Raw genomic sequence first — 102,466 nt, 5'->3', positions numbered from 1 at the left:
GTCCCCCCTCCCCTCGCGGGAGGGGGATAGGGGGAGGGGGTTCTCGAGGCCGGTCTCCGGCCCGGACCGGGGCCAGTCATCTCGGACGGCAGGTTCAGTGCCCTGCGCATTCGCGCGCGGACGCGCGCAGCCCCCTCCCCCTGCCCCCCTCCCGCAAGGGGAGGGGGGACTCTTATTGTCTGGGTGAATGGGTTTGATGCGGAACTCCGCCATCCCTCACTCCCTCAGCGTCGCGAGATAGGCGATCACGTCCTCGATCTCCGCCGCGGTCAGCACCGGCTTGCCCCGCCAGGCCGCGGCGACGCGGGCGAAGCCCTCGGTCCGGACATAGGACGGCATGATCGACTCCGGGACCAGACGCTTCATGTCGACCACCCTGAGCCGCAGTTGTCCTTCGTCTAAACGCGCGCCGATGCCCTGCAGGTCCGGCGCCAGCGTGCCCTGCTGGTGCGGCGGGGCGAACGGCCCGGCATGGCAGAGCGAGCACAGGCTGCGCTGCCGGTCCTGCATCAGCGCCAGGCCGCGGGCCGGGTCGCCCGCCTGTCCGGTCAGCGATTGCGGGATGGCGTCGCCCTCGACCCCGGTGGGCTGGGCGGCCGCCGGCGCCGCGGCGGTGAGCGCGGCCAGGACCAGAGGGATCACCCCTCTCATCCGAACACCGACCCGGTGATGGTCTGGAACCAGGCCTCGGCATAGCGGGCCTCCATCTCCCGGACCTCCGGCGGCGCGTCGAGCGGGCTGGTGCCGCCGGCGCCCTCGACCTCGCGCAGCAGCCCGTCGGCCGGCCGGTACACCCCGGCGATCGAGATGCCGTAGCCCGGCGCGACCAGGCTGTAGCAGGTGTTGACCAGCTTCTGCTCCCCCGGCGTCTCGCCGCGCAGCAGGCCGGCGACGGCGGCGGCGCAGACCTGGGCCTGGGCGTTGGCGGCGAAGGCGGATTTCGGCATGGCGCCGGCGATGGCCGCGTCGCCGACCACATGGATGCCGGGCTGCAGCCGGGATTCGAAGGTGACCGGGTCGATCGGGCACCAGCCGGTCTGGTCGGCGACGCCGGCGGCCTGGGCGATCGCCCCGGCCCGCTGCGGCGGAATCACGTTGGCGACGTCGGCGTGGTGGCTGCCGAATTCGGTGACCAGCGTCTTCGTCGCGGCATCGACCTCGGTCACCCGGCCGCCGGAGGACAGAGGCACCCATTCCAGCAGCCCGGGATACAGCGCGTCCCAGGCCGCCTGGAACAGCCGCTGCTTCGAGAAGGCGTCCTTGGCGTCGAGCACGATCAGCTTGGAGCGTGGCTTGCGGGTCTTCAGGTAATGCGCGATCAGGCTGGCCCGCTCATAGGGCCCGGGCGGGCAGCGGAACGGGTTGGCCGGGGCGGCGATCGCGACCACCCCGCCATCCGGCATCGCCTCCAGCTGCCGGCGCAGCAGCAGCGTCTGGTCGCCCGCCTTCCAGGCATGCGGCATCGCCTCGGCGGCGGCCCGGTCGTAGCCGGGAAGGGCATCGAAGCGCAGCTCGATGCCGGGCGCCAGGACCAGCCGGTCGTAGGCGAGCTCCGCGCCGTCATCGAGCCGCACCCGCCGGTACCGGGCGTCGATCGCGACGGCGCTGCGCCGGGCGATCTCGATGCCCTCCCGCCGCAGCCCGTCATAGCCGAAGCGCTGGGCGTCGAGGTCGCGCAGACCCGCGATAACCTCGTTGCTGAAGGGGCAGGCGGTGAAGCGCTCCTCCGGCTCGACCAGCGTCACCGCCAGGTCGCGTCGGCGCAGGGCGCGGGCGCAGCCGGCACCGCCGAAGCCACCGCCGACAACGACCACCCGCGCCGCGCCCTGCCCCAGCACGGAAGGCGCCCAGAGCGCGGCCCCGCCGGCCGCGAGGCCGCGCAGAACGGCCCTACGGCCGGGCATGGTCCTGCCGGCCGGCGAGCCATTCCGCGATCGCGCGCGTTTCGTCATCCGTGAAGCCCTTGGCGATCCGATCCATCACCGTCGCCGGCCGCTCGCCGCTGCGGAAGGCGGCCATGGCCGCGGCGATCTCCGCGGCCGGGCGGCCCTCCAGCCCCGGCACCGGCCCTGCCCCGGCATGACAGCCGGAGCAGGAGGCGGCGCCGGAGGGCTGGGCCGCGGCCGGGGCCGTCAGCGCCGCCAGGACGGCTGCGCCGGCAAGCACCCGATGCGTGGTCATGCGCTCTTCAGGTCGTGGTTCACCAGCGGCAGGGTGCGGATGCGCTTGCCGGTGGCGGCGAAGATCGCGTTCAGCACCGCCGGGGCCGCGACCGCGATGGTCGGTTCCCCGACCCCGCCCCAGAAGCCGCCGGACGGCATGATGATCGTCTCCACCGCCGGCATCTCGTCCATGCGCAGCACGGTGTAGGTGTCGAAGTTCTCCTGCTCCATCCGGCCGCCATTGACCGTGCATTCGCCGTAGAGGCAGGCCGACAGGCCGTAGACGAAGGACCCCTCGACCTGCCGCTCGATCTGCGCCGGGTTGACGGCGTGGCCGGGATCGGTCGCGGCGACGATGCGGTGGATCCGGAGGCGCCCGTCGGTGACCGAGACCTCGGCCGCGGCCGCGACATAGCTGCCGAAGCCCATGATCTGGGCCAGGCCGCGATGCCGGCCCTCCGGCGGCGGGCTGCCCCAGCCGATCCCCTGCGCCACCGCCTCCAGCACCGCGAGATGCTTCGGATGGTTCACCATCAGCTTGCGGCGGAAGGCGAGCGGGTCCTGGCCGGCGGCATGGGCCAGCTCGTCGACGAAGCACTCCAGGTAGACCGCGTTCTGGTTCAGGTTGACGCCGCGCCAGAAGCCCGGCGGCACCGGCGGGTTGCGCATGGCGTGGTCGACCAGGAGATTGGCCACGGTATAGCCGATCACCCCTTCCGCCCCACTGCCGACCAGGCCCTGGAACACCACCGGGTCCATGCCGTTCTGCATGCCCTCCGGCCGGACCGCCGCCAGTATCGACTGGCCGGAGATCCGCATGTGCAGCGCCGTCAGGGTGCCGTCCGCATCGAGCACGCCGGTCAGCTTGCACTGGGTGGTGGGGTGATAGGCGCCGTGCAGCATGTCCTCCTCGCGCGACCACAGCAGCTTCACCGGCGTGCCGGGAAGCTGCTTCGCGATCAGGACCGCCTGGCGCACATAGTCGTGGAAGTTGCCGCGCCGGCCGAAGCCGCCGCCGAGATGCAGCTTGTAGACATCGCATTGCCGCACCGGCAGCTCCGCCGCCTCGGCCGCGACCGCCAGCGCCGCCTCGCCGTTCTGGGTCGGGCACCAGACCTCGCAGCGCTCCGGCGTCCACAGCGCCGTGGCGTTCATCGGCTCCATGGTGGCGTGGTTCTGATATGGGAAGGCGTAGGTGCCCGTGACCGTCTTGGCGGCGCCGGCGATGGCCTGGCGCGCGTCGCCGATCTGGTTGCCGATGAAGGCGTCGTCCGCATCGAGCCCGGCGGTCAGCATCTCGGCGATCGAGGCGCTGGAGACGCCGGTGTTCGGCCCCTCGTCCCAGACCACCGGCAGGGCGTCCAGCGCGGTCTTGGCCCGCCACCAGGTGTCGGCCACCACGGCGACGGCGGTGTCGTCGACCTGCACCACCTGGCGCACGCCGGGCATGCCGGCGACGGCGGCGGCGTCGAAGCTCTTCACCCTGCCGCCGAACACCGGGCAGGCCTTGATCGCGGCGTTCACCATGCCGGGCCGCACGATGTCGGCGCCGTAGACCTGTTTGCCGGTCAGCTTGTCCGCCGTGTCCAGCCGCGGCAGCGGCTTGCCGGCGATGGTCCAGTCCTTCGGGTCCTTCAGCCTGACCTCGGCCGGCGGCGTCAGCTGCGCGGCGGCGGCCGCCACCTTGCCGAAGGTGGTGCTGCGGCCGCTGGCGGCATGGCTGATCACGCCCTTGTCGACCGAGCAGTCGGCCGCCGGCACCTGCCATTCCGCCGCCGCGGCCGCGACCAGCATCTCGCGCGCCGTCGCCCCGCCCTTGCGGACATAGTCCTGGGACTCGCGGATGCCGCGGCTGCCGCCGGTGGAGAAATTGCCCCAGATCCGGTCGCGGGCGACGTTCTCGCCCGGGGTCGGATATTCGGTGGTGACGCGGGACCAGTCGCAGCCCAGCTCCTCGGCCACCAGCTGGGCCAGGCCGGTCAGCGTGCCCTGCCCCATCTCGGAGCGGGCGATGCGGATCACCACGGTCTCGTCCGGCCGGATCACGACCCAGGCGTTGACCTCGGGCACCGCCTCGGCCGCCAGGGCCTCGCCGGCGAAGGGCACGCGGAAGCCCAGCGACAGCCCGCCGATCGCGGCGGCGCCGCTGACGATGAAGCCGCGGCGCGAAATGCTCTGCACGATCGTCATGGGGGCCTCCCTCAGCCGCTCTGGACCGCGTCGGCATTGCCGGCGGCCAGCTTGATCGCCGCGCGCACCCGGTTGTAGGTGCCGCAGCGGCAGATGTTGGTCATCTCCACGGCGATGTCGTCGTCGGACGGGCTGCGGTTCTGCTGCAGCAGGGCGGCCGCCGCCATGATCATGCCGGTCTGGCAGTAGCCGCATTGCGGCACGTCGAGGGCGAGCCAGGCCTTCTGCACCGGATGCGACCCGTCGGGCGACAGCCCCTCGATGGTCGTGATCTGCTGCTCCGGCGCGATCGCGCTGACCGGCATCGCGCAGGACCGGGTGGCGACGCCGTCGACATGCACGGTGCAGGCGCCGCACTGGGCGATGCCGCAGCCGTATTTGGTGCCGGTCAGGCCGATCTGCTCCCGCAGCACCCACAGGAGGGGCGTATCGGGCTCGACGTCGACGCTGCGCTCGGTTCCGTTGATCCTGAGGGTGAAGGCCATGGCTGCCTCGCGGTTGGCTGGGTGGGGCCGGAACACCGTTACGCGGCGTGCGGGCACCGGATGGGGAGCCGGTGCCCGCGCAGTCTCAGCTCGGCCTGGCGTCCGACGCCGGGGCCGGCGCCGGCGTGGTGGTCGGGGTGCTCTGCGCCCCGGCGGTGGTGTCCCGCTTGATGCAGCCGTCGCCCTGGGCCAGGGCGGTGCCGATGGTGGCCAGCAGGGCCAGGCCGGCCAGGACCGGAACGGGGATTCTAGTGATCACGACACGTCTCCTGTGGTGGTTGCACGGTGGGAAGCCTGGGCGCCGGCTGTCGCAGAACCTTGTCCGGCGGCCCGGGCCTTTGTCGCGAGCCGTCTCGAAACGGCCCGCTGACACGGTTTGATACAAATTCTCCTTGCAGCCTGGGCCGGCCCCCGGTCTCAGCGGCCGGACAGGTAGGCGATGATGGCTTCGCGCTGCGCGGCGTCGCGCAGGGCGACCGTCATGCTGGTGCCGGGCACCGCCTTGCGCGGATCGGCCAGGAAGCCGTCGAGCGACTGCGCGTCCCAGGTGATCCCGGAGTCGCGCAGCGGCTGCGAGTACCGGGCGCCTTCGATGCTGCCGGCCTTGCGGCCGATCACGCCGGCCAGGCTGGGGCCGGCCCGGTTCTGCCCGGGGTCGAGGCTGTGGCAGGAGGCACAGCGCTGGCGGAAGGCACGCTCCCCCGCCGCGGCATCCTGCGCGGAAGCAGGCAAGGGGGCGCCGAGCAGCGCCGCGAAGGCCAGCAGCATGGCCGGACGGGCCAACGTCATCACGAAACAATTCTCCGTCAGTCTGGGGATCGATCGGCGGTCAGGCGTGGCCCTGCGGCCGCGGGGCCAGGATGAAAGGCGCGGTGCCCTGGACGGTCGGGGTCCGGCAGTCCTCCGCGCCGGCCGCCGGCCCGACGCCATGCAGGCCGGCGCCGTGCAGGCCGATGCCGGGCGGCCCGGCCGTGAGGTACACGGGCTCGCCCACCGGCTCGCGGCCGATGATCGCGGCGACGCCCAGGATCGCCAGCAGCCCGCAGACGGCCAGCCAGCTCGCCGCCACCTCGTCCCAGCTCAGGGCCAGCCGGTCGACCGGCGGGCTCCAGCCGGGCTCGATGCGGTCGGGATCGATCGCCGGTCCGGCCGCGGCGGGCCGGATCTGTGTCGCGTCATGCATGGGGTCATCCCTTTCGCTGATGCCCGGACACGATGCCGGCCGCTTGTCGCAGAACTTTGCCCGGGGGCCGGCGGGTTTGTCGCGGAATGTCGCGGCGCGGACCGGGCCGCACAGTTTGATACGATTGGCTCAGGCGAGCATCGCGGCGCGGATCGCGACCCCCTCCGCCCGGCCGGGGATATCGGCGCGGCCGGCGGCGGGGAACCAGGCCAGCCGGCCCTCCGCCGGGTCGTGCAGGGCCACGGCCCGGAACAGCTCCTCCGAGACGATGATGTCGCTGCGATGCGTCCGGGTCATCCGCTCCAGCCGATGGGCCACGTTCACGGTGTCGCCGAAGGCGCCCAGCTTGTCGTGCCCGGCGGCGCCGACCCGGCCGATCATCACCGGGCCGGCATGCAGGCCGACGCCGATCCGGAGGGGAAGCCCATCGCGGCGCGCGCGGTTCCAGTCCTCGATCGCCTCCAGCATGGCGAAGCCGCAGCGCAGGGCGGAGCGCGCGGCGACCGGCGCCGGGCCGCACCACACCGCCATGATCCCGTCGCCGATCGGGTCGCCGATCGCCGCGCCGTGATCCGCCACCGCCTGCGCCATGCGCTGGTGGAAGCCGGACAGGAGGGCGAAGGTGCCCGCCGGCTCCAGCGTCTCGCACAGCCGGGTGAAGCCGACGATGTCGGCGAACAGCACCGTCGCGAAGGCGGAGCGCGGCGCCGCGGCCCGGTCGGGCCCGAGGCCGGCCGCGCGGAGCACCGGCATCCGCGCGCCGAGGCCGTCCCATCCGAATCCCAGCATTGCCCTCGACCATCGCTGTTGCGCCGACGGGGGCACTATGGGCGGCAAGTGTCGCAGGGATCTGTCGCCGGACCGGGTTTTCGGTCGCCGACTGTCGCAAACCCGCGATTCGAGACAATCTGATACAATTTCCTGCGCGGGGTCCGGCGCCGTTTTCGGTATGTTCGACCCGTGGAGCGCAGCATGGAATCCATACCGCACATCGCCGTCGTCGACGACCACCGCGACATCCGCGACCTCGTCGGCAAATACCTGTCCCAGCACGGCTACAGGGTCAGCGTCGCCGAAAGCGCGGCGGCGCTGCGCCGCATGCTGGAGCGCAGCGCGCCCGACCTGATCGTGCTCGACGTCATGATGCCGGGCGAGGACGGGCTGTCGCTGTGCCGCTACCTGCGCGGCACCGGCGAGGTGCCGGTGATCCTGCTGACCGCGATGGCGGAGGACACCGACCGCATCATCGGCCTCGAGATCGGCGCCGACGACTACGTCACCAAGCCGTTCAACCCGCGCGAGCTCTTGGCCCGCATCAAGGCGGTGCTGCGCCGGGTGCACAGCCTGCCGCCGCAGCGCGGCCGGCTGAAGGCGAAGGCACTGCGCTTCGACCGCTGGCTGCTGGATGTCGGCCGGCGCGAGCTGGTCGGGGAGGACGGCGTGGCGGTCGCGCTCAGCACCGCGGAGTTCCGGCTGCTGAACGCCTTCCTCGACCATGCCGGCCTGGTGCTCAGCCGCGACCAGCTCCTGGACCTGACCGTCGGCCGCGCCGCCGACAGCTTCGACCGCAGCATCGACAACCAGGTCAGCCGCCTGCGCAAGAAGATCGAGGCCGACCCCAAGGTGCCGGCCCTGATCAAGACCCATTGGGGCGGCGGCTACAGCTTCGTGGCGGAGGTCGAGCCGGCATGAGGCGATGGTGGACGCACAGCCTGGCGGCCCAGTTCATCGGGCTGATGCTGCTGGCCCTCGCCTTGTCGCAGGGCATCGGCTTCCTGATCTCCTGGGACGAGCGCGGCCAGGCGCTGAAGGCCGCCGCCAAGGGCGAGTTCTTCAGCCGCACCGCGTCTCTCGCCCGCCTCCTGGAGGCGACGCCGCCGGCGCTGCGGGACGACATCCTGCGCGCCAGCGGCACCTCCTACAGCCGCTTCTGGGTGTCGCCCGACGGACCGGGCGACGCCATGGCCTGGCGGCGCGAGGCCTGGACCCAGCTGGCGAAGCCGCTGCCGAGCCTGACGCCCTGGGGGCCGAAAGCCCCGAAAAAGGACCAGGACCAGCGCGAGGAGCGGCACGAATCGGTCCAGGTCCCCGGCATCGGCACGGCCACCGCGGCCGTCACCACGCCCTGGACCGACGTGCCGACCCATGCCTGGCCGCTGTCGGGCCCGGCCAAGTTCCTGTATCTCGACGCGGCCTACGGCATGGGCCTGTCGGTGGAGCTGGGCAGCGGCGCGTGGCTGAACAGCGCCTATGCCAAGCCGAACGGCAACTCGTTCTGGACCAACCAGTCGGTGGTGTCGGTCGCGGTCACGGCGATCGTGCTGTCGGTGTTCGGCATCGTCGTCGCCCGCGGCATCGCCCGGCCGATGCGGCGCCTGGCCGTCGCCGCCGAGGCGCTGGGCCGCGGCGAAACCACGGCGCCGCTGCCGGAAGCGGGTCCCGACGACATCCGCAACACCGCCGAGGCGTTCAACCGGATGCAGGAGCGGCTGCAGCGCTTCGTCGAGGACCGCACCCGCATGCTGGCGGCGATCGGCCACGACCTGCGCACGCCGCTGACATCGCTGCGCCTGCGCGCCGAGTTCGTCGCCGATGCGGAGGAGCGGGAGAAGATGCTGGCGACGATCGCCGAGGTCCAGAAGATGACCGAGGCGACCCTGGCCTTCGCCCGCGAGGAGGCGACGGCCGAGGGCACCCGGGCCGTCGACCTGCCGGCGCTGGTCGAGAGCCTGTGCGACGACCTGGCCGAGCTGGGCCAGGACGTCACCTTCCGGGAAGGGCCGAAGATCAGCTATCGCTGCCGGCCCGACGCCCTGCGCCGCGCCATCCGCAACCTGGTCGAGAACGCGGTGCGCTACGGCGAGCGGGCCCGGGTGCATCTGGCGCGCACCGACGACACCGTCGAGATCGTGATCGAGGATGACGGGCCGGGGATCCCGGACGGCGCCGCCGAACAGGTGTTCGCCCCGTTCTTCCGGATCGAGAATTCGCGCAACCCGGAGACCGGCGGCGTCGGCCTCGGCCTGTCGATCGCGCGCACCATCGTGCGCCACCATGGCGGCGACATCGTCCTGGCCAACCAGGCGAAGGGGCTGCGCGCCATCATCAGCCTGCCGCGCGTGGACTAGGCGGGACGGCCTCGACCCGGGCCTTCTCGGCGCGCGGACAGGCCGGGGGCGAGATCCCCCCGCGCCCTCCATGCCGGGAGGCCCGCTATCCCCGGGCCGTCCGGGCCCAGAGGTCCCGCGCCAGCCCGGCGAGGGTCAGGGATTCGGCCCAGCGGTCGGTGGTGTCGTTGCCGTCGCGGCCGGTGATCGCATAGGGCTTCGGCCCCAGCTCGCAGGTGAAGGACAGGGTCGCGTCCGCGGCGGCGCGGCGGCGCCAGCTGCGGAAGCCGTGATCCCACCAGCCGAGGAACAGGTCGACCCAGGGCCGGTGATGCGGGAAGGAGATCTCGATCTGCACCTGCTCGCGCGAGGCCACACGCCCATGGAAGGCCCAGGAATTCTCCAGGATCCGGTGGATCAGGGCGTGGTTCTCGTCGGGGACCGGCCAGGCGAATTCCCGGCCGACCAGGAAATGCGACAGGTCGGCCAGCAGCGGCAGCTCCGGGAACCGGTCGAGCAGGTCGAGGGTGAAGTACAGATCCGTGGTCATCCGGTCGCGATGGGTCTCGATCAGCACCGGGAACGCCACCTGCTCGGCCAGGCGCCGCCAGCCCTCGATCAGCGGCACGCAGTCTTCCAGCCGCCGCGGCCGGACATCCGGCTGCAGGTTGATGTGGTGCACCGGGAACTCGGCCGCGATCTCGAGCACCGGTTTCAGATCGTCGACGGTCTTCGGGAAGCACACGCCTTCGGCGACCATGCCGGCGCTCCGGAGGCCATCCGACGTACGACGGACCAGGTCCCGGTCGGCCCAGGGCGTGCTGACGCCGTCGAAGCCGGCCTCCGCGATCATCTCGATATTGGCCTCGAGCGTGCGCTCGAAGCCGTCGGTGTGGCGCCGCTCCATCGCCCAGAGCGACTGGAGCACCAGAAGCCGCTGCATTCCCTGCCTCCCCATGATCGGCCGATGGATCGGACGCTACACCATCCGGCGCGGTCCGGGTGGAAGCGGATGCGGAGACGATCGGATCGCGGATCGGCCCGAGGCCGAAGCGCGAGGAGACACGATCACGGCTCCGGGCGGCCGGCGTGGCTGCCGCGGAGCGTCGAGGCGGCAAGCGTCACGGATTCCGTCTGCTCGCGCGCATACCGCGCCGGCGGCAGTCCGACATAGCGGTTGAATGCGACGCTGAACGCGCTCGCGGAGCCGTAGCCGACGCGTTCCGCGATTTCGGCGACGCCGCCCTCGTTCTGCCGGAGCATGTTCTTTGCCAAAGCCATGCGCCAAGCGAGCAGATACTCCATCGGCGCGAGCCCGACCGCGCGCCTGAACCGTTCGAAGAACGCTGAACGAGAGAGCGCGGCCTGCTTCGCCAACTGTGCAACCGTCCACGCCCTGGTCGGGCTCTCATGCATCCGTCGTATCGCGACGGCAAGGCGCTCGTCGGCGAGCCCGCGCACGAGGCCGGGCGACGCTGCGGTCCCCGCCGTCGAGCGGAGCGCTTCGATGAGGAGGACCTCGATGAGACGGGCGAGGATGACCTCGCGCGCCGGACGCCGTTCGCGGAACTCGTCTCTCACGAGCTGCACGAGTGTGGCGAGTCGCGGCTCGCCGCGCACATGCACGAGTTGGGGAAGCAGCGACACCAGCAAGCCGGCATCGGGGGAGCCGAAGCTGCAGTGGCCCACCAGCATCCGCAGGTCGGTCGGGCCGTCCTGGTCGCCGATCCTGAATTCGCCGGTGGCCAGCGCGACGGGCAGCGCCTCGGGGGCGTCCCCCGAGCGAGGCGCCATGCTGGACATTCCGACGCCGTATGCCGCAGGGATCAAGATGAAGTCGCCCGAGCGGAGTTCGATGGGCTCGCGCCCGTCGAGCGCAAGACGGCACCCGCCCTCGAGGACCAGGCAGTAGAAAGGCGCTCCGGCATCCGAGCGGCGGATCTGCCACGAGCCGGCGCCGACAACGGCCTTCGAGAACCGGGCGCCCGGCTGGAGGAGCGTGACGACCTCCGCGAGCGGATCGACCATATCCGGACTCCTGCAAACGAACCTTGGACTTTCGATTATAGAAGGTCCTGTTGCGACGACCTATCGTCCTGGCACGACAACCATCTTCAAAAGCCCCATGAAAACCATCCTGATCACCGGGTGCTCGTCCGGCTTCGGACTTGAGATCGCCAGATACTTTCATGATCGCGACTGGCAGGTCGTCGCCACGATGCGCACGCCGCGCGAAGACGTGCTGCCGCGATCCAAGCATCTGCGCGTGCTGGCGCTCGACGTCACCGATCCCGAGAGCATCCGCCACGCCGTCGCGGCTGCGGGGCCGATAGACGCTCTCGTCAACAACGCGGGCTGCGGCGCGGCGTCGCCCTTCGAGGCCACCCCGATGGCGACGGTGCGCGAGGTCTTCGAGACCAACACCTTCGGCACGATGGCTTTGACCCAGGCTGTGCTGCCGCAGTTCAGGCAGCGCAGGGCCGGCGTCATCGTGAACGTCACGTCGAGCGTGACCTTGAAATCGATCCCCCTGATCGCCGCGTACACCGCGAGCAAGGCGGCGGTGAACGCGTTCACCGAGTCGATGGCGCTGGAACTCGAGCAGTTCGGCGTGCGCGCGCGCCTGGTGCTGCCGGGGCGTTCGCCCGAGACCCGTTTCGCCGACAACGCGCATTCCCGCATGCTGGGCCTCGACCACGAGGCCTATGCCGACCTCGTGAAGGGCCTCTTCGCGAGCTTCGCCGAGCCGGGGCCGATCACCCACGCGCCGGACGTGGCCGAAGCGGTGTGGCGCGCGGTGAACGATCCGTCGAGCCCAATGCGGATCCCCGCCGGGACCGACGCCGTGATCTGGGCGAAGTCGAGCTGACCCGCGGAGCCCCAAGTCGGTCCCGCTGTCATCCCGAGCCACGCCGGAGACGTGGCGGCCAAACTGCCTTTCGAGGGACGGCGTCCAGGGGATGAGTGCTCGGCACGCGCAGGGCGCGGCTCGAGCAGGACGGCCACTGCGTCGCCATTCGATACGGCCGAGCACCTCACGACCGGCGTGCTGCCCCGTCCCGCTACACCACCTGCAGCGCACGCAGCAGCGCATGCCCTCTGTCGAGGAACGCCCGCGCCGCGGGCGTGAACTCCTTGAGGTGCTCCTCCTTCGACTCCACGCGCTTGCCGTCCCGGATCAGCCGCTCGCCGACGCCGTCGAGGAACTCCCACATGAAGCCGGCGAGATCGTGGACGCTCGTCCTGCCCTGCTCCAGCCCCAGCATGAAGATCTGCTGGATGTGCGGCACCGCGATTCCCCCGCCGGTGACGGGAGACGCCATATGGTTGAGATCGGAGTCCATCAGGGCCCGTCGCCGCACGTACTGGTTGAAGGCCCGGCATCGCTGGGCGACATCGTCGGTGACCGTCTGCGCCGGCGCGGCGAAACCGGCGCCGACAAGGACGACCAGCGCCTCGATGATCTCGCTGACCTTCATTCCGCGGAGCACGAGAGTCTTCATGAGGTCGTCGATGCCCTTCGGCGCGTAGCCGTCCTCTGACAGCGCGTCGATGATCGGCGGATAGATCTTCTGCGGCAGCTCCGCTTCGCCCCGGGCGCCGGCGACCTTCTTCGGGATGTCCTCGCGACACGCGGTCAGCACGAAGCGTTGCGCGTGCCATGCCTCGCGCTGTCTCGCCCCGGCCATCGGCCTGGGGCCTTTGACGAACACGTCGCAGCGGAAGCGCTGGTTCACCAGGTAGTCCCGGACCGTCTCGCGGAAGACCGGATGCTCGATGGTCGCCAGCAGCTTCCGCCCCTCTTCCGTCAGGTGCAAGCCGTCGATCCGGCTGAGGAGCCGGGCGGAGCCCACGAAGGTCACCTTCGCCTCTTCCAGGCTGCGGATCATCTCGGCAAAGCTCGGGATATGCCAATCCGCGTTCAGGTACTCATGGGCGATGTAGTTGCGGCTGCTGTTGGCCATGCGTTCGAAGTGATGCACGGCGGCGGGGTTCTCGTGGAAATAGATCGGCTTGGTCTTGATCAGGCTGTCGGAGAAGGCCAGAGCCCCCTCGATCATCGACCGTGCGCCGGCCAACGGCATGCCGCCGTAGTCGCCATACATGGTCAGGAGCTGGCGGAGCGGGATCGCCGGCGCCCAGCCCGGGAGGCAGTTGTAGCTGATATAGGCGATGCCGCCGGGCCGCAGGCGCCGCCGGATGATCTCGGTCACCCGCTTCCGGTTGCTCTCCGAGATCCAGCTCCAGATGCCGTGCAGCGCGATGATGTCGAAGTCCGGCAGGTCGGCGCGCGCCGAGAGCTCCTCGAAGGACTGGTCGAACAGGCGGAGGTCGGCGCCCGAGGCCGCGGCCAGTTCGCGCGCATGGACCGCATGCTCCGGGTTGAAGTCGGTTCCCCAGAAGCTGCCGTCGGTGGCCGCCGCATGGATGGCGATGGGCACGCCTTGCCCGAATCCCAGCTCCAGATAGGCCGGATGGTCGCTCAGCTGCGGCTCGACGTTCCCGCACAGGCAGGCGAAGCGCAGGATCGAGGGGCTGAGCTCCCGATAATAGCCATGCGTGTAACCGAGGTCGGTGACGTAGCCGTACGACCAGCTCATCCAACATGCTCCACGTGATCGCTGAAAACGGGATGCCGCGCCGGCAGATCCGGAGCCGCTCTCCCTGCGAGAGCCCCACGCCGATCGCGAGTCGTTGCCTGATAGGAGCCGGTTGTTTCCCCGGTGTTTCCGGGGCACCGCGCTTGACGGGGCCGCCCCCATGACCCGCGGTCCCGGCGCCCCGGGCGGAAATCCGACGGAAACACAATCGCGCGAGCAAGCACCCGTCCCTCATCGGAAGACACGGAGCCGACCGCTCATGGCCGATACACCCGAGCTGCTTCGCCGGTCGCTCTCCAACGCGCACCCGATCGGGCCTGCCGTTCGGTCGGACTGGGCGCTGGCGGGCATGATGGCGCGCCAGATCACGACGGCGGACGCCCCGGTCATCGTTCTCGGAGCAGGCGCCGTCAGCTTCGCCCACACCATCATCCGCAACGGCATCCCGCCGGCGCAGGTCGCCCTGGTGGAGCACGGGTCCGAACTCTCGGTCACGCTCCAGCAGCGATACCCCGAGGCCAGGATCCTCTGGTCCAATGCCGCCGCGCTGGGCTCGGCATCCCCTTTCGGCAGGCAGCAGGCCGGAGCGATCGTATCCACCCTGCCCCTGCGGCACCTGCCGATCGGAGAGGCCCTGGTCACGCTGAACGCGGCGTTCGGGCAGATCCGGGACGGGGGTGCCTTCTACCAGGTCACCTCCGCCCCGTGCTGCCCGGTGCAGAGCGATCTGCTCGACCGACTCCGCATCGAGGCCTGCCGGGTGGACGCCACCGACGCGGATGACATTCCCTTCACCCTCTATCGCTTGACCCGGGCGCCCGCGGCGACCCGGCTGCGGTCCTTGATTGGTCCGTAGCCGTCGCCGAGGCGGGCGGCCCCGGCGCGGCCATCCCTAGACGGGAAGATGGACGCGTGCGCGCACCCCCCGGCCGGCCAGGTTCTCGAGCAGGGCGCGCCCGCCATGGGCCACCGCCACCGACCGCACCAGGGCCAGCCCGAGGCCTATGCCGCCCGTCCCACGGCTGCGGGAGGCCTCGGACCGGTAGAACGGCTCGAACACCCACTCCAGCTCCTCCTGCGGCAGGCCGGGGCCGTCGTCGTCGATCTCCACGATCGCTTCCCGGCCCTGCTTCCGCAGCCGGATGCAGGCGCCGCCGCCATAGGTCACCGCATTGTCGATCAGGTTGGTGAACAGGCTGCGCAGCCCGAGATGGTCGCCGACCAGCACGATCTCCGGGCCGTCCTCCACCACGACGTTGCGGCCCATATCGGCCTGCTCATCGGCTATGCTGGTGATCAGCGATCGCAGCTCCTGGCGCTGCCGGGGCCGGTCGTTCCGCATGGTCTGCACGAAGGAGAGAAGCGCGGTCAGCATCGCCCGCATCTCCCCGATATCGCCCTCGGCCTTCGCCCTGACATCCTCGGCGACGGTTTCCAGGCGGAAGGACAGGCGGGTCAGCGGCGTGCGGAGATCATGGGCGACGGCGCCCATCAGGGCGACGCGGTCGTCGACGAACCGGCTCAGCCGCGACGCCATCTCGTTGAATGCCTTCGCCGCCCCCGCGATCTCGGCCGGGCCGTCGAGGCAGAGGGGCGGCTCGCGCAGGTTGCGGCCCAACCGCTCCGCCGCCGCGCCGAACCGGCGGAGAGGGGCGGAGACCCAGGACGCCAGCAGATAGGCCAGCGGGATCGACGGCAACACCGTGCCCAGAAGCCAGATGACGGCGCGGTCCTTCCAGAGGGCCATCAGGGAGTCGACCGGGCCGACCGCCCGCCAGCTCCCGTCCTCGAGCCGCCGCCCGCGCCTATCGTCGATCAGGGCGCCCCTGATGTCGGACACTGTGAAGACGGAACCCGGCGTCGGCGGGAACACCAGCAGGACCGCCAGGTTCAGAACCTGGATGACCAGCAGGCTCGCGACCAGAAGCCCGAAGATCTGGATGCCCAGAGGGAGGCGGCGGAAGACCATCGGCACCCGTCCTCACAGCTTCTGCGTGGCCGGCACGAACATGTACCCCTCGTTGCGGACCGTGCGGATCAGCTCGCCGTCCAGGGCCCTGAGCTTGCGGCGCAGGCGGCTGACCTGGACATCCACCGCACGATCGAAGGACTCCGAATCCGGGCCGCGGGCGGCGTTGAGCAGCTGCTCGCGGGTCAGCACCCGCCGCGGGCGCTCGACGAAGACGCGGAGCACCGCGAACTCGCCGTCGGTCAGGTGAACCAGGACGTCGGCGGGGTCCCGCAGCTCATGCGCCGCGAAGTCGATAATCCAGCCGCAGAAGCCGATGCGCAGCGGCGCGGGCTCCGCGCCGTCGCTGGTGGCGCTTCGCCGCAGGGTCGCCCGCACGACAGCCAGCAGCTCCCGCGGGTTGCAGGGTTTGCCCAGATAGTAGTCGGCGCCGCCGTCCAGGCCGGCGACCCGGTCCGACGGCTTGTCCATCGCGCTCAGCATGATCACGGGCTGCCGATGGGTCTCCGTCAGGCGGCGGCAGGCCGATATCCCGTTCTCCCCCGGCATGAGGACGTCGAGGATGACCAAGTCGATGCGGCGTTCCCCGAGGGCGCGCTCCATGGCGCGCGCGTCCGGCGCGGTGAAGACCTGAAAGCCGTGCGCGCCCAGGCTCTCGGCGATCAGATCGCGGATGCCGGGATCGTCATCGACGACGAGAATGCTGGTCGCCTCGCCCATCCCAATCCCTTTTTCATATCCCGACCGGCCCTCGTCTCAGACGAACGTCACGTCGGTCAGGTGTCGGGACGTCTCCCAGAGGCGGGCCGCCGCGGCGGTATCCAACGCCTGCTCGGGGGGCTTCTCCTCGGCCGGATAGCCGCGCGTCCCGCCCAGCCTGTCAGGCCCATAATAGGCGCCGTCCCGCGCTGCCGGGTCGGTCGCCGCAAGGAGCGTGGGCAAGGCGCCTTGCCATGCGGGCTGGAACAGGAACCATAGGTAGCGTCGTGCCATCCCGGCTACGCTCGACCGGCCCGCTCCGTTCGGAATCAGATCGGTGCGTGTGATGCCGGGATGCGCAGCCAGGCTTTCCACGCCCCATCCGGCCGCCTTGCTGCGCCGGCTCAACTCGAAGGCGAACATGATGCAGGCCAGTTTCGACTGGCTGTAGACCTGCATCGGTTTGTAATCGTGCTCGGCTTGCAGGTCGTCGAAGTTGATCGCTCCGCTCCGCGCCGCCACGCTGCCGAGGGTCACGACGCGCGGCTTTCGTCCCTTCTTCAGCAGCGGTAGCAGCTGCGCGGTGAGGGCGAAATGGCCAAGATAGTTCGTGCCGAATTGCAGCTCGAAACCGTCGCTGGTCGCGCGCCGCTCCGGCGGCGTCATGACCCCCGCATTGTTGATCAAGAGGTCGAGGCTGTCTTGCAGCTGCGCGGCGAATTCGGCGATCGACGCGAGGTTCGCTAAGTCCACCTTGCCGAACCGCACTTCCGCGCCAGGCACAACTTGCTTGATGGCTCCGACGGCTTCAGCGCCCTTCTGAGGGTTGCGCCCGGCGATCACAACGCTTGCGCCGGCGCGGGCCAGGGCCAGTGAAGTCTCGAAACCCAGCCCGCCGGTGCCGGTGACGACCGCCGAGCGGCCGCGTTGCGATGGAATGTTCTCGGTCGTCCACTTCGTCATCGATGATCCTTGCGTTCTCGGCGGTTCAGCGAGACTTCGGGCGATGATTGTCCCGATGCCCCTGCTTTTCACCCTCATCGCCAAGATGCCTACGACGCGGCAAACCACCATGCCTGAACTCGCAAAAAACTTGCCTGATCCTGCACTCGTGTGGTTGGCGGGGAATCATCGAAATAGGAACCGAAAGGCTCAGCCCGATGGTGCTCAGTTCGCACGAGAAAGTGCGACGTTGGAGCCGATTCGAACCGTTTCTGCGGCATTGCGCTGTGAAGCTACGAGCCAAGCGCACGACCGCGGATGCCAGAGAAGGCGCAAATTTCCTGTCTGTTCCTCCAGTTGAGCTGGAAGGTTGCTGGGTCAGTCAGTTCTTGCAGAAATTCGTGAAGAGTCAGGTGCCGAGGGCAGGGAACCGGCCTTCAGCCAACTGCCGTCGTTGAGTTCCTCTTCCATCAAATGCGCGGGCAAAACGCAACCGACCCTTGATATTCGTTCGGTACCATACATATTAGCTAGGTAGCTAGCGACATTGGAGGGCGCGTCGTTGGTCGAAGAGCGGAAAGGCTCAAGTCGTGACCTCGTCGGAGCATGGGCAAAGCGGTGTTACTTCGCCGGACGGGCGGTAATGGATTCTGTCCTCCGCCCCTATGATCTCGGCTCCGTGCAGTGGTACGTGCTCTACCAGCTCACGCATGTCGGGCCGACGATGCAGCGAGATCTCGTGCGGCTGCTTGCGATCGAACGAGCGACAATGAGCGGCATCGTCGCGACGCTCGTGCGCAAGGGTCTCGTTGAGCAAGAGCCCGATCGAGTTGACCAGCGACAGAAGCTTCTCCGCATCACGGCCGCTGGCGCGAAGCTCTGGGGCGAGTTGCCTGATCTTTCTTTCATTCGCTCAGCAGCGTTCGACGACATCGACGACGCCGATATCGCGACCGCGGTCAGGGTCCTTCAGACAGCAACAGAGCGGCTTGAAAAGCTTCTACAACAGAAGGAAACGTATCCGTGACAGTCCTGGTCACTGGTGCAACCGGGCTCGTCGGAGCCCGTCTTCTTCCGCGCCTTATGGAAGCGGGGATTGGTTGTCGCGCGCTCGTCCGACCGGGCAAAGAGGTTCCTTCCGGGATAACGCCCGCCGAGGGCGACCTGCTTGACCCTGCATCGCTTCCGGCAGCCGTGGAGGGTGCCTCTGCGGTCATTCATCTAGCAGCGGTTTTCCGCACGGCGGATACCGACCTCATCTGGAAGAGCAACCTCGAAGGTACGCGCAACCTCATCGCCGCGATGAAGGCGCATACGCCGAGCGCCCGCTTCATCATGGCGAGTACAGGGCTCATTTATGATATGGACACGCCACGTCCTGGTCGAGAGGATGACGAGTGCACACCGAAGCTTGACTATCCGGCCAGCAAGCTGGCGGCCGAAAACGAATTGCGGAACAGTGGATTGAATTGGTCAATCCAACGGTTCGGCTTCGTCTATGGCGACAAGGACGGCCATATCGAATCGCTTCCCAAGCTTGTGGCCCACGTCAACTTTCACCCTGCTCAGAGGATGAGCATGGTTCATCATCGCGATATCGCCACCGCGATGAATCTGGCCCTGACCGGCGCGATGGACGGGCGCATCGTCAATATCGCTGATGAAGCGCCGACTTCGATCTATGAACTCGTGGAATTGGTGGGGGAATCGATCGAGCCTTCGGCCGAGCCGCTGGCGAATCCTTGGTATATCCATATGGACGGCTCCCTCGCCCGCCGTCTCGGTTTTCAGCCGGTCGTGAGAACCGTTTATCAGGCTGCACAGCAAAATTTGATGTGATGCGTGCCGGCTGCGGCTGAATGCCTAGGGAATATCCGGCCACTCCAAAGCGCCCACGACGGCATTTCCCTGCTCGCATCAAGAGTGCCGCTCCAAGCAGAACTGCAAGGAGCGACCTCCTGAACACATGATCTACGCACTACGCACTTCGCGGCTGGCGTACCGGCTATACAACCGCTGCTGGTTCATGACGTCACGCTTCGGAGCAACTCCGAACATCCGGGAATATTCGCGGCTGAACTGCGACGCGCTTTCGTAGCCAACCTGGTAGGCAGCCTCCGCCACGCTTGCGGCCTCCGCCACCATCAGGCGTCGCGCCTCGAGCAGGCGCAGCTGTTTCTGAAACTGAAGCGGCGTCATCGAGGTCAGCGCCTTGAAGTGCTGATGGAACGATGAGGGGCTCATTCGCGCCACCTCGGCCAGTTGTTCCACACGCAGAGTTCGCGCGAAATTGTCACGCAAAAAATAGATGGCGTTGACAACCCGCACGATACTCGATTCCGGCAAGGCCAGATTGCAGAGTTCACCGCCGTGCGGGCCGCTCAGCAGCCAATAGCAGATCTCGCGCATGACCGAAGGATAGAGGATCGGGATCGCCTTCGGCGTCTCGGACATCCGGACAAGACGCAGGATGCAATCCGCCAGAGGCTCGTCGACCTGGCCCACGAACACGCAGGGACCGGGACCGGCGGCCGGAACGGGTTGCGTGTCCAGCTGTTCCAGCACGTCGCGCAGCGTCGCGACGTCGAGATCTATGGTAATGCCGACAAAGGGCGCTTCCGGATTCGCCTGGACGATCCGGCCGCTGGCCGGCAGTTCCACGCTGACGACGAGGCATTCCATCGCGCCGTAGTCCAGCATGTCCTCGCCGAAGAGGATCTGCTTCGCCCCCTGGATCACGACGCAGAGCGACGGCCGGTAGATCTGCCGCATCGGCATCATTTCCTGGAAGGAACGGATGATGTTGACGCCACCGATCGGTGTCGGAAACAGACCCTGGCCGCCGCCCTGAGCCTCGATATAGGCAGTGACCGCCGCGAGAAGCGGTGACGACATTCGACCCTCCGGCTGGGTGCGAGGCCAGCGCAGCACGCGGCCTTCAGTCCGAACCGTATTGTCGCCTGGAGGAATAGGCAAATTTATTGAGGTTTCGGGCATTCTGGTCATCAGACACTTCCTCTAGCTTGATGGCACCAACCAAATCTAGGGGAAGCGCCAAGAATGACAGAAACGGCTGCTCCGTCAATAGACAAACCAAATTGGTTACCCTCCATATCTCATGAAACCGGCAGCGAATACGCGCGAGGATGGCGTGTCGGCGCGATACTTGTTGCACTTTTCCTTGCAAGCTCAATCTCCCAGATCGACAGAATCCTTCCATTCATCATGGCGGAGTCGATCAAGGCAGACCTTTCGCTGAGCGACACACAGATCGGCTTGCTCACCGGGATCGCCTTCGCGGTCTGCTATTCGCTTTTGTCGCTGCCGCTCGCCCGCGCCGCCGATCGAGGATCGCCCCGGTTCGTCCTCGTGTCGTGCATCCTTGGCTGGAGCGCGATGACAGCGCTTGGCGGTTTGGCCGCGAGCTTTCTGTTCTTGGGCTTGACGAGGTTCGGCGTTGCGTTCGGCGAGGCCGGCGCGCCCCCTGCCGGACATGCGATCATAGCCCGAAAGATCAGACCCGAGCGCCGCGGCCTGGCAATCGGCCTTTTCGCCATGGGCATCCCGATCGGCACGATGGCGGGATTCGCTGTTGGCGGCGCGATCAGCGACACGCTGGGCTGGCGTGCCGCGCTGATCGGTGCCGGAACCATCGGAGGGTTGATCGCTCTGTTGACGCTCGTGGTCGCGGGACCGACCCCGCCGCTCGAGAGCGCGGCAGCCGACAGCGAGCCCTTCTTGCGATCGAGCCTGCGGCTGCTTTCGTCTCAGACATTTCGTTGGCTGTTCATCGGTGCGGTTGCCGCCAGTTTCGCCGCAGCGCCGTTCTACGCCTTCGCAGCGCCTTTTCTCATTCGCATCCACGGATACAGCGCCAGCGAGGCCGGGCTGGCCTTCGGGCTCCTGCAAGGCATGATGGGCATTGTCGGAACGCTGCTCGGCGGACGCTGGTTCGACCGCGCGGTGCGCTCCGGCACCGGCAGGGTGCTTGGCCCGCCCGGCATTCTCTTCCTGGTCGCCAGCGTGACGACGACCGCGGCGTTGTTCGCGCCGGTCGGATGGATCTCGATACTGCTGCTGGTGCCGACCATGCTGTCCTTCGCATTCCTGCTGCCATGGGGGTTCGGCGCAGCGCACTTGGTGGCCGGCAAGGGCAAGGAAGCGATGGCCACGAGCCTCGTGATGATTGGCTCCGGCCTCCTGGGTCCGGCATTGGGGCCTCTCATCGTCGGCTTGGTCAGCGATGCGGCGACAGCGGCGCAAATCCCCAATGGCCTGAGCATCGGGCTTCTGACTGTCCCGGTCGCAACCGTCCTGACCGGAATCACCATGTTGATCGCAAACCAGCGCATCGCCGTCTCGCTTCGGCAGGGACCACTTCCATGAAGCAACAGCGTATGGCCGAGGCGCTCGGCTTCTTCCGGGCATGGCTCAGGAACCCTCTGCGCGTCGCCGCCATCGCGCCGTCGGGACGCGCGCTCGCCAGCCTCATCACTTCCGAAATCTCGCGCGACACCGGGCCGGTGATCGAGTTGGGACCGGGGACTGGCGCGTTCACACGCGCCCTGATCGCACGCGGTGTCAGCCAGGAGGATCTCGCGCTGATCGAGTTCGGATCCGAATTCGCCGCCGCACTCCATGTCCGCTACCCGAGAGCGCACACGCTCCGGATGGACGCCGCCCGCCTGCGGACGATCGACCTCTTCGATGGAAGGCCGGCCGGCGCCGTCGTCAGCGGGCTGCCTCTGCTGTCGATGCCGCCGCGCAAGGTGATCGCGATCCTGACGGGTGCGTTCCGCAAGATGAGACCAGACGGCGCCCTCTACCAGTTCACCTACGGCCCGCGCTGCCCGGTTCCGCTCAGATTGCTGGACCATCTCGGGCTGGAAGCGGAGCGGATCGGCGGGACGCTCGCCAACCTTCCTCCTGCCGCGGTCTACCGGATCTCTCGAAGCGCTCACGAAACGCATCTCCGGTCGGCGTGCGAGCCGTTTTGCCCGACCTCTCTGCGGACGTCACTTCCCATTCCCAGAGACGGATCGCGGATGTATTCCGTTCTTGATGAATATCGGCGTTCCCTGGCGACGCTGAGCGGGCCTTTCCTCTATCCATCCCGGGCTGGAGCAAGCCAGAAGCGGGCACCGGCCCAATCTCACTGCTCCTGACCTGCATGTCGGGCCGGCGCCTCGGCGAAGGCCTGGACGCGGTAGATGCCGCATCCCTCGCCGCCCCGGGCGTCGCTTGCGACGATGTAGAGCTCCCTGGTGCCGGGCTTGAACGCCATGCTGGTCGACCGGAGATTGTGCCCGGAGTCCCGGCCCGGGATCAGGATCTGGCCGATCGGGAGGCCCGTCGCGTTGAAGACGAGGATGCGGCCCTGCCCGTAGATCGCGACATACAGGTTTCCATCCGCATCGACGCGCATGGAGTCGGGCGCCGGCCCGATGAAATGATAGGGCACGGACGTTCCGAACGGCGCGATGGTCGTGGCGTCGCTCAGCTCCACCTTGTGCAGGACGCCACCGCTGAGCTCGTCGGCCCACAGGGTCCTGCCGTCGGGCGAGAGCGCCACGCCGTTGGCGACCGCGAGGTTCGGCAGGACGGGCGTCGTGGTCTTGCCGTCCGGCGAGACGTAGTAGACGCCACCCTTGGGGTCGCTGGACGTGCCGCGGAAATCGGTGAAGTAGAAGCCGCCCGCGGCATCGAAGTCGATGTCGTCGACCAGATAGCCCGCGCCGGCAGGCACGATCGTCTCCGGCTTCGATCCGTCGGGCCGGGTCGCGATGATGCCGCCCGTGTCCTTGAAATTGCCGAGGCCGGCGATGAACAGGCGGCCGTCTGGATGGACAGCGAGGCCGGCGGGCGCGAAATGGGCCGGCGTCGCGAAGCTGGTCAGTTGCAGGTCCGGCGTCAGGCGGTAGACGCGGTCGCCGAACACGTCGACGAAGCGCAGGTCGCCGCGCCGGTCGAAGACAGCACCCTCGAGCTGCAACCCCTCGTCCGAGACCTTGAAGAAGGGCTCGGCCGTGATCGTCTGCAGCCCCTTTTCCGAGGGCGGGATCGGGACCGGCCCCTCGAGCTCGGCCGTATAGCCGAGCGTCGGCAGGGTCGGTGCCGCGGCGGCCGGGGAGACGGCGAATGCCGCCGCCAGAAGCGCTGATGCGAGGCGCGACATCATGATCTTCTCCTGCGAGGATCGGAGATCAGGCGAACAGCTTGAGCAGCGCCGGGACGGACAGGACCGCCGCGTAATAGCCCATGAACTGGACGCCGCTGTTGAAGCCGAAGGCGCGGTAGAGCAACCCGCCGACGAGACCGACAACGACCACCACCAGCACGCCCAGGAGCGCGCCCTCCCACAGCCCGATCACCAGCACCAGGCCGACGAAGGTGGCGATGATCGCCTCGTGGCTGATGTGCCGCGAGACGAAGACGGCCGCCGAGCGCGCATAGTTCATCGACAGCGGATAGGCGACGACCGCAGCCAGCAGCACAGCCAGCAGGCCGTAGACCAGGAACTGCCCCGGGCTCATCAGCGTGTGCAGGTTCACGATATGCTCGCCGGCCGCGTCCACCGAGAAGCGCGGCGGGGCGTTGAAGAGGGGTGCTGCGGGGCCGGCCGCGACCGGGCTGAGCGGGAGGCCCAGCGCGATCAGCGGGATCATGGCCTCGGCGATATAGGTCGATTCGGTGACGCCGTTCCGGACGCCGAGGACGGTCGTCAGGCGATGGTAGGGGTGGCGGATGCGGGCGGCCACGGCCTCGCCCAGCACCACCGTCATCGCCACCGGCGAGAACACGAAGGTCGCGCTGGAGACCACCGCGGCGCCGGCGACCGCGCGCAGCTGCGTGCCGTCGAGGACCTTGAGTGGGTTCGGGAAATAGCCCTTCCACCCCTTGACCTCGGGGGCGATCGAGACGCGGCGCGGCCCGCTCCGGGCCATGCGCGCCCGCTCGGCCGGCGACAGGGCGGAGAACAGGTCGGCCACCAGCGGCCCGACCGCGATGCCGAGGAAGTAGCTGATGCTGAGCTTGGTGCCGTAGCCGGCGGTGAAGGCCTGCAACGCCAGGATCAGCGCCACGAACGGGATCAGCAGGAAGACCGACGCCCAGCGGCCCGACGAGAAGCGGGCGATGAGGACCGCGGCGATCAGGAACAGCCAGGGCGCGGCGCTGGTGATCTTCTGACCGAAGGGGGCGATCAGGAGCGCGAACAGCACCGACAGGGGCACGGCGATCAGCGCCGCGATCAGCGCCGAGGCGACCATCTTGCGCAGCGCGATGTGGGGCACGCCGAGATTGCGGAGCTCGGTGGCCTGCTGCATCAGCGGCACCGCCATCGTGTCGCCGGGGATCCCGAGAAGCGCGGTCGGGATCGCATGGGTCATGTGCTTGGACACGGCGGCGGCGAGCCAGAAGGTGAAGATGCCGACCGGCGGGACGCCGAGCAGGACGACGAGGAGGGTGGCCGGCGCCATGGTCGTCGTCTCATCGGTGCCGGACACCAGGCCGACGGCCGAGAAGATCACCGCCCCGAGCAGCCCCATGCCGATCGCGACCAGCAGCTCATGGGTGAGCATGTCCATTCTCAGGCCTCCTGCATCGGGCGGCGGCTCGGCTCCGCATGGATCGCCGGCCCCGACGCGCGGCCGCCCGCGACCGGCTTCAGCCCGTCGAGCCCCAGGGCTTCGAGCTCCTCGCTCGTGGCCGCCGGGATCGGCGCGTTCCGGTCGTCGGAGTCCCCGATCAGGGCGGCGATCGCCCGCTCCCGGGCGTCGGCATCGCTCCCGGCTTCGAGCAGGATGCGCTTGGGCGGGAAGAGCCTGGCGCAGATCGCGCAGCTGGCGACGCATCCGCCCAGCCCGACCAGCATGGCGTAGGCCTTGTTCACGGACGCGTCGCCGCCCAGCGCCTTGAAGGCTTCGACGGCGCCGAAATAGGCCGCGAGGCTGAGGGCCGCGCCGATCAGCACGGCCAGCCGGAGATGGCGCAGGTCGACGACGTCGCCCCAGACCTCCGCAAGATTGTCAGAAGACATCGATGATCCTCCCGTTCAGGCCAGCGCCCTGCGGATCAGGGCTGCCTCTGGGGCCTGCCTTATCACCGACCGGGTCGGTTCCGGTCGCGGCCGGCCCGCAACGCCGCATGGACCTTCGATCTCGGGACGATCCCCAGGTCGCGGACGATGAAGGCGACCGCATCGAGCAGGCGCCGGACTTGGGCCGGCGCGGCCATCACCGGCCCCGGATCTCGGCGAGCACCGTCGCCGCCGCGTCGGCGTTGATCGATTTGCGCTCGATCAGGAGGCGGGCGACCTGCTCGACCTCCCCGCCCACCGCGCCCGCGGCGATCGCGATGTTCTGCGCATGGAGGGCCATGTGGCCCTTCTGGATGCCGACCGTGGCCAGCGCCTTCATCGCGCCGAAGTTCTGGGCCAGCCCCACCGCCGCGATGATGCGGGCCAGTTGCTCGGCCGAGTCGACATCGAGGATGGCGAGAAGGGCCCGCGCCGTCGGGTGGATCCGGGTGGCGCCGCCGACCAGGCCGACCGCCATGGGCATCTCCAGCGTGCCGGCCAGGTCGCCCTCCCGGGTCACCTCCCAGCGCGACAGGCTGCGGTAGCGGCCGTCCTTGGCGGCGAAGGCGTGCGCCCCCGCCTCGACCGCCCGGGTGTCATTGCCGGTCGCCAGCACCACGGCGGAGACGCCGTTCATGATCCCCTTGTTGTGGGTCGCGGCACGGTAGGGGTCGGCATCGGCGAATTCGAAGGCTTCGATCATGGCGTCGCGGACCGCCTCGCCACCGATCTCCGCGCAGCGCCACGTCGCCCTGGCGCGGGCCACGCGGCGATCGGCGAGGTTGGACAGGATCCGCAGCAGGGTGCGGCCGCCCGTCCACTCCGCCAGCCTCGGGGCCAGGCGCTCCGCCATCGTGTTGACGGCGTTCGCGCCCATGGCGTCCTTGGTGTCGACGATGATGTGCGTGATCACCATCGGGCCCGAGGGCGTCTCGATCAGCCGCACCTCGAGATCGCGGAAACCCCCGCCGAGGCGCACCAGGGTCGGGTCGCATTCGTTGCAGAGCGCCTCGATCTCGCACCGATGCTCGAGGATGATGAGACGGGCCCGGGCCGGATCCGCCAGATCCAGCAGCTGGATCTGGGCGATCATCTGCGTGCCCGACATCGAGGTGGTGAAGCCGCCATTGTCGTAGCATTGGCGCGCCGAGTTGCCGACCGCCGCGACGACCGACGATTCCTCGGTCGCCATGGGAACGAGGACGTCGCGGCCGTCGATCTTCACGTTGGTGGCGATGCCGACCGGGATGGCGATGGTCGAGATCATGTTCTCGATCATGTGGTCGGCCAGATGCGCGTCGACGTTCGAGGGCGCGGCGAGCTGGTCCCGATGGCCCTGGTCCAGGGCCGCGAACGCGGCGACCCGGTCCAGGCGCTCCTGCCATCCCAGCTTGTGGAAGCCGGGGATTCTCGATGTTCCGGGGCTGCTGTCCTGCCGCACTCACGCTCTCCGATCGCTGCTCTCGGCGCGAAAGAAACCCGCGGGCCGGTCCGGCAAGGCCGTCTCCTCTCCCAAGGGCCTCTCGCGGGCCTGGGGGAGGACGCTATCCTCGCCCCCGTGATCGTGGCAGATACAGTTTGGGACAATCTTTCGGGAACTGTACCCTTCATCAGACGGATACAACGCCATGCCGACGGCGCCCCACAAGATCGACTTCGTGATGGAGGGCGTGCTGACGCAGCTCCGTTCGGGGCTGCTGCGGCCGGGAGAGAGGCTGCCCTCGATCCGGGAGGAGGCCGCTCGTCTCGGCGTCGGCAAGAACACGGTCGTCGAGGCCTATCTGCGGCTCGTCGCGCAGGGGATGCTGCAGGCCAAGCCGGGCTCCGGCTACTACGTCGTGCGGACGCCTGCCGCGAGATCGGAGGATCGCGGCCTGCCCCTGGCGGCGGCGACGGACCGGGCGGCCCTGCTGGTCGAGCAGCTCGACCGGCGGCTGCCGGTCCGCCCCGGCGACGGCCGCCCGCCGCCGAACTGGCTGGAGGCCTCGGAGCTGCGGCGCCACCTGTCCTTCCCGCGGTTCCAGGAGGCCGACGCCTACAACACCTCCTGGGGGTATCTCCCGCTGCGCGAGCGGCTCTGCGGCGCGCTGGCGGAGCGCGGCATCGCCTGCAAGCCCGGCCAGATGCTGATGACGCACGGAGCCAACCACGCGCTCGATCTCATCGTCCGGCGCTACACGAGCCCCGGCGATGCGGTCCTGGTGGACGATCCCGGCTATTACCCGCTGCTGGCCAAGCTGGTCCTCGCCAGCGTCCGGCCTGTCGGCGTGCGACGGCTCGACAACGGCCCCGATCTCGGCGACCTGGAGGCCAGGGCCCGCGAGAGCGGGGCCCGTCTGTTCTTCACGCAATCCCTGGCCCACAATCCGACCGGCGGGTCGATCACCCCCGGAACAGCCTATGGGGTGCTCAAGATTGCGGCCGCGCATGGCCTCATGGTGGTCGAGGACGATCCGTTCGCCGACATCCTGCCCTATGCGCTGCCGCGGCTGGCGTCGCTCGACCAGTTCGAGAACGTCGTCTACATCGGCACCTTCTCGAAGACGCTCGCCGCCAGCTTCCGGGTCGGCTACGTGGCGGCAGCCCCACGGATTGCCGCCGAGATCAACGAGCTGAAGGTGGTGACCACCGTCGCGACCTCGGCGCATGACGAGCGACTGATCTTCCAGCTCATCGATCAGGGACACTACCTCAAGCATCTGCGCCGGCTGCGGTCCCGCGCGAGCAAGGCGACCGCCGAAGCCGTCAAGGGCCTCGAAGCGGCCGGCTATTCCGTACGCCGCCCCCTCGGGGGTGGCTTCTACCTGTGGATCGACCTGCCCGATCACATGGGGGGCGATCATCTGGTCCAGGACGCCGCGGCCTCCGGTATCTTCATCGCGCCGTCGACGAGTTTCTCCGCGGGCAGCGGCGGACCGCCCGCGATGCGGGTCAATGTCGCCTACGGGGCCGACCCGACGTTCCTGGGCTGGATGCGGGAGCGGCGCCGTTCCGGTTCGACCGGTCGCTTCCCGCCGACACAGCCATCAACGTCCTGAGTGCCCTCCGCCCCTCTTCTACCGATTGACTGGACGGCGCCATCGGACTGGCCGGCGAAGCTGCCGCCGATCACGGCCAGCGGACGCGGGTGAACTCCGCCGTGACCCGACCACCGTCCGGGCGGGTGAACGTCTCGAAGATGCGGTCGCCGACGACCTCCAGACGCAGATCGCGCTCGGTCCGCACGCTGCCCACCCAGTTCGGGAAGGTGGCACCGTCCACCCTGTTGCCGGTGAACCGTCCCTGCGCGTCGACCGTGTAGCGGCCGAAAAAGCCGATGCTGCCGGCCATCGCACGCCGGTTCTCGGCATCGGTGCCGCCGCCGCGCGCATCGGAGGCGAACCGGGGGATGTCGCCATCTGTAAGCACCTCCACAAAGTGCATGTCGCGGGTGAAGACGAGCATGCCGTTGGGCCGCGTGCCGTAAGGCAGGTGCATGGCGCCATCCTTCTCGACGGCGGCCGAGATCATGCGCCACGTGCCGGCGACCTGGTTCGGCGTCGCCTCGCCGGGCGATCCGCGGCCGGAACACGCCGCCAGCACCAGCGCTGCGAGAATCGGGACGGCCGGCCTCATGCGCGGTCCGCCGAATAGGCGATGTCGCGTTGAGCGCGCAGTTCATCGAGCCGCGTGGCCAGCGCCGTGCCGATATTCTCGAACGCGGCGCTGCCCAGCGCGATGCGGCGTCGCGGGGCCTCGGCATCGGCGACGGCGATCATCGCATCGACAGTGCGCTCGGCATCGCCTTTGATCGCGAAGCTGCCCTCGGCGATCGCACGCCGCACCTCGCCGGCCGGCGTGGCGTCATAGGCCGCAAGCGGCCTCGCATGATCCAGCCCGCCGCCGAAACCGGTCGCGGTCGGTCCCGGCTCGGCGATCACGACATCGATTCCGAATGGCGCCACCTCTTGCGCGAGCGCCTCGACAAAGCCCTCGATGCCCCATTTCGTCGCATGGTAGAGGCTGAAATTGGGATAGGCGACCTGTCCGCCTTCGGACGAAACCTGCAGGATGCGTCCGCCGCCCTGCGCCCGCAGGTACGGCAGCACGGCGCGGATGAGTTGGATCGATCCGACGAGATTGGTCGCGATCTGGCGATCGATCTGCGCGTCGCTCACCTCCTCCGCGGCGCCGAACAGGCCGTAGCCGGCATTGCTGACGATGACATCGATGCGGCCCATTGCGGCGAAAGCCGCGTCGACCTCGCGCCGCAACGACGCAGTGTCGGTGACGTCGAAGCACGCCGTTCGCAACCGATCGCCATGCAGCTGCGCGAGTTCATCCAGCCTCTCGACGCGGCGCGCGCACGCGACCACCCGGTCGCCGCGCCCCAGCAGCTTTCGCGCCATGCTCAAGCCGAGGCCGGAGGATGCACCGGTAATCAGCCAAGTGTTCATGCCAATCTCCTTGCTTCCCTCGGGAGATGGATCGGCCGGTCTGTTGTGTTAAGACGGCGCAATCGGCATGGGCCGGTGCAGGAATTTCACCAATGCCGGATGTCAACCTTTCCGATCTGAGGGCATTCGCCGCCGTGGCGCGGCATCGCAGCTTCCGGCGCGCGGCCGATGCGCAGGGGATCTCGCGATCGGCGCTCAGCCATGCCCTGCGGTCGCTCGAACAACGGCTGGGCGTACGGCTTCTGCACCGGACGACGCGCAGCGTCGCGGTGACGGAGGCTGGCGAGCAGTTGCTGCGGCGCCTCGCCCCCATGCTGCGCGAACTGGACGACATGCTGGAGGCGATCAGTCACGGGATGCACGAGCTGGCCGGCACGCTGCGCATCAACGCCAACGAGGGCGGCGCGCGCTGGCTGCTGCGCCATGCCGTTCCCGCCTTCCTTGAACGTCACCCGCGTGTCCTGCTCGATCTCGTCACCGAAGGGCGACTGGTGGATATCGTCGCCGAGGGCTTCGATGCCGGGGTGCGGCTCGCCGAATCGGTGCCGCAGGACATGGTTGCGGTCCCCTTCGGCGGGAAAGCGCGCTTCATCGCCGTCGCCTCCCCCGCCTATGTCGAAGCATTCGGCCGCCCGGCGACGCCGCAGGATCTGCAGAACCATCGCTGCATCCGCCAGCGCCTGCCGAGCGGCAAGCCCTATCGCTGGGAATTCAGCCGCGATGGCCAGGAGATCGCCGTCGACGCGCCGGGCACGTTCATCCTCGACAACAACGGGTTAATGGTCGAGGCCGCGATCCAGGGCCTCGGCGTCGCCTATGTCCCGGAGCCCTATGCCCGCGACGCGCTCGCCGACGGACGGCTGCAGCTCCTGCTGCCGGGATGGTCGCCGCCGTTTCCGGGCCTGTGCCTCTACTATGCCAGCCATCGACACGTCCCTCCCGCCCTCAAGGCGCTCATCGCGATCATGCGGGAGGCTGATCACTCCGGCTGAGAGGCACGCGGCGCCCTGCAAGCGGCCCCTCCTCGAGAGCGGCCGCATGCTGGGAGGCATGTGCTTCCAGGCCGGAAGCACCTCTCAAATACTCAAGCCTGCCCAGGCTCGATCATGGCACGACCAGCAACGGCAGGTCCCGCCGCCCGGCCGCCGGCTCGTCGAAGCCGAAATGCTCCATCACCAGCCGGGTGCCGTCGTCGATCGCCTGCTCCAGCGCCGCCCGGGCGCGCGCCTTATCCTCGGCGCGCAGCGCCTCGAGCAGGATGTCGTGGTTGTGCCGATCGCCGGCCTCGAGCCGCGGCTGCGGATAGAGGTAGTTGAAGCACGGCCCGATTTGCATCCACAGCTGCTCGATCAGGCCGAGCAGCGCCGGCATCCCGGCGAAGCCGTACAGGGCGAAGCGGAACGCGCGGTTGGCCTCGAGCGCATCGCCGGCCCGGCCATGGGCCTTGGCCGAGCGGAAGGCTTCGTTCAGCCGGTCCAGTGCCGCGAAACCGTCCGCGTCGATCCGGCCGCACGCCGTCTCGACCGCCAGCCCTTCCAGTGACTTCCGGATGGTCGCGATCTCGCGATAGCGCTCGCGGGTCACCACCGGCACCTGGAACGCCTGTGCCGGCGCCGCGTCGAGGGCGCCGGCCGCCACCAGCTTCAGCAGCGCTTCCCGCACCGGCGTCAGGCTGGTCCCGAGCTGGCGCGCCAGCTCCCGCGTGTTCAGCCGCTGGCCGGGCCGGAGCGCGCCGGCCATCAGCGCCTCGCGCAGCTGGTTCTCGACGAAGACCGTCAGGCTGGCGCGCGGCGCCTCGCTCAGCACGAAGCTCACCACCGTTTCTCCATCACCGACACCCCGCGCCCCTCGCCCATTCGACCGGCAATATAGCCGTTGTCGGGTTCTGATACATGATATATCGTGTTTTCACAGGCGAGAATGCTTCGCCGAAAATAATCCCATAAGAAGTTTGTCTTTCTTGATCGCGGCCGGTCGGCCCGTTCGGAGGAACAGGATGAGGACTTCGAGGCAACTGGCCGCTGCGGCCCTTCTCGCCTGGGTGGTCGGCTCGGGCACCGCCCTCGGCAACGAGCTGGTGATCGCCCGGCCGGTCTCGCCGGCGGCGATGGATCCGGGCTTCCTGCGCGAGGCGGCGACGATCGTCGACAACATCTTCGACACGCTGGTGCTGCGCGACGCGGACATGAAGCTGGTGCCGGGCCTGGCCGAATCCTGGTCGGCGGTCGACGACACGACCTGGGAGTTCAAGCTGCGGCCCGGCGTGCGCTTCACCGATGGCGAGCCCTTCGACGCCGCGGCGGTGAAGTTCACCCTCGACCGCATCCTCGACCCGGCGGCCAAGGCGCCGACCATCTCCTACATCCGCACCATCGCCGGCGTGGACGTCGTCGACGACCATACGGTGCGGATCCGCACCTCGGCGCCGGACCCGCTGCTGCCGACGCGGATGAGCCGCTACCCCGCCTATATCGTGCCGCCGAAATACCTGCAGGAGGTCGGGCCCGAGGCCTTCGCCCGCAAGCCGGTCGGCACCGGCCCCTACAGGCTGACCGAGTTCGTGCCGGACGACCGGGTCGTGCTCGAGGCCAATCCGGACTATTGGCGCGGCAAGCCGGCGATCGACCGGGTGGTGTGGCGGCCGATCCCGGAGGCGACCGCCCGCGTCGCCGCCCTCCTGACCGGCGAGGTCCAGCTGATCGAAGGCGTGCCGGCCGAGATGGTCGACGCCGTGGGCCAGAGCGGCGATGCCGACCTGATCCAGGTCAAGAATGGCGGGCTGACCATCTATCTCGGCCTGAAATCCGCGGCCAAACCGCTCGACGACGTCCGCGTCCGCCAGGCCCTGTCGCTGGCGATCGACCGCAAGGCGATCGTCGACAACCTGCTGCACGGCCTGGCGACCCCGAGCGGCACCCCGGTCGGGACGCATGATTTCGGCTACCTGCCGGTCGAAGCGCCGGCCGCCGACCCGGCCAAGGCGAAGGCCCTGCTGGCCGAAGCCGGCTATCCCGATGGCTTCGAGATCCAGATGCAGGCGCCGCGTCGCTACATCAACAGCGCCGAGGTCGCCCAGGCGATCGCCCAGCAATTCGCCGCGATCGGGGTCAAGGCCGCGCTCGATATCCCCGAGTGGTCGGTCTATTCGCAGAAGGTGCCGGCCGGCCAGCAGGCGCCGGTCTACATGCTGGGCTGGGGGTCGACCCAGACGCTGGACGCCGATGCCGCGACCTATGCGATCCTGCGCTCGGGCGAGCCCTATTCGACCGTGTCGCTGCCGGATCTCGACGCCCTGCTGGACCAGAGCCGCCGGACGATCGACCCGGCGGCACGGGCGGAGGTGCTGCACAAGATCCAGACCGTGACCGCCGAGCAGGTGCCGGTGATCCCGCTGTACCAGGAGGATTCGCTCTACGCCAAGAGCAAGTCGGTCGAGTTCGTCGGACGGCCGGATGCGCGCATCCCGGTCTACGACATCCGCCTGCGTTGATCCGCGCGACGCCGACGCGGCGAAGGCGCCGGGGCTTCACGGGCGACGTCCTGGTCGGCGCCCCGCTGCTGCTCGCCGTGCTCGCCTTGGCCGCCTTCGGCCCGCTCCTCTGGCCGCCCGACCCGATCGCCGCCGACATCACCGCCACCTTCAAGCCGCCGATGACGATGGTGGCCGGGACGCTGCACCCGCTCGGCACCGACCAGCTCGGCCGCGACCTGCTGGCCCGCATCATCGCCGGCACAAGGCTGTCGCTGGTGATCGTGCTGCTGGCCGGGACCATCGCGGTGGTCCTGGGCACGCTGCTGGGGCTGGTCTCCGGCTTCTTCGGTGGCTGGACCGACCGGATCGTCATGCGGCTGGTCGACATCCAGCTGTCGATCCCCTTCATCCTGCTGATCCTGCTGGTGGTCGCGGTGGTCGGCCCCAGCATCCTGAACCTGGTGCTGATCCTCGGCGTCACCGGCTGGGCGATCTTCGCCCGCATGGCGCGCGCCAAGACGCTGGAGGTCAAGGCGCTCGACTTCGTGCGGGCGGCCCGTGCGCTCGGCGTGCCGACCGCCGGCATCCTGTTCCGCCACATCCTGCCCAATATCCTGACGCCGCAGATCGTGCTGATGACGCTCGACCTGCCGCGGCTGGTGGTGCTGGAGGCCTCGGTCGGCTTCCTCGGCCTCGGCGTCCAGCCGCCGACCGCCACCCTGGGCAACCTGATCGGCGAAGGCCGCTCCTACATCCTGATGGCGGACTGGATCGTGCTGTATCCCGGGCTGGTGATCGCGGCGCTGGTGGTCGGCTGCAACCTGGTCGGCGACTGGCTGATCCGCCGGACCAACGTCCGGATCGACTGAGGCGCCGATGACCCGCTATCTGCTCGACCGCGCCCTGCAATCCGTCGTCGTCCTGCTCGGCGTCTCGGCGATCGTGTTCTTCGCCCTGCACCTGACCGGCGATCCGGCGGCGCTGATGCTGCCGCCCGACGCCAGCCGGGAGGAGATCGAGCGGTTCCGCGCCGCCATGGGCTTCGACGCCCCGCTCCTGCTGCAGTATCTGCGCTATCTCGGTGCCGTGCTGCAGGGCGACCTCGGCACCTCGCTGCGGTTCCAGCAGCCGGTGCTCGGGCTGGTGCTGGAGCGGCTGCCGGCGACGGCGCTGCTCGCGGTCGCGGCCCTGGCGTGGAGCACCCTGGCCGGCTTCCTGCTGGGCATCGTCGGCGCCATCCGCCGCGACGGCTGGGTCGACCTGCTGGTCCGGCTGGTGGCGCTGGCGGGCCAGGCGGTGCCGGTGTTCTGGCTCGGCCTGCTGCTGATCATCCTGTTCTCGCTGCGGCTGCGCTGGCTGCCGACCGGCGGCTATGGCGAGCTGCGCCACCTGGTGCTGCCGGCGGTCTCGCTCGGCGCCTATTACATGAGCGCGGTCACCCGGCTGGTGCGCGCCAGCCTGATCGAGACGCTGGACCAGGACTACATCCGCACCGCCCGCGCCAAGGGCCTGTCGGCCTGGGGCGTGGTCACCCGGCACGCGCTGCGCAACGCGATGATCCCGGTGCTGACGGTGCAGGGCATGTACTTCGCGGCGCTGCTCGGCGGCGCGCTGGTGACCGAGATCATCTTCGCCTGGCCCGGCATCGGCCGGCTGGCGGTGCAGGCGATCCAGAACCGAGACTTCCCGCTGGTCCAGGCGGTGGTGCTGTTCGCGGCCTTCACCTTCGTCGCCATGAACATCCTGGTCGACCTCGCCTATGCCGCGCTGAACCCGAGGATCCGGCTGTGACCGCGCCGCGCGATCCCGCTGTGGCCGAGACGCTCGACCTGCTGCGCGCCTGGACGCCGATCCGCTCGGTCGCCGGCGACCGCGACGGGCTGGCGCGGATGGCCGCGGCATTGTCGGACTGGCTGGTCCGCGAGCTCGGCGCGACGCTGGTCCCCGGCGCCGCCGCGGCCGATCCGCCGATCGTCCATGCCCGCCTGGATATCGGAGCGCCGCGGACGGTCGTGCTCTACAACATGTACGACGTCATGCCGGCCGACCCGGCGGGCTGGAGCGTCGCCCCCTTCACCGGCGGCGAGGCGGAGCTGCCGGGGCTCGGCCCCGCCTTCCTCGGCCGCGGCGCCGAGAACAACAAGGGCCCGCTGGCCGGCATGCTGGTCGCCGCCCGGCGCCTGCTGCGGGCGGGCCGGCTCGGCGTCAATCTCGAGATCCTGGTCGAAGGCCAGGAGGAGAGCGGCAGCGGCGCCCTGCGGCGCTATCTGGCCGCCGATCCCTGCCCGGCCGGCCCGGCCGACGCGGTGCTGTTCCCGTCGCTGTGCGAATATGGCGGCGGGCCGCCGCGGATCTATCTCGGCTTCAAGGGCATCGCCACCGGCGAGATCCGGGTCGAAGGCGGCGCCTGGGGCGGGCCGGAGGCGGCGATCCACAGCAGCAATGCTCCCTGGATCGCCAACCCGGCTTGGCGGCTGGTCTCGGCCCTGGCGGCGATCGCCGGCGGCGACACCGGGACGATCGGCACCGTGCCGCTCGATGCCGAAGCTCAGGCGATCATCGCCCGGCTGGCGGAACGGTTCGACCCGGAGGCCGAGCTGCGCTTCCGCTGCAGCCGGCGTTACGCCGTCGACGGCACGGCGGCGGAGAGGTTGGCCGCGGTGCTGGCGACCGCCTCGCTCAACCTCTCCACCCTGCGCACCGACCCGCCGGACGGCAGGGCGGTGACGCCGCACATGGCCGCCGCCGGCTTCGAGCTGCGCCTGCCGCCGGGCCTCGATCCCGCTGTGGTGCTGGACGACATTCGCGGCCGCCTGCGCGGACTGTCGGACGGCGTCGCCATCGACCTGGCCGACGCCTATCCCGGCTGCCGCTTCCCGGAGAGCGCGACCGGCGTGGCGGAGCTGGCGACGGCCTATCGCGATCTCGGCGCCGAGCCGCAGATCTGGCCCTGGGCGATCGGCAGCGCGCCCGGCTACGCCTTCGCCCGCATCGCCCCAGCCTTCCTGATCGGCGGGCTGGGCCATGGCGGCAACGCCCACGGCATCGACGAGTTCGTGACGTTGGACGGCCTGGCGCGCTTCCTGCGCTCGATCGAAAGCTGGCTGCTCCGCCTCGCCGCGCTCGGCGCCCCTTCCCTTCCCGATACTCCAGGACGAGAGACATGACACCGGACGACTTCCCGCGGGTTCCGCTCGGCTTCTTCCCGACGCCGATCGAGGCGCTGCCGCGCCTCGGCGCGGAGCTGGGGATCGAGCTGTCGATCAAGCGCGACGACTATTCCGGCTTCGGCGGCGGCGGCAACAAGGTCCGCAAGCTGGAGTTCCTGATGGCCGAGGCGCTGGCCGACGGGGTCGAGGTGATCATCACCACCGGCGGGCACCAGTCGAACCACGCCCGCATGGTGGCGGCCGCCGCCTGCAAGTTCGGCATGAAGGCGGTGCTGGTGCTGCGCGGCAACCCGCCGGCCGAGTACCAGGGCAACCTGCTGCTCGACCGGCTGTTCGGGGCCGAGCTGGAGTTCCTCGAGCCCACCGCCTATTTCACCCAGGTCGATCCGCGGATGGAGGCGCATGCCGCCGCCGCCCGCGAGCGCGGGCAGAAGGCGCAGATCATCCCGCTCGGCGGCGCCAACGCGACCGGCGCGCTGGGCTATGTCCGGGCGGTGGCGGAGATGGACGCCCAGCTGCGCGCCGCCGGCCAGGCCGCGCCCGATGTCGTCGTCGTCCCCGCCGGGTCGGGCGGCACGCTGGCCGGGCTGCATGTCGGCGCCCGCCGGCACTGGCCCGAGACCCGCGTGATCGGCATCAGCGTCAGCCGCGACGCCGCCTGGTTCCGGCAGCGGATCTCCGCCATGGCGGCCGACTGCGCCAGGCTGCTGGGCTGGGACCAGGCCTGGTCGCCGTCCGACATCCCGATCGAGGACGGCTTCGTCGGCCCCGGCTACGGCATGCCGTCGGAGGGCGGCGTCGCCGCGATCCACCGCATGGCGCGGACCGAGGGCGTGCTGCTGGACCCGGTCTACACCGGCAAGGCGGTGGACGGGCTGATCACCTTGTGCCGCAACGGCACGATCCCGCCGGGATCGCGGGTCGTCTTCGTCCATTGCGGCGGGTCGCCGGCGCTGTACCCCTTCGCCAAGACGCTGGTCGAGGCCTGAGCCGGCCATGGCCGAGGTCGAGCTCCGCCACCTCTCGCGCCGGGACGTGATCGCGCTGGGCGGCAGCGACATCGCCCTGGCGGTCGAGGACGTGACCGAGGTGCTGCGCCTGATGCGGGCCGGCGAGGCCGCGATGCCGGCCGAGACCGCGGTGGCGCTGGCGGGGTCGGAGCAGGCCAGGGCCTATGCGCTCGCGGCCCGGGTCGGCGGCCGGTTCGGCGCCGCCGGGGTGAAGTGGACTGCGCACCGGGCGCCGGCCACGGACGGGGCGCCGCAGATCCTGTCGCTGACCCTGGTCAACGACCTCGCCACCGGCCGGCCGCGCGGCCTGGTCGAGAGCGCCCTGCTGACCGCCATCCGAACAGCCGCGGTCTCGGCGCTGGCCCTCCGCACCGTCGCCCCGCGGCGACCGCGGCGCGTCGCCGTGCTCGGCGCCGGGGTGCAGGCCCGGGCCCATCTCGCCATGCTGGCGGCGCTGTTCCCGGCGGTGGAGGAGGTCACGATCTGGAACCGCAGCCCCGCCCGGCGCAAGGCCCTGGTCGCGGCGGTCCGCCCGGCCGCACCCTGGCCGATCCGCCTGGCCGACGATCCTGCCGAGATCGCCGCGGGCGATGCCGACGCCATCCTCGCCTGCACCGCGGCGCCGCAGCCGATCCTCGGCCGCGGGGCGGTCCGGCCGGGACGGATCCTGCTGCAGATCGGCTATCACGAGGTCGAGTTCGACGCGATCGATGATGCCGACGCCGTCGTCGTCGATCTGTGGGGCGACTTCGCCCGGACCAGCGCCAAGAGCCTGTTCCAGATGCACCGCGCCGGGCGGTTCCCGGCGGAGCAGGTGGCGGCCGACCTGTCGGCGGCGGTGCTGGACGGCTGGCGACCGGCCCCGGACGCCGCCGTCTACATGTCGAGCTTCGGCCTGAACGTGTTCGACATCGCCCTGGCCGCCCGGGTCCTGGCCCGGGCCGAAGCAGAGGGCATCGGCCGGACGCTGCCGATGTCGGGAGACGAGAGAGGAGACTGGCCATGGCCGTGACCATCGGCGCCGCCGAGTTGCGCCACCGGCTCGCCGCCGGCGAGCGCCTGATCCTGGCCGATGTGCGGCCCGAGGCGGAGTGGCGGCGGGCCACCATCCCCGGCGCGATCGGGCTGAACGTCTACGACTACTTCATCCCGCAGAGCGACCCGTCCGGCATCGCCGCCATGGCGGGCGCCGCGGCCGGCGCCTTCGCGGCGGCAGGGATCGACGGCCGCATGCCGGTCGTCCATTTCGAGCAGGCGACCGGCATGATCTCGCCGCGCGGGCTGTGGTTCCAGGAGTTCCTCGGCCTGCCCGGCGGGCTGATCCTCGACGGCGGCATCGACGCCTGGATCGCCGGCGGCGGCCCGACCCGGCCGGGCACCGGCCCTGCCCTGGCGGTGACGGCCGGCGCGGCCCTGCCGGAACCGCCGGCGCCGCGGCTCAACCTCGTCGCCACCATCGACGAGGTCGTGGGGCTCGATCCCGGCCGGGCGACGCTGCTCGACGTCCGCCGCCGCAGCGAGCACGAGGGCAGCTTCGTCCATCCGTGCTGCGCCCGGCCGGGCCGCATCCCGCATTCCGCCTTCCTGTTCTGGGAGGATCTGCTGGAGGGCGGCCGCTACCGGCCGGCGGCCGAGATCACCGCCCTGGCCGCGGCGGCCGGGCTGTCGCCGGACAAGAAGGTGATCACCTATTGCCACCGCGGCGCCCGTGCCGCGACGGCCCTCTACGGCCTGCGGCTCGCCGGATATCGAGACGTCGCGGTGTTCGTCGGCTCCTGGCACGAATGGGCGGCCCGAGCGGATCTTGCGATCGGATAAGGAGCAGACGTCGACGAGCCGACCTGTAGCTCGACCACTCTCTTCACCCGCTTACCTGTTTCGAGTCCACCTGCCGCGCTGCGCCTTCTCCGCCGAGGTCGAGCACCAGCCGGCCGGCGACCTGTCCCCGTCGCAGCCGCGCCAGCGCCTCGTTCACCTGCTCGAGCGGCACCGTCTCGACCGTGGCCGTCACAAGGCCGCGGGCCGCGAAATCCACCGCCTCCTGCAGGTCCTGGCGGGTGCCGACATTGGAGCCGCGGATCGACTTCTCCCAGTTGGAGATGGCGGCGATCGACAGCCGGATCGCATCCCGCTCGCCGCCCGGAAGGCCGATGAAGACGGCGGTGCCGCCGGGCCGGATCAGGGCCAGGCTCTGCTCGAAGGCGGCCGGCGCCGGGGCGGTGACGATCGCCGCAGCGGCGCCGCCGCCGGTCAGGGCGGTGACGGCCCCGGCCGCGTCGGGCCCGGCTGCGATCACCGCTTCGGCACCGAGCCGCCGGGCGAGGTCGAGCTTGGCCGGGTCGACGTCGAGCACGATCGGGCGGAAGCCCATGGCGCGGGCGTATTGCACGGCGACATGGCCGAGGCCGCCGGCGCCGACGATGGCGACGAAGTCACCGGCCCGGGCCTCGCTGCGCCGCAGGCCGCGATAGGTGGTGACCCCGGCGCACAGGATCGGGGCGATGCGGACGAGATCGACCCCGTCGGGGATCAGGCCGACGAAATCCGCCCGCGCCACCATGTACTCGGCATAGCCGCCGTCGCAGCTGAAGCCGGTGGCGCCGCCCTCCGGGCAGATCGTCTCCATCCCCGCCCGGCACCAGGCGCAGCGGCCGCAGGCGCCGGCCATCCAGGGCACGCCGACGGCGGCGCCGAGCGCCGGCCGGTCGACGCCCCGGCCGTGCGCCACGACGTGGCCCGTCGCCTCATGGCCGGGGATCAGCGGCATCTTCGGCGGCTCGCCCCAGTCGCCGTCGACCGCATGCAGGTCGGAATGGCAGACGCCGCAGGCGGCGACCCGGATCAGGATCTCGCCCGGACCCGGCTCGGGTACCGCCGCGGTTCCGATCTCCAGCGGCTCCCCGACCCGGCGCAGCAGCGCCCGACGCATCCCCGGCATTCCGGCTTCCTTCTCAGTGATTCAGTTAGTTGAATATTCAACAATCTGAAATTACGGTACAGCGGATAAATCCAGCCATGGGAGACCGGACGGGATGATCACGATCACGGCGATCCTGCGCGCGAAACCGGGGGCGGAGGCCGAGCTGCAGGCGGCGCTCCTCGCCGTCACGGCGCATGTCCGGGCCGCGGAGCCCGGCACGATCGACTTCTTCGTCTCCCGCGACGCCGAGGCGCCGGCCGTCTTCACCACCTATGAGCGGTTCCGCGACCGCGCCGCCATGGACAAGCACAACCACTCCGCTTCCGTCGCCGCCTTCTTCGCCGCGGCAACGCCGATCCTGGACGGGCCGGTGATCCTGCACATCTGCGACGAGGTCAGCACGAAACGGTGAGAGACCGCTTGGAAATGCTACTGGTGCGGCCGTCTGACGGCGGTTTCTGCGCTTCCGGTGCTCACGGACCCAAACGTCCGCTGCGCTCCGGTTCTCGAAACCACCGCCAGCCGACTCACACCAGCGCATTTCCAAACGGTCTCTGATCCCCTACTCCGCGATCAGGCCGCGCAGGATCTCGGTCAGGCGGGCGAGGTCTCCGGGGGAAAGGCGGTCGAGGACGCGCTTCTGCTGCTCGGTCGCGTAGCCGCCGATCTTCTGCCACAGCGCCTGGCCCCGCCTGGTGGCGTAGATCAGCACGCGGCGCCGGTCGTTCGGGTCGGGCGCGCGGATCACCAGCGACTGCGCCACCATGCGGTCGATGATCTTGGTCAGGGTCGGCGCCTCGACGAAGACCTGCTCGGCCAGTTCGGTCATCGGCCGGCCCTGGCCGTCGGCGAGCAGGCCGAGGACCCGGGACTGCTCGATCGGCACCCCCTGGGGACGCAGCTTCTCCCTGAGCTCTTCCTCGAATTGACGGTTCACGCCGGCGATGAGATAGGCCAGGTGATCTTCCAGGCGCTCCGGCGGCATGACTTCTCGACCATCGAAATTTCATTAGATGAGTTCGGAAGTAAATACGCGGGACTGGCCCGGCTTTCAAGACCGACAGGACTTTCGTCCCCGGCGGCCACCCTTGCCCAGAACATGGGCACCCGGGATCGCCCCGCCGATTTTTGCGCCATGCCGGCGACGGCCGGAGCGGCAGGAGCCCATCCGGGGGCCATGTCGCCGGGATGGCATGCACATTGCTTCGCGTCGTCGACAGACTCGAAGCCGCGCTCGACGGGCGATGCGGCACTCCGTCGGCGCGTCCAGCCTGCGAGGCCGGCCTGCGAGGGACATGGCGTGAAGATCGGGTTGCTGCTGCCGCGGGACGGGCCGGCCGGCCTGTGGTCCCCCTCGACCGAAGCCAGCGCCCTGCTGGCGGTCGCGGAGATCAACGCCCGCGGCGGCATCCGCGGCCGTCCGATCGACCTCGTCCTCGGCGATGCCGGCGGCACGGTGGCGGAGGCGGCGGAGGCGGCCGACGACCTGATCGTGCTGGACGAGGTCGACCTGCTGGTCGGCATGCATCCGAGCGACATGCGCGAGGCGGTGACCGCGGCGGTGCGCGGCCGCCGGCCCTATCTGTACACCCCGCAATATGAGGGCGGCCGGATCGAGGCCGGCGTGACGGCGACCGGCGTCACCGCAGCCGAGCTGCTGCAGCCTGGCCTGCACTGGCTGTCGGAGCGGCGCGGCGCCCGGCGCTTCTTCATCGTCGGCAACGACTATGTCTGGCCGCAGGTGTCGAGCGCCGTCGCCCGCGCGCTGATCCGCGACGGCGGCGGCACGCTGGTCGGGCAGAGCTTCCTGCCCTACGGCGCGCGGGACTACGATCCGGTCTTCGCGGCGATCCGGCGGACCCGGGCCGATGTCGTGATCCTGCTGCTGCTGGGCCAGGAGGCGATCGCCTTCAACCGCGAATTCGCCGCAGCCGGGCTCGACCGCCGCCATCTCCGCTTCGCGCTGGCGACCGACGAGACCGTGCTGTACGGCATCGGCGCCGACGCCTCGGCCGGCCTCCACATCACCGCGACCTATCTCGCGACGCTGCGCTCGGCCGGCAATGACGGCTTTCTCGAGCGCTATCACGACAGCTTCGGGGCCCATGCGCCGACCCCGAATTCCTTCTGCCAGTCCTGCTACGACGCGCTGCACGCCCTGGCGGGGCGGCCGCGGCCGGCGCCTCGCCGGGCCGTGCATCTGGCCGAGGCCGACGGGCTTGACTTCCGCGTCATCGCCAGCTTCTGAACCGGCTGCGGCGTCGGTTGATAAATCTATTGCCATCTCATTAATTGCCGTTTCATATATATCCAACTCACAAAATCGACGGCAGGAGAGGCGGCTCATGCGGATCTCGCGGCGTGACGTTCTGAAAACCACGGCCCTGTCGGCGGCCGGCCTCCTGGCCGGCCCGGCGATCCTGCGGCACGGCGCCCTCGGCGCCGACGACCCGATCCTGGTCGGCAGCCTGCACGACCAGTCCGGCCCGATCGCGGCCACCGGCGTGCCGATGGTCGCCAGCCTGCAGCTCGCGATCGAGGAGGCGAACGCCGCCGGCGGCCTCTTGGGCCGGCCGCTGAAGCTGGTGCATTACGACACCCAGTCGACGATCCAGATGTACAGCCAGTACGCCCAGCAGCTCGCGCTCAAGGACAAGGTCGCGATCGTGCATGGCGGCATCACCTCGGCCTCGCGCGAGGCGATCCGGCCGATCTTCGACCGGTTCAAGGTGCTGTACTTCTACAACACGCTGTACGAGGGCGGCGTCTGCGACCGCAACATCTTCTGCACCGGCACCACCCCGGCCCAGACGGTGGAGAAGCTGGTCCCTTCGGCGATGAAGAGCTGGGGCAAGAAGGCCTACATCATCGCCGCCGACTACAATTACGGCCAGATCACCGCCAAGTGGATGACCAAATACGTCCAGGACAATGGCGGCGAGGTCCTGTCGACCGACTTCTTCCCGCTGGACGTGACCAATTTCGGCCCGACGATCAGCAAGATCCAGGCGGCCAAGCCGGACATCATCCTGTCGGCCCTGGTCGGCGGCAACCACACCGCCTTCTACCGGCAATGGGCCTCGGCCGGGATGAAGAAGGAGATCCCGATCGCCTCGACCACCTTCGGCCTGGTCAACGAGCAGACCACGCTGGACGCGCAGGAGAGCGACGGCGTGCTCGCCGCCTACGGCTATTTCGAGGAGCTGACGACCCCGGCCAGCGCCACTTATGTCAAGAAGCTGAAGGACAAGTTCGGCGCCGACATCCCCTATATCTCCGAGATCGCCGCCGCGACCTATGAGGGCTTCTATTTGTGGCTCGAAGGGGTGAAGAAGGCCGGCTCGCTCGACCGCATGAAGGTGATCGAGGCGCTGGAGACCGGCATCAGCTTCGACGGGCCGACCGGCAAGGTCGTGCTCGACCACGCCACCCATCACGCCACGCGCAACGCCTATCTCGGCAGCGTCAAGGACCGGCACTTCTCGGTGGTCGAGACCTTTGAGCAGCAGCCGCCCGCCGACACCGCGGCGGTCTGCAACCTGATCGAGAAGCCGACCGACAACCAGCAATACGTGATCAAGGTCTGAGCGGGGCCGGGTCGATGGAGCTCGCCGCCATACTCGCGCTCGACGTCCTGAACGGCGTCGCGTCCCTGATCCTGCTGTGCACCGGCCTGGCCGTCATCTTCGGGATGATGCGCATCATCAACCTGGCCCATGGCGAGTTCCTGATGCTCGGCGCCTATGCCACCGTGGTCTCGACCAATGCCGGGGTGAACGTCTGGGTGGCGATGCTGGTGGTGGCGCCGCTGTTCGTCGGCGCGGTCAGCCTGGTGGTGGAGCGCTGCCTGATCCGCTTCCTGTACGGAAGACTGGTCGACACCATGCTCGCCACCTGGGGCCTCAGCCTGTTCATCGTCGGGCTGGTGACGACGATCTACGGCAACACCATCCAGGGCGTGCCGACGCCGCTCGGCGGCTTCTCGATCGGCGCCTATCGCTCCAGCCTGTACACCCTGTTCCTGGTGGCGATGGCGGCGCTGCTGCTGGCCGCGGTCTGGGCGGTGCTGCGCTACACCCGGCTCGGGCTGATCGCGCGGGCGACGATGCAGAACCCGAATATGGCGGCCGCCCTCGGCGTCAGCCCGAACCGGGTCTACATGGCCACCTTCGCCGTCGGCGCCGCCATCACCGGCCTGGCCGGCGGCCTCCTGGCGCCGGTCTCCGGCGTGGTGCCGACAATGGGGGCGGCCTATGTCGCCAAGGCCTTCATCACCGTGGTCGGCGGCGGCTCGGCGATCCTGGCCGGCACCGCCTCGGCCGCCGGGCTGTTCGGCTTCATCAACCAGATGGCGGCCTATCTGACCACGCCGGTGTTCGGCGAGGTGACCCTGTTCGTCTCGGCCATCATCCTGATCCGGGTGCTGCCCCAGGGCATCTCCGGCCGCTTCTTCGGGCGCAGCCTATGACCTCGCATCCTCTCGCCAAACTGGCGCAGGCGGCGGCGCTGGCCGCGGCGATCGCCGCCGTCGTGGTGATGCCGCAGCAAGTCGAGATCTTCGACCTGATGCAGTACACGCTGTTCGCGGCGATGGGCATCCTGGCCCTCAGCCTCGGCTTCATCTGGGGCTATGGCGGGATCCTGTCCTTCGGCCAGACCGCCTTCTTCGGCCTCGGCGCCTATGCCTATGCCGTCGCCGCGATCAATTTCGGCGACAGCACCGGCGCCGTGGTCCTGGCGGTGCTGGTGCCGGCGGGGTTCGCCCTGGTGCTCGGCTACTTCATGTTCTACGGCCGGATCAGCGACGTCTATCTCGGCGTCATCACGCTGACGGTGACGCTGATCCTGTTCAACCTGATCAACTCCACCGCCGGCGACGAGTACCGCATCGGCACGGCGGCGCTGGGCGGCTTCAACGGCATGCCGTCGATCCCCGGCCTGAACGCGCCGGGCAACCCGGACTATCTCCTCGACCCGGAGGAGCTGTGGTTCGTCACCGGCGGCGCCCTGATCCTGGTCTACGTCCTGCTGCGGCTGCTGCTGGCCAGCCGCTTCGGCCGGGTGGCGGTGGCGATCCGCGAGAACGAGACCCGCGCCGCCCTGCTGGGCTACGACCCGCGTCTGACCAAGCTCGCGGTGTTCGTCGTGGGCGGCGGCATCGCCGGGCTGGCCGGCTGCCTCTATGCCAATTGGGGCGCCTTCGTCAGCCCGACGATCTTCAGCCTCGCCCTGTCGGCCGAGATCATCATCTGGGTCACGGTCGGCGGCCTGGGCACCCTGATCGGGCCGGTGATCGGCTGCGTCCTGATCCAGTACCTGGTGGCACAGATCGGCACGCAGCAGGCGTTCAACGCCAACCTGGTGCTCGGCGTCATCCTGATCGCCTTCGTGCTGCTGCTGCGCCGCGGGCTGGTGCCGACGGTGCAGGATCTCTGCGGCCGGCTGGTCGCCCTGCTCCGCCGGCGCGCCGGCCGGGCCGCCGACAGCCTCGGCGCGCTGAAGGAGGCCGAGTGACATGGCGACGCCGGTCCCCCTGCTCGAGACCAGGGCCCTGACCATGCGCTTCGGCGGCGTGACCGCGGTCAGCGAGGTCGACTTCACCCTGCGCGAGGCCGAGCTGCGCTGCCTGATCGGGCCGAACGGCGCGGGCAAGAGCACCTTCTTCAAGATGCTGACCGGCCAGCTGGCCCCCAGCGCCGGCACGATCATGTTCCGCGGCCGGCCGGTCGCCGGCGCCAGCCCGCACCAGATCGCCCGGCTCGGCGTCGGCATCAAGACCCAGGTGCCGAACGTGTTCAACGGGCTGTCGGTGCGCGAGAACATCTGGCTCGGCGCCCGGCGCACCCACACGCCGCTGCGCACGGCCGCCGTGGTCGACGAGGTGCTGGAGAAGATCCGCCTGACCGCGCAGGCCGGGACGCTGGTCGGCCAGCTGTCGCACGGTCAGCGGCAGTGGGTCGAGATCGGCACGGTGATCGCGGCAGATCCGGAGCTGATCCTGCTGGACGAGCCGGCGGCCGGGATGACCCATGACGAGGTGCTGCGCACCGCCGAGCTGATCCGCGAGATCAACCAGTCCCGCGCGCTGGTGGTGGTCGAGCACGACATGCAGTTCATCCGCATGATCGCGCGCACGGTCACGGTGTTCCACCAGGGCCGGGTGCTGATGGAGGACACGGTCGACGCGGTGCTGCGCGACGGCCGGGTGCGCGACGTCTATCTCGGCAAGAAGGTCGCGGCGTGATGCTGAGGGTTCAGGGCCTGCACGGCGGCTATGGCCGCATCCCGATCCTGGCGGGGGTCAGCTTCGCGGTCGAGGCCGGGGAGTCGGTCGGCATCCTCGGCCACAACGGCATGGGCAAGACCACGCTGATGCGCACCCTGATGGGCTACCTGCCCGCCACGGCCGGGACGGTGAGCTTCGAGGGAAGCGACATCACCCGGGCGCCGACCGCCGACCGCGCCAAGGCCGGGATGGGCTTCGTGCCGCAGGGGCGCGAGATCTTCCCGAACCTGTCGGTCATGGAGAACCTGCGGATGGGCATGGCCGCCGCCCGCGAGGACCGGACCGTGATCGACGAGGTGCTGACCGAGTTCCCGCGGCTGCAGCGCCTGCTCGACCGGCGCGGCGGCGCCCTGTCCGGCGGCGAGCAGCAGCTGCTGGCCCTGGCGCGCTGCCTGTGCATGCGGCCGAAGCTGCTGCTGCTCGACGAGCCGACCGAGGGCATCCAGCCCTCGATCATCGAGGAGATCGTGGAGACGCTGGACGGGCTGCGGGCCCGCCGCGGCCTGACCCTGATCCTGGTCGAGCAGAATCTCGACTTCATCGCCGCGCTGTCGCAGCGGATCCTGACCATCCAGAAGGGCCGGATCACCGGCAGCCTGGCCCCTGGGCAGTTCCGCGACCCCGAGCTGGTCGCCGAGTTCGTCGGCATGGCGTAGCCACCCGCATCACCGTTTCACTCACGCCCGATAGGGGAGCACAGCAATGGCCGTCACCCGCCCGTCCGTTCCGCAGCTGGTCGACATCGCGGCCGGCCTCGGCATGCACCTGACCGCCGACCAGGCGGCGGAATACCTGTCGCTGATGGGCAGCAGCTTCGCCGCCTACGACGTGGTCGATGAGCTGCCGGACGAGGTGCCGGCGGTGACCTATCCCCGCACGCCGGGCTACCGGCCCGGTCCCGCCGAGAACCCGCTCAACGCCTGGTACTGGAAGAGCGAGGTGAAGGGTGCCGCGGGCGGCAAGCTGGCCGGGAAGACGGTGGCGCTGAAGGACAATGTCTGCCTCGCCGGCGTGCCGATGATGAACGGCGCCTCGACCCTCGAAGGCTATGTCCCGAACATCGATGCCACCATCGTCACCCGCATGCTCGACGCTGGCGCCACCATCCTGGGCAAAGCGGTGTGCGAGTATTTCTGCCTGTCCGGCGGCAGCCACACCTCCGAGCCGGCGCCGGTGCACAACCCGCACCGGCGCGGCTACTCGGCCGGCGGCTCCTCCTCCGGCAGCGGCGCGCTGGTCGCGGCCGGCGCGGTCGACATGGCGATCGGCGGCGACCAGGGCGGCTCCATCCGCATGCCCGCGTCCTTCTGCGGCATCTACGGCATGAAGCCGACGCACGGGCTGGTGCCCTACACCGGCGTGATGCCGATCGAATCCACCATCGACCACACCGGGCCGATGACGGCGACGGTGGCGGACAACGCCCTGCTGCTGGAGGTGCTGGCCGGCCCCGACGGGCTGGACCCGCGGCAATACGCACCCAGGGTCACCTCCTACACCGCAGAGCTCGACCGCGGGGTGAAGGGGATGAAGATCGCCGTCGTTGCCGAGGGTTTCGCCGGCGCCAATCTGGAAGCGGATGTGAAGGAGAAGGTGCTGGCCGGGGCCGAGCGGTTCCGGTCGCTCGGCGCCGAGATCGCCGAGATCTCGATCCCGGAGCATCTCGTCGCCGCCTCGATCTGGGCGCCGATCGCGCTGGAGGGCCTGCAGTGGCAGATGATGCTGGGCAACGGCATGGGGATGAACTGGAAGGGCCTCTACAATGTCGGCCTGATCGACGCGCATGCGGCGTGGCGGGAGCGCGCCGACGACCTGTCCGAGAGCCTCAAGATCTCGATGCTCACCGGCCAGTACTTCATCAGCCACTACCGCGGCCGCTACTACGCCAAGGCGCAGAACCAGGCGCGCCGGATCAAGGCGGCCTATGACGCCGCCTTCGCCGACTACGATCTGCTGCTGATGCCGACCCTGCCGATCAAGGCGACGCCGCTGCCGGAGCCGGGCGCCTCGATCACCGAGATCGTCACCCGGGCCTTCGAGATGATCGGCAACACCTCGCAGTTCGACGTGACCGGCCACCCGGCGATGTCCCTGCCCTGCGGCCTCGGCAGCGGCCTTCCGATCGGGCTGATGCTGGTCGGCAGGGACTATGCCGAGGCGGCCATCTACCAAGCCGCGGCAGCCTTCGAGGCCAGCGGCGACTGGAAGAATTTCTGAGCCGGATCGCGGGCACCGACAATGGACGGATGATTCGGGACGAATGATCCGGCGTCCGGAATCGCGCGTTTGGATCAGCCGGTCCGTTCATGGTGGCGGCTGTGCCTGATCGGCGGCGGCCGGAGCAAAGCCTCGCCGGAGCACCGGCGGGGCTTTGCCGCCGCGGACGCCAAAGGGCGAGACCACATGGGCGGCGTCGCCCAGGAAGATCACTCGGCCGTGCATGAAGCGCTTCGGCCGTTGGCACTGGAAGCCGTGGACTGACACCCAGTCGGGTTCGAACGGCCGGATCCACTCTGCGACGCACTTTTGCGAGCATCGCCGCCTCCCTGGGCTTCAGCTTGCGCAGCCAGACCCAGACCGGCACGCCCTCGGCCTGCAGCAGCTCGACGATCAGGTCGCGGGCGGCCGGCCCCGGCGGCAGGCCGAGCCGGGCGGGATCGATCCGCATCGGAAAGTTGAGGAAGGAATTCCGCGGCCGGCCGGCATCGTACAGCGGCAGCAGCCCGGGCAGCCCGGCCAGGCGATCGCCGAGCACGGCCGCATTCTGGCGGCGCTGGGCCAGCTGCTCGTCCAGCTCCGGCAGCCGGCTGAGCGCGACCGAGGCCGAGAACACGTTCGGGCGGTAGTTGTAGCCGGCGGTCATCGGCGAGAACACGCGCTCGCCGTTGCGGGCCGAGCTGGTCAGCGACACCCGGTCGACATGGTCGATCAGCCCTGGATCGGTGGTGCAGAGCAGGCCGAGCTCGCCGGCGCCGAGATGCTTGGCGCCGTTGCCCGACAGGGCCAGCGCGTCGCTGTCCAGCGGCGCCTCGCCGTCGCGGCTGGCGGTGACCGCGATCGACTGGGCGCAGTCGTCGACCAGCCGGACCCGGCCGGTGGCCCGGATCGCTTCCCGCAGCTCCGGCACCAGCACCGGGTTGCCGAACAGATGGGTGATCAGCACCGCGGCGGTGTCGCCGGGCAGGGCCCGGGCGGCCGCGTCCGGGTCGATCGCGCATACGATCACTTCAACGTCCAGCGCCCTCTGATCTCCCGCTGCACGATTCGAATGTTTCGCACTGCTGCCTTCGCAGGCTAGCGAGACATCGTGCAGGCCGGCTGAGGCTGAGGCGGATCAGGCCCTTCGTGCTCCGACAGCTTAAGTTGACAATGTCCCCTCGACGACTTGGACGTTGTCTCTGACGGGAGGGCACGTAACCGAACAGAGTCCGCATTCAGTGAACTTCATGGACCAATCGAGCCAGTTTTGCGTTCATCCATGGTGTCGCTCCACTTATCAGTTCTGCTTGGCTTGGGTAACGCGAGCTGCCAGTGCCTCGGCCACAAAGACCGCTCGTGCCACTGGCGTCACGTGACCGCCATAGGCCGGGCGCTTGAGCTTTGCCATCAGCAGCACAGCCTCCGCATGGGTGGCAAGCGCGCTCCGCTCCTGGCAAGTGACGGCGATTGTGAAGGCCCCCGCCATCCTCGCAGCTTGAAGGAACTCGACGGTCTCTCGGGTCGCACCGGACTCCGAGATCGCTATTGCGGCAGTCTCGTTAGACAACCCGTTAGCCACTTCGTGAGCAAGTACCGCATCACGGATACAATGTGCATTCAGACCCGCCCGCAGCAGACGATAGGAGAACAGTTCAGCGATGATGCCGGACACGCCCGAACCGAACAGATCGATACGGTTGCAGCGTTGCAGCGTCCGGCCGACGACGTCGAGCGCGCGCCCATCCAAGGCAGCGTTTGTATCGATGATTGACGCGGCGAGATGATGCGCAAGCTGTTCCTGAGAGTCGCAATCTCCCGCGTCGCGCGAAGGTGCCGCAGCGTCGCGCAGCGCAAGCTCGCGGGCGACCGCGATCTTGAGCTGCGAAAAGCCTGGAGCTCCCACGATATGGCAGAGGCGGACGATGCTCGCCTCTCCGGCGCGCGAGAAATTGCTCAGCTCCCGCAGCGTGTATTGGACGACTTTCTCGGGATTCTCGAGTACATACTTTGTCACGCGGGCGAGAGCGGGCGGGAAGCTGTCGAGGTTCCGCTCCATGAACGCCAGCGGCCGTAACTCCGCTGGATACGCCTCCGCCTCAATAGTTGGCACATCACCCCGTTCGCCAAGCATGCCGTGAGTCTCCGCATCGTCGCTGTGGCTCATCGCTCATGATGGCCACGCCGGTCGGTCAGGCTACAGCCTTGTGTCAGCCCGCCGACAGGCAAATCTCTAGACGTTTGAGACTAGCCGCACAACGATCCGCGATCTCATCGACGTCTCGTTCGTCGACGATTAGCGGAGGCGAGAAGCCGAGCACGTCGCCCATGCAGCGCGCGATTAGACCGCTCTCATAAGCCAGGCGATCGAAGGTGGGACCAGCTTGGCGCTCCGGAGGGAATGCGCGGCGCGTTGCCTTGTCCTCTACGAGTTCGATGCCAAGCATCAGGCCGGCGCCGCGCACCTCACCGACGATCGGCGAGACCCGGCCGATCTCCTCGAAATGCGAGCGCAGCCGCGCTCCCATGCGGCGGACGTGGTCGACAACCCCCATCTCCTCGTAGATACGAATAGCCTCTGTCGCCACCGCGACGCCAACGGGATGTCCGGAATTGGTGAAGCCGTGGCCGAAAGCGCCGCCCTGTCGGTTGAATTCATAGAGTGCGTCGTAAATCGCGGGCGCCACCACAACCGCCGAGATCGGGAAATGGGCCGACGACAATCCCTTCGCTAGGGCGATCATGTCGGGCTTCATGCCGACCGTCTCCTTGCCAAACCAATTGCCCGTCCGCCCGAAGCCGCAGACGATCTCATCGTCGAGGCACAGGATGTCGTATTTCGCCAGCACGGCCCGGATGCGCGCGAAGTAGCCAGCGGGCGGCACAATGATGCCGCCGCCCGCATGGATCGGCTCGGCGATGAACGCCGCAATGGTGTCCGGGCCCTCATGCAGGATCATGACTTCGAGTTCTGCCGCCAGGCGCTCGACGAAGGCGGCCTCGTCCTCGCCGGCCAACATGCCCCGATAGGGCGAGGGGCAGAGGGTGTGCAGGAAACCCGGTAGCGGCAGCCCGAATTCGCGGTGCATAAACTCAAGGCCGCACATCGAAGCGGCGGCAATAGTGGAACCGTGAAAGGCTCGGTCGCGGGCGATCACCTTGCGCTTGGCAGGCTTGCCGCGGACCGTGTGATAGATCCAGGCGAGCTTGACCATGGTCTCGTTCGCCTCCGAGCCCGACGTCGCAAAATATGCCTTGCCGCCGACCATCCCGGTCAACTCCACCAGTTTCTCGGCGAGGCTCGCCACTGCATCCGACGTTCGGTGGAAAAAGGTGTGGTAGAAGCCGAGCTGCGAATATTGCTTTGTGGCGGCGGCGGCGAGACGCTCGTTGGCGAACCCGAGCGAGGCACACCAGAGCCCGGCCATGGCGTCGATATAGACTTGGCCGGAGCCGTCATAGATGCGGGCCCCCTCCCCACGCGCCACGACGAGCGGCCCTTTCTCCTCGAACAGCTTCGGATTGGTTTGAGAGTGGATGTGGAAGGCGATGTCACGCCGGGCGACGGCGTTGGTCACGGCGGGCATGGTGATGCGTGTCCCTGTCTTGGTCATTGCGGGGAAGACATTCCTGGACGCTCCTTTTGACCGTTACGACCGGCCAAGGATGACACCCGGAAATCGGTGCAACGATGCCGGCAGATCCCTGCCGTAGGTGCTGCTCTAACTGCATCGAGCACTGTCGTACCAGGCAGATTGCGGCCCGATTCCGACGGTGTCAAACGGCAATTGGAGTGTCGCTCCATTTTTTTGTGATGAAATCGCAGCAAAACTCCGATAGTGTTTTCTCCAGCCTTTCGGAGGTTTGGATGACAGCTAGGACTCTCGTGCTACGCGACGTCAGGAAGCGCTTCGACGCTGGCGATATCCTGCAGGGTGTCGATCTCGAGCTGGAGCCGGGCGAGTTCGTCGCCCTGGTCGGGCCTTCGGGCTGCGGTAAGTCCACCCTGCTACGCCTGATCGCCGGTTTCGACCAACCCGACGCTGGGTCGATTGCGTTGGATGGCCGTCCTATCCACAAGCTGCCGCCGCATGAGCGCGACATCGCCATGGTGTTCCAGAGCTTCGCGCTGTACCCGCATATGAGCGTCTTCGAGAACTTGGCGACGCCGCTCGCCGTCCGGAGGCTGTCACTGGCTAGCCGGCTGCCGTTGACGCGCCATCTCGTGCCGGGCGCGCGCACAGCCTGGGCCAAGATCCGCCAGGAAGTGGCCGAGATCGGCCGGCTGCTGCAGATCGAATCGTTGCTGGGCCGTCGTCCGAGCCAGTTGTCGGGTGGTCAGAAGCAGCGTGTCGCGCTCGGGCGCGCCATTGCAAGGCGGGCGCAGATCTTCCTGATGGACGAGCCGCTGTCGAGCCTGGACGCGGCGCTGCGGACCGAGCTGCGGGTCGAGCTGGTCGAGCTGCAGCGGCGGCTTGGGGTGTCGTTCCTCTACGTCACCCACGACCAGACCGAAGCGATGACCATGGCCGACCGCATCGCCGTGATGTTGAACGGCCGGGTCGCTCAAATCGGGACGCCGTCTCAGATCTATGGTGATCCGCGGCATCTCGATATCGCGAAGTTTATTGGCACACCGGCGATAAATGTTTTGCCAGCGACGACCGACTCCGACGGTCGGTTGATTGTCCTGGGGCAGTTCCAACCGCTGCGCGTTCCGAACAGCGCCGGCAGCGATTTGGTTATCGCAATTCGGCCGGAGCATTTGGAGTACCGGCGGATCGGTCAGGATGCGGCAGCGCCGGACAATCTGGTTGGGTCTGTCCGTCATGTCGAGCATCTCGGCCATGAAGCCATGATACAGCTGTCTTTGGCCACACAACCGAACTTGACCCTAAGTGTCCGGGTCGGCCAGGCAAGGCTGCACGATGCCCTGTCGTTGGCACCACAGGAGCAGGTGGCCCTGCACATGGCCATGGGGGCTCCACTGGTCTTCGACGGCGCTGGCGACCGCGTTCCTGCCATTGTAATGATCGGCCACGAGGCCGGAAGGGCGGCGGCGTCATGACGGCCACGGCGCATCCGCTCGCCACAGCGACCATGCCGAAGCGCCGCATGCCGCGGCGGGAGGCGCTGCAGGGCTGGTGCCTGGCGCTGCCGGCCACGCTGCTGCTGGTGGCGATCGTGCTGGTGCCGCTGGCCGTGGTGCTGGCACTGAGCCTGACCGATTACAGCCTGGGGCAGGCGGACACCCGCTTCGTCGGCGGCGCCAACTATGCCCGGCTGTGGAGCGACCCCGCCATCCGCCGAGCCCTGGTGAACACCGCGACCTATGTCGGGCTGGTGGTGCCGGCCGCCGTCGGCATCGGCCTGGGTCTGGCCCTGCTGATCCAGGCGCGGCGCCGGCTGCGCCATGTCTACGAGGTCGTGTTCTTCCTGCCGGTCACCAGCACCTTCGTCGCCATGGCGTTCGTCTGGCAGTTCCTGCTGCATGGCCGCATCGGCCCGATCAACGGCTGGCTGCAGCAGCTCGGCTTTGCACGGATAGACTTCCTGACCAACCCTTCGGTCGCCATCTTCTCGCTCGCCGCCGTCGGTGCCTGGCAGCTGATCGGCTTCAACGTCATCCTGTTCCTGGCCGGCCTCGCCTCGCTGCCGCGCGACGTGTATGACGCCGCCGCCCTCGACGGCCTGCGCGGCGTCGAACGGTTCGGACGGATCACCTGGCCGCTGCTGGCGCCGACAGCGCTGTTCGTCACCGTCACCTCCTGCATCACCGCCTGCCAGGTGTTCGACTCGGTGGCGGCGCTGACCCGCGGCGGCCCGATGGGGTCGACCGACGTGCTGCTGTACCGGATCTACCAGACCGCCTACCAGCAGCTCGACATCGGCCTGGGTGCCGCCCTGTCCGTCGTGTTCCTCACGATCATCGTCGCGATCTCGCTGCTGCAGGTCGCCATCGCCGACCGCCGGATCCACTACTCATGAGCGCCCTCCCCCTCGCCTCGGCCCGGCGCGCCCTGGGCCCGCTGCTCGGCCATCTGGTGCTGATCGCCGCGGCCGCCATGGTGCTGCTGCCCTTCGCCTGGATGGCGCTGACCGCGCTGCGCCCGCCGGCTGATGTGCTGTCCGAGCCCTTCGGTCTGCCGACCGACGCCGGGGCGGCGATCGACAACATCCGCCAGGCGGTGACGTCCGTGCCGATGCTGCGGCTGCTGCTGAACGGGGTGGTCGTGGTCGGCGGCATCGTCGCGGTGCAGCTGCTGGTCGCCATCCCCTGCGCCTATGCCCTGGCCAAGCTGCGCTTCCCCGGCCGCCGCCTGCTGTTCGGCCTGGTCCTGCTGGCGCTGTGCATCCCGGTCCAGGTGCCGATGCTGCCGCTGTATCTCGGCTTGGCCAAGCTGCACCTGCTCGACAGCTACGCCGCGCTGATGCTGCCCTTCCTGCTGTCGGTCTTCGCCATCTTCCTGCTGCGCCAGCACTTCCGCGGCTATCCCGACGCGGTGCTGGAGGCGGCGCGGCTGGACGGGCTGACCCAGCTGGAGATCCTGCTGCGGCTGGTCGTCCCCAGCGCCCGGCCGGCGATCGCCGCCTTCGTCGTGTTCTCGGCGACCGCCCATTGGAACGACCTGTTCTGGCCGATGATCGTGGTCTCCTCGACCGACATGGCGACCCCGCCGCTCGGCCTCCTGTTCTTCCGCGACGGCGAGCTGGGGGCGAATTACGGCGCCCTGATGGCCGCCGCGCTGATCGTCACCGCGCCGCTGGTCGCCACCTTCTTCGCCGCGCAGCGCCAGTTCATCCGCGGCATCGCCATGACCGGCCTGCGATGAGACCGGTCGTCCACAACAGGGAAGCATCCTCATGAAACGGATCTGGACCGGTCTTTCCGCCGCGCTCGTTCTGGGGGCGGCCCTCGCCGCGCCCGCCGCCGCCGAGCAGGTGACGCTGCAGGTGCTGCACGCCTGGCCGTCGCACAAGCGCTTCCACGAGCCGATCGCCGAGGCCTTCATGAAGGCCCATCCGGACATCCGGATCGAGTTCCAGGCCCCGGCCGCCAGCTATGGCGACGCGCATCAGCGGGTCGTGCGCGCGGCGATGACCGACACCCTGCCGGACGTCTACTACGCCGCCTACAACACGCTGCCGGAGCTGGTGCGCACGCTGCAGCCGCGCGGCGAGATCGTGCCGCTGGACGGCTTCATGCAAGCCGAAGGCGCCGCCTGGACCACCACGAACTACAGCTCGAACGTGCTGGCACTCGGCCAGGTCGACGGCAAGCAGTGGGGCCTGCCGTTCAACGCCTCGACCCCGATCGTCTATTTCAACCGCGACCTGATCGCCAAGGCCGGCGCCGATCCCGACGCCTTCCCGGCCGACTGGGACGGCATCATCGACCTGGCCCGCAAGATCAAGGCGTCGAGCGACGCCGACGGCATGTCCTATGCCGTCGACGAGTGGGGCGACGACTGGCTGTGGCAGGCGCTGGTCGACAATTTCGGCGGCCAGGTGATCGACCCGCAGACCCGGAAGGTGGCGTTCGGCGGCGAGGCCGGGCGCAAGGCGGTGGAGCTCGCACGCCGTTTCGTCGCCGAGACCGAGATGCCGTTCCTGAACGAGGACCAGGCGATCCAGCAATTCGCCGCCGGCAAGCTGGGGATCTTCATCGGCTCGACCGCCGAGGTCCGCAGCATGGGCGACGCGATCGGCGGCAAGTTCAAATTCGGCACCGCGCCCTATCCGATCGCCGACAAGGCCAAGGGCGGCCTGCCGACCGGCGGCAACGCCGCGGTGATCCTGACCAAGGATCCGGCGAAGCAGAAGGCGGCGTGGGAGTTCCTGAAATTCGCCACCGGGCCCGAGGGCCAGACCATCGCCGTGCTCGGCTCGGGCTACATGCCGACCAACCTGCAGGTCACCAAACCCGAATATCTCGGCGACCACTACGCCCGCAACCCGGACTGGACCACCAGCATGAAGCAGTGGCCGATCGCCCGGTCCTGGGCCGGCTATCCGGGCAACAAGAGCGTCGGCATCTGGGACGAGCAGAAGGCGATCCTGTCCGCGATCATGCGCGGCTCGGTGACGCCGGAGGAAGGCTTGTCCCAGCTGGTCGCGGCCACCGACACGATCCTGACCAACTGACCGATCCCCGATCCATCACCGCCGGGCGGATACCATGCGCAAAATCATCCACCTCACCGACCTCCATCTCTGCCCGCCCGGCGGGCGCGTCGTGGGGTTCGAGCCGGAGAGCCGGCTCAGGGCCTGCATCGCCTCGATCAACGACCGCCACGCCGATGCCGATCTCTGCGTCGTCACCGGCGACCTGACCGATGCCGGCGACGCCGCCTCCTATGAGCGGCTGCGCGGCATCCTGGCCGCGCTTCGGGTGCCGGTGCGGCTGCTGCTGGGCAACCACGACCGGCGGGCGGCGTTCCGGGCCGCCTTCCCGGAGGCGGAGTGCGACCCGCATGGCTACGTCCAGTCGGTCCTGGATCTCGACGGCACGTGCCTGATGTTCCTCGACACATTGGACGAGGGCCAGCCCGGCGCCGGGATCCTGTGCCGCGACCGGCTGGGCTGGATCGCCGACCGGCTGGCGGACAGCGGCGATAGGCCGGTGACGGTGTTCCTGCACCACCCGCCCTTCGCCATCGGCGTCGAGTATTTCGGCCACATGCTGCTGGCCAACGGCGCCGAGCTGATGGCCCTGCTGCGCGGTGCCGGCGGACGGGTGCGGCACCTGGCCTTCGGCCATTGCCATGTCGGCCTGTCCGGCCAGCGCGGCGGCGTGTCCTTCAGCGCCAATCGCGGCACCTGCCACCCGATCGACGTCGAGCTGCAGGGCCTGCGGGCGCTCTATGTCGACCGCCGGCCGACCTATGACGTGCTGCTGCTGGAAGACGGCGACGTCGTCGTCCACAGCGTCGAGCCGGGCCGCGAGGAGGATGTCGTGGCCGAGGAGCGGGCCGAGCTGGGCGGCGGGTCCGGCGTGATCGAGATGCGCCGGCCGGTGCTGGCGGTGGCGCGATGAGGCCCGGCTTCGACCTGCTGATCTGCGACTGCGACGGCGTCCTGATCGACAGCGAGGTGATCGCCTGCGAGGTCGATGCCGAGATGTTCACCGCCGCCGGCTTCCCGCTCAGCGTCGTCGAGGTCCGCCGGCGCTTCGTCGGCATGTCGCAGGCCGGGATGCGGGCGACGCTGGAACGCGAGGCCGGGCGGAGGCTGCCGGAGGATTTCGACGCGCGGCTGTCGGCCCGCCTGGCCGCGGCCTTCGAGCAGGAGCTGGCGGCCCTGCCCGATGTGCGCCATGCCGTGCTGGCGCTGGAGATGCGGCGCTGCGTCGCCTCCAGCAGCTCGCCCGATCGCCTGCGCCAGACTCTGACGCGAACCGGGCTGTACGACCTGTTCGCGCCGCATGTGTTCAGCGCCTCGCAGGTCGAGTGCGGCAAGCCGGCCCCCGACCTGTTCCTGTTCGCCGCCGCCCGCCTCGGCGTCGCGCCCGGCCGCTGCCTGGTGGTCGAGGACAGCGTCGCCGGCGTCACCGCCGCGCGGGCGGCCGGCATGACCGTGATCGGCTTCACCGGCGGCGGCCATTGCGATGCGGGCACGCCGGGCCGGCTGCGCAAGGCCGGCGCCCACCACATCGCCCGCAGCTGGCGCGAATGTCAGGAGATACTCGTCCCGGCCTAGCTCACCTCAATAAAGCTTTCGGAAACAAGTCCACTCATTCGTCGTCATAGATTAAAGTAGAATCAAATATTAAGAATAAATTCATCTTTCACTATATTGACTCTCGAAATGCAATCTGGAATCTATCCGAATCGATCGAACGACTTTTCTGAACTTCGCGTACGCCGACAGGATTTCTGCCTTCACGCTCGGGAGTGAGACATGACCGGTCTCGGCCTTTACGATCCGACCCTGCGCCTGCCGGCGGCCCCGCCCGCTTTGCCGCCCCTGCGCCTCGCCGGCGACCCGATCGAGCCGCCGCGACCGGCCGCGCTGGACCCGGCCCATGTCGGGCGGCTGGTGCGTGCGGCGCTGAAGGCGGTCGCCGCCGGCACGGCCTATGGCGAGAAGGTGGTGCTGCAGCCGGGTGAGCCCGAGCTGCTGGAGCTGCTGCAATCCTCGGCGCTGGACAGCCGCTTCACCCAGGAGCGGCTGAACTGGAAGCTGAGCGCGCTGGTCAGTGTCAACGACCGCTATGGCGGCGTGAAGATCGTCGGCTCCAACGCCTATAACCGCCTGCTCAACCTGCCGCGGTCGCGCTCGACCATCCTGCTGTTCGACAAGCTGACGATGCAGCCGCTGGCGGTCTATGACGGTACCGAGATCTCGGCCGCGCGCACCGGCGCCTATGCCTCGATCGCCGTCGACCTGTTCCTGGCCGGGCTGCCCTCCTTCGCCGTCTTCCTGTTCGGGGCCGGCGCGGTGGCGGAGAAGCTGGTCGCCGACCTGCAGGCGCATCACGGCCCGCGGATCGCCGCGGTCTACGTCAAGAGCCGGACGCCGGAGCGCGCCGCCGCCTTCGCCGCGGAGCAGTCCGCCCGCACTGCCTTCCCCGTCATCGCGGTGGCGGACGAGGGTCGCCTGCCGGCCTGCCGGCTGGTGGTCACGGCGTCCAATGCCCGCGAGCCGGTGTTCGACGCGGCGTCGATCGGGCCGGAGGCGGTGGTGCTGCATCTCGGCGGCGACGAGACCCCGCCGGCGCTGATCCGCAGCATGCTCGAGAGCGGCACGGTGATGTGCGACGACGTGCATTCGGTCAGCCACCGCAACTCACAGAGCCTGGCGCTGTACTTCTCCCGCTCCGGCCGGTCGCTGGAGGCCGAGGCCGGGCGCTACCAGATCCTGAGCGCCTGGCAGGCCATGGCCGGCCAGGGCGCCGCCTGGCGCCGGCCGGCGCTGCTGACCTGCGTCGGGCTGCCGGTGCTGGACCTCTATGTGGCGCAGAGCATCCATGAGACCCTGACCGGAGGCCCGCGCACCGTCATGGGCGCCGAAGCGGCGTGACGGCGGCACTGCGGGCGGCCTGCGCACCGCTGCGGTCCGGGGCCTTCCGGTCGCTGTGGATCGCGACCATGATCGCCAATATCGGCGCCTGGGCGCAGACCGTCGGCGCCGCTTGGCTGCTGGTCGAAGGCGGGGCCGACCAGGTCGCGCTGGTGCAGGCCGCCAGCTCCGCCCCGGTCGTCCTGTTCTCGCTGGTCGGCGGCGTCCTGGCCGACCGGCGCGACCGGGTGCTGGTCCAGCTTCTGGCGCAGAGCTGGAGCGCCGTCGCCGCCCTGGTCCTGGCCGGGCTGGTGCTGCAGGGCATCGCCACGCCGCCGGCGATCCTGATCCTGACCTTCCTGATCGGGGCCGGCATCGCCATCCGCGGGCCGGCTTGGCAGGCCGCGATCTGCGACCTGGTACCGGCGTCGCAGGTGCCGGCTGCCGTCGTCCTCAGCAGCGTCGGCTTCAACCTGTCGCGGGTCGTCGGCCCCTTCGTCGGCGGCATGGTGGTGGCGACGCTCGGCGCCGCCCCGGCCTTCCTGATCAACGTCCTGACCTCGCTGGTGCTGATCGCCGTGCTGCTGCGCCGCCTGCGCCGGCCGGCCGCCCGCCCGGGCCGGGGAGGCGACCGGGCGATGCTGCGCAGCGGGGTGCGCTCGATCCTGGCCAGCCCGGTTCTGCGGGCGGTGCTGGTCCGCGCCGTGGCGGTCGGCATCCCGGCCAGCGCGGTGCTGGCCCTGCTGCCGGTCCTGGCCCGCTCGGGGCTGGCCGGCGGCGCCCTGCTGTACGGCCTCCTGCTCGGGGCCTTCGGCGCGGGCGCGGTGGCCGGGGCGGTGCTGCTGGCCGGACTGCGCCGGCGCTGGCCGCCGGAAACGGTGCTGAGCGGCGCCAGCCTGCTCTTCGCCGCGGTGCTGGCCGGCCTGTCGGCCGCGCCGCCGGCCGCCGCCGCCATGGCGCTGCTGGGCCTCGCCGGCATCGGCTGGATCGCCATGCTGTCGACGCTGAACACCACCATGCAGCTGTCGGCGCAGCCCGAGCTGCGCGGCCGGGCCCTGTCCGCCTACATGACCTGCGCCTTCGGCGGCCTGGCCGTCGGCAGCGTGATCTGGGGCGAGATCGCTGCCGCCGGCGGGCTGGAGGCGAGCTTCCTGGCGGCGGGCGCCACGCTGGCGGCCGGGGTGGGTCTGCGCCGGCGCTTCGCCCTGCCGGTGCGGGACGGCAGCCCGGCCTAGAGCGGGATGAATTTATCTGAGGTCATATCCGGCTTGGGCGAAGAAGTTGCGGCACTGCTGCGGAGTGACAGTGTCGAGGATGGTGCCGATGGCGTCGCAGATTGCGTCGACGGTGCGGCGGGCGGCTTTGCGCAGGAGGTGTTTGAGCTTGGCGAAGAGCAACTCGATCGGATTGAGGTCGGGGGAGTATTTCGGCAGGAAGAAGAGCTTGGCGCCGGCGTTCCGGATGGCCTGGCGGACGGCCTTGCCGCGGTGCGAGCCGAGATTGTCGAGGATCACGACGTCACCCGGGCGGAGGGTGGGGACGAGCACCTGCTCGACATAGAGGCGGAAGCGTTCGCCGTTGATCGGCCCGTCGAGGAGCCAGGGAGCATCGACGCGGTCCTGCCGCAGCGCCGCCAGGAAGGTCATGGTCTTCCAGCGGCGGTGCGGCACCTTGGCCTTGAGCCGCTGGCCGCGCGGCGCCCAGCCCCGGAGCGGCGCCATGTTAGTCTTGGCCCAGGTCTCGTCGATGAACACCAGGCGGGACGGATCGGCTGCTGCCCGAAGTCGCGCCGCATTGCCTGGGCGGGCTGCACGTCGCCGATGACGGCTTCGCCGACCCGTTCCGGACCACGACGGCGTTCCGGCGCGCGGCCGAAGGCGAAGGCGTGCGCATCATCGAGGGCGCCGCGGTCACGGCGGTGACCCGCCCGGATGGCGCCAGCTGGCGCGTGACCGCCGGGGGGCGAGCGGCACGATTCGGCCCTGCTGTTCAACTGCGCCGGCGCCTGGGGCGAACGGCTGGCGGCGGCGCTCGGCGATGCCGTGCCGCTGACGGCGAACGGATCGATGATGATGGTCACGGCCCGGATGCCGCGCTTCGTAGGGCCGGTGGTCGGTGCCGCCGGGCGCGCCTTGTCCTTCAAGCAGTTCGAGAACGGCACCGTCCTGATCGGCGGCGGCCACCGGGCCCCGGTCGACCTGGACAGCAACGCCGCGACGATCGATGTCCGCGCCCTGTCCCGGGCCGCCGGCAATGCCGCGGCGCTGTTCCCGATCATGGCGCGGGCGTCGATCGTGCGCTTCTGGTCCGGCATCGAGGGCTTCACCCCCGACGGGCTGCCCGTGCTGGGCCCCAGCGCCGCGGCGCCGGGGGCGTTCCACGCCTTCGGCTTCTCCGCGCACGGCTTCCAGCTCGGCCCGGTGATCGGCCGCATCCTCGCCGAACTCGCGCTCGACGGGACCGCCTCCCTGCCCGTCGCCCCCTTTCGAGTCGATCGCTTCCAGCGCGACCCGGCCCTTGCCGGCGCCCCCGGAGCGATGGCCTGCCCCGCGGAGTGAACCGACATGTATTACGGCGTCGAGACCCGGAAGGTGGCCTCGGTCTATTCGAAGCTGAAGGAGCTGGTGGTCGATTTCCAGTTCCGTCCCGGTGAGCATCTGCACATCAACGAGCTGTCGACCACTCTGAAGGTCAGCGTCACCCCTGTCCGCGAAGCGCTGATCCGGCTGACCGACGAGGGGCTGATCACCACCCAGCCGAACCGGGGCTTCTTCACCAAGATCCCGGATCTGCACGAGATCGACGACCTGTACGGCCTTCTGCACATGGTGCTGCGCAGCTCGCTCGAAGCGCGGAAGGACGATTTCTCGGCGGCGCCTCTTTTCGGACAGGACGCCGACATGGCTGCGTCCGACGCCACACGCTTGCTGTGCATCCAGCTGGAACGTCTCCATGAGCAGATCGCCCGCATGTCGCTCAATCGCGAGCTCGTCAGGCTGACGCGGCAATGCAACGAGCGGACACGATATGTCCGTCTCATCGACTGCGGCTCGAGGCATGCCGGCCAGGTCCGGGAACAGCTCAGCGCCCTGGTCGCCGCTCTCAAGGGAAGCTCGGCGCACCAAGCTATCCAGGAATTGGATCGCCTCCTCCACTCGCAGCGGACCCGGCTGACCTCGATCGTGAGGGAGGTCGTCTCCGGCGCCGCCATCGACTTCTAGGAATCGCCCCTGCTCACTTCGATCATTCTATGTCGGCTGACCCTCCGGGCCAGCGATCGTTGCCCAGGTGCTTCCACACGGGCTCAAGCCACTGCGGACGTGGCCGGCAGGAGGTCGATTGCCTGCCACAACATGGGGCTTTGGGTGCTCCCTCTGCCACCGCGTCAGCGAGCAGCGGACCTATGGTCCTAATGTCGATGTCACACTCGGATGGTATTGATCGGACTGTTGCATAATCGTGACGGGAGGCACCAAGTCATGCCCTATCGCCGAAGCTATGCCCTCACCGAGACGGAGATTCTGGCGCTTCAACTGCACCGGAACCTGCACGGCCATAGCACGTACTCTGAAGACGTTCAGGCCCTTGTTGACGAACTTGAGCAACGGGTTCGCCGATCAGAAGGGGTCGAGCAGATCCTGAACGAGGGTCGTCGCCACCTGACAGAGCGGAAACAGGCTCGTTGAGAAATCGCTGGGGCAAGGCAATCAATGTAGGGCCGATGCCGCACCTCCCGAGGCTGAGGTCGAAGCAAGCGCAGGCGTGTCGCCGCCGCTTGGGTTGGCGAGACCTACCTCTGTCCGCTACCCTCGAGTCCTGGGACCGACGCAGGTTCAAATCCTGGACCCGCGGCCAACTACACTTGAATCCCTCTTCTCCGACCAAACCAGCCTGCCACCTGCCGATCAGGCTGATGCTGATCGGCAACAACCATCACGAGGCGACGGCCCACAGGCAGGCACGGCCTTTGCCGCGAACAGGGACGGTGCACGTTTTTAAACCGAACCGCGGCGCGGGCAAACGGGTGCCGCACGGGTTCACTTTCCTCCGTCGACGCTCAGCACTTGACCGGTGATCCAGCCGGCCGCGTCGGAAGCGAAGAACAGTACAGCAGCGGAGATGTCATCGACCGTGCCGAGCCGCCGCAGCGCGATCGACCCCATCAGCCGGGCCTGGCCCGCCTCGCCCATCGCCTCCCATTGCAGCTCTGTCGTCGGGTTGGAGCGGACGAAGCCGGGCGCGACGTTGTTCACGGTGATGCCCCAGGGCCCGAGCTCATGCGCCAGCTGGCGGGTCAGGCCGATCTGCCCGGCCTTGGCGCTGGCATAGGCCTGGATCCCGGTCAGGCTGACGCCGAGCCCGGCGCCGCTGGAGATGTTGACGATGCGGCCGCCGCCGCGGCGCTTCATGCCCGGCGCCACCGCCTGGGCGCACCAGAACGCGCCGGACAGGTTGACGTCGAAGATCGCCTGCCAGGCCTGCGGACCGATCTCCTCGATCGGCCGGCCGACCTGGCCGAGCACACCGCCGGCATTGTTGACCAGCACGTCGACCGCGCCCGATGCAGCCTCGGCCTCCGCCACCAGCGCCTGGACCGCACTGCGGTCGGTGACGTCGACGGTGCGGACCGCTCCCTCGGCCCCGATCAGCCGTCCGGTCCCGGCCAGCTCCTCCGCCAGCACGTCGCAGGCCCAGACCCGCGCGCCGCGCCCGGCGAAGGCGGCGGCTATCGCCCGGCCGAAACCGTGGGCCGCGCCGGTCACGATCACGGTCCGGCCGGTGAAGTCCTGCGTCATCCTCGCCTCCCGCTCAGGCGGAAACGGTATCCAGCTCGTCCAGCAGGGCCAGCGCCATCTCGCGCCGCCCGGCCTCGATGTCGTGCACCAGAGCGATCAGCCGCGCCGTGATCGGTGTCGGCACGCCGTGCTGCGCCCCGATCTCCACGATCGGGCCGAGCTGGGCGTCGACCTCGGTCGGCCGGCGGCGCACCGCCAGGTCGCGCCAGATGCCGGAATGGCTTTTCGCAGATTTGCGGTTGTGCACCACCATGTCGTCGAAGGATTTGGTGGTCGCCTCCGCCGGCGCGCCGGGGCGAAACGCCATCGAGTCGAATCCGTTGAACGACTCCGGCCGGATCCCCGCCGCCGCTGCGACGGCGCCGACCTCCAGCCCCAGCCGGGTCAGGATCGGCCGATAGCGCGGCGCCGCCAGCACGTCGGCGATCGAGTCCGGAGTCACGGCCGTGGCGAACAGCAGAGCGCCGTAGATCAGCTTGCCCCAGAGATAGCCCCAGATGTTGTCGGTCAGCACCGCCTGCGGCTCGAACCGGCGCAGCAGGCCGTGCAGCTGCTCGATCCGCGGCGTGCGGTCGCCGTCCAGCTCGCCGACCACGACCGCGCCGCGGCCGCCGTAGAGGATCACGCCGGGCTCGATGTAGTCGGCGCCGAAATTGACGAAGCAGCCGAGGGTGCGGGCCTTGTCGATCTTCGCGGCGATCACCCGCTCGTTCAGCCCGTTCTGCAACGAGGCGACATAGCCGCAGCGGGCCAGATGCGGCGCCGCGGCCTCGATCGCCGCTTCGGTATGGTGCGCCTTGACGCAGAGGAAGATGCGGTCGAATTCGCCCTCGACCGCGTCCGGCGTCACCGCGCGGGCCGGCACTATGTACTCGGCGATCGGCCCGGTGATGCGCAGGCCGCGCGCGTTGATCGCCGCGACATGCTCCGCAACCTGGTCGACGAACAGCACATCCACCCCGGCGCGCAGCAGGGCGGCGCCGACCGTGCCGCCGATGGCGCCGGCGCCCCAGATCAGGATCGGCGGAGAGTCTCTCATGCCCAGGGCCCTTCGATCAGGGCCCGGGTCTCGGCCACCGCCACGTCCCAGATCGCCTGCATCTCCTCATCGGCACGCTGGTAGTAGCCGCCGAAATTGCCGTCGCCGAGATAGCGCCGCACCGCCTCGGGATCCATCACCCGCATCCGGGCGAAATCGATCATCGGCTTGCGCTGGGTCGGCTGGTCGACCCCAGCCAGCCGGGTCCAGGGGAAGTTCTCCATCCAGGAGGCATGCGAGGCTTGGGCGTCGATCGCCTGCACCTTGGCCCAGGTCTCCGGCGCGTTCCACCAGTTGTGGAACTTCACCGCGGTGCCCGGATGGTCGGTCATCCATTCGGTCGCCACCGACTGGGCCGGCTGGTTGCCGCCATGGCCGTTGACGATCAGGATGCGGCGGAAGCCGGCGCGGTGCAGGCTGTCCAGGATGTCGTACACCAGCCGGGCATAGGTCTCGACCCGCAGGCTGACCGTGCCGGGATAGGCCAGGAAATAGGGGGTGATGCCATAGGCGACGACCGGGAACACCGGCACGCCCAACGGCTCCGCCGCCTCGGCCCCGACCCGCTCGCTGAGGATGCTGTCGACCGACAGGCTCAAGCCCGCATGCTGCTCGGTGCTGCCCAGCGGCAGCACGGCGCGGTCGTCGCGCTGCAGCCAGGCCTCGACCTGGCTCCAGTTCATCTCGCTGATCTTCATGGCACGGCCTCCTGCGGTTCGGCGATGCCCTCAGCCACGGGCGAGAGCAACGGGACGATCTGCTGGTCGATATCCACCGGGTCCGGGCTGTGCCGGTATTCGATCGCCCTGACCCCGGGGCGCAGCCGGGGCAGCACGCTCTCAGCCCCGGTCGACAGCACCATGACGTCGGACTGGTCGACCACGGTGTCGAGCGCTGGGGTGCCCAGCGCGGCGCCGGCGACTTGGCGGACATGCGGGGCGAAGCGCTGCACCCCGGATTTCATGATCGGCAGGAAATCGGCGAAGCGCGAGGCGATGCCGAGCCGGGCCAGCGGATCCAGCCCGGCCAGGGCCCGCCGCGTCTCCTCCGACGGGATGAAGCGGATCGCCACCACCCGGCTGTCCGGCAGCAGCGCCGCGGCCTCGCGCTGGCGGTTGGGGAAGGTCACCACCAGCTCGGCCTCCGCCGCCTGGCGGCGCGCCGCCCCGTCGCCGCGCAGCTCGTCCATGGTCAGCGGCTGCACCGCCGTGCCGTCCGGCAATCGGGCCTGGATCGCCCCGGCATAGGCGCGGGTGGCGTCGTGGAACAGGCCGAGCATGACGACGGTGCGGACCCGTCGCCGGGGCCGGCGCCGGGCGAGGCGCGCCTGGACCATGCCGGTCAGGTCGGCCGGCGTCAGCCCGACCGCAACGGCGTCGTCGATCAGGTGGTCGAGCCGGCGCTGGATCTCGGTGATCTCGGTGCGGGGCCGCCGGCGCGGCTCCCCGCTTTCGGCGACGTAGCTGCCGCGGCCGCGGCGGGTCTCGATCAGCCCGGCCTCGCGCAGGCCGCGATAGACCAGGGCCACCGTCATCGGCGCCACCGCCAGCGACTCCGCCAGCTCGCGCACCGAGGGCAGCCGCTCACCCGGGCTCAGCTCGCCGCAGGCGATGCCGTATTCGATCAGGCCCTTAACCTGGAGCCCGAGGGGCACCGGCAGCTCGCGGTCGATCTGCAGCTTCATGGGGCGAGACTTCTCCTGTATCAGTCCACTAGCACACTCATTCGAGTGACGGCAACGCGGTTTCCAGATTCCACCCAAGCTATTGCGATTGTTTCGGTATCCAGCGCACCCGACGTCGATTGACTCCTTCGTCGCCATGGCGCTAGCGTTCTAATGCGCCAGAACACATGGCGACCCGGGAGGGCTTCAATCAACAGTGGAGGTCGCGATGAGGATGCTGCTGAAAGCAGCCGTGGCGGCGGTTTTGCTGGCAGGGACCAGCGCGGGGGCGCTGGCGGTCGAGCGCGGCGGCGAGCTGCGCTACGGGCGCTATGCCGACAGCCTGTTCCTCGACCCGGTGCTGAACGACGCCAATGTCGACATCTGGATCCTGACCAATCTCTACGACACGCTGCTGCAGCCATCGGCCGACGGGACGTCGGTGGAACCCGGCCTGGCCACCGCCTGGAAGGTCTCCGATGACGGCCTGTCGGTCACCCTGACCCTGCGCGAGGGCACCAAATTCTCGGACGGCAAGCCGATCACGGCCGAGGACGTGAAATGGTCGCTGGACCGGGCGCGCAACCCGAAGAACGGCATCTGGAACAGCCTGATCGCCTCGATCGGAGAGGTTACGGTGCAGGACCCGACGACCGTGGTGCTGAAGCTGCAGCATCCGGACCCGACGATCATCGCCGCGCTGTCGACCTTCAACACCGCGATCCTGCCGAAAGCCGCCTTCGAGGCCACGCCGGGCGCCACCGACGCCGAGAAGGCGCACGCCTTCGCCGAGCACCCGGTCGGCTCCGGCCCGTTCATGTTCGACAAGTGGGAGCGCGGGTCGTCGATGCGGCTGGTGCGCAACCCCCATTACTGGAAACCGGGCGAGGACGGGAAGCCCCTGCCCTATCTCGACGCGGTCGATTTCGAGATCATCCCGGACGACGCCACCCGCATCCTGAAGCTGCAGTCGGGAGAGCTGGACGGCGCCGAGTTCATCCCCTATGCGCGGGTCGCCGAGCTGAAGGGCGATGCCGACCTGCAGATGCAGCTGTACCCGTCGACCCGGGTGCAGTTCGTCACCATGAACGTCCGGCCGAAGCTGACCGACGGCAGCGACAACCCGCTGGCCAACGAGAAGGTGCGGCAGGCGCTGAACTACGCCGTCGACAAGGATGCGATCATCCAGATCGTGACCCATGGCGTCGGCACGCCGCAGACCTCCTTCATGTCGTCGACCACGCTGTACCATTCCGGCGACACGCCGCTGTACCCCTACGACGCCGCCAAGGCGAAGCAGCTGCTGCAGGAGGCGGGCTTCGGCGACGGCTTCAGCACCAAGGTGATGGCGCTGCCGGGCAACCAGGACCAGCTCGGCATCGGCGCCGCGGTGCAGCAGATGTGGGCCGCGATCGGCGTGAAGCTGGAGATCGAGCAGGTCGACAACGCCACCCTGACCGATCGTTACCGCAAGGGCGACTTCTCGATGCGGATGTCGGCCTGGACCAACGACATCAACGACCCCAGCCAGATCACCTCCTACTTCGCCTATTCGCCGGTGATCGACGCTTTGCATTCGGGCTGGAAGAACCAGGAGGTCGACACGCTGTTCGAGGCCTCCCAGAAGGAGAGCGACGCCAAGAAGCGGGCCGAGCAATACGCCCGGATCCAGAAGATCTACGCCGAGTCCGGCCCGATCCTGTACCTGTACGAGACGCCCTATCCGGTGGCGCTGCGCAAGAACGTGCAGGGCTTCGTCCAGATCCCGCTCGGCAACAACATCTTCGCCGGGGCCTATCTGACGAAGTGATGCGGGACGCCGCCCGACCGCCGGGACAGGAGGCGCGCCGGTGAATCTGAACCACGTGGCCAAGCGGCTGATCCAGCTGGTCCCGACCCTGTTCTTCGTCCTGGTGGTGATCTTCGTGCTGGTCCGGCTGCTGCCGGGCGACCCGACCAGCGCCATGCTGGGCGACCGCGCCACGGATGCCGACGTGGCGCGGCTGAACGCCCAGCTCGGCCTCGACCGGTCGATCCCGACGCAGTTCCTGCTGTTCCTGCAGCGGATCGTGCAGGGCGATCTCGGCACCTCGATCCATCTCAAGGTGCCGGTGATGCGCCTGATCCTGGAGCGTATGCCGGTCACCCTGGCGCTGACCGGCTTCGCCGCCATCCTGGCCCTGCTGATGGCGGTGCCGCTCGCCTTCGCCGCGGCGATGCGGCGCGGGCGGGCGGCCGACACCGCGATCCGCGGCGCCTTCCAGGTCGGGCTGTCGATGCCGATCTTCTATCTCGGCCTGGTGCTGCTGACCGTGTTCGCCGCCGGGCTGCGCTGGTTCCCGGTCGGCGGCTATGGCGACGACTGGGCCGACCGCGTCTGGCACCTGTTCCTGCCGGCCCTGACCCTGGCGCTGAGCCTGTCCGCCGTGCTGATGCGCAACCTGCGCGCCTCGATCATCGAGGTGCTGGGCGCGGAATATGTCGACTTCGCCCGCTCCAAGGGCCTGGCGCCGCGGCTGGTGCTGGGCCGGCACGTGCTGCGCAACGCCCTGATCTCGACCGTCACCCTGTTCGGCCTGTCGATCGGCACGCTGATCGGCGGCGCCGTGATCACCGAGACGGTGTTCGCCATCCCGGGCGCCGGCCGGCTGATGATCGACAGCATCTACGGCCGCGACTACCCCGTGGTGCAGGGGCTGACCCTGGCGATGGCGGTGCTGGTGTCGCTGGTGTTCCTGGCGACCGACCTGGTGCAGGCCGCGCTCGATCCGCGGGTGAAGGCGTGACCACGGTCGGCCTGGCCACGGCCCGCGCCCGGCGGCGGCCCTCCGCCGCCCTGGTCGCCGGCCTCGTCATTCTCGGCGTCAGCCTGGTCCTGGCGGTCGCGCCCGGGCTGGCGGCGCCCTACGAGCCGGCCGCCTTCGACTATCGCGCCCTGCTGCAGCCGCCCAGCTGGGCCCATCCCTTCGGCACCGACAATTTCGGACGCGACATCCTGAGCCGGGTGATCTGGGCCTATCGCCTCGATATGCAGATCGCGCTGTTCACCACCCTGTTCCCGGTGGTGTTCGGCACCGCGGTCGGGGCGCTGGTCGGCTATTACGGCGGGATCTGGGAGCCGATCTTCGGCCGCATCGTCGACGTGGTCATCACCTTCCCCTTCCTGGTGCTGGTGATCGCCATCGTCGCCGTGCTGGGGCCCGGGCTGTTCAACATGTACATCGCGGTCGGCGCCGTCGGCTGGGTGTTCTACGCCCGGCTGATCGCCGCCGAGATCAAAGTGCAGAACCGGTTGGACTATGCCGCCGCCGGGCGGGTGATGGGCTATGGCGACGCCCGCATCATTCTGCGCCACCTGCTGCCCAACGCCGCCGCGCCGGTGCTGGTGTACTGGATGACCGACATGGCGCTGTCGATCCTGCTGGGTGCCAGCCTGGGCTATCTCGGCCTCGGCGCCCAGCCGCCGGCCGCCGAATGGGGCCTGCTGATCGCCGACGGCAAGAACTTCATGTCCCAGGCCTGGTGGATCACGATCTTCCCCGGCATCGCCATCGTCGTCACCGGCTTCGGCTTCAGCCTGCTGGGCGACGGCGTCGCCGACCTGCTGCGGCCCGATTCATGAACGAGACGGTGCTGTCGATCCGCGGCCTGACCGCGACGTTCCCGGCCAGTGGGGGCCCCGCCGGCGGGGGCGAGGCCGCCGCGGTGGCCGGCGTCGACCTGGACCTGCGCGCCGGCGAGGTGCTGGGGCTGGTCGGCGAATCCGGCTCGGGCAAGAGCGCCACCCTGCGCGCGGTGCTGGGCCTGGTGCCGCCGCCCGGCCGGGTCGGCGGCCAGGTGCTGTGGCAGGGCCGCGACCTGATGGCGCTGCCGGAGGCGGCGCTGCGCCGGGTGCGCGGCGGCGAGATCGCCATGATCTTCCAGGAGCCGATGACGGCGCTGAACCCGGTGCTGCCGATCGGGCTGCAGATCGACGAGAGCCTGCGGACGCACACGAGCCTGGGCCGCCGGGCGCGGCGGGACCGGGCGCGGGAGCTCTTGGACCTGGTCGGCATCCCGGCCGCGGCGCGACGCCTCGACGACTATCCGCACCAGTTCTCCGGCGGCATGCGGCAGCGGGCGATGATCGCCATCGCCCTGGCGTCGGAGCCGAAGCTGCTGCTGGCGGACGAGCCGACCACGGCGCTGGACGTCACAATCCAGGACCAGATCCTGACCCTGCTGCTGCAGCTGCGCGACCGGCTGGGGATGAGCGTGATCCTGGTGACCCACGACCTCGGCGTGGTGGCGCAGAGCTGCGACCGCATGGCGGTGATGTATGCCGGGCGGGTGGTGGAGACCGGCCCTGTCGCCGCCGTGTTCGAGCGGCCGCGCCACGCCTATACGCTCGGGCTGCTCGGCTCGGTGCCGCGCGGCGGCGGGCCGCGGCTGCCGCTGCGCTCGATCGAGGGCGCGCCGCCGCCCTTGACCGGCCGCCCGCCCGGCTGCGCCTTCGCCCCGCGCTGCGCCTTCGCCACGCCGCGCTGCCGGGCCGAGCGGCCGGCGCTGGAGCCGGCGGGGCCGGACGCTGCCGTGGCCTGCTTCGAGAGCGCGCGCGTCGCCGCGGCGAAGGACGCCGCATGACCACGCCGATCCTGGAGATCGCCGGGCTGCACAAACGCTTCCGGCTGGAGCGCACGGTGGCCGACGCGCTGCGCCGGCGGCCCCACCCCGCGGTGCACGCCCTGAACGGCATCGACCTGTCGGTCCGGCGCGGCGAGACGCTGGGCATCGTCGGCGAATCCGGCAGCGGCAAATCCACCCTGGCCCGCTGCATCGTCCGGCTGATCGAGCCGGACGAGGGCACCCTGCGCTATGACGGCGTCGACATCCGCGCCCTGGAAGGGGCGCAGCGGCGCGCCTTCAACCGCCGGGTGCAGATGGTGTTCCAGGACCCGCGCGGCTCGCTGAACCCGCGCATGACGGTGCGCCAGACCCTGGCCGAGGCGCTGTCGGTGCACCGGATGCGGCCGAAGCCGGAGATCCCGGCCCGCATCGCCGAGCTCTTGGACCTGGTGCGGCTGCCGCGCGAGGCGGCCGACCGCTATCCGCATGAATTCTCCGGTGGCCAGCGCCAGCGCATCGGCATCGCTCGGGCGCTGTCGGTGGAGCCGGAATGTCTGATCGCGGACGAGCTGGTCTCCGCCCTCGACGTCTCGGTCCAGGCCCAGGTGGTGAACCTGCTGCTGGAGCTGCAGCAGCGCCTCGGCCTGACCGTGCTGTTCGTGGCCCATGACCTGCGCCTGGTCCGGCACCTGTCGCACCGGGTGGCGGTGATGTATCTCGGCGGCATCGTCGAGACCGGGGAGACCGAAGCGCTGTTCGCGGCCCCGCAGCACCCTTACACCCAGGCGCTGCTGGCCGCGGCGCCAGACCTCGACCCCAGCCGGCGCCACCGCGTGCCGGCGGCGCGTGGCGAGCTGCCCAGTCCGGTCGACCTGCCCTCCGGCTGCCCGTTCCACCCGCGCTGCCCGCACGCCTTCGACCGCTGCCGCACCGAGGCGCCGCTGCCGCGCCAAACCAACACCGGCATCGCCGCCTGCCATCTGCTGGACCGGGCGCCGATGCCCGCCGCCGCGCCGCTGCCGCACAAGGAAGCCGCCCATGGGCTATGACCGTTTCGCCGAGGAATCCGGGCGGCTGAACGACGTGCTGAACGCCGTCAACCTGCTGGTCTGGGACGCCCGCACCCAGATGCCGGCCGGCGGCACCGCGGCCCGCGGCCGGCAGATCGCGACGCTGACGGCGCTGGCTCGGCAGATCGCCACCGGCCCGGCGATGCGCGACGCCCTGGCCGCGGCCCGCGACGAAGTGGCGGGCGAGCCGGAGGACAGCCGGCGGCGGCGCGCCGTGGCCGCGATGCAGGAGGGCGTCGCTGCGCTCGACCGCATCCCCGAGCCGCTGCTGCACGAGGCGGCGCTCTTGAAGACCGAGGCGCAGGCGGCCTGGGCCGCGGCGCGGGCGCGGTCCGACTTCCCGGCCTTCCGGCCGTATCTCGAGCGCAGCTTTGCCTTGCAGCGCCGGATCGCCGATGCGCTGGGCTGGTCCGGCCATCCCTATGACGCGCTGGTGGCGCAGTACGAGCCGGGCATGACCCTGGCCCGGCTGCGGCCGCTCTTCGCCACGCTGCGGGCCCGCCTGCGGCCGCTGATCGAACGAGTGCTGGACCGCCCGCCGGCCCGGCGCGATTTTCTCGAGCGCGACTATCCGGTGGACCAACAGAAGGCCTTCGCCCGGATGCTGACCGAGCGGGTCGGCTTCGACTACGGCCATGGCCGGCTCGACGAGACTGTGCACCCGTTCGAGATCTCCTTCACCCGCGACGACGTCCGCATCACCGCGCGCTACCGGCCGAGTTATCTGCCGGCCGGACTGTTCGCGGCGCTGCACGAGGCCGGGCACGGCATGTATGAGCAGGGCATCGACCCGGAGATCGGCCGGTCGGCGCTGGCAACCGACATCGTCAACCTCTACGCCGTCGGCGGCGCCAGCTTCGGGATGCACGAATCCCAGTCGCGGCTGTGGGAGAACCGGGTCGGCCGGTCGCGCCGCTTCTGGGAGCTGAATTTCGGCCTGCTGCGCGACGCCTTCCCGGACCAGCTGGCCGATGTCTCGGCCGCGGAGTTCTGGCGCGCGGTCAACCTGGTCCGGCCCGGGCTGATCCGGGTCGAGGCGGATGAGCTGACCTACGACCTGCACATCATGCTGCGGGTGGAGCTGGAGGCCGCGGTGATCGCCGGCGACCTGGCCGTCGCCGACCTGCCGTCCGCCTGGGCCGAGCGGATGCGGGCCGATCTCGGCCTGGAAGTGCCGGACGACGCCAGCGGCGTGCTGCAGGACGTGCACTGGTCGACCGGCTATGTCGGCTCCTTCCCGACCTACACGCTGGGCAACGTCATGGCGTCGCAGCTGTTCGCGGCGGCGGAACGGGACCTGGCAGTGGCGGCCGGGCTGGAGGCCGGCGACTATGCGCCGCTGCGGCTCTGGCTCAACCGCGCGGTGCACTGCCATGGTCGGTCGCGCACGCCGGAGGAGATCCTGCAGGCGGCGACCGGGCGCGGGCTCGATCCCGGCCCATACCTCGCCTATCTGGAGACGAAATATCCCATCGCCGATGCGGCCTGAAGAGAGCGAGTGGCCGCAAGAGCGAAAAGCCCGCGGCATTCGCCAGCGGGCCGGTCATCCCGATCAAAAGGGGACCTGTATCAGTTTCAAATCGGGATCGGATTGCGTCTGGCAAAATGGCAAGCCGCGAATTGCCCATCGCCGACCGGCGTCAATGCCGGCCGCTCGCTGGCGCAGATCTCCTGCGCCAGCGGGCAGCGGGTGCGGAAGCTGCAGCCGGAGGGGATGGCCGACGGGCTCGGCACGTCGCCCTGCAGGATGATGCGCTTCTGCGGCCGGTCCGGGTCCGGCTCCGGCGCGGCCGACAGCAGCGCCTGGGTGTAGGGATGATGGGGGGCGCCGTAGACCGCCGCCTTCGGGCCGGTCTCGACGATCCGCCCGAGATACATCACCGCGACCCGGTCGGCGATGTGGCGCACTACCGCCAGGTCGTGCGCGATGAACAGGTAGGACAGGTTCTTCCGCTCCTGCAGATCCTGCAGCAGGTTGACGATCTGGGCCTGGATCGAGACGTCGAGGGCCGAGACCGGCTCGTCCGCCACGATGAAGGCCGGGTCGAGCGAGATCGCCCGGGCGATGCCGATGCGCTGGCGCTGGCCGCCAGAGAACTGGCGCGGATAGCGGTCCATGGTCGATGGCGGCAGCCCGACCTGGCGCAGCAGCTCCGCCACCTTGTCGCGCCGGTCCTTCCGCGAGCGGATCAGGCCGAACACCTCCAACGGCTCGGCGACGATGTCGGCGACGCTGCGGCGCGGGCTGAGCGAGCCGTAGGGGTCCTGGAAGATCATCTGGACCTGGCGGCGCATCGCCCGCATCTGGCCGCGCGACAGGCCGGTCAGGTCGGTGCCGTCGACGAAGACCTGGCCGGCGCTGGGCTCGATCAGCCGCAGCAGCAGCCGGCCGAGCGTGGACTTGCCGCAGCCGGATTCCCCGACCAGCGCCAGGGTCTCGCCGCGGCGGATCTCGAGCGAGACCTCATCGACCGCCCGCACCGCCGGGCGCGGCTGCCCGAAAGACAGGCCGCCGCCATCCTGGAAGGTCTTGGTCAGCCCCTCCGCCCGGACCAGGGTCTCGCTCATCGCATGGCCCTCGCGCTGGGCACCGGCTCGGCCGGGAGCGCCGCGGCCGTGACCCAGCAGGCGGCCCGGTGCTGCGGGCCGAAGTCGAACATCGGCGGCCGCTCCACCGCGCAGCGGTCGACCCGCAGCGGGCAGCGCGGCTGGAACGGGCAGCCGGCGCCCAAGCTGCCGGCCTGGGGCACCGAGCCGGCGATCTGGTACAGCCGCCTGCGGTCGTCGTTCAGCCGCGGGATCGACTGCAGCAGCCCCTGGGTATAGGGGTGCGACGGCCGCCGGAAGATCGAGCGGATATCGGCATCCTCTACCACCCGCCCGGCATACATCACGATCACCCGCTCGCAGATGTCGGCGATGACGCCGAGATCGTGCGAGATCAGCAGCACCGCCGTGTTCAGCGTGGCCCGGATCTTCTTCATCAGGTCCAGCACCTGGGCCTGGATGGTGACGTCCAGCGCCGTGGTCGGCTCGTCCGCGATCAGCAGCTTCGGGTTGCAGGCGATGGCCATGGCGATCATCACCCGCTGGCGCATGCCGCCGGAGAACTGGTGCGGATAGGCGCCGAGCCGGCGCTCGGGATCGGGCATGCCGACCAGCCGCAGCATCTCGACCGTCTTGCCGCGGCGCTCCTCCCGGCTGACATGCTCATGCAGCAGGATGGCCTCGCCGATTTGGTCGCCGATGGTCATGACCGGGTTCAGCGAGCTCATCGGCTCCTGGAAGATCATGGCGATGTCGCGGCCGCGGATCTCCGGCATCTTCGCCCGCGGCAGGGCCAGCAGGTCGGTGCCGTTGAACTGGATGCGGCCCTGCGCGATCCGGCCCGGCGGCTCCGGGATCAGGCGCAGGATCGACAGCGAGGTCATCGACTTGCCGGAGCCGGATTCGCCGACGATGCCGAGCGACCCGCCGGCCTGGATCTCGAAGCCGACGCCGTCGACCACCCGCAGCGGCGCCGCCTTCGGGCCGAATTCGACGGCCAGGTCCTCGACCTTGAGCAGGGGCGCGGTCACGAGGCGGTCTCCGGGTCCAGGGCGTCGCGCACCGCATCGCCGAACAGGTTGAAGGCGAGGACCACGCAGGTGATGGCGAAGCCGGCGCCGATGATCGGCCAGGGCGACCCGAACAGGTTGTTGAGCCCGTCGCGGATGATGTTGCCCCAGCTCGGGTTCGGCGGCTGGGTGCCGAGGCCGAGGAAGCTGAGCGAGGCTTCGAGCCGGATGGCCGAGGCCACCCACAGCGTCACCAGCACCACGATCGGCGCGGCGATGTTCGGCACGATGTGGCGGAAGATGATCACCGGCGTGCTGACCCCGACCGCCACCGCGGCCTCGATATAGGGCTCCTGCTTCACCGACAGGGTCTGGGCCCGGGCGACGCGGGCGAAGCCGGGCACGAAGGCGACGGTCAGCACAGCAACGACGTTCCAGAAGCCGCCGCCCAGCGCCGCGGCGATGATGATCGCCAGCAGGAGCTCCGGGAACGCCAGCAGCAGATCGACGAGGCGGGAGATGACGCGGTCGACCGCGCCGCCGAAATAGCCGGCGACGACGCCGAGCGTGGTGCCGACGATCGCCGCCAGGACCGGCGACAGCAGCCCGAAGATCAGCGAGTTGCGGGACCCGTAGATCATCCGGGACAGCACGTCGCGGCCGAACTGGTCCGTGCCCAGCCAATGCGCCCAGGACGGGGTCTGGTTGATCTTGAGGATGCTCTGCGCCAGCGGGTTGTAGGGCGCGATCCAGGGCGCCAGCACCGCCACCACCAGGAAGACCGCGATGATCAGGGCGGCGAAGATGGTGGCCGGGCGGCCCAGCACGATGCGCAGCAGGATGGCGAGCCGGTTGGGGGCCGGGGCAATGATTTCGTCGGTATCGATGATCGCGGCCATCACGTCACCCGGATCCGCGGATCGACCACGATGTAGACCAGGTCCATCAGGAGGTTCACCAGCACCACGAACAGGGCGAAGACGATCACGCCGCCCTGGATAACGGCGTAGTCGCGCTCGGTGATCGCGCCGATCAGCAGCTTGCCGATGCCGGGGCGGTTGAACACCAGCTCGATCGCCACCGACCCGGACAGCGTCGCCAGCAGGCTGAGGCCCATGCCGGTCGACAGCGGCAGCAGCGCGTTGCGCAGCCCGTGGCGGTAGATCACCCGCCGCTCACTGGCGCCCTTGGCCCGCGCCGTCCGCACATAATCCTTGCCGAACACCTCGAGCAGCGAGGTGCGGGTCAGCCGTCCTAGGAAGGCCGCCTTGACGAAGGCAAGGGTCAGCGCCGGCAGCACGATGTGGTGCAGCCGGTCGACGAAGCCGTCGCCGCCACCATTGATCGGGAACCAGCCGAGGTTGAGCGAGAAGGTGATCAGCAGCAGCGCGCCCAGATAGAAGTCCGGGATGGCGTAGCCGATCAGCGAGAACACCCGGACGCCGGAATCCGCCATGCGGTTGCGATGGGTCGCCGCCAGCACCCCGAGCGGGATGCCGGCGACGACGCCCATCACCATCGCCGCGATGGTCAGCTCGATCGTATAGGGCAGGTTGTAGACCAGCAGCTGCAGGACCGAGGTGTTGTTCATCAGCGACCGCCCGAAATCCAGGGTCAGGACACCGCCGAGGAAGTCGAAATACTGCTGCCACAGCGGGACGTTCAGCCCCATCTTCTCGCGGAACGCCGCGAGCTGATCCGGCAGCGCGTTGTCCCCCAACGCCGCCAGCGCCGGATCGCCGGGCAGGATGCGCATGCAGACGAACACCAGCGTCAGCACCAGCAGGATGGTCGGAACCGCATCCAGCAATCGCCACATCAGATACCGCACCATGGCGGGGCCCCTCCCCTGCGGGGTCAGACGATGGTCTTGGTCGCCCGGTGGAAGCGCCAGCGCGCGTAACCGCTCTTCACCGGGTAGCCGAGATCGACATTGCCCCGGCGCGCGGTGGTGAAGGACAGGGTGGACAGGCCGATCAGCGGCAGGTCGCGCAGCACCTGCAGCTCGATCTTGCGGCAGATGCCGTCATAGGTCTCGAAGTCGGTCGCCGCCAGGGCCTGGGCCAGCAGGTCGTCGATGCCCGGCATCGCCACGCCGTAATGGCTGTAATTGCCGCCGCCCTTGCCGTCCGACTTGACCTCGGATTGCTTCGACAGCTGCTGGAAATACAGCTGGGTCGGGATCGGCGGATAGCTCGACGAATGCATCGCCAGGGTGTTCTTGTCCGACCGGTTGTCGGCGTGATAGGCGGTGTGGTCCTCGATCCGGAGGTCCATGTTGAAGCCGGCCAGGCGGATCTGCTCCTGCACGATCAGCATGGTCGAGGAATAGTCCTCGCGCTGGCTGCACAGGGACGGGAAGCTGATGCCGTCCGGGTAGCCGGCCTCGGCCAGGAGCGCCTTCGCCTTGTCCGGGTCGTAGGGGTAGCGCAGTTCCTCCGGCAGATCCTCGGCCTTGAAGCCGGCCGGGAAGAAGTCGGGCTGCAGCCCCGCCATGGTCCCGCCCATCGGCGCCAGCGCCTGGGCCACCGCCGGGCGGTCGATCGCATGCATCAACGCCTGCCGCACCTTCAGGTCGTCGAAAGGCTTGCGGGTCAGGTTGACGTGCAGGGTGTTGAACGACCCCGGCACGGTCATGTCGATCTTCAGCGTCGGGTCGCGCTGCTGCATCGAGGCGACCCAGCCCGGCGCGCGCACCGCCTCCATGATGTCGATGTCGCCGGACAGCAGGGCCAGCGTCCGCGCCGAAGTGTCGGCGATGTAGACGCATTCGACGGTGCTGATCCTGGCCTTCTGGCCCCAGTAGCCGTCATGGCGCTTCATCACCATGCCGACCTGGGTGTCGAACTTGGTCAGCTCATAGGGGCCGGTGCCGACGGCGTCGGTGCCGAAGGCCTCGCCCATCTGCTCGGCCGCCTTCTTGCTGACGATCGAGGTGTTGTTGTTGAACACCGAGGTGCCGAGGAACAGCGCGTCCGGGCTCTTCAGGGTGATGGTCACCTGATAGGGCCCGTTCGCGACGACATCGGCGATGTTGGCCAGCACCGTGGTGTTGGTGCCCGAGGTCATGGCGCGCTTGAACGAGTAGACCACGTCCTCCGAGGTCATCTCGCCGAAGCCCTTGTGGAACTGCACGCCCTGGCGCAGCTGGAAGGTCCAGGTCCTGGCGTCGGGCGACGAGGTCCAACTGGTCGCCAGCGTCGGCAGATACTCCTCCGGCTTGATCGCGAAGGCGCCGTCCTCGGGGCGGACCAACTGCTCGTAGATCTGCTCGGTCGCCCAGTTGTCGGAGCCCTGGGTCGTCAGGTTCGGGTCGCTGTACCGCGGCCCCTTCGCGGCGATGCCCATGCGGATCACATCCGCGTTCTGGGACGCGTCCTGCGCCCGGGCGCCGCCGAAGCCCGCCAGCGCCGCGGTTGCGACGCCGAGCTGAAGCATATTTCGCCTGCTGAACTCCATGGCCGTCTCCCCTGTCGTTTATCAGCGCCGGTCAGCGCCGCTTGTTGATTTCCGCCTCGTCGACCTCGAGCCCGAGCCCCGGGCCTTGCGGCACCACGAAGCGGCCGTCCACCGACCGGGGCGGGTCCTTGAACCCGATATTCATCCGGCCGGACGCGTCGGCGTATTCCGCCGGCTTGGTCAGGTGCATCAGCGCCGCCAGCACATGCAGGTTGGCGACATGGCCGATGATCGGCTGAGTCTGATGCGGCACCAGCTCGACCCCATGGGCGTGGCAGATCGCGGCGCATTGCATCAGCCCGGTGATGCCGCCCATCTTGACGATGTCCGGCTGCACCATGCGCACCCCGGCATGGATCATGTCGACCAGCGCCTGCAGCGTGTAGGTCTGCTCCGCCGCCGAGACGGTGATGTCTAGCCGCTGCGCCACCTCGCCCATGCCGCGCACGTCGTAGTGCTGCACCGGCTCCTCGAACCAGACATAGCCGAGACCCTCGAGCGCGCGGCCGACCCGCATGGCGCCCCCGACGGAGTAGCCGTTGTTGGCGTCGAAGGCGAGCGGGTAGCCCTCCCCCACCAGCTGGCGCACGGCCTTGGCCTTGGCGATGTCGCCCGGGATGTCGAGATCGAGCAGCGAGCGGTCGCCGTCGCGGCGGATCTTGATCGCCGCCGGCGTCTCGCGCCGCCAGCGCGCCTCGACCACCCGCACCGTCTCGTCCACTGTGCGCGCGGCGTTGCCGCCGATCGAGGCGTAGAACGGCACCTCGGCCCGCCAGGCGCCGCCGAGCAGCTTGTGCACCGGCAGGCCGAGCGTCTTGCCCTTGATGTCCCACAGCGCGATGTCGACAGCCGCCAGCGCGCCGGTCAGCGCCCCTTCCGGCCCCAGCTTGATGTTGCGGTGGAGCAACCGGTCGTAGAGCACGGCGGTGTCGAAGGCGTCGGCGCCGACCAGCCCCGGCGCCAGGTCGCGCTCGATGATGCCGATCGAGTGCTGCCCGCCCTGCATCGGCGAGGCCTCGCCCCAGCCGACCACGCCGTCCTCCGTCGTGATCCGCACCAGGGCGCTGCGCCGCCCGGGCGGGTCGCCGGGCTGCCAGCTGACCTGGAAGGCTTCGATCGATCTGATGTTCGCGCTTGGGGCCACGGTTCCGCTCCCGCGTCGTGAAGGTTACCTTACTCTCTTTGCATCCGTATGCAACACCGCTGCAGCCAGGTGGTCACGCATAGATCGAGGTCCGGCGGAACCGCGCCGCCACCCGGGCGCCGTCGACCACCAGGAGCTCCTCGGTCTCGAAATAGTGCCGGCCCTTCCGCTCATAGACGGCGGTGACGGTGCCGGAGGTGGCGAGGCGCTGGCCGGGCGACACCGGCGCGAAATGCTGGGCCTCGCCGGACACGAACACGACCGGGGCCGGGAAGCGGAAGCTGCGGTTGGCGTCGAACATGGTCCGCCGGATCAGGCAGCCGGAATGGACCAGCCCGCCGGCAAGGTACAGCGGATGGCGCTCGTCGAAGGCGGCGAGCGAGCGCCGGAACTCCTCCCCGGTCAGGACCTCGTTGCGCGAGCCGAGGCGCGTCCCGATCGGCATGCCGCCGGGCTCGACCGTTTGCGGCGGGTCCGGCAGCGGCAGGATCGGGCAGTCCGCCACCGGCGGCGGCACCGGATCCGCAAGCGGCATCGCCACCCAGCCGGTCGCCACCTCCTCGCCATCCTCGTTGCGCAGGCTGATCTCGGACCGTCGGTCCGAGCCGGTGTCCACCAGGGCCGAGGCCTCGGCGGTCAGCACGTCGCCGTCATAGACCGGCCGGCGGAACCGCGCGCCCATCAGGCCATGCCGCAGCCAGTCGGCACCCCAGGCATCGACGGCGATGCGGCTGATGTGACCGTAGACGAAGGCGCCCGGCACCAGCGCCGCCTTGAAGCCCATGCGCCGCGCCACCGAATCGTCATGCACCGACCCGCGATAGCCGGGATCGTCGTCGAGGCGGATCGGGATGCGCAGCGTGCGGGGAAAGCTCATGGTCAGGCTCCCGGCCGGGGTTCGGTCGCCATGGCGCCGCTGGCCTCGACCGCCGCGATCTCCGCCGGCGTCAGGCCGAGGATGTCGCGCAGCACGCGATGGTTGTCGGCACCGAAGCGCGGCGCCGCCCGGCGCTGGCTGCCCGGGGTGGTGTCGAGATGGATCGGCAGGCCGGGATGCGGGTGGCGGCCGGCGTCGGGATGCTCCAGCACCGTGAAGAATCCGCGATGCGCCAGGTATTCGCTGCGCGCCAGATCCTCGGGGGTCTGCACCGGCGCGGCGGGAACGCCGGCCGCCTGCAGCCGGGCCGCGACCGCGTGCTTGTCCTGGCCACGGGTCCAGTCGGCGATGATCGCGGTCAGCGCCTCGATGTTTTGCTGCCGCGCCGCCAGCGTGGCGAAGCGCGGATCGGCGGCGAGGCCGGCCTGACCCATGACGCCGCACAGGGCCTGCCACTCGGCCTCGGTCTCAGCCGCGATCGCCACCCACTGGTCATCGCCGCGCGCCGGAAAGGCGTCATGCGGGGCGGCATGGGTCGAGCGGTTGCCATTCGGCGCGGGATCCTGGCCGGAGTCGATCGCCGCCAGCAGCTCCGGCCCGATCAGCTGCATCGCGGCCTCGACCTGCGGCACCTCGATGTACTGTCCCTCGCCGGTCCGCTGCCGGTGCAGCAGCGCCGTCAGGATGGCGGCCGCGGCGTTGAAGCCGCCGATCGGGTCGAGATAGGACGGGCCGGTGGTCTCGGGCTGGCCGCCGGGATAGCCGATCATGCTGGACATGCCGGTCGACATCTCCATGGTCGGGCCCAGCGCGGCATAGCGCGCCATCGGCCCCTCGGCGCCGAAGGCCGGCAGCTCGGCCACGATGATGTCCGGCTTGATCCGGCGCAGGCTGTCGTAGTCGAGCCCCAGCCTGGCCAGCGTGCCGGGGCGGAAGTTGCAGATCACCACGTCGCTGACAGCCGCCAGGCGCTGGATGATCTCGCGCCCCTGCCCCGTCTTCAGGTCGAGGATGCAGGACAGCTTGTTGACGTTCTGCGAGTTGAAGTGGAAGGCGCGGTCATAGGGCCGGTCGCCGGGGACGCCGTCCGGGAAGTTGACCGGGTTCGGCACCTCCTTGTTGAGGCGCCAGGAATTGACCCGGGTCGGGGATTCGACGTGGATGGCCTCGGCCCCGAGGAAGCCCAGGACGCGGCCCGCCATCGGCCCGGCCCAGGCCGTGGTCAGCTCGAGCACGCGCAGGCCCGCCAGTGGGCCGGTGCCGGACGTGAGGGCGTCGGACTCCGGGCGCGGGACCCGCGGCGCGGGCGTCCAGCTTTTGTCGGCACCGGGGCGCGGCGCGGCGGAGCGGACCTGGCGCGGCGTGCGGCCCAGTCGCCACGGCGGCCCCAGGATCAGTCGTCCCCCCACCACTTCCCAATAGCCCCGCGCGGCGAGATGGGCGCTGCCGTGCAGCTCGGTCGGGCGGTAGGCCTTGGCGGCGATCACCTCCTCCCGCTGCAGCGTGGCGACCAGATCCTCAGCGCGAAGATTCGCGACCTTGTCCTGGATGATCCCGAACAGCTCCGCCCAGTGGGCGCGGCGCGGGATGGGGGCGCTGAAGCGCTCGTCACGCTCGATCTGCTCAAGGCCCAGCGCCCGGCAGACCGCGCTCCAGCGGTGGTTGTAGATCCAGATGCAGACCCAGCCGTCCCGGCAGCGCACCTGGCCGGCCGGGATGTTCGGGTCGCCCCGGCCCTTCAACGTGCCGTTGTAGATGTGCTGCAGCACATAGGGAAAGCACATCGCCGCGGCGGCCTCGGCCTCGTCCACGGCGACGACCTGGCCCAGCCCGGTGCGCTCGCGTGCGAAGAGGGCGGCGGTGATGCCGATATAGGCGGCGATGCCGGCGGCGAAGGACGCGCGGCGGCCGCAGCCATAAAGCGGCTCGCGGCCATGGGCGCCGTTGTTGTGCATCATGCCGGACAGGGCCTGCAGCACGATCTCCGGCCCCTTCCAGGCGGCGAGCGGCCCGTCGGCGCCGAAGGGGCTGACCACCGCGGCGATGCAGCGGGAGTTGAGGCCGAGCACGTCGCGCGGCTCGGATCCCGGCGGCAGGATCGCGACATCGGCGCCGCGCAGCAGCCCGTCCAGGGCCCGGCGCCCGGCGACGCTGCCCGGGTCGAGACTGACCGAGCGCTTGCCCGTATTGAGATGGAAGAACAGCAGCGAGCCGCGGTCGCCGGTCTGGCTGAAGGGCGGCAGGCGGCGGATGGCCGAGCCCTCCGGCCGCTCGACCAGCACGACCTCGGCACCGAAATCGGCCAGCAGCCTGGCGCAGTACTGCCCGCCGACGGTTTCGGACAGGTCGATGACGCTCAGGCCGGTCAACGCAGTCATCGCGGCACCACCTCCCCCGGCTCTCCCGTCGACCCGGACGATATCGAGTCTTGCATCCGTATGCAACACCTCCGCATAGTGCCGGACGCGGTCATGGCCGGGGCGGGATTCCGCCCGTGTCCGTGCTATGGCTGAGGCAGGCGACAGCGAGGGGAAGCGACCTTGAGTTCCGGAGACCTGCGCAAACCGATCACCGCGCGGCAGCTGGCCCGGATGATCGGCGTCAGCCAGTCCGCAGTCTCGCGCGCCTACACGCCGGGCGCTTCGATTTCGAGCGAGATGCGCCAGCGCATCCTGTCGATGGCGGACAGCCTGGGCTACAGCCCCAATGCCATCGCCAGCACCCTGTCCAAGCGGCGCAGCAACATCGTCGGCATCGTCGTCTCGGCGATGCAGAACCCGTTCTACCCGGTGTTGATCGAGAAGCTGTCGCGCGGCCTGCAAGAGGTCGGTCAGCAGAGCCTGCTGTTCAACCTGACCCATGGCGCCGACATCCGGCAGCAACTGGCGGCCCTGCGGCAGTACAGCGTCGACGCCGTCGTCATCGTCTCGGCCGCCCCCCTGTCCGGCGCGGCGCTGACCTGGGCGACCGAGGGCCGCACGACGATCATGATCAACCGCACGGTGCCGGATTCGAGCCTGACCAGCGTGTGCTGCAACAATGCCGAGGGCGCCCGCGCCATCTCCGACCATTTCCACGCGCTGGGCCGTCGCCGGGTGGCGTTCGTGGCCGGCGTGCCGCATGCCAGCGCCAATCTCGAACGGCAGCACGCCTTCATCGCCCGGCTGGCGGAGTTGGGCATGACCCTCACCGCCTCCGTCGCCGGCGGCGAGTACAGCTACGAGGCCGGCTACCGCGCGGCACTGGAGGTCGCCCGCACCACCCGAACCGAGGCGATCTTCTTCGCCAACGATATCCTGGCGGTGGGCGGCGTCGACGCGCTTCGCGACGAGATGGGCCTGTCCGTGCCCGGCGACATCGCGGTCGCCGGCTTCGACGACATCGCCATGGCCGGATGGCCGCGCTATTCGCTGACCACCTTCCGCCAGCCGCTCGACGCGATGGTCGAGCGGACGGTCCAACTGGTGACCGGCAAGGCGGAGCCGGCCGAGACCAACATCCACCTGCTGCCGGGCGAACTGATCGTCCGGAAGACCACGGCAGGCTGAGGTGACCGGATGATGCGGCCGGACCACGCGCGCCCCCGGCCCCGGGCGGTATCGCCGGGGCGTCGCGATCGCCTGCGGGGCCGGCAGCGTCATCTCAGACCTGCAATGCCGTGAGGTAGGGCTCGTTGGCCAGGTCGTCGCGCAGCCCCGGCGCCAGGACCACCCGATCGCCGGCCACCGCGCTGACATAGAGCTGCAGGTGGAAGGCCGAGTCCGTGTAGTCGGGCGGGATGACCGCCGCGAAGCCGTCGCCGCCCCGCCGCATCGGCATCGCCTTCCAGCGCTCCGCCTGGTTGACGTGGCGGTAGTGCAGCACCGGCTCGCCGCCCTGCAGCGCCTCCGCCAGATCCGCCCGCACCTCCACCGCTTCGCCACGCCGGAAGGCCACTGGCGCGGCGACGCCCGTGGCCCTGCCCTGCGTCGGCACCCGCCCCTGCAGCCGCGCGATCGCGGCCCTGGTCCTGTCGTCGGGATGGACTGTCTCATGCGGCGCTTCCGACCGCATCGCCTGCAAGTCGGTCAGCTCGATCTCGATCTCGCGCAGCCGCTGCTGCCAGGAGCCGCGCAGCCAGCTCTGCGGCCCGTAGGTGAGGTCGTCGTGATAGACGTCGCGGGCGATGTCGGCGATGCCCTGCCAGGCCAGCACCGCCCGCTTCAGATGGGCCTCGGCCCGATCCAAGGTCATCGCCGCCTTGGAAAGGATGAACAGCTCGACCCAGGTCGAGGCGCGGAATTTCTGGGCGAAGAATCGGGCGATGCCGGACAGGATGCCGGTGTCGATGACGATGCGCTGCACTTCCGCCGTCTCGAAGGTGGCGCTGCCTTTCAGCGACACCAGTGCGGTGTCGCAGCCCTCGGCCAGGCGCTCCAGCCAGTCCGCAACGTCGAGCGGCGAATAGCGCCGGTCGGTGCGGCCCTCGTACAGCGCCTCGGCGAACTCCCGCGGCGTGGCGAAGAGTTGCGGGTCGAAGGTCGGCGCGTTGCCGAAGCGGACCGGCCCGTCCATGTCGCTGCCATAGGGCCGGCGGTTGCCGACCGTGCCGACGGGAAGGTTGGAGTAGATCTCCGGCCAGTAATGGTTGTTCGAGGCCGACGGCCCATGCGTCAGGCTGACCAGCGGCAGCACCCGGCTGGCCAGCGACAGCGCCATCTCGCACATCCCGGCGGCATCGCCGCAGGTGCGGCGCAGGTGGCGCATCCAGCCATCGCGGTCGGCCTCCGGGTTGTAGAGCAGCCGGCCCCAGACCCGGTAGAGATAGGCATATTTCTGCCAGTCGTATTTCGTCGCCAGGCCCTGCTTCTGGTAATTGAAACGCTGTCCCGGCACCCCCATTCCCATGCGACCCTTGAACGAGCCGGGCTCGCACCATTCCACCCCGTCCGAGCCGCAATAGGTCGAGCTGCGCCCGTAGCCGGCGGCGAAGGCCGGGTCGCCCCACAGCAGCACGCGCTGGGTGCCGGCCCAGATCCGGTACAAGACCTTCCAGTCGCGGTCCTTGGCCAGCAGGTCGCCATAGCTGTAGCGCAGGAACTTGCGCGAGCCTTCGCTCAGCTGCTCGCGCTCGCTGCGCGCCACCTCGGGCGGGTATTCGCGCTCCCGGATCGCCGACTGGTGATAGGGCAGGCCCATATGCTCCGCCATGTATTTCGGCGAGGCGGTGATCGGCATGCCGGAGGCACGGGCCAGGCCGATGGTCTCGTGGTCGAGCCCCTTGCCGTGCATGTCGATCTCGACCGGCCGGCCGGCCCCGGCGACACCCTGGAACGCCTGCTCCCAGAACGCGTAGTCGCCCTCGGGAATGCCGCCTTCGACATGCACCCGGAAGGTCAGGCCGGTGATCTCCGGCACCGCCTTCAAGAGCGCGGTGATGGCGTCGCGGCAGTAGGGCGCCAGATTGTCCCGGGTGACCCCGCGCACCGTGTAGTTGGCGTTCGGGACGTCGTCGAAATCATAGCGCTGGGTCCACAGCGCCAGCTGGAAGTCGAGCCCGCGCCGCGCCGTCTCGCGGGCGATGAACTTCAGGGTCTCGAGATTGGCCTCGCGCTCCTCCGGCGTCAGCTCCTTGACGTCGACGCCGTAGCCCGGGAGGTCGAGCAGGAACGGGTATGGGAAGTAGAAATAGACGTCGCGGATGAAATTGTTGTGGTACGGATAGTTGTAGCCCATGCCCAAGGTCAGGGCGAACCGGCTGAAGCGCTGGCTGGCCAGCATCGACAGGTATTCGTGCCAGAACTGGCGGTCGTGGAACCAGCCCTTGTCCTCCTCCTCCGAGCAGAACAGGCGGGCGATGCTGCGGATCCGGGCCGAGGGCCGCTCCACCAGCGGCAGGCCGGGGCCGAACAGGTCGCCCTCGGCATGGCGGACGCGGTCGGCCAGCTCGGTCAGCGCATAGACCAGGCCGCGGGTATCGAAGCCCCAGGCGACGATGCCGTCCGCCCCCCGCAGCAGCGCCAGGCCTTCCGCCGTCTCCGGCAAGGTGACCGATGCGGCGGAGGCCGCCGCTGCAGCCTCCCTGTCTCCCGCCATCGCCACGCGGATGGTGAACTTCCCCGGCGCCGGGCCGATCGCGGCCTCGACGTCGCGCTGCCGCAGCGCCCGCAGCAGCTCCTCCGCCGCCCAGCGGATCGGGGCGGCGACGGTGTCGGGCATGAGGAGGGTAACGGGAGTCTCTGCAGCCATGGGGATCCTCGTGCCGCCTGGTCGTGGTCGGTCGCCGCGCGCTCAGGTCAGCGCGGCGACCTCGTAGTCGGCGATGCCGTCGAGCGTGAAGCGGACGGTGGTGCCGGTCTGGGTGAAGGGCACGCTGCGGCCGGCGCGCAGGGCCTCCACACCCTGGATCGTCCGCCCCGGCGCGACCTCGAAGCTCACCGTCTGCGCACCGAGCGGATAGGTCTCGCGCACCCAGCCGCGCATCGCGTTGGGCGAGGTGTAGTTCAGGATGTGCAGCGCGTAGCCGTCCTGCGTCTGCCAGGGAAAGACATCGACCAGCCCCCGCCCTTCGATGCGCACCGGCTGGCGGCCGTCCAGCGCCCAGCTCACGGCATTGCCCATCAGCCGGCCGAGATCGCCATTGGTCGACAGCCAGAAGGACCGGTCGATGTCGCCCGAGAACCAGGCCACCCGCCCCTGCCCGTGCCGGCGCACCGAGAGGGCGGATTCCTCCGTCCTCGGCGTGTCCGTGTAGACCATCTCCGGCGGGAAGGCGGCGTAGGGCTCGACGATGCTCAGCAGCCCGGCGCCGCCGGGCGCGACCGGCAGCCGGAACTCGCCATAGGGCAGCAGCGTGGTGTCGCCGAAGCCGGCGAGGATCGGATGGTCGCCCTCGATGCGGGCAAAATGCCCGCGCCGATGCTGCCTGTGCTCGCCCTGCCCGGCGCCGAAGGGCGGGCCCGCGACCTCGACCCCGAACAGCCGGGCCAGGGCCGGCGTGGCGCGGCGGTGCCCCCATTCGTCGAAGCAGCCGCTCTCGAAGGTCGCGACCACCGCGCCGCCGCCCGCGACATAGTCCTCGACCGCCTTGGCCTGGGCGTCGGACAGCATCCCCGTGTTCGGCAGGACGATGGCGGCGAACTTCTTCAGCCGCTCCGGCGTCAGGTTCTGCTCATGCAGGAACTCGAACGGGATCCGGGCCTCGAGCAGGGCGTAGTACCAGCCCTGCAGATAGTCGGTGACGTCGCCGCCGCCGGGCGGCTGGTAGAAGGCGTTGGTCCGCTGCGAGAACACGACGGCGAGGTTCGACACCGGCGCTGTGTTGCGGAAATGCCGTTCATGCTGCGCCAGCCAGCTGAAGAAGGCCACGCCGGTGCGGCGGAAGCGCTGATCGTCCGGCGCGCCGCCCAGCCAATGATACCAGGGCACCATGCCGCTGGCGGTGGACTGCGCCATCCACAGCGTCGTTTCCTCCGGCGCCTTGGTGGTGTGACGCCAGAACGGGTCGGCATTGGCGTAGCCGCCGGTCACGTTGGTGACCGCCCGCCCGTCCATCACGGCATGGGCGACGCGGCCCTGCTGGGCGCAGTCCCAGACCGGGGTCTGGTTGCTGCGCCCCTGGTGGTCGGCGTTGAACCAGCCGGCGACCTTGGCGATCTCCATCACGTCGGTCACCGCCCGGATGCCGCCGCCGAGATTGCCGACATAGACATTCTCCGGCGACCGCTCCTTGGCGATGCCGTCCCAGAGCGTCCAGATCTCCAGCACCCGGTCCTCATAGATCCGGTAGAGTTCCTGCGGCGGCAGCCCGGCCAGGTGCTGGTGGTCGGCGCTGTACCAGGCTGGCCGGCGGCCTGTGCTCGGCCAGCCATTGGTGAAGAAGCCGTCGATGTCGTAGCGGGCGTTCATCTCGCGATAGATCGCCGACATCTGCTCCGTATAGAAGGTCGAGAACATGCAGGTGCGGAACAGCTCCGGCACCTCCGGATGGTGCACCGGCTTGCCGTCGGCGGTGCACGCGACCCATTCGGGATGGGCTTCGGCGCCGTCCGCATAGCACCAGTTCGGATCCATACGCGCGACCACCCGCATGCCTTCGCGCTTGGCCGCGGCGGCGAACTCCCCGAACAGGTCGCGGTCGCCGAGATAGCGGCTGCGGTGATGGTACGGCACCCGGGTCGGATAGAACGCCATGATGCCGCCGCCGCTCAGCAGCAGCGTGTCGATCTTCAGGCGCTTCCAGTAGTCGATCCAGGCCTCGACATCGAGGGTCTCGGGATCGCGCTCGTTGAAGTTGTTCTGCCCCGCGCGGCGCATCGTATCGTACCAGAAGGTGCCCGGCGCGAGGACGCGCCTGTCGCCGGGGGCGCCGCCGGAGCGAAGGGCGGTTGCGGTCATGGTCGTTCCTTCTCAGGGCATTGCTCAGGCGAGGGACGGTGCCTCAGGCGATCTTGGCCTTGTCCAGCCGCCAGTAGGCGTAGCCGGACGACACCTCGTAGCCGAGCGTGACCCGCGGATCGCGGGCGATGAGATAGCCATTGGTGGCGATCGGCAGGACCGGCAGGTCGGTCATCACCTTGCGCTCGGTTTCCTGGATCAGGGCCAGGCGCTTGTCGTAGTCCGGCTCGTTCCCCGCCCGGTCGAGCAGGTCGTCGATGCCGGGAATGGCGACGCCGTAATGCGAGTAGTTGGCACCGCCGCTGCCATCGGACTTCACCTCCGCCACCTTGGACAGGATGTCGGCCAGCGGCAGCGTCGGCACCGGCGGATAGGCCGACGAATTCTGCGGCAGGCTGTTCATGTCCTTGCGGTTGTTGGCGTGGAAGGTGGTGTGATCGATCACCTGCAGGTTGATGGCGACACCGACATTCCGCATCTGCTCCTGCACCACCAGCATCGCGGCGGAGTAGTCCTCGCGCTGGCTGGTATAGGCGTCGAGGGTGAAGCCGTCGGGATAGCCGGCCTCGGCCAGCAGCGCCTTCGCCTTGTCCGGGTTGAACTTGTAGAGGAGATCCTCCGGCACCGTGTCGGCCGTGTAGCTGCCGGGGAAGCCGGGCGGGTTCAGGCCGTAGGTGCGGCGGCTGATCGGCGTCATCGCGGCGACGATGGCGTCGCGGTCGATGGCATAGGCGAAGGCCTGGCGGACGCGCAGGTCGTCCAGCGGCTTGCGCGTCAGGTTAAAGCTCATGGTGAACAGGCTGCCCGGCGCGGCGACGTCGAACAGCAGGTTCGGATTCTTCTGCTTCATCGCCGGCACCCAGCCCGGCGCGCGCACGCCCTCGATCATGTGCACGTCGCCCGACAGCAGCGCCAGGGTGCGCGAGGTCGTGTCGAGGATGTAGATCACCTGCAGGTTCTTGGTGACCGGCACCCCGCCGAAATAATCCGGGTTGGCCGTCATCATGATGCCCTTGGACGGGTCGGGATCGATGCTGACGAACTGGTAGGCGCCGGTGCCGACCGGGTCGCGCTGGATCGTCTCGCCCTTCTCCTCCACCGCCTTCCTGGAGAGGATGACGCAGGAATAGTCCTGGATGGTGCCGCTGAGCAGCAGCGGGTCGGGCTGCCGCAGCGAGACGGTGACCCTGTACTTCCCGTCCGGCTGGACGTCGGCGATGTTCTGGTACAGCACCTTGTTGCCGCCGACCTGCTTCGGGTCGCGCATGCGGTTCAGTGTGAACACCACGTCGTCCGAGGTCAGCTCGCCGTAGCCTTTGTGGAACTGGACGCCCTGGCGGAGCTTGAAGGTCCAGGTGCGGGCGTCGGGCGACATCGCCCAGCTCTCGGCCAGCTGCGGCACGAACTCCTCCGGCCGCTCGGCGAAGCGGCCGTTCGGCGAGGCCACCAGCGTGTCGTGGATGTGCACGATCGACCAGTTGTCGGCCCCCTGGATCGAGTTCGAGGGGTCGAGCGTGCGGTTGTTGCGCGCGGCGAAGGCGATGCGGATGGTGTCGGCCGACTGGGCGGAGGCCCGGGTCCCGAGGGTTGCCGTCAGGCCCGTCCCCAGCAGCGCAGCCGATGCCCCGAGGACGTCCCGCCTGGTGAAAGGCATAAGTTCCTCCCCATCGGATTTATTGAGGCAAACGCGTCCGCCCCCTCAAATTCGTGAGGATAGCAACGGAGCTTTGCCTGTGATGCGTTGATGGTAGCGCTGCCATTTTCGCAGAGTCAAGACACCATCCGGAGAATTATTTGATTCTGTCCGACGAGGGACGTCGAGGACGGGGTTCAGCTTGAATTCCGCCGCATTCCACCCCGATACTGCAGACGGACCGGAAGGAGACGACCATTTCCGAGAAGCCTCGCAAGAGCCGCAGCGGCGGCACGCCGACCATGGCCGATGTCGCGGCCTATGCCGGCGTCGGCACGATCACCGTGTCCCGGGTCCTGCGCGAGCCGCACCGCGTGTCGGAGACGCTGCGGCGGATCGTCCACGACGCCATCCGGGAGCTCAACTACATCCCCGACCTCAGCGCGCGCGCTCTCGCCTCCACCCGCACCGATGTCATCGGCGCACTGGTGCCGTCGCTGACCCAGGTCGTCTTCGCCGACGTGCTGCGCGGCATCTATGACGGGGTCGACGGCACCGAGCTGCAGATCCAGGTCGGCAATACCCGCTACGACCCGCTGGAGGAGGAACGGCTGGTCGGCCTGTTCCTGCGGCAGAAGCCGTCGGCCATGATCGTCTCCGGCGTCAACCAGACGGCCAATGCGCGGCGGATGCTGGAGCAGGCCGGCTGCCCGGTGGTGCAGATCATGGACCTCTCGCCCGATCCGATCGACCGGATCATCGGCTTCTCGCACGAGGATGCCGGCCGGCGGATGACCGAGCATCTGATCGCCCAGGGCTATAGGCGCATCGCCTTCCTCAGCGGCTGGATGAACAGCCGGTCGGCCGGCCGCCGATCCGGCTATCGGCAGGCGCTGGCGGCCGCGGGGCTGGACCGGCCGAACCTGGTCCATTCGATCTCGGACACCAGCCTGCCGCATCTGGCGGACAAGATCAGCCCGGCGACCGGCCGGCCGATGCTGGAATTCGCGACGCCGGCCCTGGGGCGCGAGCTGTTCCGCCAGGCCATCGCCGCGGATCCGGCGCTCGACGCCGTGTTCTGCAACAACGACATCCTGGCGCTGGGCGTGCTGTTCGAATGCCTGCAGCGCGGCATCCGGGTGCCAGAGGACATGGGCATCGCCGGCTTCAACGATCTCGACTTCATGGAGGCGGCGGAGCCGAGCCTGTCGAGCATGCGCACCTACCGCTACCGCGTCGGCCACTCCGCCGTCGCGGCCATTCGCGACCAGCTCGCCGGCCGACCGGCGGGCCCGCGCATCCTCGATGTCGGCACCGATGTCATGCCGCGCCGAAGCACGGATCGCCGCAACGCGCTGCCAGGCTGAGGCAGCGCCCATCCTTCCCAGACGGATCAAGGTCGGCCCCTATTGGTCGACGACAGAGCCGTCCTTGTGCAGCCGGGTGTGGATCCTGCGGGGCCGGTACGGGAACTTCTCGGCTGCGTCGGGACGCAGCGAGACGCCGATCCCCGGCTCGTCGCTGATGGTCAGGAAGCCTTCGCCGTCATGCCGCGCGGCGCCGACCAGGAAGCTGTCGGACTCCGGCCGCTTGTCGGTGACGTCCCAGGTGTCGTTCGGGAATTCCTGCAGCACGAAGTTCGGCGCCGTCGCCGCGATCTGCAGGCACGCCGCCGTCGACACGGCGCTGAGCGGGTTGTGCGGCACGACCCCGGCATGCGACGCCTCGGCCAGCGCCGCGATCTTGCGGGCGCCGGAGATGCCGCCGACGATGCAGACATCCGGCCGCACCATCTGCACCGCATTGCGGGCCAGCAGCATCTGGAACTCCCACAGCGAGGTCATGCGCTCGCCCGTGGCGATCGGGATCGAGATCTTGTCGGCGACATAGGCCATCTCGTCGAGATTGTCCGGCGTGATCGGATCCTCGAGGAACAGCGGGTGGAACGGTTCGATACCGCGGCCCAGCTGGACGGCCTCGAACGGCGTCATCCGGCGGTGGATCTCGATGCACAGGTCCATCTTCCGCCCGGCGATCCGCCGGTATTCCTGCACCGTGTCGATCGCGTCGGCGATCTTCTCGGCATGGGTCTGGAAGTACGGCTCCTCCCGCCGGCTGTCGAGGAAGGGCGTCAGGTGGCCGACCGCCGTGAAGCCGATCTTCTTGGCCTCCTCGACGCCGGCGAACAGCTCTTCCTTGGTCTCGCCGAACACATGGTAGTAGGCCCGCGCCTTCTCCCGCACCTTGCCGCCCAGCAGGGTATGGACCGGCGCCTCGAAATGCTTGCCGGCGATGTCCCACAGGGCGATGTCGATGGCGCTGATCGCCGCCATGACCGCCGAGCCGCGGAAATGCGCCCAACGGTACATGTACTGCCAGTGATGCTCGATCCGCAGCGGATCCTGGCCGAGCAGGTAGTCCTTGAAGCGGAGGACGGCGCCGGCCGTGGCCTCGTGGAAGCCCCAGGCCCCGCCTTCGCCGAGCCCCACGAGGCCGTTGTCCGTCCGGATCTCGACGAACAGGTACCTGTCCACCAGGATAGTCTCGACGCTCTCGATGCGCATATTTCTGTCCTTCAGGAAGAATGGGCGAACGGCGCCTGGCCGTTCGGAATCAGGATGACGGCGTCCGGATCGATCCGGACGCGGATGGTCTCGCCGGCGGCGGGCGAGTTGCGGGCCGGCAGCTCGGCCCGGAGGGTGAACCCGCCGATGCGCAGCAGGCAGGTGACGACCGGCCCGAGGAAGCTGACCGACGCCACCTCCGCATCGAAGCCGTTGGGCCCCTCCTCCGCGTCCCGCACCCGCAGGACGCTCTCGGCCCGGATGCAGGCCAGGACCGGCCCGGACGGCCGGACGGAATCGGGCCGCGGGAACTGCCCCTCGATCGTCGGGCCGCCGTCCAGCGCGACGAGCGCGCGCCCGTCGCCCGCCGCGCGGACGATGCTGCCGTCCAGGATATTGGCATTGCCGATGAACTCCGCGGCGAAGCGGCTGGCCGGCCGTTCGTAGAGGTCCCGCGGCGTGCCGGACTGGATCATCTCCCCGTCCTTCATCAGGATGATCCGGTCGCTCATCAGCATCGCCTCCGACTGGTCGTGCGTGACGTAGAGCGAGGTCTGCCCCAGCCGCCGTTGCAGCTCGACCAGCTCGAAGCGCATGCGGTCCCTGAGGCCGGCGTCGAGGTTGCTGAGCGGCTCGTCGAACAGCAGCAGCCGCGGCGAGGTGACGACGGCGCGCGCCAGCGCCACGCGCTGCTGCTGCCCGCCGCTGAGCTCGGTGCCGTAGCGCGCGGTGAAGCCGTCGAGGCCGACGACCTTCAGCGCCTCGCCGACCTTGGCCTCGATCGTCGCCGCCGGCTCGCGCCGCGTCCGCAGGCCATAGGCGACGTTCTCGAACACCGTCATGTGCGGCCAGACCGCGTAGGACTGGAACACCATGTTGATGCCACGCTTCTCGGGCGGCACGTCGCGGCCATCCGCCGCCACCACCTCGCCGCCGATCCGGATGGTGCCGGCCGAGGAACCCTCGAGCCCGGCGATGCAGCGCAGCGTCGTGGTCTTGCCGCATCCGCTGGGCCCCAGCAGCGAGACGAACTCGCCATCCTCGACGTCGAAGCTGACGTTGCGGACGGCGGTGACGCTGCCATAGGCGACGACAAGGCCTTCGACGCTGAGCTTGGCCATAGCGTTCCTCGGGGTTGCGGCCGCCGTCACACGGCCTGGGACAGCCGGACGCGCAGGACGTATCGCCCCACGACGATCCCGGCGACCAGGATGGCCGTCTGCAGCAGGCCGATGATGGCGGCGTTCTGGACGTTGCCGAATTCGAGATAGTCCCAGGACATCACCGACAGCACCTTGTTGCTCGGCGACGCCAGCAGGATCGCGGCGCTGATCTCGCGGATCGAGAAGATGAAGACCAGGATCCAGGCGGACAGCACGCCGGGCCGGATCAGCCGGAACGTCACCTGCCGCGCCGTCCGCCAATGCGAGGCGCCGCAGACCGAAGACGCCTCCTCCAGCGATCGGTCGATCTGGATGATCGAGGTATCGACCATGCGGTAGGCGAAGGGGATGTAGGAGGCGACGAAGGCGATCACCAGGATCCAGATCGTCCCGTAGGCTGGCGTCATCAGATAGGTCCAGAAGATGCCGGTGCCGAAGACGATGCCGGGGACGGCGATCGGGAACATGGCGACGTAGTCGAGGATGCCGCCGCCGCGCACCCGCAGGCGCCGCACCGCATAGGCGATGACGATCCCCAGCAGCACGCACAGCGTCGGCGACAGCACCCCGACCAGCAGCGTGTTGCCGATCGACTGCTGCACCGCCACCGAGCCGACCACCGACCGGAAGTTGTCGAGCGTGAAGGTCGCGTCCAGGATCGAGGACGAGGTGAAGCTGGTGAAGGCGACGTAGAGCAGCGCGAGATAGGGCAGGATGATCGCGAGGGTGACGTAGACCAGGATCAGGAGGATCGCGGGCCACCGCCAGCCGCGCAGCTTGACCAGGCGGATGCGATAGCCGCGGGCTGTCACCGTGACGAAGCGCGTCGCGACCCGGGAAGCGAAGCGGTAGAAGAACACGCCGACCAGCGAGATCCAGAACAAGAGCGTGCCGATCGCCGCCGCCCGGGCGTAGTCGAGCGGGAAGGTCGCGACCGCCCGGTAGATGTCGACCGCCAGGAAGGGCAGCGCCTGCGTGCCGCCGAGCGCCGCCGGGATCGAGAAGGTGCCGCAGGTCAGCACGAAGACGAAGAAGTAGGCCGAGACGATCGACGGGCGGACCACCGGAAAGGTGATCTTCAGGGCGGTCGCCAGGGTGCCGGCGCCGTTGAGGTAGGACGCCTCCTCCATCGACGGGTCCATGCCCTTCAGCGCGGCCGACACCGTCATGTACGCGTAGGGCACGTTGTACAGCGCCATGACGAGGATCACCCCGCCCGCGGTCATGACGTTGATCACGGCGCCCTGGACGCCGAGCAAGTCGCGGGCCAGGACGTTCAGCAGGCCGGCATTCGGCGAGCCGAGGACCAGCCAGGCCAGCGCCCCGACGAAGGGCGACAGGTAGAGCGGCGCGATCACCGCGTTCTCCAGCAGCCCCCGGGCCGGCAGGTCGGTCCGGGCCAGCAGCCAGGCCAGGCCGATGCCGATGACGCAGGCCACCAGCGACACCAGCAGCGACGCCCCGACCGTGACCGCAAGGATCTTGAGATAGGGCAGCGTCGTGTAGACCGCCGTGAGGCTGCGCAGCGAGAACTGGGCCCGCGGATCGACGAAGGTGCCGGTCCGCACCGCGCCGACGAACATCAGCACGATCGGGACCAGCACCAGCACGGCGAGCAGCAGGCCCAGGGCCAGCGGCAGGGCCAGCCCACGCCGCCGCCGGCGCAGCGCGGCATAGCCGGCCGCGGGCTGCTCCACCTTCAACGCGGGCGCGGAGAGGACCATCCTCAGCGGCCGAAGATCTGGTTCCACTCGGCGATGATCGGCTTCGCCGGGTCGACGTAGCCTGGATCCTTCAGGTAGTCGATGTAGAGATCCTCGGGATCGGCGTACCAATCCTCCTTGTACCAGTCGGCCTTCGCCGCCTTGCGGGGATCGACGGTGTCCTCCCGGGCCGAGGCGACGCCCGCGACCTTGAACCAGGCCGCCTGGCCCTCCGGGCTCATCGCCCATTCCTGGAACAGCCGGGCGGCGTTCGGATGCGGCGCCTTGGCCGAGATCGTCTGGACAGTCAGGTTGGCGGGGGTCGGGTCCGGGAACACCCAGCGGATCGGCGCCCCCTTGAGGTAGAAGCCGCCCATGTCGCTCTGCGACGCCTGGTCGACGATGGCGTGCTCGCCCGCGGCGAGCCGGTCGTACATCGGCGACTTGCTCTCATAGACCTGCGGCTTCAGCGCCGCCATCTTCGCCACGAAATCCGGCCCGAACTGGGCGCGCTTCCCGCCCAGGAACATGTAGACATAGGAGTAGCTACTGCCGCCGGAGGCCGGGGTGCCGGTCGCGATACGGCCCGCCCAGCGCGGGTCGGTCAGAACGTTCCAACCGCCCTCGCGGATCAGCTTGTCCTCCTCCGGCGTCACCTTGGTGGAGTTCCAGGCGATCCCCATGGCGTTGACGAAGATCGTGTACCAGACGCCGTCCTTCTTCATCTCCGGCCGGATGCCCGCCGCCGAGGCCGGGGTGTACTCCGCGATCAGCCCCTCGGCATGGGCGGATTCGATCAGGACGGTGTCGGTGATCTGGACGAGATCGGCGATGTGCTGGCCCACGCGCTCCTCCGTCAGCCAGCGCTCGAACAGGGGATAGCTGGGGCCGCGGACGTTCTGCGTCGTGATCCCGAATTTGTCGGTGAAGACCTTCGTCCACACCGCAGTCGGGTCGATCGCGGTGGTGTGATAGTAGGTCAGGGTGCCTTCGGCCTTGGCCGCGGCGACCAGCCCGGCATCCGGCTCCGGTGACGCCGCCAGGGCGAGGCCCGATCTCCCCGTGACGGACAGGCCGAGGGCGCCCAGCCCCGCCAGCGTGCCCCCCTGCAGCACCCTGCGGCGCGACCAGCCGCCTTGCGGACCGAAGTGCGAGCGATCGTCGGAATGAGCCATGACGTTCCTCCCCAATTTTTTGGCCGGATTTCTTTGGCGAAGGCGTCTCCCGGACGCCCCGATTTGTCGGATCATACATTTGCGCAAATATATTTGCGCGTCAACGCCGCATCGCCGATACTCTGGCCCATGAGACGAACGACGCAGGAGAAGACCGTGGACCCATGGGTGAGCCCCGCCCCCGAAGCCCCGCTGAACGAGCCGACCTATCTGAGGGTCAAGCGCGCCATCATCGGGGACCTGGTGTCGGGTCGGTTCGTCCCGGGGACGCATCTGACGATCGAGGCGCTGACGTCGCGCTATGCCGTCAGCCACATGCCGATCCGCGAGGCGCTGCGCCAGCTGGAGGGCGAGGGGATCCTGATCTCGCTGGCCCATCGCGGCTTCCGGATCGAATCCATCACCGAGGGCTATATCCGCAACATCTACGACATCCGGGTCGGCATCGAGTCGATGCTGGCGCACCGTGCGGTCGAGCGGGCGACGGACACCGACATCGCCACGCTGCGCCGGCTGCACGAGGATCTGAGCGTCCTGATCCGGTCCGGCAAGCCGATGGTGGCGTCGCGGGAGAACATCATCTTCCACAAGCGGATCTACGAGATCGCCCGGAACCCCGAGGCGGAGCAGATCCTGGAGGGACGCACACGCGTGGTGCGGACGGTGGCGGACAGCCTGGGCGGCTATACCCCGGACATGTACGACGCGGTCGTCGCCGAGCACGAAAAGATGATCCGGGCCTTCGAGGCCCGGGACCCGACCGCGGCGGGCGAGGCCGTCTTCGACCATGTCACCGCGGCCCGGGACCGGCTGCTGGCCCGGATCGCGGAGAAGGGCGCGTTCTCGCCGAGACCATGAGACCGGACCGCCGCGACATCGAGGGCGCAGCGCTAGGCGTCGAGCAGCCCCTTCATCACCGCATACAGGGCCGGCTTGGCCTCGAAGCCGATGCCGGGCTGGCTGGGCAGCCCGACGAAGCCGTCCTCGACCGCGATCCCGTCGGCGAAGCCGCCGAAGGGCTGGAACACATCGGGATAGGATTCATTGCCGCCGAGATGCAGGCCGGCGGCGATGTTCAGCGACATCTGGTGCCCGCCATGCGGCACCACCCGGCGGGTGGACCAGCCGGCGTCGGCGAGCACGTCCAGGGTGCGCAGGTATTCGACCAGGCCATAGGACAGGGCGCAGTCGAACTGCAGCACGTCCCGCTCCGGATTCAGTCCGCCATAGCGCAGCAGGTTGCGGGCGTCCTGGTGGGAGAACAGGTTCTCCCCGGTCGCCATCCGCCCCGGATAGACGGAAGAGAGCTCCTTCTGCAGGGCATAGTCGAGCGGGTCACCCGCCTCCTCGTACCAGTGCAGCCCATAGGGCTCGAGCGCCCGGGCATAGGCGACGGCTGTGGCGAGGTCGAAGCGGCCATTGGCGTCGACAGCCAGGCACTTGCCCTCCCCCACGACCCCGAGCACCGCCTCGATGCGGCGCAGATCCTCGGCCAGGGAGCTGCCGCCGATCTTCATCTTGACCACCCGGTAGCCGCAGTCGCGGTAGCCGCGCATCTCGTCCGTGAGCTGCGTCAGGTCCTTGCCGGGGTAGTAGTAGCCGCCGGCCGCATAGACCCAGACCTTCTCGTCGGCCTTCCCGCCGCGGTAACGATCAGCCAGCAGGCGCCACAGCGGCTGCCGCGCGATCTTGGCCACGGCGTCCCACACCGCCATGTCGACGGTGCCGACCGCGACCGAGCGTTCGCCATGGCCGCCGGGCTTCTCGTTCGCCATCATCGTGGCCCAGATGGCGAAGGGGTCGAGGTTGTCCGCCGCCGCATCCACCAGCGCCGCGGGATCCGCCTCCCGCAGGCGGGGCACCAGCCGCTCGCGGATCAGCGCCCCCTGGCCGTACCGGCCGTTCGAGTTGAAGCCGAACCCCACCACCGGCTTCCCGTCCCGCACGATATCGGTCACGACGGCCACCACGGAGCACGTCATCTTCGAGAAGTCGATGTAGGCATTGGCAATCGACGAGGCGATCGATACAGTCTTCTCGCGGATATCGACGATCCTCATACTTGCAATCCTCCCATCGATTTCAGATCGGCTTTTGCCGATCACTTGCAGATCGCGACTCCGCGACCATCACAATAACGAGGGGCGGCGGCCGAAGGCCAATGCCGATCCAGCGTCAAACCATGTGCATCCGGCATCATCGATGGAGCTGACCTGGCTGGAGGACTTCGTTGCCCTGGCCGAGACCGGAAACTTCTCCCGGGCGGCCCGGTCGCGCCATGTCACCCAGCCAGCCTTCAGCCGCCGCATCCGGTCGCTGGAGGACTGGGTCGGGGCGCCGCTGTTCGACCGGGCCACGCACCGCGTCGGGCTGACCGAGGCCGGCCGCCAGTTCCGGCCGGCCGCCACCGAGACGCTGCGCCGGCTGCACCAGGCCCGCGAGGCGGCGCGCGAGGCCGGCAGCAGCGAGGCCACGGCGTTGCGCTTCGCCGCCACCCATTCGCTGTCCTTCGCCTTCTTCCCGGACTGGCTGGGCTCGCTGGCCCCCAGCGCCGCCATCGGCAGCGTTCGGCTGATCTCGGACAGCATGCAGGGCTGCGAGCAGGTCCTCGCCAATGGCCAGGCGCATTTCCTGATCTGCCACCACCACCGCGCCGTGCCGAACCGGCTCGACGCCTCCCTGTTCAAGGCCCTGCCCATCGGCCACGACACTCTGCAACTGGTGGTGGCGCCGGATCTCGCCGCGCATGACCCCGCATCTCTCCCCTACCTGGCCTACAGCGCCGAATCCGGGCTCGGCCGCATCGTTTCCGGCGTCTACGGGCGCCAGATCAGCCAACAGCCGGTCTTCACCTCGCACCTGGCCGCGGTCCTGCACAGCATGGTGCGGAACGGCCGCGGCGCCGCCTGGCTGCCGCGCAGCATCTCCGGTGACGATCTCGCGGCCAGCCGACTGGCCGCCGCCGACCCGGCCACGCCGCCGATCCCGATCGAGATCCGCCTGTTCCGGCCGCGGGCACGCCAGAGTGCCCAGGCCGAGGCGTTCTGGCTGCTCGCCCGCGCCTGGGCCGCCGGCCGGGGCTTCGACACCGAAGCCGAGTAGCCGGCCGTCAGCCGATGCGGTATGGGGCCAGCGCCTTCTCGTTCGGGTCGAGGCCGATGCCCGGCAGGTCGGGCACGGTCACCGTGCCGTCGTCGTTCAGCGCCGGCGGGTGCAGGTAGACCTCGCCCGCCATGGCGTTGACCTTCTTCGGGTAGAACTCCAGCAGCCGAGCGTTCGGGATCGCCGCCAGCAGATGCAGATGGGCCTGCTGGTCGCCATGCGGGCAGATGTCCAGGCCATGCGCCTGGGCCATGGCGGCGACCTTCATGAACTCCGTCACCCCGCCCATGTAGCGCGCGTCGGGGTTCAGGATGGCGACCGCCTGCGTGGCGATCAGGTCGCGGAAGCCGTGCTTGGTGTATTCGTTCTCGCCGGTCGCGATCGGGATCGCAGTCGCCGCTGCGATCTTGCGGAAGCCATCATAGTCGTCCGGCTGCACCGGCTCCTCGAACCAGAACGGCTCGTATTCTTCGGCCCGCAGCGAGAGCTGGATGGCGTCGTAGTAGCGATAGGCGCAGTTGGCGTCCATCAGCAGCTTGACGTCCGGGCCGATGGCCTCGCGCACCGCCTTGATGCGGGCCACGTCTTCCTTGATCGGCACGGCGCCGATCTTCATCTTCACCGCCTTCGCGCC

Annotated in this window: 94 protein-coding genes and 4 pseudogenes (1 of these 98 cut by a window edge); 47 read left to right on the top strand and 51 right to left on the bottom strand. The window is 69.3% G+C overall.

Annotated elements, in window-relative coordinates; all coding sequences use genetic code 11:
• Positions 1–216: 216 nt before the first annotated feature.
• The 9 genes from soxX to ACFW16_RS04810 all read right to left on the bottom strand — a co-directional run bounded on the left by soxX (position 217) and on the right by ACFW16_RS04810 (position 6,809).
• Complete coding sequence (gene soxX, locus ACFW16_RS04850; protein ID WP_380302403.1) at positions 217–642, bottom strand: sulfur oxidation c-type cytochrome SoxX; 426 nt, start codon at positions 640–642, stop codon at positions 217–219.
• Positions 643–647: 5 nt separating this feature from the next.
• Entirely contained in the window at positions 648–1,904 is a 1,257-nt protein-coding gene (locus ACFW16_RS04845; protein WP_380302401.1) for an NAD(P)/FAD-dependent oxidoreductase, read from the bottom strand.
• Complete coding sequence (locus tag ACFW16_RS04840) at positions 1,891–2,181, bottom strand: c-type cytochrome (RefSeq protein ID WP_380302399.1); 291 nt, start codon at positions 2,179–2,181, stop codon at positions 1,891–1,893. Before ACFW16_RS04840 ends, ACFW16_RS04845 begins: the two co-directional genes overlap by 14 nt.
• Positions 2,178–4,352: a molybdopterin cofactor-binding domain-containing protein gene (locus tag ACFW16_RS04835; RefSeq protein ID WP_380302397.1), complete on the bottom strand. Its 2,175-nt coding sequence runs from the start codon at positions 4,350–4,352 to the stop codon at positions 2,178–2,180. Before ACFW16_RS04835 ends, ACFW16_RS04840 begins: the two co-directional genes overlap by 4 nt.
• 11 nt (positions 4,353–4,363) lie before the next feature.
• On the bottom strand, positions 4,364–4,837 hold the full coding sequence (locus ACFW16_RS04830) for a (2Fe-2S)-binding protein (protein ID WP_380302395.1): 474 nt from the start codon (positions 4,835–4,837) through the stop codon (positions 4,364–4,366).
• An 85-nt stretch (positions 4,838–4,922) separates the two neighbouring features.
• Positions 4,923–5,096, bottom strand: coding sequence for a hypothetical protein (locus ACFW16_RS04825; RefSeq protein WP_380302393.1), 174 nt, complete (start codon positions 5,094–5,096; stop codon positions 4,923–4,925).
• A gap of 158 nt (positions 5,097–5,254) precedes the next feature.
• Positions 5,255–5,626 (bottom strand): c-type cytochrome, encoded by a 372-nt coding sequence (locus ACFW16_RS04820; RefSeq protein ID WP_380302391.1) that lies wholly within the window; start codon positions 5,624–5,626, stop codon positions 5,255–5,257.
• A gap of 40 nt (positions 5,627–5,666) precedes the next feature.
• Positions 5,667–6,020 carry a hypothetical protein gene (locus ACFW16_RS04815; protein ID WP_380302389.1) on the bottom strand — a complete coding sequence of 118 codons (354 nt, stop codon included), beginning with the start codon at positions 6,018–6,020 and terminating at the stop codon, positions 5,667–5,669.
• Positions 6,021–6,149: 129 nt separating this feature from the next.
• On the bottom strand, positions 6,150–6,809 hold the full coding sequence (locus ACFW16_RS04810) for an adenylate/guanylate cyclase domain-containing protein (RefSeq protein ID WP_380302387.1): 660 nt from the start codon (positions 6,807–6,809) through the stop codon (positions 6,150–6,152).
• Positions 6,810–6,992: 183 nt separating this feature from the next.
• Here ACFW16_RS04810 and ACFW16_RS04805 point away from each other — a divergent pair, with 183 nt between their 5' ends.
• Positions 6,993–7,712, top strand: a complete 720-nt coding sequence (locus tag ACFW16_RS04805) for a response regulator (protein WP_380302385.1) — start codon at positions 6,993–6,995, stop codon at positions 7,710–7,712.
• On the top strand, positions 7,709–9,148 hold the full coding sequence (locus ACFW16_RS04800) for a sensor histidine kinase (RefSeq protein WP_380302383.1): 1,440 nt from the start codon (positions 7,709–7,711) through the stop codon (positions 9,146–9,148). Before ACFW16_RS04805 ends, ACFW16_RS04800 begins: the two co-directional genes overlap by 4 nt.
• An 85-nt stretch (positions 9,149–9,233) precedes the next feature.
• Here the strand turns inward: ACFW16_RS04800 and ACFW16_RS04795 are convergent, their stop codons facing one another.
• Complete coding sequence (locus tag ACFW16_RS04795) at positions 9,234–10,070, bottom strand: sugar phosphate isomerase/epimerase family protein (RefSeq protein WP_380302381.1); 837 nt, start codon at positions 10,068–10,070, stop codon at positions 9,234–9,236.
• 125 nt (positions 10,071–10,195) lie between these two features.
• A complete protein-coding gene (locus ACFW16_RS04790; RefSeq protein WP_380302379.1) occupies positions 10,196–11,155 on the bottom strand; it encodes an AraC family transcriptional regulator in 960 nt (319 codons plus the stop codon).
• A 97-nt stretch (positions 11,156–11,252) separates the two neighbouring features.
• On the opposite strand from ACFW16_RS04790, the gene ACFW16_RS04785 reads away from it, so the two are divergent.
• A complete protein-coding gene (locus tag ACFW16_RS04785; protein ID WP_380302377.1) occupies positions 11,253–11,996 on the top strand; it encodes an SDR family oxidoreductase in 744 nt (247 codons plus the stop codon).
• A gap of 193 nt (positions 11,997–12,189) precedes the next feature.
• Here ACFW16_RS04785 and ACFW16_RS04780 read toward each other — a convergent pair whose 3' ends face one another.
• Positions 12,190–13,728: a class I SAM-dependent methyltransferase gene (locus ACFW16_RS04780; RefSeq protein ID WP_380302375.1), complete on the bottom strand. Its 1,539-nt coding sequence runs from the start codon at positions 13,726–13,728 to the stop codon at positions 12,190–12,192.
• A 259-nt stretch (positions 13,729–13,987) separates the two neighbouring features.
• On the opposite strand from ACFW16_RS04780, the gene ACFW16_RS04775 reads away from it, so the two are divergent.
• On the top strand, positions 13,988–14,584 hold the full coding sequence (locus ACFW16_RS04775; protein ID WP_380302373.1) for a hypothetical protein: 597 nt from the start codon (positions 13,988–13,990) through the stop codon (positions 14,582–14,584).
• Between the two features lie 36 nt (positions 14,585–14,620).
• Here ACFW16_RS04775 and ACFW16_RS04770 read toward each other — a convergent pair whose 3' ends face one another.
• The 3 genes from ACFW16_RS04770 to ACFW16_RS04760 are packed head-to-tail and all read right to left on the bottom strand — an operon-like array spanning position 14,621 to position 17,359.
• A complete protein-coding gene (locus ACFW16_RS04770) occupies positions 14,621–15,697 on the bottom strand; it encodes a sensor histidine kinase (protein WP_380302371.1) in 1,077 nt (358 codons plus the stop codon).
• A 12-nt stretch (positions 15,698–15,709) separates the two neighbouring features.
• Positions 15,710–16,417 carry a response regulator gene (locus tag ACFW16_RS04765; RefSeq protein ID WP_380302369.1) on the bottom strand — a complete coding sequence of 236 codons (708 nt, stop codon included), beginning with the start codon at positions 16,415–16,417 and terminating at the stop codon, positions 15,710–15,712.
• A 36-nt stretch (positions 16,418–16,453) separates the two neighbouring features.
• A complete protein-coding gene (locus ACFW16_RS04760) occupies positions 16,454–17,359 on the bottom strand; it encodes an SDR family oxidoreductase (protein WP_380302367.1) in 906 nt (301 codons plus the stop codon).
• 622 nt (positions 17,360–17,981) lie between these two features.
• On the opposite strand from ACFW16_RS04760, the gene ACFW16_RS04755 reads away from it, so the two are divergent.
• Both ACFW16_RS04755 and ACFW16_RS04750 read left to right on the top strand, forming a co-directional pair.
• Positions 17,982–18,365 (top strand): MarR family winged helix-turn-helix transcriptional regulator, encoded by a 384-nt coding sequence (locus ACFW16_RS04755; protein WP_380302366.1) that lies wholly within the window; start codon positions 17,982–17,984, stop codon positions 18,363–18,365.
• Positions 18,362–19,177 carry an NAD-dependent epimerase/dehydratase family protein gene (locus ACFW16_RS04750; RefSeq protein WP_380302364.1) on the top strand — a complete coding sequence of 272 codons (816 nt, stop codon included), beginning with the start codon at positions 18,362–18,364 and terminating at the stop codon, positions 19,175–19,177. Before ACFW16_RS04755 ends, ACFW16_RS04750 begins: the two co-directional genes overlap by 4 nt.
• A gap of 132 nt (positions 19,178–19,309) precedes the next feature.
• Here the strand turns inward: ACFW16_RS04750 and ACFW16_RS04745 are convergent, their stop codons facing one another.
• The gene (locus tag ACFW16_RS04745; RefSeq protein WP_380302362.1) at positions 19,310–20,233 is read right to left on the bottom strand and encodes an AraC family transcriptional regulator N-terminal domain-containing protein; all 924 of its coding nucleotides are present in this window, start codon (positions 20,231–20,233) and stop codon (positions 19,310–19,312) included.
• A gap of 165 nt (positions 20,234–20,398) precedes the next feature.
• On the opposite strand from ACFW16_RS04745, the gene ACFW16_RS04740 reads away from it, so the two are divergent.
• Together ACFW16_RS04740 and ACFW16_RS04735 are read left to right on the top strand one after the other, a co-directional pair.
• On the top strand, positions 20,399–21,724 hold the full coding sequence (locus ACFW16_RS04740) for an MFS transporter (RefSeq protein ID WP_380302360.1): 1,326 nt from the start codon (positions 20,399–20,401) through the stop codon (positions 21,722–21,724).
• Entirely contained in the window at positions 21,721–22,503 is a 783-nt protein-coding gene (locus ACFW16_RS04735; protein WP_380302358.1) for a class I SAM-dependent methyltransferase, read from the top strand. Before ACFW16_RS04740 ends, ACFW16_RS04735 begins: the two co-directional genes overlap by 4 nt.
• Here ACFW16_RS04735 and ACFW16_RS04730 read toward each other — a convergent pair.
• The 4 genes from ACFW16_RS04730 to ACFW16_RS04715 form a co-directional block, all read right to left on the bottom strand.
• Complete coding sequence (locus ACFW16_RS04730; RefSeq protein ID WP_380302356.1) at positions 22,491–23,516, bottom strand: SMP-30/gluconolactonase/LRE family protein; 1,026 nt, start codon at positions 23,514–23,516, stop codon at positions 22,491–22,493. The genes ACFW16_RS04735 and ACFW16_RS04730 overlap by 13 nt on opposite strands.
• 25 nt (positions 23,517–23,541) lie before the next feature.
• Positions 23,542–24,924 (bottom strand): tripartite tricarboxylate transporter permease, encoded by a 1,383-nt coding sequence (locus tag ACFW16_RS04725; protein WP_380302354.1) that lies wholly within the window; start codon positions 24,922–24,924, stop codon positions 23,542–23,544.
• 2 nt (positions 24,925–24,926) lie between these two features.
• Positions 24,927–25,376, bottom strand: a complete 450-nt coding sequence (locus ACFW16_RS04720; RefSeq protein ID WP_380302353.1) for a hypothetical protein — start codon at positions 25,374–25,376, stop codon at positions 24,927–24,929.
• A 196-nt stretch (positions 25,377–25,572) separates the two neighbouring features.
• Entirely contained in the window at positions 25,573–26,856 is a 1,284-nt protein-coding gene (locus tag ACFW16_RS04715) for a hydroxymethylglutaryl-CoA reductase, degradative (RefSeq protein WP_380302351.1), read from the bottom strand.
• A gap of 220 nt (positions 26,857–27,076) precedes the next feature.
• Between ACFW16_RS04715 and ACFW16_RS04710 the strand changes: the two genes are divergently transcribed.
• Positions 27,077–28,453 (top strand): PLP-dependent aminotransferase family protein, encoded by a 1,377-nt coding sequence (locus ACFW16_RS04710; RefSeq protein WP_380302349.1) that lies wholly within the window; start codon positions 27,077–27,079, stop codon positions 28,451–28,453.
• Positions 28,454–28,523: 70 nt separating this feature from the next.
• On the opposite strand, the gene ACFW16_RS04705 is transcribed toward ACFW16_RS04710, so the two are convergent.
• Positions 28,524–29,030, bottom strand: a complete 507-nt coding sequence (locus ACFW16_RS04705) for a lipocalin-like domain-containing protein (RefSeq protein WP_380302347.1) — start codon at positions 29,028–29,030, stop codon at positions 28,524–28,526.
• The gene (locus tag ACFW16_RS04700) at positions 29,027–29,851 is read right to left on the bottom strand and encodes an SDR family oxidoreductase (RefSeq protein WP_380302345.1); all 825 of its coding nucleotides are present in this window, start codon (positions 29,849–29,851) and stop codon (positions 29,027–29,029) included. Before ACFW16_RS04700 ends, ACFW16_RS04705 begins: the two co-directional genes overlap by 4 nt.
• A gap of 92 nt (positions 29,852–29,943) precedes the next feature.
• On the opposite strand from ACFW16_RS04700, the gene ACFW16_RS04695 reads away from it, so the two are divergent.
• On the top strand, positions 29,944–30,843 hold the full coding sequence (locus ACFW16_RS04695) for a LysR family transcriptional regulator (protein WP_380302343.1): 900 nt from the start codon (positions 29,944–29,946) through the stop codon (positions 30,841–30,843).
• Between the two features lie 112 nt (positions 30,844–30,955).
• On the opposite strand, the gene ACFW16_RS04690 is transcribed toward ACFW16_RS04695, so the two are convergent.
• Positions 30,956–31,666, bottom strand: coding sequence for an FCD domain-containing protein (locus ACFW16_RS04690; RefSeq protein WP_380302341.1), 711 nt, complete (start codon positions 31,664–31,666; stop codon positions 30,956–30,958).
• 181 nt (positions 31,667–31,847) lie between these two features.
• Between ACFW16_RS04690 and ACFW16_RS04685 the strand changes: the two genes are divergently transcribed.
• Genes ACFW16_RS04685 through ACFW16_RS04655 form a run of 7 tightly spaced genes read left to right on the top strand, consistent with a single transcriptional unit; the run spans position 31,848 to position 39,321 of the window.
• Positions 31,848–33,341 (top strand): ABC transporter substrate-binding protein, encoded by a 1,494-nt coding sequence (locus ACFW16_RS04685; RefSeq protein WP_380302339.1) that lies wholly within the window; start codon positions 31,848–31,850, stop codon positions 33,339–33,341.
• Entirely contained in the window at positions 33,338–34,192 is an 855-nt protein-coding gene (locus ACFW16_RS04680) for an ABC transporter permease (RefSeq protein ID WP_380302337.1), read from the top strand. The genes ACFW16_RS04685 and ACFW16_RS04680 overlap by 4 nt, the downstream gene beginning before the upstream one ends.
• A 7-nt stretch (positions 34,193–34,199) precedes the next feature.
• Positions 34,200–35,114, top strand: coding sequence for an ABC transporter permease (locus ACFW16_RS04675; protein WP_380302335.1), 915 nt, complete (start codon positions 34,200–34,202; stop codon positions 35,112–35,114).
• Positions 35,111–36,490: a M20/M25/M40 family metallo-hydrolase gene (locus ACFW16_RS04670; RefSeq protein ID WP_380302333.1), complete on the top strand. Its 1,380-nt coding sequence runs from the start codon at positions 35,111–35,113 to the stop codon at positions 36,488–36,490. Before ACFW16_RS04675 ends, ACFW16_RS04670 begins: the two co-directional genes overlap by 4 nt.
• Positions 36,487–37,482 carry a 1-aminocyclopropane-1-carboxylate deaminase/D-cysteine desulfhydrase gene (locus ACFW16_RS04665; RefSeq protein ID WP_380302331.1) on the top strand — a complete coding sequence of 332 codons (996 nt, stop codon included), beginning with the start codon at positions 36,487–36,489 and terminating at the stop codon, positions 37,480–37,482. The genes ACFW16_RS04670 and ACFW16_RS04665 overlap by 4 nt, the downstream gene beginning before the upstream one ends.
• A gap of 7 nt (positions 37,483–37,489) precedes the next feature.
• On the top strand, positions 37,490–38,515 hold the full coding sequence (locus ACFW16_RS04660) for a hypothetical protein (RefSeq protein ID WP_380302329.1): 1,026 nt from the start codon (positions 37,490–37,492) through the stop codon (positions 38,513–38,515).
• On the top strand, positions 38,506–39,321 hold the full coding sequence (locus ACFW16_RS04655) for a sulfurtransferase (RefSeq protein ID WP_380302327.1): 816 nt from the start codon (positions 38,506–38,508) through the stop codon (positions 39,319–39,321). Before ACFW16_RS04660 ends, ACFW16_RS04655 begins: the two co-directional genes overlap by 10 nt.
• Before the next feature lie 43 nt (positions 39,322–39,364).
• Here ACFW16_RS04655 and ACFW16_RS04650 read toward each other — a convergent pair whose 3' ends face one another.
• On the bottom strand, positions 39,365–40,441 hold the full coding sequence (locus ACFW16_RS04650; RefSeq protein ID WP_380302325.1) for an alcohol dehydrogenase catalytic domain-containing protein: 1,077 nt from the start codon (positions 40,439–40,441) through the stop codon (positions 39,365–39,367).
• A gap of 94 nt (positions 40,442–40,535) precedes the next feature.
• Here ACFW16_RS04650 and ACFW16_RS04645 point away from each other — a divergent pair, with 94 nt between their 5' ends.
• Positions 40,536–40,835 (top strand): putative quinol monooxygenase, encoded by a 300-nt coding sequence (locus tag ACFW16_RS04645; protein ID WP_380302323.1) that lies wholly within the window; start codon positions 40,536–40,538, stop codon positions 40,833–40,835.
• A 150-nt stretch (positions 40,836–40,985) separates the two neighbouring features.
• On the opposite strand, the gene ACFW16_RS04640 is transcribed toward ACFW16_RS04645, so the two are convergent.
• Positions 40,986–41,408, bottom strand: coding sequence for a MarR family winged helix-turn-helix transcriptional regulator (locus tag ACFW16_RS04640; protein ID WP_380302321.1), 423 nt, complete (start codon positions 41,406–41,408; stop codon positions 40,986–40,988).
• A gap of 315 nt (positions 41,409–41,723) precedes the next feature.
• Between ACFW16_RS04640 and ACFW16_RS04635 the strand changes: the two genes are divergently transcribed.
• The 7 genes from ACFW16_RS04635 to ACFW16_RS04605 all read left to right on the top strand — a co-directional run bounded on the left by ACFW16_RS04635 (position 41,724) and on the right by ACFW16_RS04605 (position 48,926).
• Positions 41,724–42,671, top strand: coding sequence for a substrate-binding domain-containing protein (locus ACFW16_RS04635; protein ID WP_380302319.1), 948 nt, complete (start codon positions 41,724–41,726; stop codon positions 42,669–42,671).
• 97 nt (positions 42,672–42,768) lie between these two features.
• Complete coding sequence (locus ACFW16_RS04630) at positions 42,769–44,010, top strand: ABC transporter substrate-binding protein (RefSeq protein ID WP_380302317.1); 1,242 nt, start codon at positions 42,769–42,771, stop codon at positions 44,008–44,010.
• Between the two features lie 14 nt (positions 44,011–44,024).
• Positions 44,025–44,891 (top strand): branched-chain amino acid ABC transporter permease, encoded by an 867-nt coding sequence (locus ACFW16_RS04625; RefSeq protein ID WP_380302315.1) that lies wholly within the window; start codon positions 44,025–44,027, stop codon positions 44,889–44,891.
• A complete protein-coding gene (locus ACFW16_RS04620; RefSeq protein ID WP_380302313.1) occupies positions 44,888–45,937 on the top strand; it encodes a branched-chain amino acid ABC transporter permease in 1,050 nt (349 codons plus the stop codon). Before ACFW16_RS04625 ends, ACFW16_RS04620 begins: the two co-directional genes overlap by 4 nt.
• Position 45,938: 1 nt before the next feature.
• Positions 45,939–46,667 carry an ATP-binding cassette domain-containing protein gene (locus ACFW16_RS04615; RefSeq protein WP_380302311.1) on the top strand — a complete coding sequence of 243 codons (729 nt, stop codon included), beginning with the start codon at positions 45,939–45,941 and terminating at the stop codon, positions 46,665–46,667.
• Positions 46,667–47,365: an ABC transporter ATP-binding protein gene (locus ACFW16_RS04610; RefSeq protein WP_380302417.1), complete on the top strand. Its 699-nt coding sequence runs from the start codon at positions 46,667–46,669 to the stop codon at positions 47,363–47,365. The genes ACFW16_RS04615 and ACFW16_RS04610 overlap by 1 nt, the downstream gene beginning before the upstream one ends.
• 46 nt (positions 47,366–47,411) lie before the next feature.
• A complete protein-coding gene (locus ACFW16_RS04605) occupies positions 47,412–48,926 on the top strand; it encodes an amidase (RefSeq protein WP_380302309.1) in 1,515 nt (504 codons plus the stop codon).
• Between the two features lie 87 nt (positions 48,927–49,013).
• Here ACFW16_RS04605 and ACFW16_RS04600 read toward each other — a convergent pair whose 3' ends face one another.
• The 4 genes and pseudogenes from ACFW16_RS04600 to ACFW16_RS04585 all read right to left on the bottom strand — a co-directional run bounded on the left by ACFW16_RS04600 (position 49,014) and on the right by ACFW16_RS04585 (position 52,492).
• Positions 49,014–49,193 carry a hypothetical protein gene (locus ACFW16_RS04600; RefSeq protein WP_380302415.1) on the bottom strand — a complete coding sequence of 60 codons (180 nt, stop codon included), beginning with the start codon at positions 49,191–49,193 and terminating at the stop codon, positions 49,014–49,016.
• 154 nt (positions 49,194–49,347) lie between these two features.
• Positions 49,348–49,935 (bottom strand): annotated as a pseudogene (locus ACFW16_RS04595) (DegT/DnrJ/EryC1/StrS family aminotransferase); the annotation flags it as partial.
• A 270-nt stretch (positions 49,936–50,205) separates the two neighbouring features.
• Positions 50,206–51,072 (bottom strand): MurR/RpiR family transcriptional regulator, encoded by an 867-nt coding sequence (locus ACFW16_RS04590; protein WP_380302307.1) that lies wholly within the window; start codon positions 51,070–51,072, stop codon positions 50,206–50,208.
• 43 nt (positions 51,073–51,115) lie between these two features.
• Entirely contained in the window at positions 51,116–52,492 is a 1,377-nt protein-coding gene (locus ACFW16_RS04585) for an aminotransferase (protein WP_380302305.1), read from the bottom strand.
• Between the two features lie 371 nt (positions 52,493–52,863).
• Here ACFW16_RS04585 and ACFW16_RS04580 point away from each other — a divergent pair.
• The 9 genes and pseudogenes from ACFW16_RS04580 to ACFW16_RS04540 form a co-directional block, all read left to right on the top strand.
• A pseudogene (locus ACFW16_RS04580) lies at positions 52,864–53,256 on the top strand (ATP-binding cassette domain-containing protein); the annotation flags it as partial.
• A 45-nt stretch (positions 53,257–53,301) separates the two neighbouring features.
• Complete coding sequence (locus ACFW16_RS04575) at positions 53,302–53,973, top strand: TOBE domain-containing protein (protein WP_380302413.1); 672 nt, start codon at positions 53,302–53,304, stop codon at positions 53,971–53,973.
• Entirely contained in the window at positions 53,970–54,893 is a 924-nt protein-coding gene (locus ACFW16_RS04570; protein ID WP_380302303.1) for a carbohydrate ABC transporter permease, read from the top strand. The genes ACFW16_RS04575 and ACFW16_RS04570 overlap by 4 nt, the downstream gene beginning before the upstream one ends.
• Entirely contained in the window at positions 54,890–55,738 is an 849-nt protein-coding gene (locus tag ACFW16_RS04565) for a carbohydrate ABC transporter permease (RefSeq protein ID WP_380302301.1), read from the top strand. Before ACFW16_RS04570 ends, ACFW16_RS04565 begins: the two co-directional genes overlap by 4 nt.
• A gap of 31 nt (positions 55,739–55,769) precedes the next feature.
• Complete coding sequence (locus tag ACFW16_RS04560; protein ID WP_380302299.1) at positions 55,770–57,050, top strand: ABC transporter substrate-binding protein; 1,281 nt, start codon at positions 55,770–55,772, stop codon at positions 57,048–57,050.
• Between the two features lie 34 nt (positions 57,051–57,084).
• On the top strand, positions 57,085–57,942 hold the full coding sequence (locus ACFW16_RS04555) for a phosphodiesterase (RefSeq protein WP_380302297.1): 858 nt from the start codon (positions 57,085–57,087) through the stop codon (positions 57,940–57,942).
• Positions 57,939–58,604: an HAD family hydrolase gene (locus tag ACFW16_RS04550; protein ID WP_380302295.1), complete on the top strand. Its 666-nt coding sequence runs from the start codon at positions 57,939–57,941 to the stop codon at positions 58,602–58,604. The genes ACFW16_RS04555 and ACFW16_RS04550 overlap by 4 nt, the downstream gene beginning before the upstream one ends.
• Positions 58,605–58,805: 201 nt before the next feature.
• Positions 58,806–59,927, top strand: a complete 1,122-nt coding sequence (locus ACFW16_RS04545) for a hypothetical protein (RefSeq protein ID WP_380302293.1) — start codon at positions 58,806–58,808, stop codon at positions 59,925–59,927.
• Positions 59,924–61,141 (top strand): MFS transporter, encoded by a 1,218-nt coding sequence (locus tag ACFW16_RS04540; protein WP_380302291.1) that lies wholly within the window; start codon positions 59,924–59,926, stop codon positions 61,139–61,141. The genes ACFW16_RS04545 and ACFW16_RS04540 overlap by 4 nt, the downstream gene beginning before the upstream one ends.
• 12 nt (positions 61,142–61,153) lie before the next feature.
• Here the strand turns inward: ACFW16_RS04540 and ACFW16_RS04535 are convergent.
• Positions 61,154–61,675, bottom strand: a pseudogene (locus ACFW16_RS04535) (IS630 family transposase); the annotation flags it as partial.
• Positions 61,676–61,677: 2 nt separating this feature from the next.
• Here ACFW16_RS04535 and ACFW16_RS04530 point away from each other — a divergent pair.
• From ACFW16_RS04530 to ACFW16_RS04520, 3 genes and pseudogenes are all read left to right on the top strand, one after another.
• Positions 61,678–61,812 (top strand): annotated as a pseudogene (locus ACFW16_RS04530) (FAD-dependent oxidoreductase); the annotation flags it as partial.
• A 76-nt stretch (positions 61,813–61,888) separates the two neighbouring features.
• Positions 61,889–62,464 (top strand): NAD(P)/FAD-dependent oxidoreductase, encoded by a 576-nt coding sequence (locus ACFW16_RS04525; RefSeq protein ID WP_380302411.1) that lies wholly within the window; start codon positions 61,889–61,891, stop codon positions 62,462–62,464.
• A gap of 33 nt (positions 62,465–62,497) precedes the next feature.
• Positions 62,498–63,127 (top strand): GntR family transcriptional regulator, encoded by a 630-nt coding sequence (locus ACFW16_RS04520; RefSeq protein WP_380302289.1) that lies wholly within the window; start codon positions 62,498–62,500, stop codon positions 63,125–63,127.
• 816 nt (positions 63,128–63,943) lie between these two features.
• Here the strand turns inward: ACFW16_RS04520 and ACFW16_RS04515 are convergent.
• The 4 genes from ACFW16_RS04515 to ACFW16_RS04500 are packed head-to-tail and all read right to left on the bottom strand — an operon-like array spanning position 63,944 to position 67,425.
• Positions 63,944–64,702 (bottom strand): SDR family NAD(P)-dependent oxidoreductase, encoded by a 759-nt coding sequence (locus ACFW16_RS04515; protein WP_380302287.1) that lies wholly within the window; start codon positions 64,700–64,702, stop codon positions 63,944–63,946.
• A gap of 13 nt (positions 64,703–64,715) precedes the next feature.
• Positions 64,716–65,741, bottom strand: a complete 1,026-nt coding sequence (locus ACFW16_RS04510) for a ketopantoate reductase family protein (protein WP_380302285.1) — start codon at positions 65,739–65,741, stop codon at positions 64,716–64,718.
• Complete coding sequence (locus ACFW16_RS04505; RefSeq protein WP_380302283.1) at positions 65,738–66,439, bottom strand: creatininase family protein; 702 nt, start codon at positions 66,437–66,439, stop codon at positions 65,738–65,740. Before ACFW16_RS04505 ends, ACFW16_RS04510 begins: the two co-directional genes overlap by 4 nt.
• Positions 66,436–67,425 carry a GntR family transcriptional regulator gene (locus ACFW16_RS04500; RefSeq protein ID WP_380302281.1) on the bottom strand — a complete coding sequence of 330 codons (990 nt, stop codon included), beginning with the start codon at positions 67,423–67,425 and terminating at the stop codon, positions 66,436–66,438. The genes ACFW16_RS04505 and ACFW16_RS04500 overlap by 4 nt, the downstream gene beginning before the upstream one ends.
• A 208-nt stretch (positions 67,426–67,633) precedes the next feature.
• Between ACFW16_RS04500 and ACFW16_RS04495 the strand changes: the two genes are divergently transcribed.
• From ACFW16_RS04495 to ACFW16_RS04470, 6 genes are read left to right on the top strand one after another with little or no spacing between them, the layout of a single operon-like run.
• Positions 67,634–69,214, top strand: coding sequence for an ABC transporter substrate-binding protein (locus ACFW16_RS04495; RefSeq protein ID WP_380302279.1), 1,581 nt, complete (start codon positions 67,634–67,636; stop codon positions 69,212–69,214).
• Between the two features lie 40 nt (positions 69,215–69,254).
• A complete protein-coding gene (locus ACFW16_RS04490; RefSeq protein ID WP_380302277.1) occupies positions 69,255–70,190 on the top strand; it encodes an ABC transporter permease in 936 nt (311 codons plus the stop codon).
• Positions 70,187–71,026, top strand: coding sequence for an ABC transporter permease (locus tag ACFW16_RS04485; RefSeq protein ID WP_380302275.1), 840 nt, complete (start codon positions 70,187–70,189; stop codon positions 71,024–71,026). Before ACFW16_RS04490 ends, ACFW16_RS04485 begins: the two co-directional genes overlap by 4 nt.
• Positions 71,023–72,027, top strand: a complete 1,005-nt coding sequence (locus ACFW16_RS04480) for an ABC transporter ATP-binding protein (protein WP_380302273.1) — start codon at positions 71,023–71,025, stop codon at positions 72,025–72,027. The genes ACFW16_RS04485 and ACFW16_RS04480 overlap by 4 nt, the downstream gene beginning before the upstream one ends.
• The gene (locus tag ACFW16_RS04475; protein WP_380302271.1) at positions 72,024–73,058 is read left to right on the top strand and encodes an ABC transporter ATP-binding protein; all 1,035 of its coding nucleotides are present in this window, start codon (positions 72,024–72,026) and stop codon (positions 73,056–73,058) included. The genes ACFW16_RS04480 and ACFW16_RS04475 overlap by 4 nt, the downstream gene beginning before the upstream one ends.
• Positions 73,048–74,568: a carboxypeptidase M32 gene (locus tag ACFW16_RS04470; protein WP_380302269.1), complete on the top strand. Its 1,521-nt coding sequence runs from the start codon at positions 73,048–73,050 to the stop codon at positions 74,566–74,568. Before ACFW16_RS04475 ends, ACFW16_RS04470 begins: the two co-directional genes overlap by 11 nt.
• A gap of 86 nt (positions 74,569–74,654) precedes the next feature.
• Here ACFW16_RS04470 and ACFW16_RS04465 read toward each other — a convergent pair whose 3' ends face one another.
• The 8 genes from ACFW16_RS04465 to ACFW16_RS04430 all read right to left on the bottom strand — a co-directional run bounded on the left by ACFW16_RS04465 (position 74,655) and on the right by ACFW16_RS04430 (position 84,494).
• Entirely contained in the window at positions 74,655–75,647 is a 993-nt protein-coding gene (locus tag ACFW16_RS04465; RefSeq protein WP_380302267.1) for an ABC transporter ATP-binding protein, read from the bottom strand.
• On the bottom strand, positions 75,644–76,657 hold the full coding sequence (locus ACFW16_RS04460) for an ABC transporter ATP-binding protein (RefSeq protein ID WP_380302265.1): 1,014 nt from the start codon (positions 76,655–76,657) through the stop codon (positions 75,644–75,646). Before ACFW16_RS04460 ends, ACFW16_RS04465 begins: the two co-directional genes overlap by 4 nt.
• Positions 76,654–77,535: an ABC transporter permease gene (locus tag ACFW16_RS04455; protein WP_380302263.1), complete on the bottom strand. Its 882-nt coding sequence runs from the start codon at positions 77,533–77,535 to the stop codon at positions 76,654–76,656. The genes ACFW16_RS04460 and ACFW16_RS04455 overlap by 4 nt, the downstream gene beginning before the upstream one ends.
• Positions 77,535–78,470: an ABC transporter permease gene (locus ACFW16_RS04450; RefSeq protein ID WP_380302261.1), complete on the bottom strand. Its 936-nt coding sequence runs from the start codon at positions 78,468–78,470 to the stop codon at positions 77,535–77,537. The genes ACFW16_RS04455 and ACFW16_RS04450 overlap by 1 nt, the downstream gene beginning before the upstream one ends.
• 23 nt (positions 78,471–78,493) lie before the next feature.
• The gene (locus tag ACFW16_RS04445) at positions 78,494–80,074 is read right to left on the bottom strand and encodes an ABC transporter substrate-binding protein (RefSeq protein ID WP_380302259.1); all 1,581 of its coding nucleotides are present in this window, start codon (positions 80,072–80,074) and stop codon (positions 78,494–78,496) included.
• A 52-nt stretch (positions 80,075–80,126) separates the two neighbouring features.
• Positions 80,127–81,239: a mandelate racemase/muconate lactonizing enzyme family protein gene (locus ACFW16_RS04440; protein ID WP_380302257.1), complete on the bottom strand. Its 1,113-nt coding sequence runs from the start codon at positions 81,237–81,239 to the stop codon at positions 80,127–80,129.
• 73 nt (positions 81,240–81,312) lie between these two features.
• Positions 81,313–82,116 (bottom strand): hypothetical protein, encoded by an 804-nt coding sequence (locus tag ACFW16_RS04435; protein ID WP_380302255.1) that lies wholly within the window; start codon positions 82,114–82,116, stop codon positions 81,313–81,315.
• A gap of 2 nt (positions 82,117–82,118) precedes the next feature.
• Positions 82,119–84,494: a CaiB/BaiF CoA transferase family protein gene (locus tag ACFW16_RS04430; protein WP_380302253.1), complete on the bottom strand. Its 2,376-nt coding sequence runs from the start codon at positions 84,492–84,494 to the stop codon at positions 82,119–82,121.
• A gap of 162 nt (positions 84,495–84,656) precedes the next feature.
• On the opposite strand from ACFW16_RS04430, the gene ACFW16_RS04425 reads away from it, so the two are divergent.
• Positions 84,657–85,664, top strand: coding sequence for a LacI family DNA-binding transcriptional regulator (locus tag ACFW16_RS04425; protein ID WP_380302251.1), 1,008 nt, complete (start codon positions 84,657–84,659; stop codon positions 85,662–85,664).
• A 94-nt stretch (positions 85,665–85,758) separates the two neighbouring features.
• Here ACFW16_RS04425 and ACFW16_RS04420 read toward each other — a convergent pair whose 3' ends face one another.
• From ACFW16_RS04420 to ACFW16_RS04410, 3 genes are read right to left on the bottom strand one after another with little or no spacing between them, the layout of a single operon-like run.
• On the bottom strand, positions 85,759–88,344 hold the full coding sequence (locus tag ACFW16_RS04420) for a hypothetical protein (RefSeq protein ID WP_380302249.1): 2,586 nt from the start codon (positions 88,342–88,344) through the stop codon (positions 85,759–85,761).
• 42 nt (positions 88,345–88,386) lie between these two features.
• A complete protein-coding gene (locus tag ACFW16_RS04415; RefSeq protein ID WP_380302248.1) occupies positions 88,387–90,492 on the bottom strand; it encodes a beta-galactosidase trimerization domain-containing protein in 2,106 nt (701 codons plus the stop codon).
• 43 nt (positions 90,493–90,535) lie between these two features.
• Positions 90,536–92,146, bottom strand: a complete 1,611-nt coding sequence (locus tag ACFW16_RS04410) for an ABC transporter substrate-binding protein (protein WP_380302246.1) — start codon at positions 92,144–92,146, stop codon at positions 90,536–90,538.
• A gap of 281 nt (positions 92,147–92,427) precedes the next feature.
• On the opposite strand from ACFW16_RS04410, the gene ACFW16_RS04405 reads away from it, so the two are divergent.
• A complete protein-coding gene (locus tag ACFW16_RS04405) occupies positions 92,428–93,492 on the top strand; it encodes a LacI family DNA-binding transcriptional regulator (RefSeq protein WP_380302245.1) in 1,065 nt (354 codons plus the stop codon).
• Between the two features lie 39 nt (positions 93,493–93,531).
• Here the strand turns inward: ACFW16_RS04405 and ACFW16_RS04400 are convergent, their stop codons facing one another.
• The 4 genes from ACFW16_RS04400 to ACFW16_RS04385 are packed head-to-tail and all read right to left on the bottom strand — an operon-like array spanning position 93,532 to position 98,730.
• Positions 93,532–94,689, bottom strand: a complete 1,158-nt coding sequence (locus tag ACFW16_RS04400; RefSeq protein WP_380302242.1) for a mandelate racemase/muconate lactonizing enzyme family protein — start codon at positions 94,687–94,689, stop codon at positions 93,532–93,534.
• A gap of 11 nt (positions 94,690–94,700) precedes the next feature.
• Positions 94,701–95,810 carry an ABC transporter ATP-binding protein gene (locus tag ACFW16_RS04395; RefSeq protein ID WP_380302240.1) on the bottom strand — a complete coding sequence of 370 codons (1,110 nt, stop codon included), beginning with the start codon at positions 95,808–95,810 and terminating at the stop codon, positions 94,701–94,703.
• A 26-nt stretch (positions 95,811–95,836) separates the two neighbouring features.
• On the bottom strand, positions 95,837–97,576 hold the full coding sequence (locus ACFW16_RS04390) for an ABC transporter permease (protein WP_380302238.1): 1,740 nt from the start codon (positions 97,574–97,576) through the stop codon (positions 95,837–95,839).
• 2 nt (positions 97,577–97,578) lie between these two features.
• Entirely contained in the window at positions 97,579–98,730 is a 1,152-nt protein-coding gene (locus tag ACFW16_RS04385) for an ABC transporter substrate-binding protein (RefSeq protein ID WP_380302236.1), read from the bottom strand.
• Positions 98,731–98,886: 156 nt separating this feature from the next.
• Here ACFW16_RS04385 and ACFW16_RS04380 point away from each other — a divergent pair, with 156 nt between their 5' ends.
• Complete coding sequence (locus tag ACFW16_RS04380) at positions 98,887–99,588, top strand: GntR family transcriptional regulator (protein ID WP_380302234.1); 702 nt, start codon at positions 98,887–98,889, stop codon at positions 99,586–99,588.
• Between the two features lie 32 nt (positions 99,589–99,620).
• Here the strand turns inward: ACFW16_RS04380 and ACFW16_RS04375 are convergent, their stop codons facing one another.
• Positions 99,621–100,790 carry a mandelate racemase/muconate lactonizing enzyme family protein gene (locus ACFW16_RS04375; protein ID WP_380302232.1) on the bottom strand — a complete coding sequence of 390 codons (1,170 nt, stop codon included), beginning with the start codon at positions 100,788–100,790 and terminating at the stop codon, positions 99,621–99,623.
• A gap of 142 nt (positions 100,791–100,932) precedes the next feature.
• Here ACFW16_RS04375 and ACFW16_RS04370 point away from each other — a divergent pair, with 142 nt between their 5' ends.
• On the top strand, positions 100,933–101,832 hold the full coding sequence (locus ACFW16_RS04370; protein ID WP_380302230.1) for a LysR family transcriptional regulator: 900 nt from the start codon (positions 100,933–100,935) through the stop codon (positions 101,830–101,832).
• A 7-nt stretch (positions 101,833–101,839) separates the two neighbouring features.
• On the opposite strand, the gene ACFW16_RS04365 is transcribed toward ACFW16_RS04370, so the two are convergent.
• Positions 101,840–102,466, bottom strand: partial view of a mandelate racemase/muconate lactonizing enzyme family protein gene (locus tag ACFW16_RS04365; protein ID WP_380302228.1) — the 3' portion only. 501 nt of this gene lie beyond the right edge of the window; 627 of the gene's 1,128 nt are visible here — the last part of the coding sequence; the start codon falls outside the window, past its right edge; its stop codon occupies positions 101,840–101,842.

The organism is Inquilinus sp. NPDC058860 (assembly GCF_042743185.1).
GTDB lineage: Bacteria > Pseudomonadota > Alphaproteobacteria > DSM-16000 > Inquilinaceae > Inquilinus.
This window is presented reverse-complemented; position numbering and strand designations above follow the sequence as displayed.

Coding starts and splice junctions, on each gene's coding strand:
- ACFW16_RS04845 (WP_380302401.1), bottom strand. CDS start 1,904: ATGCCCGGCCGTAGGGCCGTTCTGCGCGGCCTCGCGGCCGGCGGGGCC.
- ACFW16_RS04840 (WP_380302399.1), bottom strand. CDS start 2,181: ATGACCACGCATCGGGTGCTTGCCGGCGCAGCCGTCCTGGCGGCGCTG.
- ACFW16_RS04835 (WP_380302397.1), bottom strand. CDS start 4,352: ATGACGATCGTGCAGAGCATTTCGCGCCGCGGCTTCATCGTCAGCGGC.
- ACFW16_RS04830 (WP_380302395.1), bottom strand. CDS start 4,837: ATGGCCTTCACCCTCAGGATCAACGGAACCGAGCGCAGCGTCGACGTC.
- ACFW16_RS04820 (WP_380302391.1), bottom strand. CDS start 5,626: ATGACGTTGGCCCGTCCGGCCATGCTGCTGGCCTTCGCGGCGCTGCTC.
- ACFW16_RS04815 (WP_380302389.1), bottom strand. CDS start 6,020: ATGCATGACGCGACACAGATCCGGCCCGCCGCGGCCGGACCGGCGATC.
- ACFW16_RS04810 (WP_380302387.1), bottom strand. CDS start 6,809: ATGCTGGGATTCGGATGGGACGGCCTCGGCGCGCGGATGCCGGTGCTC.
- ACFW16_RS04805 (WP_380302385.1), top strand. CDS start 6,993: ATGGAATCCATACCGCACATCGCCGTCGTCGACGACCACCGCGACATC.
- ACFW16_RS04800 (WP_380302383.1), top strand. CDS start 7,709: ATGAGGCGATGGTGGACGCACAGCCTGGCGGCCCAGTTCATCGGGCTG.
- ACFW16_RS04795 (WP_380302381.1), bottom strand. CDS start 10,070: ATGCAGCGGCTTCTGGTGCTCCAGTCGCTCTGGGCGATGGAGCGGCGC.
- ACFW16_RS04790 (WP_380302379.1), bottom strand. CDS start 11,155: ATGGTCGATCCGCTCGCGGAGGTCGTCACGCTCCTCCAGCCGGGCGCC.
- ACFW16_RS04785 (WP_380302377.1), top strand. CDS start 11,253: ATGAAAACCATCCTGATCACCGGGTGCTCGTCCGGCTTCGGACTTGAG.
- ACFW16_RS04780 (WP_380302375.1), bottom strand. CDS start 13,728: ATGAGCTGGTCGTACGGCTACGTCACCGACCTCGGTTACACGCATGGC.
- ACFW16_RS04775 (WP_380302373.1), top strand. CDS start 13,988: ATGGCCGATACACCCGAGCTGCTTCGCCGGTCGCTCTCCAACGCGCAC.
- ACFW16_RS04770 (WP_380302371.1), bottom strand. CDS start 15,697: ATGGTCTTCCGCCGCCTCCCTCTGGGCATCCAGATCTTCGGGCTTCTG.
- ACFW16_RS04765 (WP_380302369.1), bottom strand. CDS start 16,417: ATGGGCGAGGCGACCAGCATTCTCGTCGTCGATGACGATCCCGGCATC.
- ACFW16_RS04760 (WP_380302367.1), bottom strand. CDS start 17,359: ATGACGAAGTGGACGACCGAGAACATTCCATCGCAACGCGGCCGCTCG.
- ACFW16_RS04755 (WP_380302366.1), top strand. CDS start 17,982: ATGGATTCTGTCCTCCGCCCCTATGATCTCGGCTCCGTGCAGTGGTAC.
- ACFW16_RS04745 (WP_380302362.1), bottom strand. CDS start 20,233: ATGTCGTCACCGCTTCTCGCGGCGGTCACTGCCTATATCGAGGCTCAG.
- ACFW16_RS04740 (WP_380302360.1), top strand. CDS start 20,399: ATGACAGAAACGGCTGCTCCGTCAATAGACAAACCAAATTGGTTACCC.
- ACFW16_RS04735 (WP_380302358.1), top strand. CDS start 21,721: ATGAAGCAACAGCGTATGGCCGAGGCGCTCGGCTTCTTCCGGGCATGG.
- ACFW16_RS04730 (WP_380302356.1), bottom strand. CDS start 23,516: ATGATGTCGCGCCTCGCATCAGCGCTTCTGGCGGCGGCATTCGCCGTC.
- ACFW16_RS04725 (WP_380302354.1), bottom strand. CDS start 24,924: ATGGACATGCTCACCCATGAGCTGCTGGTCGCGATCGGCATGGGGCTG.
- ACFW16_RS04720 (WP_380302353.1), bottom strand. CDS start 25,376: ATGTCTTCTGACAATCTTGCGGAGGTCTGGGGCGACGTCGTCGACCTG.
- ACFW16_RS04710 (WP_380302349.1), top strand. CDS start 27,077: ATGGAGGGCGTGCTGACGCAGCTCCGTTCGGGGCTGCTGCGGCCGGGA.
- ACFW16_RS04705 (WP_380302347.1), bottom strand. CDS start 29,030: ATGAGGCCGGCCGTCCCGATTCTCGCAGCGCTGGTGCTGGCGGCGTGT.
- ACFW16_RS04700 (WP_380302345.1), bottom strand. CDS start 29,851: ATGAACACTTGGCTGATTACCGGTGCATCCTCCGGCCTCGGCTTGAGC.
- ACFW16_RS04695 (WP_380302343.1), top strand. CDS start 29,944: ATGCCGGATGTCAACCTTTCCGATCTGAGGGCATTCGCCGCCGTGGCG.
- ACFW16_RS04685 (WP_380302339.1), top strand. CDS start 31,848: ATGAGGACTTCGAGGCAACTGGCCGCTGCGGCCCTTCTCGCCTGGGTG.
- ACFW16_RS04675 (WP_380302335.1), top strand. CDS start 34,200: ATGACCCGCTATCTGCTCGACCGCGCCCTGCAATCCGTCGTCGTCCTG.
- ACFW16_RS04665 (WP_380302331.1), top strand. CDS start 36,487: ATGACACCGGACGACTTCCCGCGGGTTCCGCTCGGCTTCTTCCCGACG.
- ACFW16_RS04660 (WP_380302329.1), top strand. CDS start 37,490: ATGGCCGAGGTCGAGCTCCGCCACCTCTCGCGCCGGGACGTGATCGCG.
- ACFW16_RS04655 (WP_380302327.1), top strand. CDS start 38,506: ATGGCCGTGACCATCGGCGCCGCCGAGTTGCGCCACCGGCTCGCCGCC.
- ACFW16_RS04650 (WP_380302325.1), bottom strand. CDS start 40,441: ATGCCGGGGATGCGTCGGGCGCTGCTGCGCCGGGTCGGGGAGCCGCTG.
- ACFW16_RS04645 (WP_380302323.1), top strand. CDS start 40,536: ATGATCACGATCACGGCGATCCTGCGCGCGAAACCGGGGGCGGAGGCC.
- ACFW16_RS04640 (WP_380302321.1), bottom strand. CDS start 41,408: ATGCCGCCGGAGCGCCTGGAAGATCACCTGGCCTATCTCATCGCCGGC.
- ACFW16_RS04630 (WP_380302317.1), top strand. CDS start 42,769: ATGCGGATCTCGCGGCGTGACGTTCTGAAAACCACGGCCCTGTCGGCG.
- ACFW16_RS04625 (WP_380302315.1), top strand. CDS start 44,025: ATGGAGCTCGCCGCCATACTCGCGCTCGACGTCCTGAACGGCGTCGCG.
- ACFW16_RS04620 (WP_380302313.1), top strand. CDS start 44,888: ATGACCTCGCATCCTCTCGCCAAACTGGCGCAGGCGGCGGCGCTGGCC.
- ACFW16_RS04615 (WP_380302311.1), top strand. CDS start 45,939: ATGGCGACGCCGGTCCCCCTGCTCGAGACCAGGGCCCTGACCATGCGC.
- ACFW16_RS04610 (WP_380302417.1), top strand. CDS start 46,667: ATGCTGAGGGTTCAGGGCCTGCACGGCGGCTATGGCCGCATCCCGATC.
- ACFW16_RS04605 (WP_380302309.1), top strand. CDS start 47,412: ATGGCCGTCACCCGCCCGTCCGTTCCGCAGCTGGTCGACATCGCGGCC.
- ACFW16_RS04590 (WP_380302307.1), bottom strand. CDS start 51,072: ATGAGCCACAGCGACGATGCGGAGACTCACGGCATGCTTGGCGAACGG.
- ACFW16_RS04585 (WP_380302305.1), bottom strand. CDS start 52,492: ATGCCCGCCGTGACCAACGCCGTCGCCCGGCGTGACATCGCCTTCCAC.
- ACFW16_RS04575 (WP_380302413.1), top strand. CDS start 53,302: ATGGACGAGCCGCTGTCGAGCCTGGACGCGGCGCTGCGGACCGAGCTG.
- ACFW16_RS04570 (WP_380302303.1), top strand. CDS start 53,970: ATGACGGCCACGGCGCATCCGCTCGCCACAGCGACCATGCCGAAGCGC.
- ACFW16_RS04565 (WP_380302301.1), top strand. CDS start 54,890: ATGAGCGCCCTCCCCCTCGCCTCGGCCCGGCGCGCCCTGGGCCCGCTG.
- ACFW16_RS04560 (WP_380302299.1), top strand. CDS start 55,770: ATGAAACGGATCTGGACCGGTCTTTCCGCCGCGCTCGTTCTGGGGGCG.
- ACFW16_RS04555 (WP_380302297.1), top strand. CDS start 57,085: ATGCGCAAAATCATCCACCTCACCGACCTCCATCTCTGCCCGCCCGGC.
- ACFW16_RS04550 (WP_380302295.1), top strand. CDS start 57,939: ATGAGGCCCGGCTTCGACCTGCTGATCTGCGACTGCGACGGCGTCCTG.
- ACFW16_RS04545 (WP_380302293.1), top strand. CDS start 58,806: ATGACCGGTCTCGGCCTTTACGATCCGACCCTGCGCCTGCCGGCGGCC.
- ACFW16_RS04515 (WP_380302287.1), bottom strand. CDS start 64,702: ATGACGCAGGACTTCACCGGCCGGACCGTGATCGTGACCGGCGCGGCC.
- ACFW16_RS04510 (WP_380302285.1), bottom strand. CDS start 65,741: ATGAGAGACTCTCCGCCGATCCTGATCTGGGGCGCCGGCGCCATCGGC.
- ACFW16_RS04505 (WP_380302283.1), bottom strand. CDS start 66,439: ATGAAGATCAGCGAGATGAACTGGAGCCAGGTCGAGGCCTGGCTGCAG.
- ACFW16_RS04500 (WP_380302281.1), bottom strand. CDS start 67,425: ATGAAGCTGCAGATCGACCGCGAGCTGCCGGTGCCCCTCGGGCTCCAG.
- ACFW16_RS04495 (WP_380302279.1), top strand. CDS start 67,634: ATGAGGATGCTGCTGAAAGCAGCCGTGGCGGCGGTTTTGCTGGCAGGG.
- ACFW16_RS04480 (WP_380302273.1), top strand. CDS start 71,023: ATGAACGAGACGGTGCTGTCGATCCGCGGCCTGACCGCGACGTTCCCG.
- ACFW16_RS04475 (WP_380302271.1), top strand. CDS start 72,024: ATGACCACGCCGATCCTGGAGATCGCCGGGCTGCACAAACGCTTCCGG.
- ACFW16_RS04470 (WP_380302269.1), top strand. CDS start 73,048: ATGGGCTATGACCGTTTCGCCGAGGAATCCGGGCGGCTGAACGACGTG.
- ACFW16_RS04465 (WP_380302267.1), bottom strand. CDS start 75,647: ATGAGCGAGACCCTGGTCCGGGCGGAGGGGCTGACCAAGACCTTCCAG.
- ACFW16_RS04455 (WP_380302263.1), bottom strand. CDS start 77,535: ATGGCCGCGATCATCGATACCGACGAAATCATTGCCCCGGCCCCCAAC.
- ACFW16_RS04450 (WP_380302261.1), bottom strand. CDS start 78,470: ATGGTGCGGTATCTGATGTGGCGATTGCTGGATGCGGTTCCGACCATC.
- ACFW16_RS04445 (WP_380302259.1), bottom strand. CDS start 80,074: ATGCTTCAGCTCGGCGTCGCAACCGCGGCGCTGGCGGGCTTCGGCGGC.
- ACFW16_RS04435 (WP_380302255.1), bottom strand. CDS start 82,116: ATGAGCTTTCCCCGCACGCTGCGCATCCCGATCCGCCTCGACGACGAT.
- ACFW16_RS04430 (WP_380302253.1), bottom strand. CDS start 84,494: ATGACTGCGTTGACCGGCCTGAGCGTCATCGACCTGTCCGAAACCGTC.
- ACFW16_RS04420 (WP_380302249.1), bottom strand. CDS start 88,344: ATGGCTGCAGAGACTCCCGTTACCCTCCTCATGCCCGACACCGTCGCC.
- ACFW16_RS04415 (WP_380302248.1), bottom strand. CDS start 90,492: ATGACCGCAACCGCCCTTCGCTCCGGCGGCGCCCCCGGCGACAGGCGC.
- ACFW16_RS04410 (WP_380302246.1), bottom strand. CDS start 92,146: ATGCCTTTCACCAGGCGGGACGTCCTCGGGGCATCGGCTGCGCTGCTG.
- ACFW16_RS04405 (WP_380302245.1), top strand. CDS start 92,428: ATGGCCGATGTCGCGGCCTATGCCGGCGTCGGCACGATCACCGTGTCC.
- ACFW16_RS04400 (WP_380302242.1), bottom strand. CDS start 94,689: ATGCGCATCGAGAGCGTCGAGACTATCCTGGTGGACAGGTACCTGTTC.
- ACFW16_RS04395 (WP_380302240.1), bottom strand. CDS start 95,810: ATGGCCAAGCTCAGCGTCGAAGGCCTTGTCGTCGCCTATGGCAGCGTC.
- ACFW16_RS04390 (WP_380302238.1), bottom strand. CDS start 97,576: ATGGTCCTCTCCGCGCCCGCGTTGAAGGTGGAGCAGCCCGCGGCCGGC.
- ACFW16_RS04385 (WP_380302236.1), bottom strand. CDS start 98,730: ATGGCTCATTCCGACGATCGCTCGCACTTCGGTCCGCAAGGCGGCTGG.
- ACFW16_RS04375 (WP_380302232.1), bottom strand. CDS start 100,790: ATGAGGATCGTCGATATCCGCGAGAAGACTGTATCGATCGCCTCGTCG.
- ACFW16_RS04370 (WP_380302230.1), top strand. CDS start 100,933: ATGGAGCTGACCTGGCTGGAGGACTTCGTTGCCCTGGCCGAGACCGGA.